Genomic DNA, 111580 nt, shown 5'->3' with positions numbered 1-111580 from the left:
TCAGCAGGTTGCGGATGAACAGGGAGTGCCACGCGAATTCGGTGAACACCCGCGCCTTGACGCGGTGGGCCGGGTCGGCGCCGCCGTAGAGGTCCTGGGCGAACAGCTCCTTGCCCTCGGCGTGCTTCAGGAAATCCTGGCGCAGGGTCTCGAACTGCTCCGGCGTGATGCCGCCGTTGTTGTCCCACCACACCTCCTTCTCGGTGGAGGCGTCGCGGACGACGAACTTGTCCTTTGGCGAACGGCCGGTATGGGAGCCGGTGGTGGCGACGAAGGCGCCGCCGCGGGCGAGTTCGCCCTCCTTGCGGGTCAGGGCCTCCTCGTAGAGACGGGGAGCCTCGAAGTTCCAGTGGACGGCCTTCAGCTCGCGAAAACCCGCTGCCTCGGCGCCGTGGGCCGCGTTATGATCACCGATGTTGTTCAAGAGCGAATCTCCAGGAGCACCCGCGCGCCGCGCGATCTCGAAACCGGATGCAGCCCTCGCCCCGCAAAGGGGCGAAGGACGCCTCTCACACTGCGCCGGGACATCCCGGAACAGGCACTTCCACGACCGTTACTCGGTTGCGTAAACAGCTATGCCGCGCTGTCAATAAAACTTTGGTCCACACCCCGCAACATGAGCGCCAGCCGGAATTAAACAAGTCTCGCGGGAACGTCTGCAATCTGTCTGCATCTACCTGTCGGTAACCTGAACGGCCGAGCCACTGCCCGTCTATAGGTAGTCCATCACTTGCAAAGCGGCGAACCGTTACGAGACGCCGGTTTTGTTTCAAACATCGCGAGAACCGATGCCCCAAGCCGTCGCAGGCCCGGAAATCGAGCGCCTGATCCAATTGCTCGGCCGCATGCCCGGCCTGGGACCGCGCTCGGCCCGCCGGGCCGCCCTGCAACTGATCAAGAAGCGCGAGACGCTCCTCGCCCCCCTCGCGGAGGCGATGCGGATCGCCTGCGAGCGCATCGTCGTGTGCGGCAATTGCGGCAACGTCGATACCTCGGACCCGTGCACGGTCTGTCAGGATCCCGGCCGCGATCCGACGACGCTGGTGGTGGTGGAGGACGTGTCGGACCTCTGGGCCCTGGAGCGCTCGGGGGCCGTGCGCGCCCGCTACCATGTCCTCGGCGGCGTCCTCTCCGCCCTCGACGGGGTGCGCCCGGACCATCTCAACATCGCCCGGCTGGTGGAGCGGGCGGCCGACCCCGTGGTGAGCGAGGTGATCCTGGCCCTCAACGCCACCGTCGATGGGCAGACCACCGCCCATTACATCACGGAGGCGATCCGCCACCTCGACCGGAAGGTGACCCGCCTCGCGCACGGCGTGCCGGTGGGTGGCGAACTCGATTACCTCGACGAGGGCACGCTGTCGGCGGCCATCCGCAGCCGGACGGCGTTTTGAGCGGGGTGGCCATTTGACCACCCTTCCCCATCGCCATATTGCCACAACAGATTGAGGCGCCCGCCGGCGCCCGACCGGTGACGCCATGACCATCCGCCCCCTCGTGACCCTTCCCGACCCGATCCTGAAGCAGGTCTCCGAGCCCGTGGGGCCCGTCACCGCCGAGATCCGCACGCTCGCCGCCGACATGCTGGAGACGATGTACGACGCCCCCGGCGTCGGGTTGGCGGCGGTCCAGATCGGCGTCCTGAAGCGCGTGGTCACCATCGATACGTCGAAGGACGAGAATGCCCGCGAGCCGCGAGTCTTCCTCGATCCGGAGATCGTCTGGTCCTCTGAGGAGAAGCGCGTCTACGACGAGGGCTGCCTGTCGATTCCGGAATACTACGCCGAGGTCGAGCGGCCGGACCGGGTGCGGGTGAAGTTCCGCGACCTCGACGGCAAGGAGCAGGAGATCGAGGCCGACGGTCTGCTGGCCACCTGCATCCAGCACGAGATCGACCATCTCAATGGTGTGCTGTTCATCGACCACCTGTCGAAGCTCAAGCGCGACCGCGTGGTGAAGAAGTTCACCAAGGCGGCCAAGCGCGACGCCGCCTGAGCCGTCCGGCCGTGCGCGTCGTTTTCATGGGCACCCCGGACTTCGCGGTGCCGACCCTGGCGCGCCTCGCGCAGGACGGCCATACCATCGCCGCCGTCTACACCCGCGCCCCGGCCAGGGCCGGGCGGGGCATGGCCTTGCGCCCCTCCCCGGTCCACGCGCTGGCCGAGGAGCTCGGCGCCGCGGTGCTGACCCCATCGACGCTGCGCACGCCCGAGGCCGCCGCGACCTTCGCGGGCCACGATGCCGACGTGGCGGTGGTCGTCGCCTACGGGATGCTCCTGCCCCAGGCGATCCTCGACCTGCCGCGCCACGGCTGCCTCAATCTGCACGGCTCGCTCCTTCCCCGCTGGCGGGGCGCGGCGCCGATCCAACGGGCGGTGATGGCGGGCGACGCCGAGAGCGGCGTCGGCGTGATGCGGATGGAGGCGGGCCTCGACACCGGCCCCGTCGCCCTGGAGGCCCGGGTGCCGATCGCCGGGGGCATGACCGCCGGCGAGTTGCACGACGCGCTGATGCCCCTCGGCGCCGGCCTGACCGCTGAGGCGCTGAAGGCCCTCGACGAAGGGACCCTCACCTTCGTGCCCCAGCCGGAGGAGGGCGTCGCCTACGCCCACAAGATCACCAACGAGGAGGCGCGGATCGGCTGGTCGCGGGCAGCGGATCAGGTCGCCGCCCACATCAACGGCCTGTCGCCCTTCCCCGGCGCCTTTTTCGAGGCCGACCTCGGCAAGGGGCCGGAGCGCGTGAAGGTCCTGCGCGCCCTCCCCGCCCAGGGCGCGGGCGAGCCGGGAACGCTGCTCGACGGCGAGGCGACCGTCGCCTGCGGATCGGGTGCCGTGCGCCTGTTGGAACTGCGCCGGGCCGGCAAGGGCGGCAGCGCCACCGGGGCCGAGTTCGTGCGCGGCGCGCGGCTGGCGCCGGGCGCGCGCCTCGGCTGATGCCCCGGTACAAGCTCGTCATCGAGTACGACGGTGGCCCCTTCTGCGGCTGGCAACGGCAGGCCGACGATCCGACCGTCCAGGGCGCCATCGAGGCGGCGTTCCTGCGCTTCTCCGGCGAGGGCGTCCGCCTGACCTGCGCCGGGCGCACCGATGCGGGCGTCCACGCGATCCACCAGGTCGCCCATGCCGACCTCGCGAAGGCGTGGCGCACCGACACCGTCCGCGATGCCCTGAATGCCCACCTGCGCCCGCAGCCGGTGGCGGTCCTCTCCGCCGAGATCGTGCCCGAGACCTTCGACGCCCGCCATTCCGCGATCCGCCGCCACTACCGCTACCGCATCCTCAACCGGCGCAGCCCGGCGGCGCTGACCCGCGCCCATGTCTGGCAGGTACCCTGGGCACTCGACGCGGCCCTGATGCACGAGGCGGCCCAGCGGCTCGTCGGTCGCCACGACTTCACCGCCTTCCGCGCCGCCGAATGCCAAGCGAACAGCCCCGTGCGCACACTGGAGCAGCTCGACGTCACCCGCGAGCGGATGGGCCTCCACGAGGAGATCGTGGTCGCGACCTGCGCCCGCTCGTTCCTGCACCACCAGGTGCGGGCGATGGTGGGCACCCTCATGCTCGCCGGATGCCGCCGCCTCACGGCCGACGACGTGGCCGACATCCTCGCGACCGGCGACAAGACCCGCTGCGGCCCGCTGGCACCGGCCAGCGGGCTGACCTTCGTGGGGGTGGATTACGCCTGACCGCCGCCGTCCTTGCGAGCGAAGCGAAGCAATCCAGGGCAACGGCCTTTCCGGCCAGACGCTAAGGAAAATACGCGTCCAGCACGCGCCCGTAGATCGCGGTCAGCCGCTCGATATCCGCCACCGCCACGCATTCGTCGACCTGATGCATCGTCTCCCCGACGAGGCCGAACTCGATCACCGGGCAGGCGTCCTTGATGAACCGGGCGTCCGATGTGCCGCCCGTGGTGGAAAGCACCGGCGTGAGCCCGGTCTCGGCATGGATCGCCTCCGCGACGAGGCCGACGAAGGCGTCCGGCCGGGTGAGGAAGGCCGGGGAGTTCGAGGGCTGGAGGTCGAGGAGGTACCGCACCGCATTGCCCGCCGCCGCGTCGAGCCTCCGGCGGATCTCGGCGCCGAGCGTCTCGGCCGTCCAGTCGTCGTTGAAGCGGATGTTGAAGGTCGCCCGCGCCGTGGCCGGGATGACGTTCGTGGCCGTGTTGCCCACGTCGATCGTGGTGAATTCCAGGTTCGAGGCGTCGAAATGGGCGGTGCCGCCGTCGAGGGGTTCGGCGATCAGCGCGCTGGTGAGTCGCAGGAGGCCGGGGATCGGGTTCTCGGCCTTGTGCGGGTAGGCGACGTGGCCCTGGCGGCCGAGCACCGTGAGCTTGCCCGTCAGCGAACCCCGGCGGCCGATCTTGATCATCTCGCCGAGGCGCCCGGGATTCGTCGGCTCGCCGAGGAGGCAGTGGGTGAAGCGCTCGCCCCGCGCCCGCGCCCAATCGAGGAGCTTCACCGTGCCGTTCACGGCGGGACCCTCCTCGTCGCCGGTGATGAGGAAGGCGATGGAGCCGGAAAAGCCGCCATCCCGCCGCGCCACGAAGGCCAGCGCCGCCGCCATCATGCAGGCGACGCCGCCCTTCATGTCCGCCGCCCCGCGCCCGTAGAGCATCCCGTCCGCGATCCGTGCGTCGAAGGGGGCGTGGTGCCACGCGGCCTCGTCCCCCACCGGCACCACGTCCGTGTGGCCGGCGAAGACGAGGCACGGCCCTTCGGAGCCGATCCGGGCATAGAGATTCGGCGTGTCCGGGTGCCCGTCCTGCGAGAAGACCGGGCGTTCCACGGCGAACCCGGCGGAGGCCAGGGCCTCGGCCACCACATCGAGCGCCCCGGCATCCTCCGGCGTGACGGAGGGGCATCGGATCAGCGCCTGGGCGAGGTCGAGGGCCGTGGGGGTGGCGGTGGGCGAGGGCATCGCGTCGATCCTGTTTCGCGGCGCGGACCGGCTCACCCCGTCGCGCGGGGGGGACGGGGTCCGGCGACGGCGCACGTATGGTCCATGATGTCCTCCGCGCTCGCGAGCGGCGCGCGGTAGGCCAGCACGATGAGTCCCGGCACGGGATCGTCCGGCCGGGTGGCGACGGCGGCGAGGCTCGTGCGGGTGAGGTCCCGGCGGCCGGGCAGGCGCGCCAGCGCCGCGAAGGGATTGAACGCACCGACCTCGGCCGCCGCTACCCGCAGGGCGAGGAAGCGGTCGCCCGCGAGGCGCACGGGGAATGGCTTCCACTGGGGGCCGACCCCGCGCCCGTGGGCATTCAGGGCCTCGACGACCTTCGGGCGCAGGCAATCGAGGTGAATGTGCAGCTGGTCCTGGCTCCGCCCCTTCGCGGAGTTGACCGCGAGGCCGATATCGTTCTCCGGCACCCTGCCGTTCAGCGCCTCCGTGACGTAGCGCCGGGCGGCGAGGGCCGCCTGCCAGTAGGCCGTGCCGCGCGGACCGCGCAGGATCGGCGCTTCGAGCCCCTTCACCGTATCGGTCGGCATGACGACGAGATGGGTCGGCTCGCCCGGCGCCCGCAGCACCGCGCTCCCCGGCCGGTCGCCCTCGCCGAGATCCACCGCGAGGCAGGGAAAGGTCCGGTTCGCCAGCCTCTTGGCCAGCACGCAGGTCTTCAGCGCCATCCAGAGGACGTCGCGGGTCGGATCCGGCGCCGCCGTCGCGGGGACGGCGAGAAGGCCGGCCATCGCCACCGCGACTCCGGCCCGCCGCCATCCCCGGCCGGCGTCAGTGGTTATGCCGGTGGCCATGGTCGTGATCGTGCGGGTGAGCGTGCGAGTGGTCGTGTTCCTGCGAATGGGTGTGGGAATGCTCGTGCGCATGATCATGATGACCATGGTCATGGGAGTGCGCATGGCTGTGACCGTGATCGTGGTCATGGGAGTGCGAATGCCCGTGCCCGTGCCCGTGATCGTGATCGTGATCGTGATCGTGATCGTGATCGTGATCGTGATCGTGGTGGTCGTGACCGTGGTCGTGGCCGCAGGTGCTGTGATCGTGCGCCATCTTCTCCGGCCGGAAGGCGCGGCTCACCGGGGTGGCGGTGCAGCCCTGGCCGCGGACCAGTTCGGCGGTGGCGGGTGAGGCCGGGACGAGGAGCACGTCGCCGCCGATCTCCGCCGCGACGTGGTTGCCGCCGAGTTGCCAGGCGAGGCGCATGAGGCGGGCCGGGTTCTCGGCCCGGACCTCCAGCAGATCCTCGGCCAGCGCCCGCACCACCACGAGGCGACCGTCCTCCAGCTTCAGCGCATCCCCGTCCTCCAGGGCCCCCGCCTTCGGCAGGTCCACGCCGAAGGCGAGGCCGCCCGTGGCCGTGAGGGTGGCGGGCGGGGCCGCGCGCCCGGCATGGTCGAGGTCAACCGTGTCGGCGACGCGGTCGGCGCGCACCGCCGGGCGGCGGACGATGATCGTGGCTTTCAGCATGGTCGCCTCCGGGGCAGTGGCGGCAGGGCGGCGCCGCATCCTCGCGGTGGCATAGGACCGGAGGGGAAGACGATGCAACTGCGCTGTTTTCGGCAAGGGAACCTTGGCCGTAGGGATCGCGTTGCGTTCCTGCTAAGCTCGAACTGCCACCACAACGGCAAAACGCCGGAACCGATGCACAAGGGAGTTGTCTCAACCATGAAGAAGACCCTCGCGGCCGCCCTCGCCGGCCTCGCAGCGCTGTCGCTCGGCGCCTGCAACACTCCTGAGGACCGCGCGCTCGGCGGCGCGGGCCTCGGCGCCCTCGCCGGAGCGGCCATCGGCGGCGCGGCGACCGGCCGGGCCGGCGGCGCCCTCGCGGGTGCGGCCATCGGCGGCGCCGGCGGCGCCATCGTGGGCGCCTCCACGGCCCCGCGTTGCCCCTACGGCACCTACCGCGATCCCTACGGCAACGTGTACTGCCGCTGATCCGCACCGGGCCGGCCCCGCGCCGGCCCTTCCGCCCCGGGCGCCGCCGGTTTATCCGGTGTCGGCCGGGGCATCCCGGCGGATGATCCCCCTGCCGCGCGATGAGTGACGAAAACCGGACGCCTCCGCCTCTTGGCTCCGGACTTTGGGGAAAGCTCGGCGGAGCCGGGATCGGCCTTGCGGTCGGCGGCCCCCTTGGCGCGCTGATCGGCGGCGTCGCCGGCCACTTCCTCGTCGACAGGGTCGGCGCGCCCTTCGGCCCGACGCCCCGCGACGTGATCTTCACCACCGGGCTCGTGGCCCTGGCCGCCAAGATGGCGAAATCGGACGGCGTGGTCCTGCCCTCCGAGATCGAGGCCTTCGGCCGGGTGGTGCATGTGGAGCCCGCCGCGCAGGCCGGCGTCACCCGCCTGTTCGACCTCGCCAAGCGCACCACCGACGGCTACGAAGCCTACGCGCACCAGCTCGCGACGACTTTCGGCGACGAGCCTGCCCTGCTGGAGGACGCCCTGGACGGCCTGTTCCAGATCGCCGGGGCGGACGGGGCGATTCACGAGGCGGAGGAACGCTACCTCCGGTCGGTCTCTGCCATCTTCGGCTTCGACGACGCGGATTTTCGCCGCATCGCCGCTCGCCACGTCCGGCTGAAGGACGACCCCTACCAAGCCCTCGGCCTCGACCGCGATGCCGACGACGCCACGGTGAAGGCCCGCCACCGCAGTCTCGTCTCCGAGCACCATCCGGACCGTGCCCTGGCGCGCGGCCTACCACCCGAGGCGGTCGCCATCGCGAGCCAACGCCTTGCCGCGATCAACGCCGCCTACGATCTCATCGTGGCCGAGCGCGGGCTCCGGTAGCGCCATGCCCGCCCTTACCCCCGACACGCCCCTCGCCCGCAAGGTCGCCCCCTCGCCGAACCACGGTCCCCGGCGCGGGCCTCGACCGGACATGCTGATCCTGCACTATACCGGCATGGAGAGCGGGGCGGCGGCCCTCGCGCGGCTGCGCGACCCCTTGAGCGAGGTCTCGGCGCATTACGTCGTCTTCGAGGATGGCGGCACCGTTCAACTCGTGCCGGAGGCGGCGCGGGCGTGGCATGCCGGGGCCGGGTCCTGGAAGGGCGTGAGCGACATCAACTCCCGCTCCATCGGTATCGAGATCGTCCATCCCGGCCATGTCGGCGGCTTGCCGCCCTATCCGGACGCGCAGATCGACGCCGTGATCGCGCTCGGCCTGGACATCGCTCAGCGGTGGGGCATCCCGCCGGAGCGGGTGCTCGCCCATTCCGACGTGGCGCCCGAGCGGAAGGAAGATCCCGGCGAGACCTTCCCCTGGCTGCGCCTCGCCGGGGCCGGGCTCGGCCACTGCGTGCCCCCCGCCCCCCTGCGCGACGGACGGTTCTTCGCGGGGGGCGATTCCGGGCAACCGGTGGAGGCGCTCCAGGCGATGTTCGGCCTCTACGGCTACGAGATCCCGGTCACCGGCACCTTCGATGCCCGCACCGTCGCCGTGGTGACGGCCTTCCAGCGCCATTTCCGGCAGGCCCGGGTGGACGGCGTGGCCGATTCCTCGACCATCACCACCCTCCGCGACCTACTGGCCGCACTCCCCGCCCACCCGGCCTGAGGGATCGCCCTCAGACCCGGTGGGCGCTCGCCTGCCGCTCGGCGGGCGGAGGCGCCGGCACAGCCCCGGCTTGGCCGCGCGTGCGCCACAGGCTGTACAGGACTCCCCCCGTGAGCAGAACGAGGGTGACGACGAGGGAGACCCACGGCGGGATGTCGAACAGCCCGAACGTGTCGGCCACGACGATCTTGAGGCCGATGAAGATCAGGATGAAGGCCAGCGCCGTCTTCAGGTAGGCGAAGCGGTCCACCATCGCCGCGAGGGCGAAGTACAGGGCGCGCAGGCCCAGGATCGCAAAGATGTTCGAGGTGTAGACCACGAAGGTGTCGGTGGTGATCGCGAAGATGGCCGGAACGCTGTCGACGGCGAAGATCACGTCGGCGCCGTTCACCAGCACCAGGGCGAGGGCCAGCGGAGTGAACCACAGGGCCTTGCGGCCCGTCTTCGGATCGGTCTGGCGGACGGTGAAGCGGCTGCCGTGCAAGTCCGGGGTGACCCGGAACGTACGCTTGAACCAGCGCACCGTCGGGCTGTTGCCGAAATCGCCGTGCTCCTCCTCGCCGGAGAACAGGATCTTGGCGCCCGCATAGATCAGGAAGGCGGCGAAGAGCGTCAGGATCCAGTGGACCTGATGGACGAGGGCAGAGCCGAGGCCGATCATCAGGCCGCGCAGGATGACCGCCGCCAGGATGCCCCAGAGCAGCACCCGGTGCTGGGCCGCCCGGGGAATGCCGAGCCCCGTCAGGATCATGGCGATGACGAAGACGTTGTCCATGGACAGCGACTTCTCGACCACGAGGCCGGTGATGTACTCCTCACCGGACTGACGGCCGAACTCCCACCAGATGAACCCACCGAAGGCGACGCCGAGGGTGAAGTAGAAGGCGGTGAGGAGCAGGCTCTCCTTCACGCCGATCTCGTGCTCCTTGTCCCGATGGAGAAGACCGAGATCGAAGGCGAGGAGGGCGGCGATGAGGGCGTGGAAGCCCAGCCACATCCAAACGGGTTTACCGAGCCAGTCGGCATACAAAAGATCGACCATAGGCGGGACCTGAAAATCCTTCCGGAAGGGAAAGCATCGACTCCGACATCACGAGCGCTTCAAGGAGCGCCCGCCAGAGGGGCCCGCAGCCGATGGCCGCGACGTAAGTGGGCGAACACGGCGAATCAAGGGCGACGCTCCGCGCTATCCCCGCTTGACACACCGGACCCGGAGCACGCCTCTGCGCGGGATGCAGGACAGGACCGACATCGCCGTGGTCGGCGGCGGCCCGGCGGGGCTCGCCGCCGCCGAAGTGCTGGCCTCGGCCGGACGGCATGTCACGATCTACGACCGGATGCCGAGTCTCGGCCGGAAGTTCCTGATGGCCGGACGCGGAGGGCTGAACCTCACGCACAGCGAGCCGCTGCCCGCCTTCCTCGCCCGCTACCACCCGGAGGGCAGCCTATCGGGGGCCATCGGGCGCTTTCCCCCCACCGCCCTGCGGGCGTGGTGCGAGGGTCTCGGCCAGCCCACCTTCGTCGGCTCCAGCGGCCGGGTGTTTCCCGACAGCTTCAAGGCGTCGCCGCTGCTGCGCGCATGGCTCACGCGGCTCGAAGGTTCGGGCGTGACGATCCGGACCCGGCACCGCCTGACGGGCCTCGGCGACGGCGACCTCCACTTCGACACGGCCGACGGTCCGCTCACGGTGCGTCCCCGCGCCGCGCTCCTGGCCCTCGGCGGGGCGAGCTGGCCGCGCCTCGGCTCGGACGGGGCCTGGGTGCCCCTGCTGGAGGGCCTCGGCGTGCCGGTCGCGCCCCTTCGCCCCACCAATGCAGGCTTCGCCGTCGCGTGGTCGCCGGTCTTCCGCGAGCGCCATGCCGGGACGCCGCTGAAGCGGGTTGCGCTTCGTGCAGCCGGGCAGACGGTGCGCGGCGAGGCCGTGATCACCCGGGACGGCATCGAGGGCGGTGCCGTCTACGCCCTGTCGCGGCTCCTGCGCGAGGCGATCGCCGCTAACGGCTCCGCGCGGCTGGTCGTCGATCTCCGGCCGGACGTGGACGAGGCCGCCATCGCGGCGCGCCTGAGCCGGTCCCGTGCGGGCGACTCCTTCTCGGCCCGGCTGCGCAAGGCCGGGGGCCTCGCGCCGGTGGCGGTCGGCCTCCTGCGGGAATCGGTCGGCTCCGCCCTTCCCACGGACGCCGCCGCCCTCGCCCGCCTCGTCAAGGCCACACCCCTGACCGTCACGGGCATGATGGGCCTCGACCGCGCCATCTCCACCGCCGGGGGCGTCGCCCTCGACGCCCTCGACGGGAACGGGATGCTGCGCGCGCGACCGGGCCTGTTCCTGGCGGGCGAGATGCTGGACTGGGAGGCACCGACCGGCGGCTACCTCCTCCAGGGCGCCATCGCGGGTGGCCGCGCCTCCGCCGAGGGGATGCTGGCTTGGCTCGGGACGGCGGCGGCCTGAGGCGTTTGAAGATTAGGCCGCCGGTCCCCGCCGCGTCAGGGCTTGGCGCAGAACCCGACGATCCCCGTCGCACCATCGGGGCAGGAGGCATCCTCGCCGCCATAGGTCACCGTCCCGGAGCCGAGGCAGCGGGCCGCGACCATGGTGTCTTCACCCTCGCAGGTCACGGTGCAGCCGCCGGCGCAATCGGTCTTGCGAACGCGGCGCAGGCCCGAGGCCGCCGGCCCGGGCTGGCCCGGCGTCCCCGCCACGCCGGGCGCTCCCCGGGCACCGGCCGGGCCCGCCTCGCCCTTCGGTCCCGGTTCACCCCGGGGACCCGGCTCGCCCTTCGGCCCGGCCTGCCCCGCAGGTCCGGCCGGACCCTGGGGTCCGGCATCGCCCTTGTCGCCCTTGTCGCCCGTTTCGCCCCTGGCGCCCGCTTCGCCCTTGGCGCCAGTCTCCCCCTTATCTCCCGCCTCGCCCTTCGGCCCGGTCTCGCCCGCGGGGCCCGGAACGCCCTGCGGCCCGGCGGGACCGGCCTGCCCCTCCGGCGCGCAGTTGGCGACCACCGCCTCGCGCTCGTCGTCGCCACTCTTAAGGGTGACGACGCAGGTCGAGGGCCGGTAGGGCAGCTTGAAGACGAAGCGCCCGCGGGCATCGGCCTGGATCGAGATGTCGCCGTCCATCTCCACGATGGCGCCCGGCTTGCGCACGGAGCCCGAGAGACGGAGATCCCCCGCCTCGATCCGGGCGTCGTAGACCATGATCGGCTGGGCCGGGGCCTGGACGCGGCGGCCCTGCGCACGGGAGGCGGCGGAGCGCGCCGGGGATGCACCCGGGGCGGGCTGGGCTTCGGCCGCCCCCGCGGCGGCGATCATCAGGACCGGCAGGACGGTGGCGAAGCGCATGCTCAACCCAAGGTTACACCGCCCCCTTCGGACGGCGGCGGAACCTTGGCGTCAGCGTTCTCGGAAGGTCAATCACCCGGACGCATCTCTGCATCCTGCGATTGCAGCGTTGCCGCACCGGCCCGCCCGCTCACTCCACCGTGACGGACTTGGCGAGGTTCCTCGGCTGGTCCACGTCTTTCCCCATGGTGACGGCGGTGTGGTAGGCCAGGAGCTGGATCGGTACGGCGTAGACGATCGGCGCCACCACGGGGTCGAGGGCCGGCATGGTGAAGGTCGCCAGCGTGTCGAGCCCGTGCTCCGCCGCGCCCTCGGCATCGCCGATCAGCACGATGCGCCCGCCGCGGGCGGCCACCTCCTGCATATTCGAGACGGTCTTCTCGAACACCGCGTCGTGGGGCGCGATGACGATCACCGGCACACTCTCGTCGATCAGGGCGATGGGGCCGTGCTTCAGCTCCCCCGCCGCGTACCCCTCGGCGTGGATGTAGCTGATCTCCTTGAGCTTCAGGGCGCCTTCCAGCGCCATCGGGTAGCTCGTGCCGCGCCCGAGATAGAGCACGTCCCGCGCCTTCGCGACCTCGCGGGCGAGACCTTCGATCGCCGGTTCGTGGGCCAGCGCCTCGGCCATCAGGCCTGGCGCCTTGATCAGCCCGTCGATCAGCCGCCGCTCGCCCGCCGCATCGAGGGTGCCCCGCGCCCGGCCCGCCGCGATGGCGAGGCAGAGCAGCACGGTGAGCTGGCAGGAGAACGCCTTCGTCGAGGCGACGCCGATCTCCGGCCCGGCGAGCGTCGGCATCACCACGGAGGATTCCCGCGCGATGGTCGAGGTCGGCACGTTGACGACGCTCAGCGTGTGCTGGCCCTGGCCCTTCGCATAGCGCATGGAGGCCAAGGTGTCGGCGGTCTCGCCGGATTGCGAGATGACCAGCGTCAGCCCGTTCTTCTCCAGCGGGGCCTCTCGGTAGCGCGCCTCGGAGGCCACATCGATCTCCACCGGCAGGCGGGCGATCTGCTCGAACCAGTAGCGGGCCACGAGCCCGGCATAGAAGGCGGTGCCGCAGGCGGTGATGTAGACGCGGCTGAGGTTGGCGAAATCTAAGGGCAGCGCCTCGGGCAGCACCACGCGGCCCTCGGCCATGTCGACGTAGTGGGCGAGCGTCCGGCCGACCACCTCCGGCTGCTCGTGGATCTCCTTGGCCATGAAGTGGCGGTACTCGCCCTTGTCCACCCGGAAGGCCTGGGTGGCGATGGTCTGGCGGGTGCGCTCCACCACGGCGTTCGTGGCGTCGCGGAACTCGACCCCGTCGCGGGTGAGGATCGCCCAGTCGCCCTCGTCGAGATAGGCGATGGCGTCGGTGAAGGGGGCGAGGGCGAGGGCGTCGGAGCCGAGATAGGTCGCGCCGTGGCCGAAGCCGACGGCGAGCGGCGCGCCGTGGCGGGCGCCGATCAGCAGGTTGTCCTCGCCGGAAAAGAGGAAGCCCAGGGCGAAGGCCCCGCGCAGGCGCGGCAGGGCTGCGGCCACGGCCTCGACCGGCTTGGCGCCCCGGTCCATCAGGCGGCTCACGAGCTGGACGACGACCTCCGTGTCCGTCTCGCTCTCGAAGCGGACGCCGTCCGCCTCCAGTTCGGCCTTCAGCTCGCGGAAATTCTCGATGATGCCGTTGTGCACGACGGCGAGCCGCGCGGTGGCGTGCGGGTGGGCGTTGGCCTCGGTCGGGCGGCCGTGGGTGGCCCAGCGGGTATGGCCGATGCCGATCGTCCCCGTGAGGGGCTGCTCCGCGAGCTTGGCCTCGAGGTTGACGAGCTTGCCCGAGGCCCGGCGGCGGCGCAGCTCGCCGTGCTCCAGGGTCGCGATGCCCGCGGAGTCGTATCCCCGGTATTCCAGCCGCCGCAGCGCCTCGACCACCTGCCCCGCAACCGCGTCACGCCCGACGATGCCGACGATTCCGCACATGTTCCGACTTCCATTCGCAAGCCCGGCTGAGGGCCAGGCCGACCTGTCACGGCATCCTAGAGGGACGAGGTTACCGCATTGCACCGGCCAGTCCCAGCCCAAAGATCAGGGAGGCTGAACCCCTGCAATTCGGCTGGCTCGGTGAAGCAATTATGAGTTGCATTACCCTCGATACCAAGGCGAAGCCCTGTATTGCGCCGCCGGCCCGTGGCGAGACCGCTGCGGAACCGGCCCGCACCCCCGCGAAGAGTGTCTTCGCAGGGTACAGCCACGGGTGTGCCGTCCTGTCACCGCTCTCATGCTTGGTGTCTGACCGGACAGGCCGCAGCCGTTCACGACGTTCTCCGCGTCTTTGCGAGCAGGGCGAAGAAATCCAGGGCGGCGGGCCATTTCCGAACGGAGGGGATCCCTGGGTTGCTTCGCTGCGCTCGCGAAGACGGTGGTAACGATGGCCCTCTCGGGCGGACACTTCCGAAGACCGGGCAGGCCGCAATCGTCTCATCTCGGTCGGTGCCGGTTCTACTCCGCGAACTCCTCGCCATCCCGCGTCAGCACGCGCTTGATGCTTTCGAGGTGGAGCCGGGCGCTCTCGGGATCGCCCTCGCGCATCTGTGCGGCCGCCACCCTGGCCACGGCGGGATCGACCGGTAGCAGCCTCCGCCCGGTGGAGAGGGCCTTCACCTGCACCTCGGCGGCCCGCTCCAGGTAATAGAGGTCGTCCCACGCCTCCGCGATGGTCGGCCCGGTGACCATCACGCCGTGGTTGCGCAGGAACACGATGTCGGCGTCGCCCAGCGTCGCGGCGATGCGGTCGCCCTCGGCCTCGTCGAGGGCGAGGCCGTTGTAGCGGTCGTCCACCGCCGTGCGGCCGTAGAACTTGAGCGACGTCTGGCCGGCGAAGGCGAGCGGCTCGCCCTCGGTCATGCTCAGCGCCGTGGCGTAGGGCATGTGGGTGTGGAACGCCGCCCGCGCCCGGGGCAGGTGCTTGTGCAGGCGGGCATGGATGAAGAAGGCCGTCGCCTCCGGCTGCCCCTCGCCCTCGACCACACGCCCGTGAAAGTCGCAGATCAGGAGGCTCGACGCCGTGACCTCGCAGAAGGCGAGGCCGTACGGGTTCACGAGGAAGAGGTCGTCGCGCCCCGGCACCACGGCCGAGAAGTGGTTGCAGATCCCTTCTTCCAGTCCGTACCGGGCCGCCATGCGGAAACAGGCCGCGAGGTCGACCCGCGCCTGCCAGAGAGCCTCCCGGTCGAGGGAGGCGAGATCGATCTTGCCGCCTTCGACGACGCGGAATTCATGGGCCATGGTGGTACTCCCCCTTCGTCCCCGAGACCTGTTCGGCCTCAACCGCCCTTACGCCGTTCCTTCAGGGCCAGAAGCTGCGCGCGCATCCGCACCGCCCAGCCGGCCTTCACGATCTGGCGGCCACGGGCGACGGCCAGCGCCCCGTCCGGCACGTCGGTGGTGATGACCGATCCCGCGCCGACCGTGGCGTTCGCCCCCACCGTCACCGGCGCGACGAGGGCCGAATTCGAACCGATGAAGGCCCCGGCCCCGATGGTGGTGCGGTGCTTGAACACGCCGTCGTAATTGCAGGTGATGGTGCCTGCGCCGATATTCGCCTTCGCGCCGATCTCGGCATCGCCGAGATAGGTGAGGTGCGCGGCCTTGGCGCCGGGCCCCATCCGCGCGTTCTTCAACTCCACGAAGTTGCCGATCTCGGCACCCGATTCCAGCACCGCGCCGCCACGCATCCGCACGAAGGGGCCGATCTTCACAGCCGTCTCCAGCGTGACCTCGGTGAGGTGGCAGTAGGCGCGGACGGTGCAGCCATCCGCGATCCGCACGCCGGGGCCGAACACCACGTGCGGCTCCACCGTCACGTCCCGTCCGAGCGCCGTGTCGTGGCTGAAGAACACCGTCTCGGGCGCCGTCAGGGTGGCCCCGCCGAGGAGCGCCACCCGGCGCAGGCGACCCTGGATCACGGCCTCGGCGGCGGCGAGTTGCACGCGGTCGTTGACGCCCTGCGCCTCCTCCTCGTCCACCGGCACCACGGCCACGGCCAGCCCGTCCGCGACGGCGAGAGACACTGCGTCGGGGAGGTAGTACTCGCCGGCGGCATTGTCGTTGCCGATCCGCTCGAGGAGGGCGAGGGCGTGCACGCCGGACAAGGCCATCAAGCCGGCGTTGCATAGGCGGACCCGACGCTCGGCCTCCGTCGCGTCCTTCTCCTCACGGATGGCCAGCACCCGCTCGCCCTCGGTCAGCACGCGGCCGTAGCCGGTGGGGCTCTGCGTCTCGAAGGCCAGCACGGCGATGCCGGCCCCGGCGGCGAGGGGCGCGCGCAGGCGGGTGAAGGTCTCGGGCGTCACGAGGGGCGTGTCGCCGAAGGCCACGATGACGTCGTCCGCCGCCTCCGAGAGCAGCGCCCTCGCGGCGAGCACCGCATGGGCCGTGCCCAGCCGCTCGACCTGCGGGAAGACCCCCGCGCCCGGCGCCTGCCGCTCGATCTCGGCGGCGACGTCGGCCCGGCCCGGCTCGGCAACGACGCCGACCCGCGTCGCCCCCGCCGCCTGCACGGCGGCCAGGACATGCCCGAGCATGGACCGCCCGGCCACCTTGTGGAGCACCTTCGGCAGGTCGGAGCGCATCCTCGTGCCCTTGCCGGCGGCGAGGACGATGGCGGTGAGGCTGCGCGGCGGGGAGACGGTCATCACGGGGTCCGGTCAGGTTCGCCGGCACGCATGGGCCGATCCGTCCTCTCAGGCAAGCACCGCCGCCCGCGCCTGGGCGTGACCGGCCTGCGCGGACCGCTCGCGGCGACGCTCGATCGAGCTCGGGATGCGCAGCGATTCGCGGTACTTGGCCACCGTCCGCCGGGCGATGTCGACGCCCTCGTCCCGGAGCTTCTGCACCAGCGCGTCGTCGGACAGGACGTTCTCCGCCGTCTCGCCGTCCACGAGTTGCCTGATCCGGTGGCGCACGGCCTCCGAGGAATGGGCCGCAGCCCCCGCCGCGCCGGGGATGGCGGCGGTGAAGAAGTACTTCATCTCCAGCGTGCCCCGGCTCGTGCCGATGGCCTTGTTGGAGGTGACGCGGGACACGGTCGATTCGTGCATCCCGATGGCCTCGGCCACGGTCTTCAGGTTCAGGGGGCGCAGGTGGGCGACGCCGTGGGCGAAGAAACCGTCCTGCTGGCGCACGATCTCGGTGGCGACCTTCAGGATGGTGCGGGCGCGCTGTTCGAGGCTGCGCGTCAGCCAGTTGGCGTTCTGGAGCGCTTCCGAAAGGAACGCCTTGTCGCCATCGGCGCGGGCGTTGCGGGAGACGCGGGCATAATAGCTCTGGTTCACGAGCACCCGGGGCAGCGCCTCGCCGTTGAGCTCCACCAGCCAGGACCCGTCCGGCGCGGCGCGGACGAAGACGTCCGGCACCAGCACCTCCACGGCGCTCGACCCGAAGGCGCGACCCGGCTTCGGATCGAGCCGCCGGATCTCGGCGAGCATGTCCACGAGGTCCTCGTCGTTCACGCCGCAAAGGCGGCGCAGGGCGGCGAAGTCGCGTTTGGCCACGAGGTCGAGGCGGGAGACCAGGGCCTCCATCGCCGGGTCGAACCGGTCCTTTTCGCGCAGCTGGATCGCGAGGCATTCGGCGAGATCGCGGGCGGCGACGCCCGGCGGGTCGAAGGTCTGGACCAGCGCCAGCATCCGGGCGACCGTCGCCGGGTCGGCCGCGAGGCGCTCGGCCACCGCCTCCACCGTCTCGCGCAGATACCCGGCGTCATCGACGGCATCGATGAGGAAGCCGCCGATCAGCCGCTCGATGGGATCGCGGGTGGCGAGGTCGAGCTGACTCGCCAGATGCTCGCGCAGGGTCACTTCGGCAGTGAGGGTCGCCTCGAAATCCGGCGCCTCCGCATCGAAGCTGCCGCCGGTGCTGCCGTAGGGCGCCGGGGTGAGGGAGAGCATGTCGCCCGATTCGCCCTCGCTGACGCGGACGGGTGTCTCCTCCGGGAAGACGTTGTCGAGGCGGGTGTCGAGATCGGTTTCGATCTCGCCGCGGCCCGGATCGAGCTCAGGGGCCGACCAAGACTCGCCGTCGCCCCCGTCGAACTCCTCGCCGCCCCGCGGCTCGTCGGCCGTCCCGGCCGCCTCCTGCGCGGCCGGCGCCTCGGGCTCGGCACGCTCCAGCAGCGGGTTTCGCTCCAGCTCGGCCTCGACATAGGCGGCGAGATCGAGGTGCGACAGTTGCAGGAGTTTGATCGCTTGCAGGAGCTGAGGCGTCATGACCAGGGCCTGGCCCTGACGCACCTCGAGCCTTTGCAGCAGACTCATAACCGGCCCCGGATCTCACATTGTATGGCACGACCGGGGCGCCGCCCCGGCACGGTTCTTGCATCGCCTAAGTTTTCATCTCTTTAGACCGATTGGCGCACCGCGTCAAAGGACCGGTGCCGCTCATCCTGTGTGTGGAGTACGCTCCGCAGGGCGAGCGCTCGCCCGCGCCCACGGCTCAAATCGAACCACGGGCGGGTCTCCGCCTCAAGGGGCGGGAGCGCCGCCGAGGGGGGCGGAGCGCCGGACACTCTCACGATATTGCGGGAAAGGCCCTAACGAAGGTTTGCCGGCCCTCCTCCGGGACGGAGCCGTCCGCCGATCGACGGCCTGCCCTGCAAGCCTCTGTGCTTGTTGCCAAACCGCAACCGGTGTAAGACGCCCGGCATCCCGAGAGAGTTCGTTCCGCGAAGGAGCCGTCAGGCATGGCGCGCGTCACCGTCGAAGATTGCATCGAAAAGGTCGAGAACCGGTTCGAGCTGGTGCTCCTGGCGAGCCACCGTGCCCGCCTCCTGGCCGCCGGAGCCCCGCTGACCGTCGACCGCGACCGCGACAAGAACCCCGTCGTGGCCCTCCGCGAGATCGGCGACGGCACCATCACCTCCGAGGACCTGAAGGAGCAGCTGATCCACTCGCTGCAGAAGTACGTCGAGGTGGACGAGCCGGAGGCCGAGGCGGTGCCGCTGCTGTCGAGCTCCCCCGCCGCCGCCGCCGTGGCCCCTCAGTCGTCGAGCGACGATGCCGGCGTCCAGTTCGACCGCATGAGCGAGGAGGATCTCCTCCGCGGCCTCGAGAACCTGGCTCCCCCGGTCGAGACCGACGACGAGGGCGAGTGACCGGCGGGGCGAATCGCCCCGTCCTGTCCACCTCCAAGCGCGTGACGCGCGACATTGCAGGGCAGCGGGATCCGCTGCCCTGACTCGTTTCCGCCCGGCGCCGCCATCCCCGCTGCCGCGCCTTGGGAAAAAAGATGGCAGACCCGCGCCGATTGCGGCGCCTTGCCTCTGGTGTCGGCCGCCGCATTGCGGGAGAATTTCCCCGCGGCGGTGGTGAAGCAGCGTTCAGGAGGCGGCGATTTCCCGGCGGATCATGCGCCAGTATCAACTCGTCGAGCGGGTCAAACGCTATAACCCGGCTGCAAACGAGGATCTGCTGAACCGCGCCTATGTCTACGCGATGCAGGCCCACGGGACGCAGAAGCGGGCCTCCGGCGATCCGTTCTTCGCCCATCCCCTCGAAGTCGCGGCGATCCTCACCGATCTGCACCTCGACGACGCGACGATCATCGCCGCCGTCCTGCACGACACCGTGGAGGACACGGAGGCCACCCTCGACGAGATCCGGCGCCTCTTCGGCGACGAGATCGGCGCCCTGGTCGATGGCCTGACCAAGCTCAAGCGCCTCGATCTCGTTTCCAAGCAGGCCGCGCAGGGCGAGAATTTCCGCAAGCTCCTTCTGGCGGTGGCCGCCGACGTGCGGGTGCTCCTCGTCAAGCTTGCCGACCGCCTGCACAACATGCGGACGCTGGAGCACATGCGCGACGACAAGCGTCGCCGCATCGCCCAGGAGACGCTCGACATCTACGCGCCGCTGGCGGCCCGCATGGGCATGCAGGAGCTGCGCGAGGAATTGGAGGATCTGGGCTTCCGCTTCCTCGAACCCGAGATCTACGCGACGATCACCGAGCGCCTGACCCGCCTCACCGCGAAATCCGGCCGGATGGTCGAGGACATCGAGCAGGTGCTGACGGAGAAGCTCTCGGCCCGGGGCATCCGGGCGGAGGTCACAGGGCGGCAGAAGCGTCCCTATTCGATCTGGTCGAAGATGGAGCGCAAGTCCCTCGCCTTCGAGCAACTGTCCGACATCTTCGGCTTCCGCGTCATCGTGGACCGGCTGGAGGATTGCTACGCGGCGCTGGGCGTCGTGCACACGAGCTGGCCGATGGTGCCGGGCCGCTACAAGGACTACATCTCGACCCCGAAGCAAAACGACTACCGCTCGATCCACACCACCGTGATCGGGCCGAAGAGCCAGCGGGTCGAGCTGCAGATCCGCACGCAGGCCATGGACGAGATCGCCGAGTACGGCATCGCCGCCCACGCCCACTACAAGGATGCCGCCGGCCGGACGCCCGAGGGCAGCATCCACCCGCGCCTCGCCACCGAGAGCGGGGCTTACCAGTGGCTGCGTCGGACCATCGAACTGCTGGCCGAGGGGGACAGCCCGGAGGAGTTCCTGGAGCACACCAAGCTCGAACTCTTCCAGGACCAGGTGTTCTGCTTCACGCCGAAGGGGCGGCTCATCGCCCTGCCCCGGGGCGCCACGCCGATCGACTTCGCCTATGCGGTCCACACCGATGTCGGCAACACCGCCGTCGGCGCCAAGATCAATGGCCGCATGGTGCCGCTGCTGCACGAACTCGCCAACGGCGACGAGGTGGAGATCAGCCGGTCGGATGGCGCCTCGCCTCCCGCGGCCTGGGAATCCCTCGTCGTCACGGGCAAGGCGCGGGCCGCGATCCGGCGGGCCACCCGCGCCGCCGTCCGGCGCCAATATGCCGGGCTCGGCAAGCAAATCCTGGAGCGGGCCTTCGAGCGCGCGGCCAAGAGCTTCACGGAGGACAAGCTGCGCGGCGCCCTGCCCCGCCTCGCCCGCGCGACGGTGGAGGACGTGTTCGCGGCGGTGGGGCGCGGCGAGATGTTCTCCGGCGACGTGGTGCGCGCGGTCTATCCCGACCACCGGGAAGAGCGGCGCCCCTCGGCCGGGCAGTCCGGCACCACCGGGGCGGGCCGCCTCGTCCGCTCGCCCGACCAGACCATGCGCCTGACCTTCAACGGCAGCGAAGGCGAAGCCCTCGACGCGATCCCGATCCGGGGGCTGGCGGGCGACCTGCCCGTGACCTTCGCGCCCAACGGCGGCGCCGTGCCCGGAGACCGGATCGTCGGCATCCTCACACCCGGCGTGGGCGTGACGGTCTATCCGATCCAGTCCGCGGCGCTCGCCGCCTTCGATAATGAGCCGGAGCGCTGGCTCGATGTGCGATGGGATACGGAGGCATCGGGGATGGAGCGCTTCCCGGCGCGGCTCTCCCTGCAATCCATCAACGAGCCCGGCGTATTCGCCCAGATCGCGCAAGTCATCGCCGACCATGACGGCAACATCGACAACATTTCCATGAAGCGCCGGACCCAGGATTTCACGGACATCACCCTCGATCTCTCGGTTTGGGATCTCCAGCACCTCACCGCCATCATCGCTGAATTGCGCAGCAAGCGCCCGGTCAGCAGCGTGCAGCGCGTAAACGGCTAGGGCGTCGTCGATCGGGTTGAGCCACGCCCGTCGATGGCTCCGTGGTCGTCGTTGCGAGCGGAGCGAAGCAAATAGGGAGGCGCACCGTTCGGAGGTGTCCTGCCTCCCTCGATGGCTCCGCTGTCGCTCGCAACGACGGAGATGTGTGAGCCGACGTCATCGACTCCGGCTTCGAGTGGAGGAGCCGCGCCGGACAACTGGCCGCCGCTCGAGGTTGCCGCGCTCCGCTCCCAAGATGAGGAGCGGTCACATCGACGGGCCGCCCGGGATTTTTCGGACATGAAACAACGTTTACTCAAGGTTGCGTGAACTCTTGATGCGCAGAGATTGATCTTCATTGACTAAAAATACGGCGCGAAGGCCCCTGGCCTTGACACTGCGAACCTGCTCAACGATCCTCCCGAATTGAACGCCACAGGGCGCTCACCTTTTCGACTATTTCGATTGTGAACAATGTTTCTTGCCCCGCTGCCTTTTATGGCGGCGTGCAACAGGCGATCACATTCATTAGTTCTTTGTTCTGCGGAAACACTCGATGCAATCGAACCAACGGTGCGCCATCTTCATCGATGGCGCCAACCTGTATGCGACCACCAAGGCCCTCGGCTTCGATATCGACTACAAGAAGCTCCTCAAGGACTTCCAGTCGCGAGAGAACTTGATCCGCGCCTTTTACTACACTGCCATGATCGAGGATCAGGAATACTCCTCGATCCGCCCGTTGATCGATTGGCTGGACTATAACGGCTACCGTGTGGTGACGAAGCCGGTGCGGGAATTTACGGATTCGGCCGGGCGCCGCCGGTTCAAGGGCAACATGGACATCGAGCTCGCCATCGATGCGCTCGAACTCGCGCCCCGGATCGACCACATGGTCCTGTTTTCCGGCGACGGCGACTTCCGTTCTCTGGTGGAGGCCATGCAGCGCCGGGGCGTGCGCGTGACGGTGATCTCCACCATCCAGACGCAGCCCTCCATGATCGCGGACGAGCTGCGCCGCCAAGCGGACGAGTTCCTCGACCTGTCGAGCCTCTCTGCCCGCATCGGCCGCGAGCCGAGCGAGCGCCCGGCGCGCGCCACGTCCGAGACGCCCACGCGCTACCGCGCCGACAGCCGTCCGACCTTGGAGAACCGCTACGGCATCCGCCAGCCGGAGCCGGACGAGGAATAGAAGCCCCTCGTCGCCATCGCGAGCGAAGCGGTGACGAGGACGGTCAAGCCCGCGCCTGCGACTCCAGCCACGCGATGACCTGCCGGGCGCTCTGGTCCGGCGGGAAGACCGGATAGAAGACCTGCGTCACGACCCCGTCGTCGATCACGAGGGTCAGCCGCTTCAGCAGGGTTTCACCGCCGGCCTCCAAGGTCGGGAGCCGCGCCGCCATGGCCAGGGCGCGGTGCGAGTCGGAGAGCAGCGTGAAGGGCAGGTGCAGGCGGGTGGCCGCCTCCTGCTGGTACTCCCGGGTCTGCGTCGAGAGACCGTGGACCTGCCCGACGCCGAGCGCCTTCAACGCCTGGAAGTGATCGCGGAAGTCGCAGGACTGGGGCGTGCAGCCCCGCGCCCCGGGGATCGCATCCCAATCGTCGACGAGGGGCGCCTTCCCGGGCTCACCGGTGCGGGGATAGGCGTAGACCACCGTCCGGCCCTTCAGCTTGGCCAGGGACACCGTGCTGCCGTCCGTGGCCCGCAGGGCGACGTCGGGCACGCGGGCGCCGCGCAGGTGATCCGCGCCGCCATCGTCCTGCGGGGCCGGCAGATCCGCCGGCAGGCTCGCGAGATCGACGCTCATTCCCGTCCTCCCCCTCAGACACCGCACCGGCCAACGCGTGGGTCCGCCGGTCGGATCATCCCCGGTCGCGCAGAAGGCGGGCTTGGTCGCGCTTCCAGTCGCGCTCCTTGACGGCCTCGCGCTTGTCGTGGGCCTGCTTGCCCTTGCCGAGGCCGAGTTCGACCTTCGCGCGGCCCCGCTCGTTGAAGTAGATCTTCAGCGGGATCACGGTGTAGCCCTGGCGCTGGGTGGCGCCGATCAGCTTGTCGATCTGGCGGCGATGCAGCAGCAGGCGGCGGGGCCGCTTGGTGTCGTGGTTGAAGCGGTTCGCCTCGAGATATTCTGGGATGTAGGCGTTGAAGAGCATGAGATCGTTGCCGGAGGGGCCGGCATACGATTCGCCGATCGTCGCCTTGCCGCCGCGCAGGGACTTCACCTCGGTGCCGGTCAGGGCGATGCCCGCTTCCAGCGTGTCCTCGATGGCGTAGTGGTAGCGTGCGGACCTGTTGTCCGCCACCACCTTCCGCCCGGGCTCCGTCTTCGGCGCCATGTCGTATCCGTCTTTCCTCGTTCGCTCCGCCTCAACGCGCCGCCCGCCGGCATGGATGCCGGGCCGGGCGACGCGGTTTCGGGTCGGGGATCAGAGCAGGCCCGCGTGGCGCAGGGCGTCGTCGACGATCCGGCGCGTGTCGTCCGAGATGGCGACGAGGGGCAGGCGCAGGTCTTCGCCCATGTGGCCGAGGCGCGAGAGGGCATACTTCACCGGGCCGGGATTCGCCTCGGCGAAGAGGCCCGACTGGAGCGGGTAGAGCTTGTCCTGGATCGTCAGCGCCTTGGCGAAATCGCCCGAGAGGGAGGCCTCCTGCAGGTCGGCACACAGGCGGGGCGCGACATTGGCGACCACCGAGATGCAGCCGTGGCCGCCCTGGGCATTGTAGCCGAGCGCCGTCGCATCTTCGCCCGAAAGCTGGATGAAGCTCTCCCCCATGGCCTGTCGTTGCTGGCTGACGCGATCGATCTTCGCGGTCGCGTCCTTCACGCCGACGATGTTCTTCAACTCGAAGAGCCGGGCCATCGTCTCGACGCTCATGTCGATGACGGAACGCGGCGGGATGTTGTAGATGATAATCGGGATGCCGATCGCATCGTTCACCGCCTTGAAGTGGGCGTAGAGGCCCCCTTGAGTCGGCTTGTTGTAGTAGGGCGTCACCACGAGCACGGCATCGGCGCCGGCCTTTTCGGCGTGCTGCGCCCGCTCGACGGCCTCGGCGGTGGAATTCGACCCCGCGCCCGCGATCACCGGCACACGTCCGCCCGCCTCGTCGATGCAGGCCTCGACGACCCGGTCGTGCTCGGCATGGGTCAGGGTCGGGCTCTCACCGGTGGTACCGGTGGGGACGAGCCCGTGGCTGCCCTGCTCGATCTGCCAGCGCACGAACTTTCGGAAGGCCTGCTCGTCGAAGGCGCCGTCGCGGAACGGCGTCACCAGGGCGGTCAGCGAGCCCCGCAAGCGGGCCGTCGTCTCGGTCATCTCGGGCATCCCAGGGGATCCAGGCGGTCGTCTCGCCGCCGCGTAGCTGCGCCGTATCGGCGCGAGCGCGAAGACATAGGGGTTCGCGCGGCCTCGCGCAAACGGATCCCGAACAGGACTAACGGGGCCTTAATCAGTCATCGCGCACCCTGTCTCCTTCGCCCTGCGGCCATGAGGAGGGTGGGGTCGTGATCCGAGCCGTCGCCTGGAAGTCCGCACGTTTCGCCGCCCTCGCCGTCGCGATGGGCACCGCCCCCGCACCCCTCGCGCGGGCGATGGATGCCACGCCAGAGGCGGCCGCCGCGCCGACCCGGCAGGACGCCACCGACCTCGCCGGAGACGGGCTGAAGACCGACACCACCCACGCCGAGGACGTGGAGCGCAAGCCCGCCGCCGCCTCGGCCTACGCTTCGGCCGATCCGGACGCGCCCATCGCCTTCCCCCTGCCGGATGCGGGGCTCACACCCGCCGCCCCCGTGCCGGAGGTGCCCGACCTCGCCCGGCCCAAGGCGGCAGGCGAGACCGATCTGACCCTGCTGCGCGGCGCAATCGACCTCTACCGCAAGGGGCAGGTCTCCGACGCCGACCGGATGGCCGACGGCTTCACCGACAAGGCGGCCCGCGCCCTCCTCGAATGGGTGGCGATCCGCGCTGGCGCCGGGATCGGCTTCGAGCGGACGGTGGCCTTCACCCGCGCCAACCCTGATTGGCCCGGCGGCCCGCTGCTGCGCCGTCGGGCTGAGGAGACCCTGCTCAGCGAGCGCAAGGCGCCCGCCACGGTCCGCGCCTTCTTCGCCGGAGCGAGGCCCACGAGCGCGCCGGGCAAGTTCGCCCTCGCCCTGGCGCTGCGCGCCGACGGGCTCGAATCGGACGCCGCCGACCTCGTGCGCGACCTGTGGCGGACGGAGACGTTCGGGCGCAACCTCGAAGCGAAGGTGCAGGACGCCTTCCCCGACCTGCTCACCCGCATCGACCACCGCTACCGCATGGAGCGGGCGCTCCTGCGCGAGGATTGGGAGACCGCCGGCCGGGCGGCGGGCTATGCCGGCGGCGGCTATGCCAGCCTCGTGCGCGCCCGCCGGGCCGTGGAGGATAAGAGTTCCGGCGCCGCCTCGGCGCTCGCTGCCGTGCCGCCGTCGCTCCGCAACGACGCCTCCTACATCTTCTCCCGCGCGCAGTTCTTCCGCCGGGCTGACAAGGCGGCCGAGGCGGCGGCCGTGCTGGCCACCGCTCCCACCAACCCCGACGTGCTGGTCGATGGCGACGAGTGGTGGGTCGAGCGCCGGATCGTCGCGCGCAAGCTCCTCGATGCGGGCGATGCCAAGACCGCCTACGCGGTGGTGGCGGGCCATGCCGCCCGCAGCCCGGAGAAGCGGATCGAGGCGGAGTTCCATGCGGGCTGGATCGCCCTGCGCTTCCTCAACGAGCCGGACAGGGCGGCGGGGCATTTCGCGCGGGTGGCCGCCCTGGCCGAGGGGCCGAATTCCCTGGCGCGCGGCGCCTATTGGCAAGGCCGGGCCGCCGAGGCGTCGGGCCGGGCGGACGAGGCGCGGCGCTTCTACGAGAAGGCGGCGGCGCAGCCCATCGCCTATTACGGGCAGGTCGCCCGCGCCAAGCTGGGGCAGACCAGCCTGCCCCTCCGGGCCGTGCCCGTGCTCGATGGGGCCGAGCGGCAGACCTTCGACGACAGGCTCTCCGTCCGCGCCCTGCGCCTGCTCGAACAGGCCGGCCTCGCCGACCTCGCCCTACCGCTCTTCATCGATTCGGCGCGCGCCCTCACCGACGCCCGGGAGGTCCAGGCTCTCGGCGACGTCGCGACGGAGACCAAGGACGCCCGCGCCCTGGTCGCCGTCGGCAAGCTCGCCCTGCACCGGGGCCTGCCCCTCGACGCCCATGCCTTCCCGACCATCGGCATCCCGTCCTACGACACCTTCACCGCCGTGCCACAGGTGGAGCGGGCGATGGTCTACGCCATCGCGCGGCAGGAAAGTCAGTTCGATCCGAAGGCCCGCTCCGGCGCCGGCGCCAGGGGCCTCATGCAGATGATGCCGGCGACCGCCCTGCGCACGGCCAAGCGCGTCTCCACCGCCTTCGACCCCGACCGCCTCACGAGCGATCCGGCCTTCTGCGCCAAGCTGGGCCAAGCCCATCTCGGCGAGCTGATGGAGGATTGGCGCGGCTCCTACGTCCTCGCCTTCGCCTCGTACAATGCCGGCGGCGGCAACGTGAAGAAGTGGATCGACGCCTACGGCGACCCGCGCAAGGGCGACGTCGACGTGATCGACTGGGTGGAGCGCATCCCCTTCACCGAGACGCGCAACTACGTCCAGCGGGTGATGGAGAACCTGCAGGTCTACCGGACCCGCCTCGACAGCCGCAGCGCCCTGCTGATCGATGGCGATTTGCGCCGGGGCGCGAAGTAGCGTCTCTCCTCACCGCGCTTTATCCGTCATTGCGAGCGCAGCGAAGCAATCCAGGGAAGCGGGACGCCTCCACACGATGCGCATCCCTCGATTGCTTCGCTGCGCTCGCAATGACGCCGGCGTAGCAGCCACGTGCATCGATCCAGTCGGCGACGTCAGCCGGGATTGGAAAAATTGATGCAAGAACAATTCGCTAGTGCAGGCACGCATGAATGAGGTGAGTGCGTCTCTGCACTATAGCGGTTTCGCTCGAACCTGAATCGGCTTTGCACGACGCGCTCTCCTCCCCCTTGCGGGGAGAAGTGGGAGGTGGGGGCGGTGCCGACGGAGCGCGGCGGTGCCTCCTGCACCACCCCCACCCCTTCCCCTCCCCGCAAGGGGGAGGGAGCCCGCGTTCCCCACTGGGACGCGACGATCCAAGTCAAACCGAACCCGCTCTAGCGCCCCTCCTTCGTCAGCAGGAACACCCCCTGCGCCCCGAACAGGTTCCACGCCCACCACGGCAGGGCGAAGCGCATCGCGCGCCCCCGCGAGTCGAGGGCGGCGGCGGTTTCGATCCGGGCGCCAAGGAGGCGACAGAGGCCGACGAAGTCGCGGATCGTGCAGTGGTGGATGTTGGCGGTCTCGTACCACGCCTCGGGCAGGAGGTCGGTCATCGGCATCCGCCCGCGGAGGGCGAGTTCCGTCCGCACCCGCCAATGGCCGAAGTTCGGAAAAGAGATGACGACGTGGCGGCCGATCCGCAGGAGGTGCTCCAGCACCGCGCGGGGCTGGCGCGTCGCCTGGATGGTCTGGGACATGACGACGACGTCGAAGGCGCCGTCGGGGTAGTTGGCGAGGTCGGTGTCGGCGTCGCCCTGGATCACCGGCAGGCCCTTGGCGAGACAGGCATTCACCCCCTCGCGGGACAGCTCGATCCCGCGCCCGTCGATGCCGCGGCGGTCGCGCAGCAGGGCCAGGAGCGCCCCATCGCCGCAGCCGATGTCGAGGACGCGGGCGCCGGCCGGCACCATGTCGAGCACCAGCAGGTGATCGACGCGCGCGCCGGCGGTCTCCTTGGGTAGCCCCTCGGCCGCGCTCCAGGGCGCCGTGCCTCCGTGCGGACCCGCGCTCATAGGCCCCGTGCCCGCGCGGCGGCGTCGATGAAGCCCCGGGCGGCGGCGAACATCGCCGGCTCGTCGAGCAGGAAGGCGTCGTGCCCCTTGTCGGTCTCGACCTCCACGAAGGCGACCGGCGCGGCAGCGGCATTCAGCGCGTGGACGATGACCCGCGAATCCGCCGTGGGAAAGAGCCAGTCGGAGGTGAAGGAGATCACGCAGAAGCGGGTCTTCGTGCCCCGGAAGGCGTTGGCCAGCACGCCGCCGTGATCCGCGGCGAGGTCGAAATAGTCCATCGCGCGGGTGAGGTAGAGGTAGGCGTTGGCGTCGAACCGCTCGACGAAGCTCAGCCCCTGGTGGCGAAGGTAGCTCTCGATCTGGAAGTCGGCATTGAAAGAGAAGGTCGGCGCCGAGCCGCCCTGGAAGCGTCGGCCGAACTTCCGGTGGAGTGCCGGCTCGGACAGGTAGGTGATGTGCGCGCCCATCCGCGCCACGCCGAGTCCCTTGGAGGGGCGGGTGCCCTCTTCCAGGTATCGCCCGTCCGCCCAGGCGGGGTCGGCCATGATCGCCTGCCGGCCGACCTCGTGGAAGGCGATGTTCTGCGCCGAGTGCCGGGCGCCGGTGGCGATGGGCATGGCGGCGAAGACCCGCTCCGGGTACAGCGCCGCCCATTGCAGCACCTGCATCCCGCCCATCGAGCCGCCGATGCACAGGAACAGGCTGTCGATGCCGAAGTGGTCGAGGAGCATCGCCTGCGCCCGGACCATGTCGCGGATCGTCACCAGGGGAAAGTCGAGCCCGTAGGGGCGGCCGGTCGCCGGATCGACGGAGGCCGGGCCGGTGGACCCCATGCACGAGCCGATGACGTTCGAGCAGACGACGAAATACCGATCCGTATCCACCGGCTTGCCGGGGCCGACGAGGGTCTCCCACCAGCCCGGCTTGCCGGTGACGGGATGGGTGTGGGCGAAGTGCTGGTCGCCGGTCAGCGCGTGGCAGATCAGCACCGCGTTGGAGCGGTCGGCGTTGAGGGTGCCTGCGGTCTGGTAGGCGACCTGAAAGGGCGCCAGCGGGACGCCCGCATCGGTCAGGAGCGGCTTGTCCGGCCCGAAGCGCGCGATCATGCCCTTCGGCTCCAGGGCCTGGGAGGGCTCCGCGGCGCGGGGCGGGGCAATCTCGGCGGCGTTCGGCCTCGCGGCCGTATCCAGTTGGGTGTCCATGGCGAGTCTTCGGCGACGGCGTGGAGCCGCAGGGTCCGGTCAGGCCGCCGGCGGCGCCCCATCGGGCAGTGCCAAGCGGAGGTAATCGCCTCCCCTCAGCGCGTCAACGCGGGCCGCCCCCTCAGCGCAGCGCGGCGGCGCAGGCGACGAAGACCAGGGCCGCCCCGGCCGCCGTGATGCAGCCGTTCGAGAACGAACCGGTGTCGCACCGTCTCAGGCGCAAATCGGCCGCGACGGACGTGAGAATGCCGACCACGAACAGAAAGCAGGGAAGCCAGTCGCCAAGCATCGTTTCTTCGACACCAAAAGCAGTCCGGCCCCCGCGATGGCGACCGAGATTGGGACCCTTCAGGGAAACAACAGGCCGAAACGTGACCGGTGCCCCGCGACATTTGTTCCGGGGGTGGACCCGGATCCGGCCGCCCACGACGACGTCGCAGTCGCTCGGTGTCGCCCGGCCCAGCTTCATCGCCGGGCGAAATGCTGTACAGGGACCGCATCGTCGCATCCGCGATGCCGTCCGACCGTCATCACCCATGTCCGCCAGCCTCACCCGCCCGCCCGTCACCGCCCGCCCCGAGCCCCGGCCCGGCGTTTTGGCGATCGACACCTATGTCCCCGGCAAGAGCGGTCGGCCCGGCGGCGGCAAGATCCACAAGCTCTCCTCGAACGAGACGCCCCTCGGTCCGAGCCCGGCGGCGGTGGCCGCCCTGCATGCCGCGACGGCCAAGCTCGAGGTTTATCCCGATGGCCGGGCGACGGAGTTGCGGACTGCCATCGGCAAGCGCTTCGGGCTCGATCCCGAGCGCATCGTCTGCGGCGCGGGCTCCGACGAGTTGCTGTCGCTGCTCTCCTACGCCTATTGCGGGCCGGGGGCCGAGGGCATCTACTCCGAGCACGGCTTCCTCGTGTACCGGATCGCGATCCTGGCCTCGGGCGGCACCGCCGTGGTCGCGCCGGAGCGCGACCTCACCACGGATGTCGATGCCATCCTCGCCAGGGTCACGGAGCGCACGCGGATCGTCTACGTGACGAACCCGAGCAATCCGACCGGCACCTACCTCTCCTTTCCGGAGATCCGCCGTCTGCATGCGGGCCTGCCGCCGCACGTGCTCCTCGTGATCGACGGCGCCTACGCCGAGTACGTGCGGGCGAACGACTACACCGCCGGCCTGGAACTCGCCCTGGAGTCCGAGAACGTCGTGATGACGCGGACCTTCTCGAAGATCTACGGCCTCGCCGCCGTGCGGATCGGCTGGATGCTCGCGCCCGCCCACGTGGTCGATGCCGTCAACCGCATCCGCGGGCCGTTCAACGTGTCGGGCCCCGCCATCGCGGCGGGCGTCGCGGCCATCGCCGACGAGGGGCACATGGCGGCGGCGGCCGCCCACAACGCCGAGTGGCTGCCGAAGCTCACGGACGGCGCGCGGGCGCTCGGCCTCACCGTCACGCCGAGCGTGGCGAACTTCGTACTCATCCACTTCCCCGACGAGCCCGGCCGTTCGGCCGAGGATGCGGATGCGTTCCTCACCGAGCGCGGCCTCATCACCCGACGGGTCGCCGCCTACGGCCTGCCCAACGCTCTGCGGGTGACAGTGGCGGGCGCCGAGGCGAACACGGCGTTCCTGGCGGCGCTCGGCGACTTCGTGCGGGGCGCCCGTGGCTGAGCCCGCTGCCGCCGCGCCGCCCGTCGATCGCCTCGCCATCGTCGGCCTCGGCCTGATCGGCTCCTCCATCGCCCGCGCCGCCCGCCGATACGGGCTCGCGCGCGACATCGTCGCCATCGACGGCGACGAGGCCGTCCGCGACCGTGTACGGGACCTCGCCATCGCCGACCGCGTCACCGGAGACGCGGCCGAGGGAGTGGAGGGCGCCGACCTCGTCGTGCTCTGCGTGCCCGTGGGCGCCATGGGGCCCGTCGCCGAGGCCATGGCCTCGCGCCTGAAGCCCGGCGCCGTCGTGTCCGACGTCGGCTCCGTGAAGGGCTCCGTCGTGGCGGCGATCCAGCCTCACCTGCCGGACGGCGTCGCCCTGGTTCCGGGCCACCCCATCGCCGGCACCGAGTATTCCGGGCCGGATGCGGGCTTCTCGACCCTCTTCGCGGGCCGGTGGTGCATCCTCACCCCGCCCGACGGCACGCCCGACGCGGCCACCGAGCGGGTCCGCGCCCTATGGGAGGGCATGGGAGCCCTCGTCGAGACCATGAGCCCGGAGCACCACGACCTCGTTCTCGCCATCACGAGCCATGTCCCGCACCTCATCGCCTACAACATCGTCGGCACCGCCGCCGACCTGGAGGCGGTGACGCAATCCGAGGTGATCAAGTTCTCCGCGAGCGGCTTCCGCGACTTCACCCGCATCGCCGCCTCGGACCCGACGATGTGGCGCGACATCTTCCTCAACAACCGCGATGCGGTGCTGGAAATGCTCGGCCGCTTCAACGAGGATCTCGCCGCCTTGGCCAAGGCCGTGCGCTGGGGCGACGGCGACGCGTTGCACGCCATGTTCACGCGCACCCGCGCCATCCGCCGCAGCATCGTCGCCCTTGGGCAGGACACGGCCGCCCCGGATTTCGGCCGCCCGCGGCCGGAGGAGGATGGCGGCAAGGCGTGACGGGTTCGCCGACGGCATCGGCTTCCCACCGTCTGTCCCCCTTCGTCCGCGAGGGCGCAGGGTGATCTGCCCGGGGGCGGCGGCAGACCGGCGACGATCGCCTCAATACAGCGGCGCCAGCCGCACGTTCGGGATCGGGAAGCCGCTGAACAGCACCTGCCCGTCCACCAGCTTGAGGGGCGGCAGGGCCTTGAGCGGCGGGCCGGACTCCGAGGGGGGTTGATCCGGCGGCGTCCGGCCCCGGCCAAGGCCGAGCAGGCCGCCCACGAGTTGGCCGACCAGCGCACCCTCCTTCGAGCCGAACCTCTGCCCGACGATGGTGCCGATCAGCCCGTCGACGCCCGCCGCGCGCAGGTCGATCTGGCCGGTGGGGCGGTGGGCGTCGTCGAGGGCGACGGCGCCCCGGGCCTGGATCCGCTGATCCCCCTTGGCGAGGGAGAGGGCACCGAGGTCGAGGACGCCGCCGGCCTGCCGCCACTTCTCCAGTTCGCGCGGAACGGCGCCGGTGCCGATGACCGTGGCATGGGACACGGTGGCGTCGAGGGAGGCATCGAGGGGTGCATTTCCCCCCGTCATGGCGTCGAGGAGCGGCACGGCGGCCTGCGCCAGCTGCAGGCTGACATCGACCGCGCCCTCCGTGCCGTAGCGGACGGGGTCGGGCCGCGCGTGCAGTTCGAGGTGGCGTCCCGCCACGGCGACGGTCTGCATGCCGGCGCCGGCGACCGTCACGTTAGGATCGTCGACGACCAGCGAGGCGCGTGTGAACCCCTCGGCGGCGCCGTGGAAGCTGCCCTGGAGGCTGCGCCACGTGACGTCGCCGGTCAGGTCGCCCTGCTGGACGTGGAACGGCCCCTGGCTCTGCAGAATGACGAGGCGGGGCTGATAGATCTGCGCCACCACCGTGGTCGGGCCGAGGCGGAAGCCGCCGTCCGACCGGCTGAGCGCCAGGGAGGCGCAGCGCAATTCGATGCGGAAGGGGTAGCCCGTGATACTGCGTTGATCACAGGTCCAGGTCCGCCCGGCGGCCGCCTCCCGGGCCGTCCAGCCGTCGATCTCGGCCTCGGCCTTCCCGCGGATCCAAAACCAGCCCGCGCTCCAGGCCGCCGCAAGCACGGCGAGGAGAATGTAGGGGAGGAACAATCCCAACCGGGTCCGGCGCCGTGCCGGCCGGGCGCCATCGGGCGTCACCCGGTTGCGGCTGTCCATCCCCTGCGTCATGCGCCAAAGCCTCCGCGGGCCGTTCGTTCGGTCCGCGGCCGTATCCCGCCTTCACGCCCCCGCGCAAGGCCCGCAGATGGTCAAACCTGACGCGGCTCCGCCGTTTCGGAGCGAAGGTCGTCGACGATGATGCCGCGCTCCCGCTCGCTCTCGGCGAGTCGATGAACGTGCAGCTCCGTTGCGCCGCGCTGGCGCGCCCGGTCGAGCCAGACCCGGCGGAGATGGTCGCGTGGGCTCTCGCTCGCACTCGCCACGGACACCATCTGCGCGATACCGGTGGCGTCCCTGCGCACGGCGATGGTCACCGCCTCGTTCATATCCTCGGGATCGAACTCCCCGGCCGGATGGACGCCGACCACGTAGCGGCGCCCCGACCGGCCGCGCCATGCCGAAAGCGCGAGGGCGGGAGCGCCCCGCAGACCCTGCGCCGTCCTCAAACGTTCCTCACGCACGTCCTGCCTCCGTTGATGATCGTCCTTCAGGTCGCGGAGCGCGGCCGACCAGGACAGGGCTCTTTTGTTCGACATTTGTTCTCTTTTAGAACGAGTTTTCCACAGGCGTCAAGGACGCTTCGCCACTCAGTCGTATGTGGGTTTTGCCCCCGTTTTCCACAAGGTCGCGACGGGGCGCCCCGGACCTCGGCCCGCGCTTCAGGACCGGTTGGTGGCGGCGGGCGCCTCCTCGGGCGCGACCTCGTAGCCCGCGCCCGCCAGATCGCTCAGACCGCGGCCCATCAGGGCGTTCGAGGCGGCCTCGATGCGATCCTGCACGAGGGTCTGGAACTCCGTCCGGGGGAGGCCCGGCGCGATGGGCGGCAGGAACTCGATCACGGCCTTGCCGGGCCGCCGGGTCAGGCTGTTGCGGGACCAGAACAGGCCCGTGTTGAGGGCGACGGGCTGGCAGGGCACGCCGAGCGCCACGTAGAGATGGGAGAGGCCCTGCTTGTAGGCGGGGGGCGCCCCCGGAGCCCGGCGGGTGCCCTCGGGAAAGACGATGAGTTGCGCCCCCTCCGCGACGGCCCGCGCGGCGGAGGCGTTCATCAGGCTCATCGCCCGCGTGCCCTTGGACCGGTCGATCGCGACCATTCCACCCCGGGAGAAGAACCAGCCGAGCAGCGGGATGGCGAGGAGTTCGCGCTTCAGGACATAGGCGAATTCCGGGAAGACCACGCAGAGCGCCAGTGTCTCCAGGGCGGACTGGTGCTTGGCCGCGACGAGGAGCGGTCCGGGAGGGATGTTCTCCCGGCCCCGGAACTCGACCTCCGTGCCCGCCACGTGGTGCAGGAGCCAGAGGCTCACCCGGCCCCAGAGGCGGGCCACGCGCAGGACGCCCCGCCGGGACGCGAGAGCGGGCAGGCCGACCGTCGCGATGACCGTCGTCGCGAGGTAGAAGCAGAGGTTGAAGGCGAGGGAGCGCAGGGCGAGCATCGGGACCGTTCCGTGGACGCTCCCTTTAGATCATTTTCGGCCTTTGTGGATGCCGCCTTGGACGGGGGCGGCGGGGGAATTCCACCTCAGGTCGGTGCCGGACCGTCCGTCCGGCCCGCGCTGCGTCCGGCGACCAGCCAGTAAACGAGGCCGGCCGACGCCCCCACCACGAAGAGGATCAGCGTCAGGCGCGCCTCAGCGGCGGCGACGCCGGGGGAGCCGGGGCGGGGGGACCCCCGCACGAGCCAGGGCAGCAGCGCGGTCAGCAGCCCACAGCCGCCGCCGTACCAGAGAAGGCTGCGCCGGCCCATGACCTCGCCGGCCGTCGCCACGACCACCGGTGGCACGAAGAGGAGCAGGAACAGCGCCTTGGCGAGCCCCGCCACGAGCATGAGCACGCTCTCCGGCGGCAACCCCGCGGCCATGTCGCCGAAGGCGGCATCCAGCCCGGCCAGCGCCCCCTGGGTGAGCCACGCATTCGCACCGGGATCGAACAGCAGGGCGAGCGTCAGGGCGACGCCCCCCGCGGTGACCGCGAGGAGCAGGGCGAATCCGCCGAGGACGAGACGGCCGAGGGCGCGCATCACCCGTGGGCGGGGGTCGCCCCTCCCGTGCCGTGCCCATCGCCGGACTTCTTGCGGAAGCGCCCGACGCGGATCGCGAGCTTCCGGATCACCACGTAGAAGACCGGCGTCAGGAACAGGCCGAAGAAGGTCGCGCCAATCATTCCGAAGAACACGGCGGTGCCGAGCGCCTGGCGCATCTCGGCGCCGGGGCCCGTCGCGATGACGAGGGGCAGCGTACCGAGGATGAAGGCGAAGGCCGTCATCAGAATCGGCCGCAGGCGCAGGCGGCAAGCCTCCACCGCCGCCTCAACCGGCCCGCGCCGCTCCCGCTGCTCGATGTCGTGGGCGAATTCCACGATCAGGATCGCGTTCTTGGCGGCCAAGCCAATCAGCACGATCAGGCCGATCTGGGTGAGGATGTTGTTGTCCTGCCCCCGGAACTGCACGCCGCCCAGGGCCGCGAGCACGCCCGTCGGCACCACCAGGAGGATCGCGAGCGGCAGGGTCCAGGACTCGTACTGAGCCGCCAGGACGAGGAAGACGAGGAGCACGCCGAGCGCGAAGACGTAGGCGCCCGTGCCGCTCGCCGCCTTCTGCTGGTAGGCGATCTCGGTCCAGTCGTAGGAATAGCCGTCCGGAAGGTTCTTCTTGGCGAGGTCCTCCATCGCGGCGAGCGCCGTGCCCGTCGAGACGCCGGGCTTGGCCACGCCCTGCACGGGAATCGAGTAGTACAGGTTGAAGCGCTGGACGATCTGCGGACCGGTCACGTCCCGCACGCTGGCGAGCGTCCCCATCGGCACCAGAGCCCCGGTGGAAGAGCGCACCTTGATCTGCGAGATGTCCTGGATCGACGTGCGGAACGCCGCGTCGCCCTGCAACCGCACTTGGTAGATGCGGCCGAGGGTGTTGAAGTCGTTGACGTAAGTGCCGCCGAGATCCGCCTGGACCGACGAGAACACGTTGGCCAGCGGCACGTTCAGCATCCGCGCGATGGTGCGGTCGATGTCGAGGTAGAGCTGCGGCGTCGAGTTGTCGAAGGTCGTGAAGACCCGCTGCACGTCGTTGCTCTGGTTGGCCGCGCCGATCAATTGGCCGGCGGCGGCGGTGAGGGCGCCGATATCCGAGGATTGGCGGCTCTCCACCTGCATCTTGAAGCCGCCGCCGTTGCCGAGGCCACGGACCGGAGGCGGCGGGATCACGATGACCCGCGCCTCCTGGATACCGCTCGTGGCCTTGAGCACGTCGCCGGTGACGACGGCGGCGGTGCGGCCCGTCTCCGCGCGTTCCTTGGCGTTCTTAAGCGTGAGGAACATCACGCCGGCATTGGTGGTGTTGGTGAAGGTGGCGCCGTCGAAGCCCGCGATGATCACGGCGTTGGTCACACCGTCCACCTTGCGCGCCTGCGCGGCGGCCTTGAGGATCACGTCGGTGGTCCGGTCGAGGGAGGAGCCGGACGGCAACTGCACCACGCCGATCAGGTAGCCCTGGTCCTGATCCGGGATGAAGCCCGTCGGCGTGGTCTGCGCGAGATGCAACGTCCCGGCGATCACGCCCGCATAGACCAGCAGCATTACGCCGAGGCCGATGACCCCGGCGGTCAGTACCCTGACGGACCGGCCGTAGTACTCCGAGGTCGCGTCGAAGGCGCGGTTGAAGCCGTTCGCCAGCCAGTTGACGAACCGGGTCAGGAAGAAGCGCGGCTCCTTCCGTGCATGGTGCGGCTTCAGGAGGATCTTGCAGAGCGCCGGCGACAGGGTCAGCGAGTTGAAGGCCGAGATCAGCGTCGAGGCCGCGATGGTCAGGGCGAACTGCTTGTAGAACTGGCCGGAGATGCCGGGGATGAAGGCGGTGGGCACGAACACCGCCGCCAGCACCAGGGCGATGGCGATGACCGCGCCGCCCACCTCGTCCATGGTCTTGTGCGCGGCATCGCCGGGGGAGAGCCCCTCGGCCATGTTGCGCTCGACGTTCTCCACCACCACGATGGCGTCGTCCACCACGATGCCGATGGCGAGCACGAGCCCGAACAGGGTCAGGTTGTTCAGCGAGAACCCGAACGCCGCCATCGCGGCGAAGGTGCCGATCAGCGAGACGGGGATCGCGATCACCGGGATCAGCGCCGTCCGCCAACTCTGGAGGAAGACGAGCACCACGATGACCACGAGGCCCACCGCCTCGAACAGAGTCTTGTAGACCTCTTGGATCGACTCCTCGATGAACTCGGTCGGGTTGTAGGCGATGCGGTACTCGACATCGGGCGGGAACTTCGCCTTGACCTGCTCCATCACGCGCTTGACCGAGGCCGCGGCCTCCAGGGCGTTGGTGCCGGGGCGCTGGAAGGCACCGATTCCGACGGCGGGCGTCTCGTTCAGGAAGGAGTTGGTGGTGTAGTCCTTCTGCCCCATCTCGACGCGGGCAATGTCCTTCACGCGGACGAGGCGCCCGTTCGACGCCTTGATGATCACCTCTGCGAACTGCTCCGGCGTCTTGAACCGGGCCTGGGACTGCACGACGAGCTGGAACGCCTCGCCCTTGGCGGCGGGCGGCCCGTTGAGCTGGCCGGCGGCGACCTGGACGTTCTGCTCCTGCAGGGCGGAGGTGACGTCCGTGACTGAGAGGCCGTAGGCGGCGAGCTTGTTGGGATCGACCCAGATGCGCTCGGCATACTCGCTGCCGCCGAACACCGTGATGTCGCCCACGCCGTCGAGGCGCAGCAACTCGTCGCGGATGTTCAGGTAGATGTAGTTGGCGAGGTAGTTCTGGTCGTAGGTCTTGTTCGGCGAGAGCAGGTGCACGACCAGCATCAGGTCGGGCGACGCCTTTCGCACGGTGACGCCGAGGTTGCGCACGTCCGGCGGCAGGCGCGGCTGGGCGACCGAGAGGCGGTTCTGCACCAGCACGTTGGCGATATCGAGGTTGGTGCCGACCTTGAACGTGACGGTCAGCAGCATGTTGCCGTCGTTGGTCGACAGCGACGTCATGTAGAGCATGTTGTCGACGCCGTTGACCTCCTGCTCGATCGGCGTCGCGATGGTGGCCGCCACCGTCTCGGCGTTGGCGCCGGGATAGGAGGCGCGCACGGTCACGGTGGGCGGCACGATCTCGGGATATTGCGAGACCGGCAGCGTCTCGTAGGCGACGAAGCCGAGGATCAGGAACACGATCGACGTGACGGACGCGAAGATCGGCCTGTCGACGAAGAAATGGGCGAAACGCATCGGTCGAACCTCATGGAGGAGCATTCGGCCCGTGGGCCCGGCCGCGCCTCGTCAGTCTCTGCCTCGCGGCCCCCGGCGCAGGATCCGGGATCCGCGCCTGTAGGAACCGCTCGATGGCGCGTGGCGGGGGTTTCGTCCCCCGCCCTGCGCCCCGCGTCGTCCGTGCGACGCCGGGCGACCGGCGCGCGAATCCCGTCCGCTCAGGTCTTGCTCGGCGGAAGCTCGATGGTCTCCGGCGTCACCTTGGCACCGGGGCGGACCCGCGACAGCCCGTTGACCACCACCATCTCGTCGCCCTTCAGCCCGTCCTGGATAACCCGGTAGCCATCGACCTTCGGCCCCAGCTTCACGTCCCGCTGCTGGATCGTGTTCTCGGGTCCGAGGAGATAGACGATGCGCTTGTCTTGGTTGGCGGCCACCGCGTCGTCGGGCAGGAGGATGCCCTGGTAGGGCTTGGTCGCCGGCATCGCGACGATGCCGAACAGGCCGGGCTTGATGAACTTGTCGGGATTCTCGACCGTGGCGCGCAAAAGCACCGTGCCGGTGTTGGTGTCGACGCGGTTGTCCACGAAGTCGAGGGTGCCCTTGCGGGTCGGCTTCGCCTCGCCGGACAGGGCGATGGCGATCGGCACGCCCTTGCCCCGCTGGGTCTGCCCCATGCCGATGCCGAGGGAGTTCTGATACTTCAGAAACGCCTTCTCATCGACGAAGAAGCTGAAATAGATCGGATCGAGGGAGACGATCGTGGTCAACAGCGTCTGGTCCGCGATGACGATGTTGCCCTCGGTGACGTTGCGCTGGCTGATCCGCCCGTCGATCGGCGACTTCACCTCCGTGAAGTTGTAGTTGAGCTGGGCGTTGTCGAGGGCCGCCTGGGCGCTGTCGACGTCGGCCTGGGCGGTCTGCGACGCCTGCCGCCGCTGGTCCGTGACCTGCTCCGAGATGTTGCCGCTGCGCGAGAGCGTCTGCGCGCGCTCCAAGTCGGTGACGGAGAAGTTCTGCCGGGCCTTGGCCGAAGACAGGGCCGCCTGGGCCTGCTCCAGCGCCGCCTTGTAGGGCCGCCGGTCGATGACGAAGAGCACGTCGCCCTTCTTCACCGTCTGGCCGTCCATGAAGTTGATCTTTTCCAGGTAGCCCGTCACCCGGGCGCGCACCTCGACGTATTCGACCGGATCGAACCGGCCGGTATATTGATCCTGCTCGACGATCTGCCGGACGACGGGCTTGGCGACCGTGACCTTCGGCGGCGGACCGCCGGGCGCCTGGGCCCGGGCGGCGGATGGAAGGGTGGATGCGACCGCGGCGAAGCCGACGAGAAGCGTGAAGGTGCGTGCGAGTCGGCTGCGCATCGGAATTGTTTTTCGTCCCTTGGCTACCGCGCGCTACTACCGCTTCGGCAGAAACGCTTGTGCGCGAACACACATGACAGCGCTCGCCCGGTCTGGGCGTGCGGATTACCGGGCGATCTCTTCGCCGGCTGCGTACCAATCCTTGAAGCCGCCGCGATAATGCTCGGTGAGTTCGAGGCCGGACCGTTGCGCGGCGACGAGCGCGTTCGCGGACCGCACCCCGGCCGCGCAGCTGAGGACCGGCCGGCGGCCATCCGCCCTGACCAGTTCGGCGAGGGCCGACGGATCGAACTCCGACAGGGGGTGCGAGACCGCGCCGGGGATGTGGCCAGCCTCGTATTCATGGGCCTCGCGCACGTCGATGACGAGGATGGACCCATCCGCAAGGCCCTGCTTCACCGCCTCGCGATCAAGGTCGATCACTGTCATCCACATGCGCTCCGTGTACGGCCCGATAGAGGGGGCTGACGCTTTTCCATATTCGTCAGTCCCCCGCGACGCAACTCGGGCGCTAGGGCGTCGCAGTCAAGTCGGCGCTGCGCCGTGTCACGGCAGGGCGGACAGGACCGGCGCCACCGCCGCGAAGTGCCCCGGCCAGTCGGGCGGGGCGTAGGCGTCGAGCCGAGCGGCGAGCTCGGCGCGAAGGGCCGATTCGGGTTCGCTCAGCGCTTCGATGGCCGTCCGCCAGCCGGGACCGTCCAGGGGATCGCGCAGGAGGGCGAGGCCGCCCGCGATCTCCCGGTGGGCCGGAATGTCCGAGGCGACGACGGGCAGACCCGAGGCCATGGCCTCGACGACGGGAATGCCGAACCCCTCCGTGAAGGACGGCATGAGGAGGGCGGTGCAGGAGCGCAGGAGGGCGGCGAGGCCGTGGGTGGAGAGGCCCGTGGCTTCGACCACGTGCGCCTGCACGGCGGGGCAGCGTTCCAGCATGTCGATGGCGCTCTCGGCTTCCCATCCCCTTCGTCCGACCACCACGAGGCGCGGCGTGCGCTCCCCGAGCCGCTCGGCCAGGTCCCGCCAGAGCTGGAACAGAAGCAAGTGGTTCTTGCGCGACTCGATGGTGCCGCAGACGACGAAGGTCGGCCGGTCGAGACGCAGGCGCGGTCCGTCCCGCCCGAAGGCCGGCTCGACACCGAGATGGCCGACTGCGACCGGAGGCGGGGACCGGCCCCATCCGGCGAGGAGCCGCAGCAGGCGGTCGCCCGTATCGACGGAGTTAACGAGGATCGCCGCCGCGTGCCGCCCCACGGTGCGCATCCGCTCCCCGTGGCGCCGGGCTTCGCCGGGACGCCCGTATTCCGGATGGGAGATCGGGATGACGTCGTGCACGAAGAAGGCCGCCCGCACGTCGCGCCGGTCGTAGAGCCAATCGAAGCGGCGGGGATCGTCGAGGCGCAGGTGCGACGTGTGCAGGTAGAGGCAGCCCTGGGGCAGGCTCCCGACCGGACGGGACCCCGCGAGGATCCCGGCCACCGTCCGTGCCTGGATCAGTCGCCGCCGCAGGGGCGGGATGCCGGGCCGCGCCGGAACCGGCGGCCCGCCGGCCTCCGGGGATTGCCCGAGCCGGGCGGCGAGGCGGCGATAGGCCGGATCGAGCGCCGCCGGGCGATCCTCGACCCAACCCCCCTCCACCGACGCGACGATGGCTTGCGAGCGCTCCCGGTCCAGGACGCGGGGGCCGAACGCCGTCGAGACCACGCCCATCCGCTCCCCCGGCCCGTCGAGGACCGCGTGGGCATAGGCGAGATCGACCCGATCGATCCCCGAGGGGCTCGTGTGCTGGAGGCGGGTGACGAGGCGCGTGAGGTCGAAGGCGATCGGTCGCTGGATCTTCACGGTCGGGGCCTGACCTCGCGTCGTGGGCGGATGCGCACCCTGCCTACAGGCGACGGCGCCGCGAAACCAGGGTCGGCCTCCCCGCCCGCACCGGCGGGATCGTCCGTCCGCCGCGCGGCCCGCGGAGGCGGAAACCGGGAACGGATCGTCCGGAATGCCTGATCGGTGCTGCGGAGTGCGTTTCAGGGCTTGCCTTCTCCCGCAAGGAGAAGCTAAGAGCGCGCACCCTTCGGGGCGTCGGAGTGTAGCGCAGCCCGGTTAGCGCACTAGTCTGGGGGACTAGGGGTCGTGGGTTCGAATCCCGCCACTCCGACCATTATTTTCCTGACGGGCCAGGGAGATACGAGAGGCGGCCTCCGGGCCGCCTTTCTCGTTTCCGGGGGTGAACAGCGGCCACCCCGATCCGTCCGGCCGGTTATCTCAACCAGTAATGATCCGCTTCGAGGGGCGGGGGCAGCGGGCCGCCGACGGCGTCGAGCACGGTGCGCTCGACGGTGCGCAGCATCGCGTCCATCGGCAGGTCGTTCTGCTCGCGGCCGAAGGGCTCTTCGAGTTCGTCGCCCAGGGCGTCAAGGCCGAAGAACGTGTAGGAGACGAGGGCCACCGCCAGCGGCGTCGCCCAGCCCAGGGAGCCGGACAGGCCCACCGGCAGGAAAAGGCAGTAGAGCCACGCCGTCCGGTACACGAGCAGCGTGTAGGCGAAGGGGACCGGCGTGTGCCGAATGCGCTCGCAGGTGGTGTGGATCGCCGAGAGTTCGGCGACGCGCCGTTCCAGCATGGCGAACAGGACGTCGGTGATGGATCCCGCCCGGTAGGCCCGGGACAGGTCCGCGAGGAGCAGGGCCAGGATCGCGTCCGCCGGGCTCGGCCGGTCGACGAGGAGCGCCCCGTCGGACTTGGTGAGCCACAGGGAGGCGGCCTTGGTCTCATCCGCCCCGCGCAGGCCGGCATGAAGCGCGCTGGCGAAGGCAACCACGCGCAGGAGGCAGATCCGCCGGGTTTCGAGGTGCTCTGCGCCCGGCAGCACCGCCGGGAAGGTGCGCGACAGGCTCCGCGTCTCCAAGATGAGAGTGCCCCAGGCCTTCCGGGCCTCCCACCACCGGTCGTAGCAGGCGTTGTTGCGGAAGCTGAGGAAGATCGAGAGGGCGAGGCCGATCAGCGTGAAGGGCCCCACCCCCGCCGTGATCGGGAAGACCGAGGGCCAGCGCTGCTCGGCGGCGACCACGAGCACGGAGAAGGCCGTGAGGCCGACGACGATGGGCGCCACGCGGGGCAGCACCGACCCGCGCAGGGCGAACAGGACGGTGAGGAGCGTGGGGCGGGGACGGACGATCATGGATCGTGTCTATCCATGACCACCGGCCGAAGACAGTCTCCGCCGGCCGAGTCTCTGGGGAGCGGCCCCGGCAAGTCTCATTGTGCGGCGCGCAGTTGACAACGCGCCGCAACGGGTGCGACTGCGCCGCCTTCGTTTCCAGGGACTTGGTCTCCGCCTCGGCATCGTCGGCGGCAGGGGGCCCCGAAGAGGGGCGGCGCCCGGCGCCGCGGCAGCGATGCGCGCACTCATCTTCCCCGGCCAGGGCAGCCAGGCGGTCGGCATGGCCAAGGATCTGGCGGCGGCCTTTGCCCCGGCCCGCGCCGTCCTCGACGAGGTGGACGAGGCGCTGGGCCAGAAGCTCTCCGCCCTCATGGCCGAGGGGCCGGTGGAGGAACTGACCCTCACCGCCAACGCGCAGCCGGCCCTGATGGCGGCGAGCCTCGCCGCCCTGCGCGTCCTCGAAGCGGAGAAGGGCCTCGACCTCACCCGGGACGTCGCCTGCGTCGCCGGTCACTCGCTGGGCGAGTATGCGGCGCTCGCCGCCGCCGGGAGCCTGACGATCACCGACGCGGCCCGCCTCCTGCGGATCCGCGGGGAGGCCATGCAGGCGGCGGTCTCCCCCGGCGCGGGCGCCATGGCCGCCCTGATCGGAACCGATCTCGCCGCCGCCCACGCCCTCGCGGAGGAGGCCGCCGAGGGGGCGGTCTGCGACGTTGCCAACGACAACGGCGGCGGGCAGGTGGTGCTCTCCGGCGACAAGGCCGCGGTGGAGCGCGCGGTGGCCCTCGCCTCGGCCAAGGGCATCAAGCGGGCGGTGATGCTCAACGTCTCCGCGCCCTTCCATTGCCGCCTGATGGCCCCCGCCGCCCGGCGGATGCGGGAGGCCCTGGCCGAGGTCGCCCTGAGCGCGCCGCGCGTTCCGCTCTACGCCAACGTCACCGCCGCGCCGGTCTCCGAGGCCGAGGCCATCCGCCTCGCCCTGGTGGAGCAGGTCACCGGCACCGTCCGCTGGCGCGAGAGTGTCGCCGCCATGGCGGAGGCGGGGGTGACGCAGTTCACCGAACTCGGCGCCGGCAAGGTGCTCGCGGGACTCGTGAAGCGCATCGCGCCGGGCGCCCAGGCGGTTTCCGTCGGCGCCCCGGCCGATGTCGCCGCCTTCACGCTCTGATCATCCCCTGACCCGGAACCGACCCATGTTCGATCTGACCGGCCGCAAGGCCCTCGTCACCGGCGCGACCGGCGGCCTCGGCCAAGCCATCGCGCGCACCCTCCACGGAGCCGGCGCGACGGTGGCCCTATCGGGCACGAAGCCCGAGGCGCTGGAAGCCTTCGCGAAGGAACTCGGCGAGCGCGCCGCCGCCGTCCCGGCCAACCTCTCGGACACGGGCGCGGTCGAGGCCCTGGTGCCCGCCGCCGAGAAGGCGATCGGCCCCCTCGACATCCTGGTGAACAATGCCGGCATCACACGGGACAACCTGTTCATGCGCATGAAGGACGAGGAGTGGGACGCGGTGATCGCCGTGAACCTGACCGCCGCCTTCCGCCTGTCGCGGGCCGCCGTGAAGGGCATGATGCGCCGCCGTCACGGCCGGATCATCGGTATCGGCTCCGTCGTCGGCACCACCGGAAACCCCGGCCAGGGCAACTACGCCGCCGCGAAGGCGGGCCTCGTCGGCCTCACCAAGGCGCTCGCCGCCGAGGTCGCCTCCCGCGGGATCACGGTGAACTGCATCGCGCCCGGCTTCATCGCCTCGCCGATGACCGATGCCCTGAACGAGAAGCAGCGGGAGGGCATCCTCACCCGCGTCCCGGCCGGGCGCCTCGGCGAGGGCGCGGAGGTGGCCGCCGCCTGCCTGTACCTCGCCTCGGCCGAGGCGGGCTACGTCACCGGGCACACGTTGCACGTGAACGGCGGCATGGCGATGATCTAGGCGGATCCGGGGGCAAGGCACTGAAAAACCACACCTCTGAACGCTTTGTGAACGGCCTCTCGCCAGCGCCGGAACCCTGTGCTACCACCCGGTTCAGCCGTACAGGGGGTTGACGGTTCAGCGGGTTTTCAGTCCAAGGCCCCTGCATCGGGGCTGACCCGGTTCACCTCGAAACACGCGCGATCGAACACCGGCCATCCACCGCCCTCAGGCGAGGCGGGCCACGGCACAAGAAAACGCGAACACACAGCTAAGGACGAGGACGCAAGACCGATGAGCGATATCGCTGAGCGCGTGAAGAAGATCGTCGTCGAGCACCTGGGCGTGGAGCCCGAGAAGGTGGTCGAGAGCGCCAACTTCATCGACGACCTCGGTGCCGACAGCCTCGACACCGTCGAGCTGGTGATGGCCTTCGAGGAAGAGTTCAACGTCGAGATTCCGGACGACGCCGCCGAGACGATCCAGACCGTCGGCGACGCGGTGAAGTTCCTGGAGAAGAACACGGCCGCCTGAGGCGTCGGTTCGGGTTTCCTGCGGCGCGGCTGAGGCGATTTCGCCCCCGCGCCGTTATGCGTTTTGAAGGTTAGACGGGACGGCTTCGATGCGGCGGGTAGTGGTCACGGGTCTGGGGATGGTCACGCCGCTCGGCAGCGGGGTCGAGCACACCTGGAGCCGCCTGGTCGCCGGGGACAGCGGCGCGGGCATGATCCGGGGCTTCGAGTCGGCGGACCTGCCCTGCCGGATCGCCTGCCAGATCCCCTTCGGCGACGGTTCGAACGGCACGTTCAACCCCGATGCCGCGATGGACCCGAAGGAGCAGCGCAAGGTCGATCCGTTCATCGTCTACGCGATGGCGGCGGCCGACGAGGCCCTGGCGGATTCGGGCTGGACCCCCGTCACCGAGGACGACAAGTACGCCACCGGCGTGCTGATCGGCTCCGGCATCGGTGGCATCGGCGGCATCTACGACGCCTCCGTCACCCTGCACGAGAAGGGCCCCCGCCGGATCTCGCCGTTCTTCATTCCCGGGCGCATCATCAACCTCGCTGCCGGCCAGGTCTCGATCAAGCACGGGCTGAAGGGTCCGAACCACGCGGTCGTCACGGCCTGCTCCACGGGCGCCCACGCCATCGGCGACGCGAGCCGCCTGATCGCGCTGGGCGACGCCGACGTGATGGTGGCGGGCGGCGCCGAATCGCCGGTGAACCGCCTCTCCATCGCGGGCTTCTCCGCCTGCCGCGCCCTCTCCACCGGCTTCAACGACGCCCCGGAGCGGGCGTCGCGCCCCTACGACAAGGACCGCGACGGCTTCGTCATGGGCGAGGGCGCGGGGGTCGTGGTGCTGGAAGAGTATGAGCACGCCAAGGCCCGCGGCGCGAAGATCTATGCGGAGATCATCGGTTACGGACTCTCGGGCGACGCCTACCACATCACCTCGCCCTCGCCGGACGGGGACGGCGCCTTCCGCTGCATGACGGCGGCGGTGAAGCGCGCGGGCATCGCCCCGTCGGACATCGACTACATCAATGCCCACGGCACCTCGACGCCCATGGGCGACGAGCTGGAGCTGAAGGCCGTCGAGCGCCTGCTCGGCGACAACGCCGCCAAGGCCACCATGTCCTCGACGAAGAGTGCCGTGGGCCATCTGCTCGGCGCGGCCGGGGCGGTGGAGGCGATCTTCTCGATCCTCACCATCCGCGACGGCGTGATCCCGCCGACGCTGAACCTCGACAACCCGAGCGTCGAGACGCGCATGGACCTCGTCCCCCACGAGGCCAAGCGGATGCGGGTGGACGTGGCCCTGTCGAATTCCTTCGGCTTCGGCGGCACCAACGCCTCGCTGGTGATGCGGCGGGTCTGACGACCGCGCCGCCGCCCTCGCCGGGGCAGCGTTCCGGGAGCGTCGCGTTCCGCTCACTCGCGAAGGCGGCTGCAGCCAGCTCTCGGCGTGCCGCCTGGAGACCTGGCTGCCGTGGCGAGGGAAGCCGAAGCGGGCCGGGCTTGCAAAACTTCTGAAAGCGAAGCGGCTCCGTGAAGTGCTTCGCTTCCCTCGCAAGCGCGGGTGGCGTTAGGGCAACCGCCCCTGGGGCGTGAGGCGGTGCACCACCTCCGGCAGGGCCTGGGACAATTCGGAGAGGAGCGCGCCGCGTTCCATCCCGGTCTCCCGCTCCAGAGCATCCACCGTATCGTCGCCCAGCGCCCGCGCGAGTTGATCCGGCCCGATGGCATGGTTGCCGCCGTGGCCGATCCAGGAGCCGATCACGTCGCCGAGGCCCGCTTGGCGGAAGCGGTCGACGAGCGGGCCGAGGCCGCCGATCTCCTCGGCATCCGGGCGGGCGGCGGAGCGCGAAGGGCCGTCGCCGCCGAGCATCCCGGACAGGTCGTCGAAACCGCTGCCGGGCAGGGAATCGTCCACCGGGGGCTGGGCCTGGGAATCGCCGTTCGCCGGGCCGGTGTCACGCCGCCCGCCATACTGGTCGAAGCCGCCGATATCGCCGGAATCGCCCTGGGGCCGGGGCATGGGCCGGTCGCCGCCGGAGGGACCGGCACCGGAGCGGTCGGCCTCGGGGCCGGGCTCACCCTGGCGGCCCCGGCCGAAGATGTCGCCGAAGCCGCCGCTCGCGCCCTTGGCGAGGAGCAGCATCAGCAGGGCCTTCACCAGGGGCGACATACCGCCCTGTCGCCCGCCGAAGACCTGACCGAGCACGCCGCCGATCACCGATTCGAGCATCCCCATGGGCGTCTCCCGTCGCGCTGTCCGCCTTTTCAACGTCCGGCGTCGTTCGTTCGGTTCCCCAACGCGCCGACCGCACATCCGGTGATGTAGAGCGGCAGCATCAGGGCCGCCGCCTCGATCCAGAAGCCCGGCACGCCCGGCACCGCCTGGGCCGTCGCCAGGAGGATGAGCACGAGCGCCAGACCGGAGAGGACCAGGGACACGGTTCGGCTGCGGGGCCATCCAGTCACGACACCCACGACGATGCCGAGGGCGAGCGCCCCGGCGAGGCCCGGCCAAAGGTTGATCAGGAGCGGGATCAACGGCGCCTCGTCCCCACCTCGATCCGGCGCCGGCTCACGGCAGAAGGGCCACGGCCGCCGGACCGGCGCCGAGGTCGGGTCCCGCCGTCACCTGCCCCGGACGCATCCCGGCCTGAAGCAGGTACTCGACCAAGGCGTTGGTCCGCTGGCGGGCGAGGCCGGACGCCTCGTCCTCGGCCCTCGCTTTCGCCTTGGCCTCCGCGGCGGAGGCATCCTCCGCCTCCTTGGCATCCGGCTTCCGCTCGCCCGCCTTGGCCGCCTTCTTCGGCGCCGGCTTGGCGGAGGATTTTGCGGCATCGGCGGGCTTTTCGGCCTGCGGCGGCTTCTCCGGAGGCGGCGCCTTGGCCCCCGGCGGGTCGGCAGGCCCGGAGACGGCGACGTGCAGGTCCGGGCAGACCTTGCCCAGGGCCGCAAGCGCATCGAGGGCCGGGTAGAAGGCCGCGGTGAGGCTGGCGCTGCCAACGGGGAAGCGCAGGTCGGCGGTGGCCGTGGCGGCGGCGACGCCCCGGCGGCATGTCTCCGCGTCGCGTCGGTCCTCGGGATCCCTCGCCGCGACCTCCGCGCGGCCCTCCCAGCCTGCGGGCAGCACCGCCGCGAGGCGGGCCGGCGCGCGGGTGGCCGCCTCCCGGTAGAGCGTCTCGCCGGAGAGGGTGAGCCTGCGGTCGTTCACCGCGACCTCGCCCGAGGCCAGCGTGGTCAGGAGGCCCGCCCCCGCTTCGAGGGCCGCAGCGAGGTTCGGCGGCGCGCCGTCGGCAAGGCGCGTCCGGTCGAGCACCGGCTCCCGGTACAGGCGCTGGCGCAGGGCGGCGACGATCCGGCGCCGGGTCTCCTCGTCGGGAACGTGGCCGCTCACGGTCACGGCGTCGGAGGTGCGGCGGAGGCTGACCCGGTAGGGCGAGAGCGGACGGGCGGAGAGGGCCACCGTCCCAGCGGCGACGCCGCCCGGGCGCCCGTCCCGTAGGAGGGCCTCGGCCTCGGGGATGGCCTGGGGATCGATGGCGTCGCCCCGGATCGAGACGGCCCCGCCGGAATAGGTCACCTCGCCGGACTGGATCAGCGCGGCGGCGCGGCCCATCAGGTCGAGGAGGGCCCGGGGATCGACGGCCTCCGGGAGGCCGCGGGCGGTCTGCAGGCGGTCGTCCACCGGGCTTCCGTCACCGAGGGCGGTGGCCGTGGCCAGGGCGGCCTGCCGCGCGGCCTCGGAGGGCACGTAGCCGGTGAGAGCGACGCCCGTCCCCGTGCGGGTAAGGGTGAGGCGGTAGTCCGCGATGCGCGGCGGCAGGATCTCCACCTTGCCCACGCTGAATCCCTCGGGGGGACGCGCCAGCGCCGTGCGTAGGGAATCGTACGCCGTGAGGTCCACCGCCTCGCCGCTGACGGCGAGGACCGTGTCCGTGAGGGTCGCCCGTCCGCCGGGGGCGAGGCCGGGCAGGCGCGCGGCGAGGAAGGCGGCGGCGGCCGCGAAATCCGGGGGCGCCCCCCTCGCGGCCCGGGCTGCGTCGCGCACCTGCGTGCCGGTGCCGATGGCGCCGGTCACCTCCACCTCCAGCGCCCGCCGCCCGATTTCCACCGGCCGGTGGCCTTCGAGGGCGACGCTTGCCGGGCCCACACGGGTGGCGGCCCACTGGAAGGGGGCGGCCGTCTCCACGAGGCCGATCTCGGAGACGATCCGCCGGGGGCCTTCGAGGACGCCGAGTTCCGCGAGCACGATGGCCCGCCGCCCGGCATCGGGCGCCTCGCCCTCGGCGATCAGGTCGCGTCCGCTGAGGGAGAGGCGCAGCCACGGCTCGCCATGCTCGGGCGCGGTGCGGGAGACGATGCCCTCGCCCGCCGCCAGGATACGCGCCGACAGCCGATGCGCGGACCACAGGGCCGTGCCCACCCAGATGCCGGCCAGCGGCAGCAGGCCGAGGAGCCAACCGGCACGGCGCAGGGCACGGGCGGACGTCTCGGGCTGGGGCACGGATCGGATCCGGTGAAGGGGCGGCGCCCTCATAGCACAGGGCGTTTCGGGCGGCATGAAGGCGGTGACGCGGGATCACCCGTCGCGCAGCATCTCCAGCTCGAGCCAGCGGTCCTCGGCGGCGGCGAGTTCGGTCTCGGCCTGCGCCAGCGTCGTGCTGGCCTTCTCGAAGCGGGCGGGATCGCGGGCGTAGAGGTCGGCATCCTCCAGGATGCCCTTCAACTGGACGATGGCCTTCTCCAGCTTCTCGATCCGCGCCGGAAGCGTCTTCAGTTCGTGCTGGTCCTTGAAGCCGAGCTTCGGCTTGCCCGGCGGCGGGGGGGCGGCCCGCTCCCGTGGCTCGGCCTTCTCGGGCTTGTCCTTGGACTTCCCGGAGGCGCGGGCTTCGACACCCTTGCCGCGCTGGCCGAGCATGTCCGTGTAGCCGCCGGCGTACTCCACCCAGCGTCCATCCCCTTCCGAGACCAGCACGCTGCCGACCACCCGGTCGAGAAAGTCTCGGTCGTGGCTCACGAGCAGCAGGGTACCCTCGTAATCGTCCAGCATCTCCTGCAGCAGGTCGAGGGTTTCGAGGTCGAGGTCGTTGGTGGGCTCGTCGAGGACGAGGAGGTTCGAGGGCTGGGCCAGGGCCTTGGCGATGAGCAGGCGGTTGCGCTCGCCGCCCGACAGGACCGAGACCGGCGTGCGCGCCTGCTCGGGGGCGAACAGGAAGTCCTTGAGGTAGCCGATGACGTGGCGGCTGCGGCCGTTGACGGTGACGCTGTCGCCCCTCCCGCCCGTGAGCACGTCGGTCACGGTCATGCCCGGCTCCAGGGCGGCCCGGCCCTGGTCGAGGATCACCGGCTTGAGGTTCGTGCCGAGCACGATCTCGCCACCGTCCGGGGGAATCTCCCCCGTCATGAGCTTGATGAGCGTGGACTTGCCCGCCCCGTTCGCGCCGACGATGCCGAGGCGGTCCCCGCGCATCACGCGCAGGGTCACGCCGTCCACGATCCTGCGCTCGCCGTAGGATTTCTCGACTGCGCGGGCCTCCATCACGAGGGTGCCGGAGGCCTCCGCATCGCCCGCCTGCATGCTCACCGAGCCCACAGGGCGGCGGTGCTCCCGCCGGTCCTTGCGCAGGGCGTGGAGGTTGCCGAGGCGGCGGACGTTGCGCTTGCGCCGGGCGGTGACGCCGTAGCGCAGCCAGTGCTCCTCGTCGGCGATCTTGCGGTCGAGCTTGTGCTGGTTGCGCTCCTCTTCCTCGAGGAAGGCGTCGCGCCACGCCTCGAAGCCGGAGAAGCCCTGCTCGATCCGCCGGGTCTCGCCCCGGTCGAGCCAGACCGTGGCCCGCGACAGGGCCGAGAGGAAGCGCCGGTCGTGGCTGATGAGGACGAGGGCGGCGCGGATGCCCTTCAGCTCGGCCTCGAGCCATTCGATGGCTGGCAGGTCGAGGTGGTTCGTCGGCTCGTCGAGGAGCAGCACGTCGGGCTCGGGCGCCAGCGCCCGGGCCAGCGCCACCCGGCGCCCCTCACCGCCCGACAGACGGGAGGGATCCTCCTCGCCGGTCATGCCGAGGCTTTCGAGGAGATAGCGGGCGCGATGAACCGGATCGCCCGGCGCGAGGCCGGCCTCCACGAAATCGAGGGTGGTCGCGAAGCCGGAGAAATCCGGTTCCTGGGCGAGGTAGCGGATCGTCGTGCCGGGCTGGACGAACAGGCGCCCCTTGTCCGGCTCCACCAGTCCGGCGGCGATCTTCATGAGGGTCGACTTGCCCGAGCCGTTGCGGCCGACGAGGCAGGTCCGGTCACCCGGCGCGATGGTGAGGTCGGCGCGGGTGATCAACGGCGTGCCGCCGAAGGTCAGCGCGGCATCCTGAAGGGTGAGAAGCGGAGGGGCGGCCATGGGCGCGCTTATGGCAGTGCTCGGGCGGCTCTTCAAACGTCGATCGCAGGTTCGCCGTCACGGCAAGCGCAGCGGTTCAGGCGCGCGTGATTCCCGTCGGGTCGAGCTTGGCCAGCGCGTCGGCGACGCGCTCCCCGCCGATCACGAGATCGGGCGCGATCTCGGCGAGGGGCACCAGCACGAAGGCGCGCTCCCGCACGTAGCGGTGGGGCAGGACGAGGCGTTCGTCGTCCACGGCCGCGCCGTCATAGGCCAGCACGTCGATGTCGATGATGCGGGGTCCCCACCGCTCCTCGCGCACCCGGCCGAGATCGCGCTCGATGCCCTGGCAGGCGTCGAGGAGGGCGTGGGGAGACAGCGTGGTCTCGATCGCGAGCGCGCCGTTCAGGAACCAGGGCTGGTCCGTCTTGCCCCAGGGCGGCGTGCGGTAATCCGACGAGCGGGCCAGCACGGCGATGCCGGGCACGGCGCCGAGGGCGGCCACGGCGCGGTCGAGCGTCGCCGCCATGTCGCCGATGTTGCTGCCGATGCCGAGCCATGCCTTCACCGCCCGGCTCCGCGGCGGCGGGTGATGGTGATGCCCGCCCGATCCAGCACGGCGGGAATCGGCGCGCTCGGCTTGTCGACCCGGACGGTGATGGCATCGACCGTGGGGAAGCGCGCCAGGATCTCGGCGGCGATGGTCTCGGCGAGCGCCTCGATCAGCTTGAAGCGGCGCTCCGTGGCGATCGTGACGGCGATGGCCGTGAGGTCGGCGTAGCTCACCGTGTGCGCAACGTCGTCGGAGCGCCCGGCGGGGGCGAGGTCGAGTTCGGCGTCGAGGCCGAGGTAGAAGCGCTGACCCAGCACCTCCTCCTCGGGCAACACGCCGTGCCGGGCGAAGACGGCGATGCCCTCGACGCGGATATGGTCGCTCATGCCCGCGACTCCGGCCGCATCACCGCATCCACGACGCGCATCGCGTCGATATGGGCGGCGACATCGTGGACCCGCACGATGTCCGCCCCGAGGGTCCCGGCAAGCGCATGGGCGGCGAGCGAGCCGACGAGGCGGTCGGCGGGCTTGGTCTCGCGATCGTGCAGGCGGCCGAGCAGCGACTTGCGCGAGACGCCGACGAGGAGGGGAAAGCCGAGGCGACGGATTTCCGGCAGACGCCGCAGGGCCTCCAGATGCTGCTCCCAGGTCTTGCCGAAGCCGACGCCGGGATCGAGCACGATGTCCGCGTCGGGAATCCCGGCCTTGCGGGCGATGGCCAGCGACCGCTCGAAGAAGGCGAGCATGTCGGCCACGATGTCGAGGGCGGGATCGATCGTCTCGCGGTTGTGCATGACGATCACCGGCGCGCCGTGGGCGGCGGCGACGGAGGCGATGTCGGGCTCCCGTTGCAGGCCCCACACGTCGTTGACGATGGTCGCGCCGACCCGCAGCGCCGCCTCGGCCGTGGAGGCCTTGTAGGTGTCGATGGAGATCGGGATCGCCAAACGGCCCGCGAGCGCCCGGATCACCGGCACCACGCGCGCCTGCTCCTCGTCCGCCGGGACCGGGGTGTGGCCGGGCCTCGTCGATTCGCCGCCGATGTCGAGGATCGCGGCCCCCTCCCCCTCCAAACGTTCCGCCTGGGCGCGGGCCTCCGCCTCGCCCGCGAATAATCCGCCATCGGAGAAGGAATCGGGCGTGACGTTGAGGATGCCCATCACGAGGGTCCGCCGGCCCAGATCGGGCAGGAGGGTCTGAAGGGCGGGGGAGCGGGATGCGGTGTCGGTCACGACGCCGGTTTGCGGGAAACCGGCTCGCGGTGCAACGGGCCTCGCTCTCCCCTCCCCCGTGTGAGGATCGTTGCGGGATTCGTCCCGCCCTCGACTTCGGCGTCTCGGCGGTTGGGTTCCGGCAGCCCCTGAAGCCGCCTTGTCTCTGCGAGCGGAGACGAAGCAATCCAGGGCAGCGGGCCGTTTCCGACCGTGGCGCATCCCACGGTTGCTCCGCTCCGCTCGCAAAGACGGAGAGGACGACGACCTCGCCGGCCATCCACTCAGGACCGGATCGCCGCGTCTAGCACCGTTCCCCTGGCGGGGAGGGATGACTGCGATGTCAGCCCCGGTAGCAGCGGATCTCCGCCTCGGCCTGGGCGCGGCGAAGTTCGGCCACCTTGTCGTCGAAGACCTTGGTGGACTTGAACTCGTTGGCGCGGTTGCCGATGCCCTGTCGCATGGAGAGGATCGTGCTCGCCTGCACGTACTTGTCGTACGGCAGGATCGCGGCGAGCTGGTCCACGGAGCAGGAGCACTTCTCCATGGTATCGCGGGTCTGGCCGTTGGCGGCCATGCAGCCGAAGACGTAATCCACCCGCGCATCCGTCGGGTAATCGTTCTCCTCGGCGGCCCAGGCGGGAGCCACGGCCAGTCCGAGGGCGAGGGCGGCGGCGCCGCCGAGACTAGCCAGCCTTCTGTTCATAGCCGAGCTTCTCCTCAAGCAACTCGCCGCCGTCCTTCGCCTTGGAGGCGGCCTCCATGGACACGATCTCGCCCGGGACATCGGGCGAGGTGACGAAGGTGTAGGTCAGGTCTTCCATGCCCCGCATCCGCTCGGTCTGCGGATCGTCGATGAAGGGCCGGGTAACGATGCGCCAGCCATCGACCTGCTTGCCGCCAACGGTGACCTTGGTGGGCGTGACCTCGGCGCGGTCGCGCAGGCCCCGGCGGATCGCGAGCTTCAGGTAGCGCGGGTTCGCCTCCAGGACGCGGGCGAGGGCCTGGAGATGGTTCTCCAGGAACAGCGACACGATGGGATTGCCCTCCATGTCCTCGAAGGGTCCGGCGGGACGGCGGTTCAGGCCGGAGAACATCTCGACCTGCACGTCCCGCGTCTCGGGCCGCTTGCCCGGCGCCAGGGAGAGGGTCACCGTGTCCTGCAGCGGCGCGCCGAAGGGACCCTTCGCAATGCCGGAGCGGCGCATGTAATCGTAGGTCAGCTTGGCGTTGGGCGCCGTGTTCTTCATCTGCGGATAGTCGAACAGCAGGTCGCTCGCGGAGGGCGTGCCGGTCTTCTCCGCGGATTTGGCCTCAGCGGGCTTTGAATCGCCTACGGCGGCGGGAGTCGGCGCGGCGGTCGCCGCCGGCTCTTCGGCCGCAACGGATCCGGTCACCGCCGAAAGCCAGACGGCCAGGGCGGTCGCGACGGTCGAAACTCTCACGAAGACACACCTTCTTTCAGTGGGGAGCGGACGTTGCTGCCGATGGTCCGGTAGACGTAGTCGGGCGGCGTCTCGGCGGCCTCCTCGACGGCCAGCGCCCGGACCTTGGCATGGAGCGGCGAGAGCGAACAGGCGGGATCGGTGGCGGCGGCGTCGCCCGCCAGCGCCAGCGCTTGGCAGCGGCAACCGCCCCAATCCTTCTCGCGGCGGTCGCAGGACCGGCAGGGCTCCTGCATCCAATCCGTCCCGCGATAGGCGGTGAAGGCCGGAGAGTCGCGCCAGATCTCGCCGAGCGAATGCTCCGTGACGTGCCAGAATTCGAGGTTCGGGATCGTTTCCGCCGCGTGGCAGGGCAGCACCTTGCCCTGGGGCGTGACGTTCATGAGCTTTCGGCCCCAGCCGCCGGCGCAGGCCTTTGGGTATTTCGCGTAGTAATCCGGCACCACGAGGTCGATGACGAGCTGGCCCTTCAGTCGCTCGCGGGCGGCCTCGACGATGCGGATCGACTCGTCCACCTGGGCCTTGTTCGGCATCAGAGCCGCGCGGTTGACGTAGGCCCAGCCGTAATACTGCGTGTGCGCCACTTCGAGCCGCTTGGCCCCCATCGTCACGGCGAGATCGATGAAGCCCTCGACCTCATGGATGTTGCCGCGGTGGATCACCGAATTCAGCGTCAGCGGCAGGCCGAGGTCCACGACCTTCCGGGCGAAGGTCATCTTCTGCGGCTGGGCATTCTTCAGCCCGCCGATCTTCTCCGCGTTCTGCGCGTCCACGCCCTGGACGGAGAGCTGAACGTGGTCGAGCCCGACATCGTACAGCGCCTGAAGCTTGTCGAGTGCCCCGCCGACGCCGGAGGTGATCAGGTTCGAATACAGGCCGAGGTCGGCGCAGGTCTTGGTGATCTCGACGATATCGTTGCGGGCTGTCGGCTCGCCACCCGATAGGTGGACGTGCAGCACGCCGAGCCCCGCCGCCTCGGTCAGCACCCGCTGCCACGTCGCCGTGTCGAGTTCGCCCGAGCGCCGGTCGAGTTCGAGCGGGTTCGAGCAGTAGGGGCAGCGCAGGGGGCAGCGGTGGGTGAGCTCCGCGAGGAGCCCCACCGGCGCGGGCGCTTCGGGGCGGATCGGCGCCTGTGCGTTCATCGCTCCAACACCCGCTTCTCGGCCAACCCGTCCAGCATCACGCAGATGTCGGCCTCGATCGCGCGCGGGTCGGCGGCGTAGATCTGACCCAGTTCGTCGGCGATGCCCGAGACGGTCCGCGTCCCGTCCACCAGCTTCAGGACGGCGACGGCATTGTCGTCGAGGTCGAAGGTCCGCTCGGGCGCCAGCAGCACGTACTTGCCGCGGGTCTCGTCGTTGCGCAGGCGCACGCCCCGGGGCAGACGCGGCGTGTCGCCGGGGGCGGTCTTGCGCGGGCCGGCGGATGGCGGCGCTGCGCCGTCCGCGCCGGCGACGAGCCCGACGCCCGGCTGCCACGCATCCGGCGGGATCATGCCCGGCGCCACGTAGGCGAAGTAGAGCGCGTCGAGCTGGACCCACAGCACGTTGCACTTGAAGGTCAGCGCATCCATCGCCATCCGCTGCAACTCGGGCGTGGTGGCGTGGCGCTTCACGTAATCGAGGGCGAAGTCCGCGTCGCGGGGAGCCTGGGTGAGACGCTTGTCGAAGTAGGCCAGCGTCTCCTTCGTGATGAAGTCGTAGTTCTTCAGCATCCCGGCGACGCGCTCGGAGATGATGGTCGGCGAGAACATCTCCGTCAGCGAGGAGGCGATGGCCTCGAGGAGCGTCTTCTCGGAGACGAAATGGACGTAGGCCTCCACGGCGAACTTCGTCGCGTTCAGGATGCCCTTCGTGGACAGGACGTAATCCCGCTCGAAGCCGACACCCTCGGCGAGCTTCAGCCAGCGCTCGATGCCGCCGTCGCCCGGGGCATCGCCGTCGTGGTCCACGATGCGCTGCCGCCAGATCCGGCGCAGCTCGGCATCGTGCATCCGGGCGAGGACGGCGGCGTCCTTCACCGGGATCATCGCCTGGTAATAGTAGCGGTTCAGTGCCCAGGCCCGGACCTGATCCTTCGACAGCTTCCCGTCGTGCAGCAGCCGGTGAAACGGATGCAGGATGTGATAGCGCCGGGCGCCGATATCCCGCAGCGCGGCTTCCAGTTCCTCCGGCGAAAGCAGGCGCTCGCTGTCGAAGGCGTCCGGGGTCGGGAAGATGGCGTTCATGGCGTTTCCGGCGTCCGTTCTCGGCTTATGCCTATTGGATTTTATGGGCAGCTCCTCACAGGAGCGCCGATGCCTTGAGGTGCAATGTAGGGAGGCGGCGTGAAGACTCAAACCGGTGCGGCACCCTCATCGTGGCGAGTGAAGCGCAGCACTGCAGGATGCGCATCGTTCTCGATCGTCCCGCCGCCCTGGATTGCTGTGCTCTGATCCCAATGACGGCGAGGTCTACAACTCCAGGCTCAACCCATCATGGGCGACGGTCCACCCGGCCGCCTCGACATCGGCCCGTTCGGGGGACTCCTCCACGAGGACGGGGTTGGTGTTGTTGATGTGGACGAAGACCCTGCGGCCGATCTCCACCCCGGCCAGGGCGTCGATGGCGCCGTTCTCGCCGCGCATCGGCACGTGGCCCATGCGCCAACCGGTCTTGGTGCCGACGCCCGCGCGGATCATGTCGTCGTCGTAGAGCACGGTGCCGTCGAACAGCAGAGCGTCCACACCCGCGATTCGCCGACGCAGGTCGTCGTTCACCTGGGCGCAGCCGGGTATGTAGGCGAGGCGCTTGCCCCCGGCCTCGATCATCGCGCCGACCGTTGTCTCGGTCTCGGCTCCGATCTCAACCTGCGCGCCTTCGAGCCACAGCGGCACCTTGCCGGGCACCGCGAAGAGGGTCACGGTCAGGCCGGGCAGCGGCTCGAAGGAGGAGCCGAGCCCGATGGTCTTCCGGACGACCACACCCTCGGCCATCACGTCGAACACGCGGTTCGCGTTGACGGATTCGAGGATGCCGGACGTCGCGTAAAGCGTGAATGGCTGGCCCTCGCGGAGGGTGAGCAGCCCGGCCACATGATCGACATCACCGTTCGTCAGCAAAACGGAGCGAATCGGCGAGTGCCGCAATCCCTCGCGGGGATGCATGGACGGATTGTCGAAGAGTTGTTGCCGGATGTCCGGCGAGGCGTTGATCAGCAACCAATCGTCGCCGTCAGCCGATACCGCAATGCTCGATTGCGTCCGCGGGCGAACCCGGGCCGGCTCGGTGCGGGCCAGCGTGCAGTTGGGGCAGCGGCAATTCCACTGGGGAAGGCCGCCACCGGCGGCGGAGCCGAGAACCACGACGCGCATGATGCGTCTCCCGCGATTCTCAGCCCGCGCAAACTCAGTTGAAGGTGTCGATCTCGGCCGACTCGTAGCTCGTCACTTCCATGCCGACGCAGATCTCGGACACAACGGGGGCAGCCCAGGCCATGGTGTTTCTCCTTAGTATTGATTCACCAAGTGCCAAAAGATCCAACCTAAGAAGACCTTAAGACACTGATGGCGCTCTGATTTCCGGCGCAGAACCGATATTGTCCATTTGACCCGGCCGTTCAAGCACCAAATTGCCGGATCCTCCCAAATTTTTCGTGAGACGACCTTGGAACTGATTGATCCGACGAAATAATTCAGCGCAGCGTCGCACCCTTGTCCAAAGGTACAAGACCGCCGCCCTTGCGCGCCGGTCGAACGGGTGGCGCGGGCTCTGGCGTGCCCTCACTGGCGGAAATCGGGCCCCTTCGGTTCCAGCATGAAGCCCTTGCCGCGCACGGTGGTGAGGACCGGACCGCCGTGCCGGACGAAATCCGCCATCTTGGAGCGAAGGTAGCCGATATAGACATCGACCACGTTGAGGGAGAGCCCGCCCTGGCTCGCCCAGAGGTGGTCGAAGATCTCCGCGCGGGAGACCGGCTTGCCGAGTCGCTCCATCAGCATGGCGAGCAGTTCCGCCTCCCGGGGAGTGAGCCGGGCGCTCGCCTCGCCACAGGTCACGAGGCGCGTGTCGAGGTCGAAGATCAGCCGCCCGGCGGTGAGGCGCGAGCGGGGCGCCTCGGCCTGCTGCCGCCGCATCAGGTGCGTCCGCAGGCGGGCCACCAACTCCTCGAACTCAAAGGGCTTCACGATGTAGTCGTCGGCGCCCAGCGCCAGCCCCTCGGCCCGGTCGCGGATCTCGTCGCGGGCGGAAAGGAACAGGATCGGCCCGCTGAACCCGCCCTCCCGCAGGGACCGGCAGACGTCGTGGCCGGAGCCGTCGGGCAGGCCGACATCGAGCAGGACCGCCCCCGGCGTCGCGTCACGGGCGCCCTTCAGGGCGTCCTCGACGTTGGACGCCGTGCCCACGTCGAAGCCCTCCGCCTCCAGCCCCCTGGCGAGAAGGCCGCGGATGTCGATGTCGTCCTCAACGATGAGGATCCGCGTCATGCGGCCGGCTCCCTCACGGTCCTTGGCGCATCCGTCTCACCGGATGCTCCGTCCATCCATGCGTGGTCGCTGGCTGGAATGTCCAGCCGGACACAGGCTCCCCTCCCGTTCTCCACCGCCCCGAGGTGGAGGCGACCGCCGTGCTGTTCGGCGATCCAGCGGGCCAGGGCAAGGCCGATTCCGAAGCCCGTCGAGTCGGGCGAGGGCTTGCCCTCGACCTTCGGCCCACGCCGGAAGCGCTCGGTGAGCTCCGCCTCCGGCGCGGAGAAGCCGGGTCCGTCGTCGCAGATGGCGATGCGGGCGAGCCCGTCCCCGATCCGGGCCAGGGAGACCTCGACCGTGGTGAGGCCGGTGGCGTGGCGGAAGGCGTTGTCGATCAGGCTTTCCACGGTCTGGCGCAGCCATTCGCGGTCCGCCACGCATTCCACGTCCTCGGGGCCGGGGCTGAGGGTGAGGACGACCCGGCGGCGGGCCGCCTCGGAGTTCATCGTATCGACCGCCTCGGCGAGCAAGGCGGCGAGACTCACCGGCTGCCGGTTGAGCTCGATCTCACCCGATTCGGAGCGTGCGACGCGCAGCAGATCCTCCACCCGCCGCTTCAGGCGCTGCGCCCGCTTGCGGATGGTGGTGAAGGCTGGCACCGGATCGGCGGCCCGGGCGACGCCCCGCATGGCGATGTCGCACTCACCGAGGATCACGGTGAGCGGCGTGCGCAACTCGTGGCTGACATCCGCGAAGAACCGGCGGCGGGAGAGATCGACCGCCTCCAGGCGGGCATTGGCCGCCCGCAGGTCGGCGGTGCGGGCGGCGACGGTCGATTCGAGGGCGGCCCGGTCGGCGGCGACATGCTCCTCGCGCCGGGACAATCGCGCGGCCATGCGGTTCACGTTGGCCATGAGCAGGCCGAGTTCGTCGCGGGTCTGAACCGGCAGGCGCGTGTCGAGGGCCCCCCGCCCGATGGCGCTGGCGGCGAGCCGGACCTCGTTGATCCGCGCCAGGATCGGCCGGGTCAGCGCCCGGTTGAGCAGCAGCAGCAGCGCGAGGGCGGCGGCCACCGCGACGGCGGCCGCGATCCGCAGGCGCACGGAGAGGATGCGGGCCTCCTCCGAGCCCAGCGTCATGCTCCGGCGCTCGGCCTCGATCAGGAACGACAGGGGCTGGCCGGTCATCGCGCCGAAGCCGTTCAGCGCCCCCTTGATCGCGTCCTGCCGCTTCTCCGGATCGATCTGGCGGCTGAGGAGGGAGACCTGCCGGTCGAGGATGACCCGCGCCGCGCGCAACTGCGACATCGGCCGCGAGCGCATGGCGTATTGCATCCGGTCGGCGGGGTCGTCGCTCGGCGGAAAGCTCCGGGCCAGCGCCTCGTCCACGGTCTTGAGGGCCTTGTCGACGTTGTCCCGGGCGATGGCCATGGCCTCGGGCTGACCGTCCGGGTTGCCGGCCGTCTCCACAGCTGCGAGGCCGAACTGCGTGAGGCGGCCGGAGAGCTCCGCGAGCAATTCGAGCCGGTTCTGGGCCGCCAGAGTGCGCTCCACCGTCCGCTCGGCCGCGCCGATCGAGACGAGCACGCCCGCCGCCGCCAGCAGCACGATGGCCGCCGTGCCGGCGAAGAGAAGAGCGAACCGGGCCTTCAAGGAGCCCATGGCTGCGCCTGCGCGCGGGAGGATGTCACAGCTTCTTCGGCGCCGCGCCCCGGCTGGCGCAGCGCCACTTCTCGACGTGGTACTCTGGGTGCTCCTCTTGCCACTGCGCCAGGACACTCTGGGAGTTGCGCAGGCAGATGAAGGCGTTCGCCGCGCCGCCGCCGACCGGGATCTCCTCGTCGTGGCAGGTGGCGGGCTGGGCGAGCAGGCAGACGGACAACAGCAGCAGCACCGGCGATCTCCCGAATGCCGGCCATCGTGACGGGCCGGCTTGCTGCGAGAATAGAGCACGCGGAGGCTCCCCGCACAGGGGGCGCCGCCGCGCCGTGCCGTCTCAGCCGGCGGCCCAGATCTCACCCTTGGCCAGCGTTGCGAGGTCGCCCGAGTAGCGCCGGAGTGGGCGAGCCAGCAGCGCCGCATGGGCCTCGCTGATCCGCGCCAGATGCCGGGCAAGCAGGCGCACGAAGACGAGATCGTGGCTGCCCGTCTCGACGAAGGTCGGCGCCAGGGTCCCGTGGCGCCCGACGACGAGGGTGCCGCGCCGCATCCCGAAGCCGGGAAGGTCGCCGACCTCGAGGGCCGCCAGCGTCCCCGCGATCATGCGCGCACCGGCATGGGCTCCCGCTTGGCCGACGAGCAGCGTCCCCTTGCGCATCCGGTCGCCGCAATGGTCGCCCGCCCGGCCGTGGATCACCAGCGTCGCGCCGTCGAGCCCCGCCTTGGCCCCGTAGACGGCGCCGCCCGCATGGTCGCCGGCATCGCCCTCGATGGTGATCGTCCCGCCGGTGGCGCCGGAGCCCGCGAAGGGGCCGGCCTGACCGGTGACGGTGAGGGTGCCCGCCGCCATGCCCGCGCCGAGGCGCTGGCCGACATCGCCCTCCACGCGGATCGTGCCGCCCGAGAGGGAGGCGCCGACCCGGTCGAGGCGCTCGTGCCCGCCTGCGATGACGAGGGTGTCGGAGCGATCGAGGGCCACGGTGAAACAGTCGCCGAGGCGCAGGCCCCGGCGGCTCGTGCCGATCTCGAGCCGCTCCGCCTCGCCCTGGGACAGGCCGCTGAGGGACAGCGGGGTGATGGACAGGAAGTCCAGGCGCTCCGGCGGCGCCTCGCGGAGAGTGAGGGTGCTCAAGGCTCAGCCCTCCTGGCTGCCGACCGGCGCGAGGAGGTCGCGCAGGTGATAGTGGTGGCGGCCGAGGTTGCCGCCGTAATTGCCCGCCGTGACGGCGATGAGCCCGTGCCGCTCGCCGATCTCGGTGGCCGCGTGGAGCCCGGCCCGCATCGAGTCGGAGACCGCCTGCGAGGTGAGCGCGTCGATGACGATTTCCAGCACCACGCCGCAATCGGGCGGGAGCGCCGAGCCCGCCCGGCCTTTGAGCGTCGGGCAGTAGGCGTCGTTGGTGGAGGCCATCATGCCCTTGGTGCGCCCGCCGACCTTGGAGCCGGAGCGGACGATTCCGCCGGGGAAGGGCAGGATCGCGCCGGGAATCGCGGCGGCCGCCTCCACTGCAATTTCCGCCACCTTGAGCGTTTCCGCATGGGTGCGTCCGAGGAACAGCAGGTTGCCGCCGCCCACCGCGCCCTCGACGGCACGGACGGAATCCTCACACAGGAACTCGCCGTCCATCACCGGGATGCGCCAGTAGCGGCGCTCCTTGCCCGTCCCGTCCGGCATCCGCTTGGCGACCGCGAAGCCGTCGCCGAAATAGCGGATCGCGCCGCCGAGCTTGATCTTGTTCGGCCCTTCGACGCCCGCGTAGCAGGCGGTGCCCGGGCAGGTGAGGATGCACTGCCCCACCCGCTTGATCAGTTGCTCCTTGAGGCCGTTCGGCTCGAAGCCGAACAGGAGGATGCGCACGCCGGGCCGCCCGTCGGGCGTCTCGTCGGGCGAGAGCACGGCATCGATCCCGGCCTCGGCGCCGCAGCCGATCACCGAGGTGGCGAAGCCGGTCATCGTGGTGGCGGCGATCATCGCCCACTTCGCCGTGTCGTTGGTGACGACGATGGCGGTGCCGGCCACGTCGAACGCCTCGGCGAAGGTGTCGATGACGCGGATGCCGTTGAGGGTGAGGTCAGTGGACATCAGACTTCGCTTCCCCGTGGGGCAATATCTTGGCCCCACAGCGCCGCCGTCATTGCGAGCGCCAGCGAAGCAATCCAGGGATACGCCAAGGTTTCACAACGTCCCGCTGCCCTGGATTGCTTCGCTGCGCTCGCAATGACGGGGAGGGGAAGAGCCGTACTCATCACACCCGGCATGGCACAGCCTCGAAGGTCGGGGCGTCGAACGCCTCGTCCGGCACGGTGAAGCTGTCGAGCCCGGTCCCGAACCGATCGGTGAGGTAGGAATCGGTGCGCTTGGCCATCGCCTTGTCCGCGTCCATGACCAGGGACAGCGTCCGCCCGGAGCGCCACTCCACCACCTCGCCGTCCTCGACGATGGGCACGCCGTCCTTGAGGACGAGCTTGGCCGCGGTGAACATCGCGGTGCGGTTCGAATCGTCCCGGTAGACCGCCACGTCCGCCCGCGCACCGGGGCGCAGGTGCCCCTTGTCGGCCAGGCCGAGCAGCTTGGCCGGGCCGGAGCGGGTGAGCTGCGCGATCTCGGACAGGGAGTACTCCCGATCGATCCCCGGCAGGCCGCTGCGCTCGCCGACGACGCCCGGCAGGGCCGCGATCTCGCGCTCGCGCTCGCCCTTGTCCATCAGCAGGTGGATGATGCGCGGATACTGCGTGAACGGGCCGCCGTTCGGGTGGTCCGTCGTGAGGATCGTCCGCTCCGGATCGGGCGAGAGGAGCATGATCTCCAGGCCGATCGCCCATTGCAGCGACGAGGTCGGGCCCTTCGGCCGGTAGAGGAACGGCACCACGCCGCCGCCCTCGGCGTCGCCCGCGTTCACCACCCACTTCTTCGGGTTGGCGCCCTTCCGCCCCGCGAACTGACGCAGGATGTCGAGGGAGACCGTCACCGTCTGTCCGAACACCACCTGCCCGATATCGAGGGTGGCCTGCGGGTTGTCGCCGATGGCCCTGGCGATCCGCTCGGCGGCGGAGCGGAAGCCCTTGCCGTCGTCGGTGGCGCCGTAGGCGTAGAACTGGGCGTGGGCGAAGTGGATGCGGCGCCCCTCGGCGGCGTCGAGCGTCGCCATGAACGAATCGTCTGCGCCGGGCAGGCCCAGATTGTTGCAGTGGACGTGCAGCGGATGGGGCACCTTCAGCGCTTCGACCGCGTCGAGGAGCGCGCCCATGATTGTCCGGGTCGAGAGACCGTAACAGGGGATCTCGTCGTCCAGGGCGAGCTTCAGGGCGCCGTCCTTGAAGGCCGAGGCGCCGCCCGCGTTGATGCACTTCACCCCGAGCCCGCGCGAGGTGGCGATGTTGAGGGCCACGAGGTCGCGGACCGCGTTCGCACCCTCGCCGTCACGGAGCAGTTGCAGCAGGTGGTCGTCGTTGCCCATCACGGTGAGCGCGCCCCGGTCGAGGAGCGGGATGTCCGCGAGTTCGAGCTGGGTGCCCAGCGCATGGGTCGGCGGCATCGCCGGCTCCACGGCGGTGGTGTAGCCCATCCGCGCGTAGGTCGCGCCGATCCAGGCCGCCGCGCCGCCCGCATGGGCGAAGGGGTGCCCCTCCGGGGCCGCCTCGCTCACGTAGAGTTCGGGCAGCAGCAGCCGCGAGGTGATGACGTTGCCGCCCGCGATGTGCGAGTGCACCTCGACGCCGCCGGCCATGACCACGCAGCCCGCCGCGTCGATCACCCGGTCGGGCTCGCGCCCCGGCGCCTCGATGACATGGCCGTCCTCGATCCACACGTCGCCGACGGCGTCGCGGGACGCGGTCGGATCGACGACGCGCCCGCCCCGGATCACGCTCAGCATGCGGTTTCACTCCTGCCTGCGAGGCGTTGCGCGAGTTGGCCGATGACGGCGGCGGCGGACGGCAGGTCCGCCGGGGCACCGGCGCCCTGAGCGGGCCAGTACGTCAGCGCGGCGCGCGTGTCGTTCCACAGAACGCCGCCGTGATCGCGTCCGGGCACGCCCACGCCGATCACCACCTCCGCCGCATCGGCCGCGGCGTCGCCCATCAGGGCGATGGAGGGCACGCGGCCCAACCAGTCCGGCGCCGGAGCCGGAACCGAGGCGATCCACAGGGCGGCGTCGGCCTCCCCCGCCGCGACTTGGCGGGCGGCGTCGAAGCGCCAGGGATCGTGCTCGGGCACGCGCCGCCCGAAGCCGACGCGGGGCGCCTGCCCCGTGGTCCAGGCGGCCACCGGCACCACGGCGCGGTCCTGATTGCCGCCCTGGACGGGCAGCGCGAAGGCGCGGGTCCGGTCGTTGAGATCGACCACGAGACCCTGGACGGTCTCGACGCCGAACTCGCCGATCTCGGCGGGGTCGTAGAGCACCGCGACGTAGAGCGAGCCCGACAGGCGCTCGGCCGCCCCGGCGATGGGCGAATCGTCGGCGAGATGACCGCGCAGATGCGCCCGCAACAGGGCGAGGGCGGGCAGAATGCCGTTCTCCGCCGGGATCGTCGTGCCGCCCTGGGGGGCGCTGCCGCCGAGGGCGAGGAGCGCGCGGTCCGACCCCGCCGCGCGGCCCCGCGACGGCCTGGCGTCCAGGATTCGCGCCGACAACGCGGCATTCCACGGCGCGCTGCCGACCACGAGGACGGCGTCGGCCCGGCCCACCACCTCGGCGGGGGTCGAGGTCATCGCCCCGACCCGGCTGAGGGCGCCGAGCTCCGCATAGGTGCCGGCGGCGCCGAGCGTATCCACGGAGGCGCCGACGCGCCCCGCGAGATCGTAGGCGGCCCGGATGGCCGAGACGTCCGCGTTCAAACCGGCGATGACGGGCGTCCGCGCCGCGCCCAACAGCTCCACCGCCGCCGAGAGGGCGGTGTCCATGTCGGCGGCCGCGCCCTTGACCCAGGCTGGCATGCTCCCTCGCTCGATCTTTCTTGCGGCCGGCCGGACCCGGATGGGCCGGCGGTCGTGATCTCTGTCGGGCGGGCGACGGCCGTAAGACCGGATGAGCGGAGCTTCCTCTCGAGGAAATCCGCCGGCTCGGAATGGCCTGCCCGCCCGGATGGTCTCCGGGCGAACGGCAAACTCGGCGCGCCGTCGCGGCCGTAGGTTTGCCTTCATCGGACGCGGACGGCAAGGCCCCTGCGCCCCCGTCGTGACCGGGAATCACCGCCAAGCGCGGCGAGCGGGAAGAGTCCGAACCCGGTTGCCCCGCCGGGGTTTGCGTGTGAGAAGCGCGCCGACTTTGACGCATGGACCGGGAGGAAGGGGATCGCCGTGGCCGACATCCCCGAGGCGAAGGCTGAACAGGCGAAGGCCGGTCACGTGCGGATCGAGGCGCCCGCGCGGCTGCATTTCGGCTTTCTCGACTTGCACGGGGGCCTCGGCCGCCGGTTCGGCAGCGTCGGGCTCGCCATCGACACGCCCTCCCTCCTCCTGACCGCCCAGCCCGCCCCCGCCCTCGCCGTCGAGGGCGCCGAGGCCGAGCGTGTCCGGCGCTACGCCGAGGCGGCCGCCGCCCATCTCGGCATCGGCACCGGCGTGTCCCTGTGCCTGGAGCGGCCGATTCCCGCCCATGCCGGCTTCGGCTCGGGCACGCAGCTCGCACTGTCCGTGGCCGCCGCCCTGGCGGCCCTCGCCGGGCGCCCGTTCTCGCCGGAGGACTTCTCGAACGCCCTCGACCGCGGCAACCGTTCCGGCGTCGGCCTGAGGGCCTTCACCGAGGGCGGATTGATCGTCGATGGCGGGCGCGGCGCCGACGCCGCGCCGCCCCCGGTGGTGGCGCGCCTGCCCTTCCCCGAGGCTTGGCGCGTGGTCCTGATTCTCGACACCTCGATGGAGGGTGTCCACGGCACCCGAGAGGTCGAGGCGTTCCGCGAGCTGCCGCGCTTTCCCGAGGCGCAGGCGGCCGAGATCTGCCGGATCGTCCTGATGCAGGTGCTGCCCGCCTGCGCCACGGGGGATCTCACGGCCTTCGGCGCCGGGATCACCCGGATGCAGGACCTCGTCGGCGATCATTTCGCGCCCCATCAGGGCGGGCGCTACGCGAGTCCCGCCGTGGCCGGGGCGCTCGCCGCCGCCGCCGAGCGTGGCATCGCGGGCTACGGCCAGAGCTCATGGGGGCCGACCGGCTTCCTCCTCGCCGCCTCGGAGGACGAGGCGCGCGCCCTCGTGGCCGACCTCGACCGGGGGCCGCCCCTGCGCTTCCTCATCGCCCGCGGGCGCAACACCGGCGCCGTCCTCGACGCGGCCCCTTGACCGGAACCGCCGAACGGGTTCCTACCCCTACGGACGACGCGCGGCACGGCGCGGCCCCGGCCCGCCCCGACGGCCGGGCGCAGCGGCCCCGCGCGACCGGAGGGTTCCCGATCCTCCGCGAGAATGACAAAAGCCGGAAGGCGCATCCGCTCCGGCACAAGGGGGAGATCGACATCATGGCCCGCTCGATCCTGCACATGCTCACGCCGCTCCGGCACATGAGCCCCTTCGACGTGAACATGGCCGTCGATGCCGGCTTCGAGACCCTCGTGACCTATACCGAGGTCAGCCTGTCCGACGTGGTGTCCCTCACCCAGGATTCGATCTTCTCCCGCTCGCCGCAGGACGGCACCCGCACGGGCATCTTCATTGGCGGCAAGAACGCCGAGGACGCCCTGGACATGGTGGACCGCGCGAAGAAGGCCTTCGTGCCGCCCTTCGTGAACCACGTCTTCGCCGATCCGGCGGGCTCCTTCACCACCGGCGCCGCGATGGTGGCGCAGGTCTCCCGCGCCCTGAGGGTGAAGTTCGGGACCGACCTGAAGGACAAGCGAATCGTGATCTTCGGCGGCGCGGGCGTGGTGGCCTACGTCGCGGCGGTGATCGGCGCGCTGGAAGGCGCAAAGACCGTCCTTGTCGGCCACGACGGCGAGGAGCGCGTGTCCAAGATCGCCTTCACCATGAAGTGGCGATTCGGCGTCGAGGTCGGCGCCGTCGACGGCACGACCCCGGCCGACCGGCGCGAGGCGATCCGCGATGCGGACGTGATCCTGTCCGCCGGTCCCGCCGGCATTCCGATCCTGACGGCCGAGGACCTCGCATACGCGCCGAAGCTCCTCGTGGCCTCGGACGTGAACGCCGTCCCTCCCGCGGGCATCGCCGGGATCGACGTCAACGCCGTGGACGTGGACCTGCCGGGGGGACGCGGCATCGGCATCGGCGCCCTGGCGGTGGGCAACGTGAAGTACCAGACCCAGCGGCGGCTGTTCCAGCGGATGCTCGAATCGGAGACGCCCCTCTGCCTCGATTTCCGCGATGCCTACCCCCTCGCGGTCGAGATCGCCGGCTGACTCGAGCGCGGATGGCGGAGACGGTGGTGATCGCGGCGCAGGCCGGGCGCGCCCTCGCCCAGGCGGCGCGGCGGGCGGGCTTCCGCCCGTTCGTGGCGGACCTGTTCGGCGACGACGACACTCTCGCCTGCGCCGAAGCCGTCCGGGTGATGCCCGGCCGGTTCGGGCGGGGCATGGTGCCGGAGGCGGCGCTCGGCGCCATCGATAGCCTCGCGGAGGAGGCGGGAGCGCCACTCGGCGTGGTGCTCGGCAGCGGTTTCGAGGACGATCCCGGCCTGATCGCCGAGATTGCCCGGCGCCACCGGCTCATCGGGACGCCGGCCGAATGCGTCACCGTCCTCAAGGACCCTTTCGCCTTCTCGAAACTCTGCGCCCGGCTGCGGGTGCCCCATCCCCCCGTCACGGCCGGGCCGGTGGAGGATCCCTCCCGCTGGCTCGTGAAGGCCATCGGCGGCTCGGGCGGCGGCCATGTCCGTGCCGCCACCGGGCCGGCGCCGCCGCCGGGCCACTATCACCAGGCCCGCGTGGCCGGCCGCCCCTACGCGGTGAACATCCTCGCCGGTCCGGGCGGCGCGGAGGTGCTGGCGGTGACGGCGCAATGGCCCGCGCCGGGACCCGAGCAGCCGTTCCGCTACGGTGGCGCGCTCGCGCACGCGGCGTGCGAGCCGCATCCGCTCCCGGCCGCGATCCTCGCGGAGGTGGAGGACGCGGCCCGCCGGATCGCGGCGGCGACGGGCGTCGCGGGCCTCGCCAGCGTGGATTTCCTCAGCGACGGCGAAGGCTGGTGGCTGATGGAGGTCAACCCGCGACCCGGCGCGACCCTCGACGTGCTCGACCGGCGGGCGACGCCGCTTCTGGCCGCGCATGTGGATGCCTGCCTGTCCGCGCGCACGCCGCCGTCAATCGGCGCGCCGCCGGAGGATGCGGCAGCCTCGGCGATCTGTTACGCCCTGGCCGACCATGCGCCGGTCCCCGCCGTCGCGTGGCCCGCCCATATCCGCGACCGGCCCGCCGCCGGCAGCACCGTGAGGCGGGATACGCCGCTCTGCACCGTCTTCGCCACGGGCGCGAACGGCGCGGAGGCTCGCGCCGCCCTCGACGCACGGACGGACCGGCTGCGCATTGCCCTGAACGAGACAACGACAACCGAGGAAGCCCGAGTATGAGCGACAGCACGAGCCACCCGAGCCTCAACGCCCTGAGTGCCCCCCTGGTCGAGCGCTTCGTCGCCGACGCGCAGGCCCTTCGCCTCGCCGTATCCCAGGCGCCGGGCGGCGCGCGGATGGTGGATGCGGGCTCCACCGCCCGGGGCTCCATCGAGGCCGGGCGGCGCATCGCCGAGATCTGCCTCGGCGGCCTCGGCACCGTCACCGTGGCGCCCACCGGCCCCGTCGCGGCGTGGCCCTACACCCTGACCGTGCACTCGGCCGATCCGGTGCTCGCCTGCCTGGGCAGCCAGTATGCCGGGTGGAGCCTCGCGGACGAGACCGGCGGCACGGGATTCTTCGCCCTCGGCTCCGGCCCCGGCCGCGCGGTCGCCGCCGTCGAGGAGCTGTTCCATGAACTCGGCTATCGCGACACGGCCACCACCACGGCCCTCGTCCTCGAATCGGCGGGCGGACCGCCCGAGAGCGTGATGGCCAAGGTGGCCAAGGCGGCAGGCGTGCGGCCGGAGGACCTGACCTTCATCTACGCCCCGACCCAGAGCCTCGCCGGATCGACCCAGGTCGTGGCCCGCGTGCTGGAGGTGGCCCTCCACAAGGCGCACACGGTCGGCTTCGACCTGCACGCGATCCTCGACGGGATCGGCTCGGCCCCGCTCTCGCCCCCGCACCCCGACTTCGTGAAGGCGATGGGCCGCACCAACGACGCCATCATCTACGGCGGCCGGGTCCAGCTCTTCGTCGATGCCGACGACGCCGACGCCAAGCAGCTCGCCGAGCAGCTTCCCTCCACGGGCTCGGCGGACCACGGCGCGCCCTTCGCGGACATCTTCTCCCGGGTGAACGGCGACTTCTACAAGATCGACGGCGCGCTGTTCTCCCCCGCCGAGGCCATCGTCACCTCGGTGCGTACCGGCGCGACCTTCCGCGGCGGACGACTGGAGCCGTCCCTGGTGGAGGCGTCGTTCGCCTGATCGCTTCGCTCTTCCCGTCATTGCGCGAAGCAATCCAGAGTAGCGCGACGTCTGTCGACGGAGCGGATCCCTGGATTGCTTCGCTTCGCTCGCAATGACGGAGGATCGGCTGGGACGCGGTGGCGGACTCCGCGCCACCCCCACCGATCATTCCTTCCGGACGGTCTCCATGCGCATCGCCCTCGCGGCCGATAACGGCAACTGGCACAAGGCCCGCCTCCTGGCCGCCCTGCGGGCGCAGGGGGTCGAGCCGGTACTGTTCTCCCTGGCCGACGTCACCGTCGAGACCGGCGCCGGCGAGCCGTTGCGGGTACCGGGGTTCGCGGGCGCCCTGCCGGACGGGGTCCTGCTGCGCACCATCGCCGGGGGCACCTTCGAGGCGACGACGATGCGCCTCGGGGTGCTGCACGCCCTCGTAGCGGCGGGCACCGTGGTCTGGAACTCACCCGCGGCCATCGAACGCTCGGTGGACAAGGCGGCGACCTCGCTGCTCATCGCTCGCGCCGGATTGCCGACGCCGCAGACCTGGGTGGTCTCGACGCGGGAGGCCGCCGCCCGGGTGACGGAGCGGGAGGCCCGGGCCGGCGCACCGCTGGTGCTGAAGCCCCTCTTCGGCTCCCAGGGCGAGGGCCTGTGCCTGATCGAACGCCCGGAGGATCTGCCGGAGGCCGAGGCGGTGTCCCGCGTCTACTATCTCCAGCGCTACGTGCCCCGGCGGGACGGGCTCTGGCGCGACTACCGGGTCTTCGTCTGCGACGGCCGGGCGGTGGCCGGCATGATTCGCGAGGGCGACGGCTGGATCACCAACGTCCACAAGGGCGGCCGCCCCCTGCCTTGGGCGATGCCCCCCGCCGCGGCCGCCCTGGCGGAGGCGGCGGCCGCCGCCGTGGGCGTCGATTATTCCGGTGTCGACCTCGTGGAGGACGGGGACGGCGGCTACGCGGTGCTGGAGGTGAACTCGATGCCGGCGTGGTCCGGGCTGCAGACCGTCTGCGACGCCGACATCGCGGCCTGCGTGGTCCGCGGCTTCCTCGCGGCGGTCCGCTCGGCCACGCGCCCCCACCTCGTCGTCGCCTGAGCGCGATGCTTCCGCCAGAGACCATCGCGGACCTCTACCGGACCGCCTGCCTCACCGAACTCGATGCGCTGAAGGTCGGCAACGTCCACGCCTATGCCGCCGGGCACCGGATGCAGGTGGCCGACTTCGTCCGGAGCGCGGAGGTCTCGGCTCCGGGGCTGGCCATGGCGGGGGCGGGCATCGGCGCCCGGGTGCTGGCGGGCGTCGCCGCCACCCGCGAGGCGGTGGGGCAGAACACCAATCTCGGCATCCTGCTTCTCTGCGCACCCCTCGCGAGAGCCGCCGAGACCGGTCGGCCCCTCGAGGAGGTCCTGGCAAGCGTGGTTTCGGCGGATGCGCGGGACGTCTTCGCCGCGATTCGCCTCGCCTCGCCAGGGGGGTTGGGCCGGGCCGAGCGCTACGACGTGACCACGGACGCCGAACCGCCGCCCCTGTCCCACGCCATGGCCGAGGCCGCGCCGCGCGACCGGATCGCCCGCGCCTACGTCACCGGGTTCGCCGACATCACCGGGATCGGCCTTCCGGCCCTCGCGGAGGCCCGCGCCCTGGGGCTCGATGCGGCCTGGACCGCCAGCGCGGTGCATCTCGCCTACCTCGCCGCCGTGCCCGACAGCCATGTCCTCCGAAAGCATGGAAGCGAGGTCGCCGACGCCGTTCGCGAGTCCGCCTCCGCGCTCCGCGAGCGGATCGACTGGACGGCACGGCCCGTGGCGCAACTATTGGTCCATGACGCACAGTTGAAGGACCGCGGAATTAACCCCGGCACCTCGGCCGATTTCACGGTGGCGACCCTGTTCTGGCGCCATCTGGTCGATGAGGGAGCGGCCTTCGTTTGATCCGGGAGGCGCCGATGGGACCGAATGCAAACGGTTCCATGCGGCGGGACGGAGAAAATCCTCAAAATCAGCCTGTTGCGTGCCTTGTGACAGATAGGGCCCCGCTGTAGGGTCCGCCCCGCTATCCGGCCCAACCGGCCCGGTTCGACCCCTGCGGGTCGGGGCGGGCGCCGATAACAAGGATGGCTTTTCGGCAGCGGCTTCGCCCGGCGCCGCAGCCACTTACGGATTCAGGGAGAGACACCGAATGGCGAAGATCAACAAGGTTATGGTCGGCGAAGCCCTCGTCGGCGATGGCAACGAGGTCGCCCACATCGACCTGATCATCGGACCGCGCGGCTCGCCCGCCGAGACGGCTTTCTGCAACGGCCTGATCAACAACAAGCACGGCTTCACCAGCCTGCTCGCCGTGATCGCGCCGAACCTGCCGTGCAAGCCGAACACGCTGATGTTCAACAAGGTCACGATCAACGACGCCCGCCAGGCGGTGCAGATGTTCGGACCGGCCCAGCACGGCGTCGCGAAGGCGGTGCAGGATGCCGTCGCCGAGGGCATCATTCCGGCGGACGAGGCTGACGACGTCTACGTGCTCGTCGGCGTGTTCATCCACTGGGAGGCGGCCGACGACGCCAAGATCCAGCAGTACAACTACGAGGCCACGAAGCTGTCGATCCAGCGCGCGGTCAACGGCGAGCCGAAGGCTGCCGCCGTCACCGAGCAGCGCAACTCGGCCAAGCACCCCTTCGCCGCCAACGCTTAGATCGGGGACGGCCCTGGGCAGAGCGAACCTCCGCCCGCACCGCGGGGTCTGCTCCAGCGGCTGGCTTCGATCTTCCTCGGCCGGTAACGGTCGAGAAGCGGGACATGCCGTCCTTCGCACAAGGACGGCGTGATCCGGGCGGTGCTCCGCCCGGGGCGTATCTCGGTTGGGCCGACGGCCCCGACGGATCACGATTGAACGGGACGGCGCGAGCCGTCCCGTTTTTTCGTTTTGGGGCTTCGTTGCCGGGGCTCGCCTCAGTGCCCATCTCCTGGCTCCCGGCCACGGGCGGAACCGACCGGTCCCGCCCCGCGCCGTCCGAAACCCCGCGTGGGGCTGAATCCCGCGCCCAACCCGGTTGCCCCGATGCCGAAGCCCCTCATCGTCGACATTCCGCACGATCTCGGTCAGGCCGAGGCCAAGCGCCGCCTCTCGGAGGGGACCGAACAGGTCCGCGCCCTGCTGATGAAGAGCGGCATCGCGGTGGATCAGCTCGCCTGGACGGGGGACCGGCTCGATTTCGGCGTCTCGGCCGTGGCGCAGAAGGTCGCCGGCACCATCGATGTCGGTCAGGAGAGCGTCCGCCTGGAGGTGCGCCTGCCCTTCCTCCTCGCCCTGTTCGCAGAGAAGATTCAGAAGGTCGCGAGCAAGGAAGGCACCCTGCTGCTCACCAAGAAATAGCCGGAACATCCGGCGCGGCGGCCCGTTCGATGGAGCCACCGGCCCTCGCCACGAAGGGCCGGGGCGTGAGGAGGCTGCCAGATGTCGAATCCCGGACAGATCCCGGAAGTCCCCCAGCCGGCCCCGACGCCCGCGCCGGACACGCCCTACGATCCGCCGCAGGTGCCGAGCCCGAGCCCCCAGCCCGAAATTCCCGGCAACACCCCCGCCGAGGCGCCGGGCATCCATCCGCCGGAGATCCCCGTGAACGATCCCGGCAGCCCGGGCGGCCAGCCGATCAGCCCGCCCGGCCCGGCCAACCCGACGGCGTAGCCGTCACGCCCGCCGCTCCGTCACGGCAAAGGCGGTAAAGCGATCCGGGGGCAGCCACGTCTTGTGGTGTCCCGCTGCCCCGGATCGCGTCGCCTCGCTCGCGAGGACGGCGAGGCTATCAGCGCGTCGAACTCAGGAGCAGGTCCGGCAGCCACATGGCGATGCCCGGCACGAGGCAGAGGATCAGGATCGCCACCGCCATCAGCAGCACGAAGGGCAGCGTGCCCCAGATGATGTCCGACAGCGGGATGTCCGGCGCGATGTTCTTGATGACGAAGATGTTGAGGCCCACCGGCGGATGGATCAGACCCATCTCCATGGTGATGGTCATCACCACGCCGAACCATACCAGATCGAACCCGGCGGCCTTGAGGGGCGGCAGGATGATCGGCGCCGTCATCAGGATGATCGAGACCGGCGGCAGGAAGAAGCCGAGCACGATCACGAGGCCGAGGATCGTCACCAGCAGCACCCAGGGGGAGAGCTGCATGGCCACGATGGCCGCCGCCGCCGACTGCGAGATGTGCAGATAGCTCATCACATACGCGTAGAGGAGCGACATGCCGATGATCAGCATCAGCATGGTCGATTCCCGCAGCGTGGCGGTCAGGATCGGGTTCACGTCCCTGATCCGCCAAACGCCGTAGATGGCGGCGATGAGGGCCAGCGCCAGCAGGCCGCCGAGGCCCGCCGTCTCGGAAGGGGTGGCGTAGCCGCCGTAGAGGGCGACCATGACGCCCGTCAGCAGCACCACGAAGGGCAGCACGCGCGGCAGCGTCGAGAAGCGCTGGGCCATGCTGTAGTTCTCGTCGGCCAGGATCGGCGAGGCCGGGCCGCCGCTCTCCAGCACCTGCTTCGCGGTGGCGTATTCCGACCGGAACCGGACCATCGCCCAGGCCGCGAACAGGCAGACCAGCAGTAGCCCCGGCCCGATGCCGGCCAGGAACAGCCGCCCGAGGGACTGCTCGGCGGCGACGGCGTAGAGGATCATGGTGATGGAGGGCGGCAGCAGGATGCCGAGCGTCCCGCCCGCCGCGATGATGCCCGCCGCGAAGCCCGGGGAATAGCCGCGCTTGCGCATTTCGGGGATGCCCGCCGAGCCGATGGCCGAGCAGGTGGCCGGGCTTGATCCCGCCATGGCCGCGAACAAAGCACAGGCGAAGACGTTGGCGATGCCGAGCCCGCCGGGGATGCGGTGCATCCAGGCGTGCATGGCGGAGTAGAGGTCCTGGCCCGCCCGCGACCGCCCGATCGCCGCGCCCTTCAGGATGAAGAGCGGGATCGAGAGCAGGGTGATGGAGGCCATCTCCTCGTAGACGTTCTGCGCCACCGTATCCAAGGAGGCGGCGGGCATGAACGCGAGCATGAAGGCCAGCGCCACCGCCCCGAGGGCGAAGGCGATGGGGATGCCCGAGAGCATCGCCCCGAGGGTGGCGCCCGCGTAGAGGAAGCCGATCGTCGCGACGCTCACCGCTTCACTCCCGTGTTGGTGCTCCGGCCGCCGGTGCGGACGGTGGTTCCCATCGGATCCGGTCCGGCGGGGGTCACGTCCGGGCGTCCCTTGAGGTCGCGGTTGATGTCGGCCCCGAGGCCGATCTTCGGCCGGGCCCAGCCGGCGCCGCTCGGGCCGAGGCGGATCGCCTCGGCGATCTGCAGGGCGATCTGCAGGCACAGCAGGCTCATGCCCACCGACATCAGGGTGTAGGGAATCCACAGGGGCGGCCCCCAGGTGGATTGCGAGACCTGCCCGTCGACCCAGGCCTCGTGGTCGAGGGACCAGCTTTTCCACGTGAAGAACAGGCAGAAGGCGAGGCTGACGCAATCCACCAGCACGAGGCGGACGCGGTTGACCGAGGGAGGCAAGAGGCCGGTCAGGGCCTCGATGGCGACGTGGCCCCGCCGTGCCTGCACCGCCGCCGCCGAGCCGAAGGTGGCGCCGACGATCAGGAACACCGCCATCTCGTCCTGCCACTCGGTGGGCTCGTGCAAGACGTAGCGGATGACGACGCTGTAGCTGAGGACGAGGCAGGCCCCGAACAGGGCCAGCCCGCCGAGCCCCATGATCAGCCGGTTGACCGCCTTCGAGGCCCGGTCCAGCACGCCGAGCGCCCCCGGCACCCGGGGCTCGGGAGCCGCATGGACCTCGGATGCGGCGGTGGCCGCGTCGAAACCGTGGCTCACGAGACCTGCTCCGCCAGCTTGAGGAATTCGGCGCACCGCGCGTTCTTGCCGGCGAAGTCCTTCCAGGCCGTCGCCCGCGCGAGGTCGCGCCACTTGTCGAGATGCGCGTCGGTGAGGTCGTGGACCTGCGCGCCCCGGGCGCCGTAGACCTTCACGAGTTCCTCGTCGTCGGCCTTGGCGGCGGCGAAGGAAAAGGCCTCCATGGCCTGCCCGGCGTCGCGCAGGGCCTTCTGCTGCTCCGGCGGCAACGCGTCGAAGACGATCTTCGAGACGATCAGGGGCTCGAGGATGAACCAGAACGACCGGCCGCGCCCGGCGGTGAGGTTCTTGGTCATCTCGTCGAGGCGAAAGGAGATCAGGCTGGTGGAGGCACTCACCGCCGCCTCAAGGGCACCCGTCTGCATGCCGATATACATCTCGCTGGAGGGCATGGTGGAGACGATGGCGCCCGCGGACTGGAACATCATGTCCATCTCGCGGCCGCCGCCGCGGATCTTCACGCCCTTCACGTCGTCGGGCACGAGGATCGGCTTGACCTTCGAGGCGACGGCGCCCGACTGCCAGATCCAGGTGAGAATGATGACACCCTTCTCCGCGAGCATCGCAGAGAAGTCCTCGCCGATCTTGGCGGTCCGCCACTTGGCGGCTTGGTCGTAGCTCGTCACCAGGGCGGGCATGAGCGCGAGGTTCGTCTCCGGCACCTCTCCGCCCGCGTAGGACAGGGGCACGAGGCTCATGTCGAGGGCGCCCTTCCGCACGGCGCTGAACTGCGCCAGCGTCTTCATCAGCGAGGAGGTCGGGTAGACCTGCACCTGCAGCCCGCCGCCCGTGCGCTTCTCCACATCCGCCGCGAACCGGCGGGCGATGCGATCGCGCGCATCACCCTCGTCGGCGGTCCCGCCGGGGAACTGGTGCGACAGCTTCAGGATCCTGGGCGCCTGCGCGCGCAGGACGGCCGGGCTGGCGATCAGGCCACCCATGGCGGTGGCCGCACCCAGCAGGTGACGACGTGTGAGCACTGGCTTCCCCCCGGTAATGGCCGTGTGCCCGCGCCCCGCCCGCCTGCGGGGCGGACGCGTTCGGGCTTTTCAGCCGCGCTTCGGTCCGGACCGGACGATCGAGACGGTGCGCGATCCGGTGGATCGCGGCGGGCCGGGGCATGGATCACCCCAGCGGGACGGGCGTCAGGCGACCTGCTCGGCGAGCTTGAGAAGCTCGGCGCAGGAGGCGTTCTTCCCGGAATAATCCTTCCAGGCGGTGGCGCGGGCGAGGTCGCGCCACTTGCCGAGGGTCGCCTCGTCCAGTTGATCGACCTTGGCGCCGGCCTTGCCGAACAGCTCCTCGACGCGGGTGTCGTCGGCCTTGGCGCCCGACTGCCCGAAGCTCTCCAGCTCGGCGCCGGTGGCCATGATGATGTCCTGCTGATCCTTGGGCAGGCCGTCGAAGACGATCTTCGACATCATGATCGGCTCCAGCATGAACCAGTACGAGTGCTGGCGACCGGAGGTGAGGGCCTTCGACAGCTCCTCCAGGCGGAAGGAGATCAGGCTGGTGGACGAGGTGATCACCGCGTCGCAGGCGCCCGTCTGCATGGCGGCGTAGGACTCGTTCGAAGGGATCGAGAGGGTGGCGGCACCCGCCTCCTTCATCATCATGTCCATCTCGCGGGAGCCGCCCCGGACCTTCATGCCCTTGGCGTCGGCGGGCCCGACGAGCGGACGCTCGCGGCTGGCGACGCCGCCAGCCTGCCACACCCAGGAGACGAGCACGATGCCCTTGGCGGACAGGATCTCGGTGAGCTTGCGGCCCACCGGAGCGTTCTTCCAGGCGATCGCCTGCTCGTAGGAGGTCACGAGGGCGGGCATGAGCCCGATGTTCATCTCCGGCACCTCGCCGCCCGCATAGGGGGCGGGGTAGAGCGACAGGTCGAGGGCGCCCTTGCGCATGGCGCCGAACTGGGCGTTCGTCTTCATCAGCGACGAGCCGGGATACACCTGGACGTCGAGGGCGCCCTTGGTCTTCTCCGTCACCTGCTTGGCGAACATCCGGCACATCCGGTCGCGGAAGTCGCCCTCCTCGATCGTGCCGCCGGGGAACTGATGCGACAGCTTCAGCGTGGTGGCCGCCTGCGCCGGGCGCAGGCCGAACCGCAGGAGCGCGGGTGCGGCCACGGCCGCGGTGACGAAGCTCCGTCGCGTCGGCGTCATCGTTTTCTCCCGCGTCGCACAATAGCAACGTTTTTGTTTTGCGGTGCGGTATTCGATCGATACCGCGCTGGCCGTCACCAAAGGCAAGCCAGTATAGTTTGTCAACGGCTTTGCATAATGCATCCAGAGAGATGGAGCATTACGTCAGCGTGACGTTCAAGGGGCCAACGTTAATCCCGAAGATCGTCGCCGCATCGTCGCGGCGGCGAGGACCGGCAGGGAAAGCGGCCGGTCAAGCCTCGCGGTGATCGACGTAATTGGCCGCGATCGGCCCCTTCTTGCCGCGGATGTGCTCGCGCAGCAGGGCACCGAGGGCGGCGCCGTTGCGCGCGCGCAGATGCACGATCATCTCCTCGTGCTCGGACATGGCGCGCCGCCACTGCTCCTGCGTCTGGTGGGCGCGGTAGCGCGAGCGCTGCACCCGGCCGGACAGGCTCTGGTAGATGCCGGCCAGGGTCGCGTTGCGGGCCGCAGCCATGATCGCCTCGTGGATCAGGCGGTTATGGCGGAAGTACCCCACCTCGTCGTTCGCCTTGAAGGCCGCGAGCATCGCATCGTGGTCGGCCTGGATGCCGTCGATCTCGTCGTCCGAGACCGTCCGGCAGGCGAGGTCGCCTGCGGTCGCCTCCAGGCCCGCGATCACCTCGATCACGTCCTCCAGCTCGGACTCGCTGATGCTCGCCACCCGCGCGCCCCGGTTCGGCAGGAGCTCCAGGAGGCCCTCCGTCGCCAGGATCTTGATCGCCTCGCGCAGGGGTGTGCGCGAGATGCCGAACCGCTCGGTCAGCTCGCCCTCGTTGATCCGTTCCTTCGGTTCCATCTCGCCGGACTGGATCAAGGCGCGCATCCGGTCGGCCACCTCGTCGTGCAGGTACCGGCGGTTGATGCCGAAGCCAGACTCAATCTTGTTCATGCGCACACACGCGTCGGATCGCAGATCGTCATCTACAGAAGCCGCCATGTGTAAGGGGACACCTTTTCAGTGTCGAGGCGTCAAGGCTCCGTCGAGGACCCTCACCACATGCACGGCCTCGCGCCCGAGACCGTCGTGGATCTGGTGCCGGCAACTCGTCCCATCGGCCACCACAAGGTCGTCGGACCCGGCCTCGCGCAGGGCGGGGAACAGTGACAATTCGGCCATGGCCAGAGAGACATCGACCGTCTCGGCCCCGTAGCCGAAGGCCCCCGCCATGCCGCAGCAGCTCGACTCGATGACCCGGACGTCGAGCCCCGGCACGGCCCGCAGGACGGTCTCCACGGCGCCCATCGCGCCGAAGGATTTCTGGTGACAGTGCCCATGGAGATGGGCGCGGCGGCCTCCCTGGTGGGAGAGCGGCAGGGCGATGCGCCCGGCGGCGAGGTCGGTGGCGAGCAACTCCTCGATCAACACCGCCTGCTTCGCCAGGGTCGCGGCCTCCTCGCCCGGAAGCAGCGCCAGGAACTCGTCGCGGAAGGTCAACAGGCAGGAGGGCTCCAGGCCGACGATCCGCGCGCCCGCCCTGGCATAGGGCAGGAGCGCGTCGAGGGTCCGCCGCGCCTCGGCCCGCGCCCGGTCGGTCTGGCCCGAGGCCAGCCACGTCCGGCCGCAGCACAGGGGCCGCCGGCCCTTCGCGGGGAAGACCCGGTGCAGCCGGTAGCCCGCGGCAGCCAGCACGCGCTCGGCCGCCTCCAGGTTCTCGCGCTCGAAGGCGCGGTTGAAGGTGTCGCCGAACAGAACGATGTCGCGGAAATCGCCGGTCACGTCGGAGGGGTGGGCCGGCTCACCGATCTCGGCCCAGGGACGCCGCCAGCGGGGCAGGCTGCGGCGCGCGGACAGGCCCGCGATCCGCTCCGAGGCCGCCGCCAGGACGGGAAACTTGTCGCGCAGGTTGAGGAGGGGACCGAGGCGCGCCGCCACTGCCGCATAGTGCGGCATCGACCCGATCAGCCGGTCCTTCAGCGGCAGGCCGTGGCGGGCATGGTAATGGTGCAGGAACTCCACCTTCATCTTGGCCATGTCGACGCCCGTCGGGCATTCCCGGCGACAGGCCTTGCACGACACGCAGAGATCCATCGTCCGCTTCATCTCCGGGCTGGTCAGCGCCTCGGCGCCGAGCTGGCCGGAGATGGCGAGCCGCAGGGAGTTCGCCCGGCCGCGCGTGAGGTGCTGCTCCTCGCCCGTCACCCGGTAGGAGGGGCACATCGCTCCGCCCGCGAGTTTCCGGCAGGTGCCGTTGTTGTTGCACATCTCCACGGCCGCGCCGAAGCCGCCCCACTCGGACCAGTCGAGGGCGGTCTGAGCGGGCGCCGTCACGGCATAATCCGGCTTGAAGCGGAACAGGCTGCGGTCGTCCATCCGCAGGGGGCGGACGATCTTGCCGGGGTTGAGGCGGTTCTCCGGGTCGAACCCGTCCTTCACCGTCTCGAAGGCGCGGGTCAGGGTGGCGCCGAACAGCGGCTCCACGAATTCCGAACGCGAGATGCCGTCGCCGTGCTCGCCGGAATAGGAGCCCTTGTAGCGGCGCACGAGGTCCGAGGTTTCCTCGGCGATGGCGCGCATCTTGGCGACGTCGCCCCCCTGCTTCATGTCGAGGATCGGGCGGACATGCAGGCACCCCACCGAGGCGTGGGCGTACCACGTGCCCCGGGTGCCATGCTTGGAGAAGACCTCCGTCACCGCGTCGGTGTAGTCGGCCAGATGCTCGAGGGGGACGGCGCAATCCTCGATGAACGAGACCGGCTTCGCGTCGCCCTTCATCGACATCATGATGTTGAGGCAGGCTTCCCGCACCTCCCACACCGACTTCTGCCGGGCGGGCTCCACCACCTCCACCACGGCGTCGGGGAAGCCGTGGTCGGCCATGCAGGCGTCGAGGCGCTTGAGGTCGCGCTTCAGGGCGGCGAGGTCGTCCCCCGCGAACTCGGTGAGCAGCAGGCAGTTCGGCGCGCCGCGGGTGATGTCGGCGAGCGTCGTGCGGAACAGGGGGATGTCGGCGCCCAGCACCAGCACGTTGTTGTCCACGAGTTCCACCGCCACCGGATCGAGGGCGACGATGTGCCGGGTCGTCTCCATCGCGGCGCGGAAGGAGGGGAAGTGGCACACGCCCATCACCCGGTGGGCGGGCAGGCGCGAGAGTTTCAGCGTCACCGCCGTGGTCGCGGCAAGCGTGCCCTCGGAGCCGACCAGCAGGTGGGCGAGGTTCGGCCGGTCGGCCACCAGCGCGTCGAGGTTGTATCCGCCGACCCGGCGCTGCACCTTCGGGTAGCGCGCCTCGATCTCGTCCCGGTGACCGTGGGCGAGGCGGATCATCCGCGCCGCGAGATCCTCCGCCCGCGCCGAGCCCGTCACGCCCGTGACGTCGTTGCCGGAGAGCGAGAATCCGAAGGGCTCGCCGTCGTGCAGCAGGGCGTGAATCGCCAGCACGTTGTCCCGCATCGTGCCGTAGCGGAGCGAGCGGGCGCCGCAGGAATTGTTGCCGGCCATCCCGCCGATGGTGCAGCGGGTCGCCGTCGAGGGCTCGACGGGGAAGAACCAGCCATCGGCCTTGATCCGGCTGTTCAGCCGCTCCAGCACGAGGCCGGGCTCGACCGTCACCGTGCCGGCCTGCGCATCGTAGTCGAGCACGCGGTTGAAGTGGCGGGAGCAGTCCACGACGAGGCCGGCGCCGATCGGCTGGCCGTTCTGCGAGGTGCCGCCACCGCGCATCACCACCGGGACGCCGTGGTCGGCGGCGACCGTCAGGGTCGCGGCGATGTCCTCGGCCGAGCGCGGAAGCACCACCCCGGCGGGCATGATCTGGTAGATCGAGGCGTCGGTGGCGTAGCGGCCGCGGGTGAAGGCATCGAACCTCGCTTCACCCTGGAGGCGTTCGGCGAGCTTCCGGGCGAGGCCCGCATCGTTCCGCGCCGCCGCGCGGGCGCTCTCGGCTGTCTTCGCCGTGCCTGCCGCCACGCCCATCCCCCCTTGCGGCCTGAACCCGGCCCTGCGCGGAGTGTATTCAAGATTCAGCGCGGGAGAAATGCGCTTCCGTCTCGGCGGTGCGCGTCACGGCGCAGCGGGACGCGAAGTCCGGCCGCGATGAAGTCCGGCCGCGATCAGGCGCGGGCGGAGAGCCACACCGTCTCGGGTTCCTCGGCGGGCAGCACCTTCGCGACGGCATCGAGATCGACCACGAACCGTTCGGTGAGCAGCCGCCACATGTCGTGGGTCGAATTGGCGGCGGGCTTCAGCTCTTTCAGCACATCCACTAAGCTGTTCTGGCTAAGAAGATGCGGCCTGGGGTTGCAAGGGTCAGTATTCGGCATCGGAGATAGCCCAGTTGGACGATACGAAATTCCGTCAGCATGGTTAACGCACGGTTAACGATTTGGAAGGAGGCGGAACGACGGCGACGGACGACTCCCGTAAGCCGCGCCGGCCCGCCCCGGGCCGCCCCGCCGCAGCGGTGTTCACAAGACGACGCCCATCCCCTATCAAGCGGCGGGCAACCGTCCGCCAGCCGCGCGGCGGCCGCCACCGGCCCGCACCGGAGCACCATGGACGCCTCTTCCGATCTCGCCAGCCAGGGTTCCGGCACGGAGGCCGGCAGGGATGCTCGCAAGGACGCTGGCTCGGGCCAGCCCGCGACCCGCCTCGTGCTCGCCTCGGCCTCGCCCCGGCGCCTCGCCCTGCTGCAACAGGTCGGGATCGAGCCCGACGCGCTCCTGCCTGCCGACATCGACGAGACGCCGCGCAAGTCTGAGCCGCCGCGCGACCTCGCCCGCCGTCTCGCGCGGGCGAAGCTCGCCGCCGCCGAGGCCGCGCTGCGCGGGGGCGACACCACGCCGACCTGGCTGCTCGCCGCCGACACGGTGGTGGCCGTGGGGCGGCGAGTGCTGCCGAAGGCCGAGTTGCCCGACGAGGCCGCCGATTGCTTGCGGCTCCTCTCCGGGCGCCCGCACCGGGTCTACACCGCGGTCTGCCTGCTCTCGCCCAAAGGGCGCCGGGAGCGCGTGGTCGAGACGCGGCTGCGCTTCAAGCGCCTGTCGAGCCGGGACATCCAGCGCTACCTCGATTCCGGCGAGTGGCGCGGCAAGGCGGGGGGCTACGCCATCCAGGGCATCGCCGGCTCCTTCGTGGTGAAGCTCGTGGGCTCCTACAGCGCCGTGGTCGGCCTGCCGCTCTACGAGACGGTGAGCCTGCTGGACGGCGACGGCTATCCCGTCCGGGGGGCCTGGGGCGAGGCGAAGTGACGGCCGCGCGCTGTCCGATCTGCCGGAAGCCGGCGGAGGCGGCATTCACGCCGTTCTGCTCGCAGCGCTGCGCCGACGTCGATCTCGGCCGCTGGTTCAACGAGCGCTACGCCATCCCCGTCGAGGACGACGAGGAGGAAGAGGCGCCCGAGCCGCGCCGGCCGCTCCTCGACGACGCATAGCGGATCGCGTGAGGCGGCCTCGCCGCCGGGGCGAGCGTGGCGGCGGGCGCGCGAGAATCGCGTCCTTCCGCGTGTCGCGACGGCCTTTCGCGGTGCGATCCGCCGGGAAAGCGCCTACATCTGCGGCATGAGCCGCCGAGCCCTGAACGATTTGCCCCCGGACACCTTCGACGACGGCCGTGACGCCGACGTCGAGGATCCCGCCGACGCGGAGGTCGCGCTGGCGAGCGACCTCGCGGCGGAGATCGACTTCGACCTCGAGCCGGGCGCGGTCCTGGCGGGCACCGAGGTCATCCGCCGGTTCTGGACGACCCTGCCCCCCTCCCCCGGCGTCTACCGGATGTTCGATGGGCGCGGCGACGTGCTCTACGTCGGCAAGGCCAAGAACCTGAAGGCGCGCGTCGGCTCCTACGCCCGGGGCCAAGCCCATTCGAACCGCATCGCGCGGATGATCTCGCAGACGGCGGCGATGGAGTTCGTCACCACCGCCACCGAGACCGAGGCGCTGCTGCTGGAAGCCAACCTGATCAAGCAGCTGAAGCCGCGCTTCAACGTGCTGATGCGGGACGACAAGTCCTTCCCCTACATCCTCGTCACCGATGACGGCCCCGCGCCGCAGATCGTCAAGCATCGCGGCGCGCGGCGGCGGAAGGGAAACTATTACGGCCCCTTCGCCAGCGTCTGGGCGGTGAACCGCACCGTCAACGCCCTCCAACGGGCCTTCCTCCTGCGGACCTGCACCGACAGCTACTACGAGAATCGGACGCGGCCCTGCCTGCTGTTTCAGATCAAGCGCTGCTCCGGCCCGTGCACGGGGGAGATCGCGTCCGAGGACTATGCCGCCATGGCCGATTCCGCCCGCGCCTTCCTGGCGGGCAAATCGAACGCGGTGAAGGACCGGATGCGCGCGGAGATGCAGGAGGCCTCCGAGGCGCTGGAATTCGAGCGTGCCGCCCGGTTCCGCGACCGCATCGCCGCCCTGTCGGCGATCCAGGGCGTCCAGGGCGTGAACACCCAAGGGGTAGAGGAGGCGGACGTGTTCGCCCTCGACGAGCAGGCGGGGCAGTTCTGCATCGAGGTCTTTTTCTTCCGCAATTTCCAGAACTGGGGCAACCGGGCCTACTTCCCCAAGGCCGACCGGACGATGACCGCCGACGAGGTGCTGGGTTCCTTCATCGGTCAGTTCTACGACGACAAGCCCGCGCCCCGCGTCGTGCTCACGAGCCACGCGGTGGAGGACGCCGAACTCGTGGGCGCCGCCCTGTCGAGCCGGGTCGAGTACCGGGTGGAGATCCACCGGCCGATGCGCGGCGAGCGCAAGAACCTCGTGGACTATGCCCAGCGCAACGCGAAGGAGGCCCTCGCCCGGCGCCTCGCCGACACGGCGTCGCAGGGCAAGCTGCTCACCGCCCTCGGCCAAGCGCTGGGGCTGGCGAAGCCGCCGAAGCGCGTCGAGGTCTACGACAACTCGCACATCATGGGCACGAACGCCGTCGGCGGGATGATCGTCGCCGGGCCGACCGGCTTCATGAAGCAGTACTACCGAACCTTCAACATCAAGTCGGAGGAGCTGACGCCGGGCGACGACTTCGGGATGATGCGCGAGGTGCTGCAACGGCGCTTCAAGCGCCTGGTCAAGGAAGCGCCGCGCAACGCCCCCGAGGCGGCGATCGCCGCGGCCGAAGGGTTGCCGGGTGAGGCTCCACCGCCCCCGCCCGCCGACGAGGACGGCGACGCCTTCCCCGCTTGGCCCGACCTCGTGCTGATCGACGGCGGCAAGGGCCAGCTCGAGGCCGCCCGCGCGGCCATCGCCGCCATCGGCATCGCGGACGTGCCGCTGGTCGGGATCGCCAAGGGGCGTGACCGCGATGCCGGGCGCGAGACGTTCTTCATCCCCGGCAAGCCGCCGTTCAAGCTGCCGCCCCGCGACCCGACGCTCTATTTCGTGCAGCGCCTGCGCGACGAGGCGCACCGCTTCGCCATCGGCACCCACCGGGCCAAGCGCAAGCGTGAGATGACGAAGAACCCGCTTGACGAGATCGCGGGCATCGGACCCTCTCGGAAACGCGCGCTGCTCCACCATTTCGGAACGGTGAAGGCGATCGAGCGCGCGGCCTACGAGGATCTGGCCCGCACGCCCGGCGTCAACGCCGCGACGGCCAGGGCCGTCTACGACTTCTTTCACGCAGGCCCCTGAGCCGGGGGGTGTTCACGAGTGGAGCCGGGCCGTTGACGGGATCGCCACGCTCTGATTTCACGCCCCCGATGACCGCCGTTCTCCCCCGGCGACGCTCACCGGCATGGAACCTCGCGAACTGCCTGACCTACGGGCGGCTCGTGGCGGTGCCGGTGATGGTCGCGCTGCTCTTCTGGCCGGACTCCCTCACCGCGCGCTCGGCCGCCTTCGGCGTTTTCGTCCTGGCGGCCGTGACCGATTATCTCGACGGGTACGTGGCGCGGGCCTACCACCAGAGTTCGGCGCTCGGCCGGATGCTCGATCCGATCGCGGACAAGCTCCTCGTCGCCGCCTGCCTGCTCATGCTCTCCGCCGACCATACGATCAGCGGTCCGACGATCTGGGCCGCCGTGGTCATCCTGTGCCGGGAGGTGCTGGTCTCGGGGCTGCGGGAATACCTCGCCGAGTTGAAGGTCGGCGTGCCGGTGAGCCGGATCGCCAAGTGGAAGACCACCGTGCAGCTCGTGGCGCTGGGCTTCCTCGTGGCCGGGCCGGCGGGCGAGACAATCCTGCCGGGGACGCAGGTGATCGGCCTCGGCCTCCTGTGGCTCGCCGCCGCCCTGACGATGTGGACCGGCTACGACTACATGAGGGCGGGCATCCGCCATGTCATGGACGACCCGCGGTAGATCATGAAGCTCGTGTATTTCGCCTGGGTCCGCGAACGGATCGGCCGACCCGAGGAAACCCTCGATCCGCCACCGGAGGTGCGCACCGTGGCGGACCTCCTCGTCTGGCTGCGGGGCCGGGGCGAGGAATACGCCTACGCCTTTGAGAACGAGGGCATCGTCCGCGCCGCCATCGACCGCGTCCACGCCAAGCCGGACACGCCGATCGCCGGCGCCGGGGAAATCGCCTTCTTCCCGCCGATGACGGGCGGATAAGCGCGTCAGGCGCCGCGAGGGCGGGTCCGGGGGCCGGTCAGCGTCCGGCGAGGCCAGCGGCGACGTGGTTGTTGATGGAGATCAGCGCGTCGAGCTTCTCAGGGGCGGGCTCGGCCAGAGTCTCGATCATGTGCCGGAACACGAAGGCGGCGAGGCGGGTGAAGCCCTGCTTCACATCCGCCGGGAGGGGATTGCCCTCTTCCACCACCGCCGACGCCAGGATCGTCCAGACCTTCTGGTTGAAGTTCAAGGCCGGGCCCAGGTCGCCCGTGCGGTTTGCCCAGTCGTCGCGGAGCATCTGCAGCCGCTGCGCCGCCTTGATCAGAACCGCCGATTCCGCTTCCCGCGGGGTCATCACGCTGCGCGAGGTCTTGGCATAGGCGCTGGCAGCGTAGCTCATCGCGATTCCCGAGAAAGTGGCACGCCGAAGCCGGTGTCGGCGCGTCGCACTTCAAACAGCCTGCGGTTAAGGTCGCGTTAGTTCGCGCGGTGACTTGCCGCATCGGTTGACCGAAACTGAATAGATTCCATCCATCGCGAGGTTTCGGCGCAATAATTCCGACTTTCTGCTCCGGAGTTGCCGCTGGAAACTATATATATCCGTCATGTCCCCTATAGGGCATGCCGAAGGGGGTACCACCAGCACCTCACGCGGTCGCGCCCGGCCGAATTCGAGGCGGCCGGCTTCGGAATGCCTTGTTGCAGCCGACTTGTTTGGCCATGGAAGACCCCACGGTCGCAAAGCGAATCCCGCGGGTCGAAGACGGATGTGGAACTTTGCTCTCGGAGCAATCGCGGGTGGGATGACGGCGGCCGTCTTGACGGTCGCGGCGGTGCGTCACCCGGAGATCCAGACCCGCATCGGGCTGTCCGCGCCGCCAGCGCCGATCTCGGTCGCCCTGGCCCAGCCCGTCGAGCCGCGTTGCGTGCCGCCCAAGGCCCTGCCGAAGTCCGCGGGCAACGCCGAAGCCATCCTGTTCAACAGGCAGCGATTCTGGTCCGTCTCGCCCTGAGCGAGACCGCCGGGGCGCTCCGGGGCGGCCCCGCGCGATGCGGCGCCGCCGGGACTGGCTCGGGCGGCGCCCGCGTGACGGGCGACGACTTCAGAGCGCGCCGATCAGCAGGATGAGGGCGGCACCCGCCGCCATGGAGCTGAGAAAGCCGCAGAGGGCGGCGGCGAAGGACGGGCCGCCGCTGGCGGCGGAGACGGCGGTGGCGGGCGACGAGGCGTCGGACATGACTCAAACTCTCTCAGGGGCGACCGCGGTCGCCTGCGTGAAGGACTATTCGGGAAAGGCCAAGCTCCGCTGTGCGGAGTCACACCGTATCAATCACAACGGTTAATCTTCTTGGCGATGCGGAGCTGCCGCAATTCGCTCCGCAGATCGATGGCGACGACGCCCTCGCCACAGTCGTCGAAGGCATCGCGGGCATCGTTATAGCGGTCGCCGATCTCATCGAGGGTATCGCAGACACGGCCGCGATCCCCGAGGCGCATGTCCTGCCGCGCCTGGAAACGCAGGGCTTCCGCCTCCTCCACCTTCTTCCGGGCCTCGATGCAGGCGGGGCGGGCCGAGGCGGCGGTGACCGCCACTGTTCCTGCGACGAGACCCATCACGCAGGAGGCAAGAGCGAGGGAGACGGAACGCATGGCTAACATCGTTGCTATCGGTGATCGTTAACGCAGAACAGCGAATGCTTCCGAAGATCTTTCGCGTGCCCTATCACTACCCGGCTTAACGGCGAAGCTGCGGGATGGGTTCCTGCCGTCCCGGCCCGGTGCCCCAGACCGGCACCTCACACCGGTCCCCTGGCGGCACGACGGCGGCGGGATGCCAGGATGCCGGGCAAGTCGACGGGCGCGAACCCCATGGCATCGACGCCGACGTCGTATTGCTTGGGCATCGGCGCGAGCTTGCCGTGGGAATGCCCATGCAGGTTGAGCGCCCCACGTCCGATCCCGTTCCAGGTCCGGAAGGCGTAGTGGCAGAGCACGAGCGCCCGGCCCTCGACCGCGATCTCCGCATAGGCTTGGACGGAGGCCCAGCCCCCGGCCGCCCGCGTCGCCTCTCCATCGTTGTTGCCGGTGATCAGGTGCTTGGCGCCGTTCAGGCGGCCCAGGAGCTCCGCGATCCGGTCCGGCCCCGGCCCGAGGCAGAAATCGCCGAGGTGCCACACCTCGTCGTCCGCGGCGACGGTGGCGTTCCAGGCGGCGATCAGCCCCTCGTCGTGGGCGTCGAGATCGGGGAAGGGCCGGTGATCGAACCGCAGGGCGCGGGGATCGCCGAAATGCGTATCCGCCGTGAAGAAGACCGCCATGGCATCCGTGCGCCCGTCCCGCGACCGTCGGGGTCGCCCCGGCGCAACCCGCGACCCCGCCCGGTCGATCCACGGCCAGGATGATTCCCGGCCTTCGGGGCGACGGCGGCAGCCGCAATTGCGATTAGGGGGAGAAGAATATCTTCACCGCTGCTGATTATAGAATGAGCCCGAGACTCGTTCTACTGGTGGCACCCGACGGGAGGTCGATCCATGTAGGCGGGATGCACAACATCGCCTTCTCTGTTTATAGTTAATACTTTGCAGAGATGGCGGCAGAGAACGGTGGCCCGCCCTTGTCCGGACCAGGCGTCCCAGTGAAGTCGGCTTGCGGCATCGATGGCTGGCCCTTCGCCGTGGCCGAAGCCGGGGTTGCGCGGCCGGATACCCTGCCGGACGGGCGCCCGTGGCCGCAGATCCGGGTGCTGACCGTGTCCGGCGGCGGCGACGCCGCCCCCGCCGCCGCCTCGGTCGCCCGCCAGGGCTATCCCGAGCATCGGCACGACATCGTGGCGCCCGGCATGGAGCGCGATGCCCTCGCCGGGATCCTGGCGGACGCCGCGACCGATGCCGTACTGCTGCTGCCGGCGGGCGACCTCCTCGCACCGGGCGCCCTGGTGGCGCTGGCCCTCGAACTCGCCCTCTCCGGCGCCGCCGCCGTGGCGGGCCTGCGCGTCCTCTACACCGATCATGTCACCGGCCTCGACGTGCCCTCCCTCACCGGCACGGAGACGGGGGCGGAGGGCCCCTGCGGCGAGGTCCTGTGGAGCCGGGACGCCCTCGCCCGCTTCGCCCTGCGGCGCTTCCCCGATCCGGCGGAGACCTGGGCCACCCTTCCCGCGTCCGCCCGGCGCCGGATCGGACGGCCGGTTCTCCTGAAGCGCGGGCGACCGGCCACCCGGAACGACGCCCTGTCGATCGTGTCGCTCACCGGCACCGGCACCGTGGGCGGGGCAGGCGTCGCCCACCGCCGCCTCTCCGACGCCCTCGCCCTGGCCGGCCACGCGGTCACGCCCGTCATCCTCGGCCAGCGGCCGATGGCGGCCGAATGGACCGACCGCTTCCCCCAGGCCGAGGCGGAGATCGACGCCGCCGACCCGGACTTCGTCCTCGTCGGCAACGTCCACGGGGCGACGCGCAGCCTCGACGCCGTCGGGCGCATCGCCGCCAAGCGGCCGACCGCCCTCGTCCTGCACGACCTCTTCGCCCTGACGGGCCGCTGCTGCCATCCCCGCGACTGCACGAAGGCCGAGCGCGGCTGCGACAGCGCCTGCCCCGGCCCCGACGAGTATCCGCAGCTGAGCCCCCGGCGCATCGCCGGAATGCACGCCCGCAAGCGCGACGTCCTCGCCGCGCCCTCCGGTCCGATCCTCCTGGCGAACTCCGCCTGGACGCAGGGCCGCAGCGAGGCCCTGGCCCCGGCCGGCGCCGAGACCCGCCCGGTGAGCCTCGCCTTTCCCACCGGGATTTTTCGCCCCGGCGATCGCGGGGCATTGCGCCGCCGCCTCGGCCTGCCGGGCGCCGACGTGCTCATCCTCGTCTCGTCCGTGATCGTCGACGGACCCGATAAGGGCTTCTCCGACCTGCGCGACGCCCTCCAGGCCGTGGCCGGGCCGGGCGTCGGCGTCGTCGCCATCGGCCGCCTCGACGATCCCGGCCGGTTCGGCATCGCGAACCTCCATGCGCCGGGGCTGATCGGCAGCGAGGAGGAACTTGGCGCGTGGTATGGCGCCTGCGACCTGCACGTCACGGCGAGCCGGCACGAAACCCTCGGCCAGACGCCCATCGAGGCGGGGCTCTGCGGCGTTCCCACCCTCGCCTACCGGACCTCCGGACTGACGACCTCGGTCATCGACGGGGTGTCCGGCCGCCTCGTGGATTGCGATCCCGCCTCCCTCGCCGCCGCCCTGCGGGACCTCGTGGCGGACGGCGCGGCGCGGGGGCGCCTCGGCGCCTTCGCCCGGATCAGCCTGGAGAGCCGCTTCAGCCCGGCCTCGGCGGCCCTGTCGGTGGATGCGGTCCTGCGGGAGCGCGGTCTCCTCCCCGACACCGCCGCCCGCCCGGGCTTCGCGCCCGATCTCCTCGGCCACTTCCCCTTCGCCGCCGAGCGGCTGCCGGGGGCCGAGGGGACGGTGCAGGCACCGTCCTCCCCCGTCGTCCGGCGCCTGCGCCGGACGAAGCAGGCGGTGTTGGGCCGCCGGATGCCGCTCTTCGTGCGCCGGTGCCTGTACCTCGCGGACGCCCTGCGCGGGAGCGCGGCCCGATGAACGCCGCCTCGCCCCGCCGCCGCCGGATCTACATCGACAGGACGCATCTGCGCGGTCGCGTCACCGGCATCGAGCGCGTCACCCTCGATCTGTTCTCGGGCGACCGCCTCGCGCCGCACGACGTGCGCTGGGTGTCGAGCCGGTCCCTGCCGGGGATGATCCTGCGCCAGCAGGTCGGCCTGCCCCTGACGCTCCTGCGGGACCCGGACGCCCTGTTCCTGTTCCCCGGTTTCCCGCCGGGACCGCTCTGCGCCGTGGCGGCGGATCGCTGCCTTCTCTACATCCACGACACGTTTTTGCTGAGCCGGCCCGAGGACCTGAGCCTGCGCAGCCGCGCCTACATGAGCCCTGCCTTCGCCCTGGCGATGCGATGGGGGCGCCATCTCTTCGTCAACAGCCGGACCACGGGCGAGGACGTGCGGCGCTACTGCTCGCCGAAGGCCACGGTAACGCTCCTGCGGCCCGGCGTCCGCGACGTGTTCGGCCTGTCGCGGCGCCGGGGGCCGGGCGCCTACCGGCCGGGCGAACCGCTGCGGCTGCTCGCCGTCGGCACCATCGAGCCGCGCAAGAACTACCCGGCCTCCCTCGCCATCGTGGACGCGCTGAACCGGGCCGGCATCCCGGCGGAGCTGCACCTCGTCGGCCGGGCCGGCTGGGGGCAGCACGCCTTTCTCGAGGCGCCGCCGCCCTTCCTGCATCTCCACGGCTACCTCGACGACTCACAGCTCCTGGAGCTGACCGAGCGCTGCCACCTCCTGCTCTCCACCTCGAAGGCGGAAGGTCTCGGCCTGCCGCTCCTGGAGGTGCAGCATGGCGGCCTGCCCGTGGTGGCGCCGGACAGCGCCGTCTTCCGCGAGGTACTCGGCGCCTCCGGCCTGCTGATCCGGCCCGACGACGCGCAGGACGCGGCCGCCCACATCGCCGCCTTCGTCACCGCCGACGCCTTCGCGGGCGCCGGGGAGAAGAGCCGCTCCAACGTCCTTCGCTGGAACGGTCTTGCCGCCCTCGACGCGGACCGCCTCCACGCCTTCCTCGACGGCGACCCGAGCGCCTACGCGGACGGAAGGCTGAGGATCGCCTGATCCTCGCATCCGGGGCGCCCGGCCGAGGGAGGGCCGCCCCGACCGGAATTCGGCCCGCCCCGTCAGGCGGGCGTGAGAGCAGACCCGGCCCCGGCCGGATGAGACAGAGGTCACGGTTGAACCGTCCCGGCAATCGTCCTGTCCCACGGCGGCCCCCGCGGGTCCGGTCCTGGGAAGGGACGCGGAAGGATGGAGAAATCAGGAGCGAGGCGCATGTTCGATTTCTCGACTAGGATCAGCGGCGAGCCCGTCCGGATGGTGCTGCCGGAGGTGTCGCCCCGCACCGACCTCCGGGCGGTGCTGCACCGCCTGAGGCGCGGTGCGGGCACCATCGTGCTGGGCGGCCTCCTGATGGTCGCCCTGGCGATCTTCGTCCTGGGGCTGCTCCCGCCGAGCTACACCTCGAACGTGCAGATCCTCGTGGATCCCACGGACCTGCGGGTGATCGACAACGACGTGAACGCCCGCGCCCCGCAGGCGGACAGCGGCGTCTCGATCGCCGAGAGTCAGGTCCGGGTCATCCAGTCCGACAACGTCCTGCGCCGGGTGGTGGAGAAGCTCCAGCTGGATCAGGATCCGGAATACGTCCGGCCCGAATCCACCCTCCCCTTCGTCGCGTTCATCAAGAACGCCCTCGGCATGGTGCCGCCCCGGGCGAGCCGCGACCCGATGAACATAGCCCTCGACTCCCTCCAGCGGACCATCGTGGTCCGGCGGCCGGAGCGGACCTTCGTGATCGACGTAGCCGTGCAGTCGCGCGATCCGGCGAAGTCGGCGCGCATCGCCAACGCGATCAGCGCGGCCTACCTCGCCGAGGAAACCGCCGCCCGCATGGATTCCGCCAAGCGCGCCTCCGACGCCCTCGCCGGCCGCCTCGCAAGCCTGAAGAAGGATGTCGAGGAGGCCGAGGGCCAGGTCGTGCGCTACCGCGAGGATCACCGCCTCGTCGCGTCGAGCGGGCGTCTCCTCACCGACCAGCAGCTCGGTGACCTGAACCAGCAGCTCGTCAGCGCCTCGATCAAGGCGGCGGAAGCGCGCTCCCGGCTGGAGCAGGCCCGCAAGATGCGCTCCACCGACCCGAGCACGGCCCTGCCCGAGATGCTGCAATCCCTGGAGATGCAGGCGCTGCGGCAGCAATACGCCACCCTCTCGCGCAACACCGCCGAGCTGGCGACCCGCCTCGGCACCCGTCACCCGGCCATGGCTGAGCAATACGCCCAGCAGCGCGACCTCGAGCGGATGATCCAGAAGGAGAAGGAGCGGATTATCGACACGCTGCAGAAGGACGCCGACCGTGCCGCCTCGAGCGAGACAGCGATTCGCGCGAGCCTCGATTCGGTGAAGACCGAGACCACGGCGAGCGACCGGGCCTATGTCGGCCTGCGCGAGCTGGAGCGGACCCTCGATGCCCGCAAGGGCGTGTACGAGGCGTACCTGCGCCGAGCCCGCGAGGCCAGCGAACAGGAGCGGCTGAACACCACCAACGTCCGGGTGATCTCGACGGCGACGCCGGCCCTGCAACGGACCTTCCCGCCCTCGCCGAAGGTAATCCTGCCGGTGGCCTTCCTGCTCGGCCTCGGCCTGGGCGCGGGCCTCGTCTACCTGCTCGGCGCCGACGCCGACCGCCGCCGCAGCGTCGGGCCGACCGGGCCGGTGACCCCGAACCTGCGCGCCGCGGACGCCTGAGACAGGCTCCTCGCCGGAGGACCACGAGCCCCGCGGCGCCAATGCGCCGCGGGGCTTTCGCCGTCAGGGCTTCGAGAACAATTCGGGGCGGCGCAATTGCAGGGCGAAGACGCAGACCAGCGTTTTCATATCGGCCAGCGCTCCCCGCTCGATCATCGCCGCGAGTTCCGACAGGGGGACCTCATGGACGCTCACGGTCTCGCCCTCGCCCGCGAGACCGCCCCCGGCGCCGACCCGGTCGGCCTCGGTGTAGGCCGCGAGGAACAGGTCCATGCGCTCCGTGGAAATTCCCGGCATCGACCACGCGCTCGTCACGGGCTCGAGGGTGGAGAGGCGCAGGCCCGTCTCCTCGGATGCCTCGCGCCGGGCCCCTTCCTCGGGCGGCTCGTCCTCCAAGAGGCCGGCGGGGATTTCGAGGATGCTCGGCGGCCCGCCCGCGAAGAGCAGGGGCGCGCGCAACTGCGACACCAGCGTCGCCATCCGGCGCTCCGGATCGTAGGGCAACACGGCCACCGCGCGCCCATGGTCCTCGACCTCGCGGCTGATGCGCGTGCCGTCGGCCTGGATCACCTCGGCGACGAGGAACCGCGCCCAGCCCTCGTGGGCGATGCGCACTCCACCGATTCGTGCCGCCATGCCGCCCCCGCCGATCACCCCGATGTGAGGCCCCGCGGATCGGTCAGGAATGCGGCGGCATCGCGATGGTCGTGATGCGGAAGCGCAACAGGCCGTGCTCCCGCTCCATGCCGTCGAGGCGGGCGCCCTCCTCGCGAACGAGATTCGGGATGTCGATCGCCGCCAGGGGATCGGTGCAGACGACGACGAGCGCCGTGCCGGGTGCGAGGCCGCGCAGCGCTTTCCGGGTCCTCAGGACCGGCAGCGGGCATTTCAGGCCGGCGAGGTCGAGGGTCACGGGATCCCGGCAGGGCTCCAGAATGGGCTCCACGAACGAAAACTCCCCGCCTCCGGGATGGGAGACGGGGAGCTTTTAGAACCAAGCCCGTCCCCGGGCCAGCGCCATGCCGGCGCCGGACCGGAGAACAGCGCCTTACCAGCCGTAGCCGTAGTAGGACGGAGCGTAGCCGTAGCCGTAGCCATAGGACGACGCCGGGGCGTAGCCATAGCCGTAGGACGGGGCGTAGCCATAGCCGTAGGACGGGGCGTAGCCGTAATCGTAGTAGCCGTAGCGCGGGGCCGCGCTCGCGGCGATGGCGCCGCCGATCAGGCCGAGGGCGGCGCCGGCCGCCAGGGCGCCGGCCGCACGGCCGCCGCCACGACGGTAGCCGTAGCCGTAGCCGTAACCGCGGTAACGGACGTGATCGACCATCGCGTTGTCACCCGCGAGCTGCACCGCGGAGCGGGCCGGCAGGGGCGCCGCCTGGGCGGTGGTCAGCGAGCCGGCGATCAGCGCGAGCGACGTCGCGGTGCCGACGGCGAGGGTAGCGATGCGAGACATGCGAACATCCTCCAGTGATTAAGCAGGAACCGCACGTCGAAACAGCAAAGCCCTGGATCCTGTTCCATCGCGACGTGCGAAAGGTAACACGATCACTACCGAGGGATCGCCGCCTCAGACGGAGAAACTTGGCAATACGACGCGGTTCCCTGGGTTGCTTCGCTGCGCTCGCAACGGCGGCAGGGGATCCCTTGACGGGTATGGCTCAACCCGATCGGCCACGCCCCTAGAACACGCATTCCTCGAAGGCGGGATCGACGGTCGAGTCCCAGCGCTGCTCGTAGGCGTCGAGGAGGTCCTGCGCCCGGTTGCGGCCGGAGGCGACGATCATTTCGAGGGGCTGCAGGTACCGCGTCTCGTCCGAACCCTCCGCATCCCGTCGGCCGCGGGCCTTGAGGCCGGCGCGGGCGATGGCCAGGGCTTCCGCCGCGACTTCGCCGAGCGTCCGCTTGGCCACGGGCGTCGCGAGACCGAGGCGCGGGGCGGTGGCCCGGGCGGCTTCGCGCTGGGCCGCCGTCCAGCCCTTCACGAGGTCGAGGGCGGCATCCAGCGCGCCGTCGTCGTAGAGGAGGCCGGTCCAGAAGGCCGACTGTGCCGCGATCATGTCCGGGCCGCCGACATCCGCGCCCCGCATTTCCAGGAAACGCTTCAGGCGCACCTCGGGGAAGGCGGTGGAGGCGTGGTTCGCCCAATCCGACACCGTGGCGCGCTCGCCGGGCAGCTGCGCCAGCCGCCCCTCCATCAGGTCGCGGAAGGAGGCGCCGGACACGTCGTGATAGGTGTCCCCGCGCTTGACGAAGTACATCGGCATGTCGAGCAGCCAGTCGGCATAGGCCTCGTAACCGAAGCCGGACTCGAAGGCGAAGGGGAGCATCCCGGTGCGGTCGGCATCCGTGTCGCGCCAGATCTCCGAGCGGCGGGACTGGAAGCCGTTCGGCCGCCCGTCGGTGAAGGGCGAGAAGGCGAAGAGGGCTGTGGCGACGGGTTGCAGGGCGAGGGAGGCGCGCATCTTGCGCGCCATGTCGTCCTCGGAGGAAAAATCGAGGTTCACCTGCACGGTGGCCGTCCGCAGCATCATGTCGAGTCCAAGGCTGCCGACCTTCGGCATGTAGCCGGCCATGATGCGATAGCGGCTCTTGGGCATGACGGGGGTTTCCTCCCGCCGCCACTTCGGGCTCATGCCGAGGGTGAGGAAGCCGATGCCCATCGGCTCCGCCACGCGCTTCACCGCCGCGAGGTGGGTCGCCAGCTCGGCGGCCGTCGCGTGAACGTCCGGCAGGGCCGCCCCGGACAGCTCGAACTGGCCGCCGGGCTCGATGGAGATCGCCCCGCCCTCGCTCGCCGCCAGCCCGATGACCTCGCCCCGGTCGGTGATCGGCTCCCAGCCCGTCTCGCGCCCCAGCCCCACCAGCAGGGCGCCGATCCCGGCCTCCCCGGCATAGGGCACGGGCTGACGGTCGGCCGTGTAGAAGGGGATCTTCTCGTGCTCCGTCCCGATGGCGAAGCGCGCGCGCGGCTTCTCCCCGGCGGCGAACCAGTCGATCAGTTCGGCGCGCGTCGTCAGCGGCGTCGTGTCGTCGGAATCGCGCGCCATGCGCTGCCTGCCCAGGAATCCTGATCCGTTCGGAGGGCGGCGGGCCGGGTCGTCCGGCCCTCCACCCGTTTCCACCGCGACCCGGAAACCGGGGTTCGGACGGGATGCGGCCCGGGCTTCACGAGAGGCCCGGGCCGCATCCAGCATCGCACATAATCGAGCGGCCCGCGGGGGACAACGCGGGGCGATGTCCCGCTGCGGCGAAGCTTTGCGCGGGAAACCCTGCCTGACACCCCGTCAACCAGCAATGTGCGCCCGCGCACACGGATTCATAGTCAGCGGCAATCCCCCACCACCGCCTGCACCAGGGCCAGCACGGCCACCGCCGCCGTGTCCGCCCGGAGAATCCGGGGGCCGAGGGACAGGGCGACGGTGTTGGGCCGCGCCCGGATCGTTTCCCGCTCCTCCTCCGAGAACCCGCCTTCCGGCCCGACGAGCACGGCGAGCGGCGGTGGCGCGGCGGGGTCCGCCGCCCCCCGCAGGGCGCAGACCGGATCGGCGATGGGCGCATCCTCGTCGCAGAACACCAGTAGGCGCTCCGGCTCCAGGGCCGCGAGGGCGTCGGGCAGACGCGCGGGCGGGGCGAGGCCGGGGATCGCGAGGATGCCGCACTGCTCGGCGGCCTCGATCGTGTTGGCGCGGAGGCGGTCCAGGTTCACCCGGTCGCCCTGCGTGTAGCGCGTGAGGACCGGCCGGATCAGCCCGGCGCCCATCTCCACCGCCTTCTGGGCGAGATAGTCGAGCCGGGCGCTCTTCAGCGGTGCGAAGAGGTAGTGCAGGTCGGGGAGGCCGGTCTGCGGACGGGCTTGGTCCACGCAGTGAAGCTCGCCGTCCTTCCGGCCCTTGGCCACGAGCCGCGTGCGCCACTCGCCGTGCCGCCCGTTGAAGACGAGGACGGGATCCTCCTCTCCCCGCCGGAGGACGTTGATCAGGTAGTTGGCCTGCGCCCGGTCGAGGGGAAGGACAAGGCCGGGTGCGAGGTCGGCCTCCACGAAGAGGCGGGGCGCTTTGAAGTCGTAGGCCGGCATGGCGCCGTGGTCGCGCGCGGGCGGCCGGGTGTCAACGCGGATCCCCGCCCCTCCGGCCGGTGTTGCGCGGGCGCGACAAAGTTAAGTTTTTCGCCTCGTCCCCACCGTCCCATCGTTGAGGCGCGCTCTCGCTCGATTGACGCCACAATCCTATGGCGAAGGCGGTGCGATGGATCTCGAACCGACCGGTGCGGGGCGGCAGGGTGCGTCGAGGAGACGAGGGATGACTTACAGGAGCATCGTGCTGGGAGCGGCGTCGCTGGCGGCCGGCTTCCTGATCGCGGGACCGGTTTCGGCCCAATCGATGATGCAGGCGCCCGCCATGACCCCGGCGGCGCCGTCGGCGACCCCGGCTCCGGCGCCCGCTCCGGCCGCGCCCCCGGTCGCCACCGCGGATTGCCAGAGCATCCAGAAGACGCTCGCGGAGCGGAAGGCCCTGGTCGGCCGCGCCAACGCCGCCTCGACCTCCAAGCAGAAGATGACGCCGCAGGAGGCGTGCTCGCTGTTCGGCAAGCTGGTCGTCAACGGCTCCGAGGGGCTGAAGTGGATCAGCGCGAACCGCGAGTGGTGCTCGATCCCCGATTCGTTCAGCGAAGGCTTCAAGGCCGACCACGAGCGCGTTCAGGGCATCCGCACCCAGATCTGCAAGGTCGCGGCCCAAGCCACGAAGATGGAGGCGCAGGCCCGCGCCCAGGCGCAGAACGGCGGCGGCGGCGGCCTCCTCGGCGGCCCCGGCCTGAGCGGCTCCTTCAAGCTGCCCCAGGGCGCGCTCTGAGCGCGCAGCCTCCCGCCAACGGAGCACCCTTTCCCGACAGGCGCCCCGCCGACGCGGTGGCTGGGCATTGGGTGGACCGCCTCGCCCCGCAGGGCTGGCGGCCCTACCTGCGCCTCGCGCGGATCGACCGGCCGATCGGCTGGTGGCTCCTTCTCCTGCCCTGCTGGTGGTCGGCGGCGCTGGCGGCCATCGCGGCGGACCGCACCCTGCCCGATCCGGTCCACTGCCTGCTGTTCCTTGTCGGCGCGGTGGCGATGCGCGGCGCCGGCTCGACCTACAACGACATCGCCGACCGGGACCTCGACGCCCAGGTCGAGCGGACCCGCCTGCGCCCGCTCCCCTCGGGCCAGATCCGCGTCCGGCACGCCGTCCTCTTCCTGATCGCGCAGGCCCTGGTCGGCCTCGCGGTGCTCGTGCAGTTCAACGAGGCGGCGATCATCGTCGGCCTGTTCTCGCTGGCGCCAGTGGCGGTCTACCCCTTCATGAAGCGCATCATGTCGATGCCGCAGTTCGTGCTGGGGCTCGCCTTCTCGTGGGGCGCGCTGATGGGCTGGGCCGCGATCTTCGCGCGGCTCGATGCCGTGCCCCTGCTGCTCTACGCGGGCACGGTTTTCTGGGTGATCGGCTACGACACGATCTACGCCGTGCAGGACATCGAGGACGACGAGATCGCCGGGATCCGCTCCTCCGCCCGCCTGTTCGGCCGCCAGCTCAAGGCAGCGGTGGGGATCTGCTACGCCCTGGCCGCGCTCCTCGTCGCCCTCGCCGCGTGGCGGGCCGGGGCGGGCGTGGTGGGAGCGTGCGGGGTGGCCGCCTTCGCGGGGCATCTCGGCTGGCAGGTGCGCAGCCTGCGGGAGCGGGACGGGGCCGGGGCCCTCAGGCTCTTCCGCTCGAATCGCGATGCGGGTCTGATCCTGTTCGCGGGCCTCACGGCCGACGCGCTGGTGAAGGGTCTGCTCTGACGGGGGCTGGGCCTACGAGCGGGCGATGATCTCGGCCTCACCCCGGAAGATCTGCGGGCGCGGCGGCAGGCGGCCGGTCTTGCGGCGGGTGAGGAAGCGGGGACGGCGGCTGCCGAGGCCGGCATGGCGGCGGCGGAACCGCGTGCGGCCGAGCATCAGACGGCCGATCTGCTGGGAAACCGGCGTCACGGAGCCGTCCTCCCGGACGATCATGCGGGTCAGCCCCGCCTTGATCGAGAGGTCGCGCCAGACCGCCACCACGTCCTCCTCCGCGAAGGGGCCGAGGCTCTGCAGGGTCGCCCCCGCCGGATCGACGAGGAGGAGCAGGAAGCGGTCCTCATCGACGAGGTCGGCCGCGTCGTCCGCGAAGCACAGGGCCACGCCCGCGATGGGCGACGCCCCGGCGAGGCGGCCGCAGACCGGGAGGGCCGACGCGGCGAAACCGGGCATCGGCAGGTCCTGGGCATGGAGGTCGGTGCGCGTGTCCATCTGTCGAGCCTCGTCGCCGGAAGGCGGTCCCTGCAAGTGGCGATCTCTGTCGGATCGTCCGTTATGCGCAGCAAAATCGCACGGCCACCTCACTGTACGCCTTAAAGACCGTCGTTAAGCGATTCTGGATGCGGCCATCACTCGTGAGATGCTCAACGCTTTCTTGAATGCTCAACGTATTATTGCGATAGCTCGTCAATATCGATTCATCATGCGGCACCGGCGTCGGCTTGTGGCCCCGGACCCTACGGCTTAGAACGGAGGGAGGGAGCCTTCTCCCGCCCTTCCGCAGAGCGCGATCTGCCTGATCCGGCCTCGCTCCGAGGCGTTTCGGAGCCGTGTCGCCCGAACGTGTCAGACGACAGATCGCGATGCCCACATGACCCTCACCGACGCGAGCGTGGCGCACCTCATGCCGGAGCTTCGCGAGGTGATGCGCGAGGCGGCGAGCATCGCGCTGCCGTATTTCCGGCCCGGCGGCCAGACCTCGGCGCGGGTCTGGAACAAGTCCGGGGGCTCCCCGGTGACGGAGGCGGACGTCGCTGTCGACACCTTCCTCAAGATCCGCCTCAGCGAACTCGTGCCCAAGGCGGCATGGCTGTCGGAGGAGACGGCGGACGACCCCGCCCGGATCGGCCGCGATCTCGTCTGGATCGTCGATCCCATCGACGGGACGCGCGCCTTCCTCTCGGGGCACCACGATTGGTCGATCGCCGTGGCGTTGCTGGCTGGGGGCGAGCCGCTGATCGGGTTCGTCCACGCTCCCGCCCTCGGCGTCGCCTACGAGGCGATCCGCGGTCAGGGCGCCTTTAAGGACGGCACCGCCATGGCCGTTGATGCCAAGCCCGCCCTGCGCAGCGCCCGCATCACCGGTCCCAAGCCGATGCTCGACCGGCTGACCAAGGGTGCGGGTCCCGATCCCGATTTCACGCGGATCGAGCGCATCCCCTCCCTCGCCCTGCGCTTGGCGCGCGTGGCGGAAGGGTCGGTGGATGTGGGGATGGTGTCGCCGAATGCGCGGGACTGGGATCTCGCCGCCGCCGATCTCGTCCTGCGGGAGGCAGGCGGCGAGGTGTGCAGCCTGGGCGGCGAGCCCGCCGTCTACAACCGGGCGGAGCCGGTGCATGGCGAGCTGGTCGCCCTGCCCCGCGGCCTGCGCGAGGCGGTGCTGACCGCCTGGGGCGGCTGAGCGCCCCGACAGTCCGGTCTTCATGTGAAAAAGCCGGCCCAGGGCCGGCGGGATGCGCCCGTGACCTTTCGGCCGGGCGCGTCGTCGTCGAGAAATCCGGCGGCGCTCAGGCCAGCCGGCTCTCCCTCACCGACACGGTGCTCGGCGCGACGCCGAGGCGATCCGCGAGATGCCAGTGCAGCTCGCGCGGGGAATGGTAGTTGTAGGAACGGTCGATGAGATGGCTCATGTCCCGGTCGGTGTGACCGGCGGACGCCAGACGCCCGACGCGGAAGGTCGGCGCGTCGGTAACCGGCGAGCGGTTGGAACGCCGCCGCGTGAATTCGAAATGCATGTGTTTAATCAGTTCTTATCTGGACCGGCGCGTCTCGCGCGCTCGGCGTCGTTTCTCGTTATTCGTCCAATTTGCTGCCCCGGGCGACGGACTCGTCCGGGACGGCTGTCGTGACGGGCCGTTGGCGGCGGCCCGCGCGGCGTCACCTAAACTCAGGCGGCCTGGAGGTTGGCGGCGGAATCCTTACCGCTGCGCTTGTCCTGGATGACCTCGTAGGAGATCTTCTGGCCCTCGACCAAGTTGCGCATGCCAGCGCGCTCGACGGCAGAAATGTGGACGAAGATGTCCTTGCCGCCATCGTCAGGCTGAATGAAGCCGTAACCCTTGGTCTCGTTGAACCACTTCACAGTGCCGGTATTCACGTAGTGTACCTCGTTCGTCCATAGGTCGCGCGTGCAGAACATAGTCTGCACTCTGCACGACGGTCTTTCTGGCTAGGCCGAGCGGCGGGGCGCGAGACACAGAACCTGTCGCGTGAGCGTCGGTCTCGAAAGTGTGCCCCCCAGGTCCCTAGATAGGCTTCTCCTGCGGCGGCAACAAGGCATATCGTTCCAACCAATCCATCCCCGGTTGTCGCGCGGCCTCCCGCACCCCTGGGATTCGCCAGGGGACCGGTGCATATAGAGAAGGGCGGACAGCCGCTTAACGCGGCGACGCCATCCGCGTCATGAGACCGGCCCGGCGCCGTGTCTCGCATGGTGCGGCAGGGCTTAGGTGGGTTCCGGGCGGTATATGGCAGGCATTTCGGTCTCGCTGGAAGGTGCGAACATCCAGCTCTCGTTTCAGAAGGACGACCAGGCCACGGCCGTGGTGATGGACGCCCGCGCCGCCCGCGCGCTGATGCGTGCCGTCGGGCAGTTGCTGACGGCGATCGACGATCCGGAAGAGGCGGACGAGCAGGAGACTGCGGAGGCCATGGGCGAGGACATCGCCATGCTCGAGGTCACGTCCTCCGCCATCGAGGTCGGGACCGACGGACAGGGCCAGCCGGTGATCGCCCTGCAAGCGGGCGCCCTCCCGCCCTTCCAGCTGCGCCTCTCGGACGAGGAGGCCCGCCACGTCGCCACGAGCCTGAACGAGATCCTGAATGCGCCGCGTGACGTGCGCGCCTCGCACGGCGGTCACTGAGGCGACCAAGCCGGGCTGACGGGTCCGGGCGAAGCCCCGAACCCGTCGCGCGTCACATCCGCGTGCCGGGATCGGTGGGCGTGCCGGGGAAGACGTCCGGCTCGGAGCCCGGCCCGCCGGGTTCGCCGACACCGGGATCGTTCACGGGGTAAGGCGTGCGCGGACCGGTCGGCCCGATATCGGGATCATCGTCCGGCACGGGCGGCGGCGGCGGCAGATCGCCGGGCGGCGGCTCGGGAATTCCGGGATTGGCCATGACTGCCCTCCTGTCGTGGACCGAATACCGCCCAACGGGTGCGGCAACGGTCGGTTCCGGGGACGCGGGTGAGGCAACGGGACCGGGAACGGGTGAGGCTCCGGCAGGTTTGCGCCGCGAATCCTCCGACAACGGACACCCGCCATGACCGACATCACGCAGGCCAAGATCCTCATCCTCGCCACCGACGGCTTCGAGGAGAGCGAACTTACCGTCCCGCAGGCCAAGCTCGCCGAGGCGGGTGCGACCGTCACCGTCGCCTCGCCGAAATCCCGCCAGAGCCAGGGCTCGATCCGCGGCTGGGACAAGACCGATTGGGGGAAGGACGTAACGGTCGATACCGACCTCGAAACCGTCGATCCCGATGCCTACGACGCCCTCGTCCTGCCGGGCGGCCAGATCAACCCGGACAAGCTGCGGCTGGAGCCGAAGGCGCTGGAGGTGATCCGTTCATTCCTCACCTCGGGCAAGGTCGTCGCCGCGATCTGCCATGCGCCGTGGCTGCTGATCGAGACCGGCGCCGCCAAGGGCCGGGACATGACGTCGTTCTCCTCGATCAAGACCGACGTGATCAATGCCGGCGGCCAGTGGCACGACAAGGAGGTCGTGACCGACCAGGGCATCATCACCAGCCGCAACCCGGACGACCTCGACGCCTTCTGCAGGAAGATCATCGAGGAGATAGGTGAGGGCAACCACGGGCAGCGCCAGTTGGCGGCCTGACGCGTCTCCCGCGTGGCCCGGTCCGTCGCCGGGCCACGCCCCTTCGTCACACGCTGTGGTGGTCGTGGTGCCTGCCGGCAGGTCCTCACACGCTGCGCGTCACCTCCAGCACCGCCGCCGAGCGGATCGGGCGCCCATACTCGTCCGTCCCCTCCACCGTGACGCGGTGGGCGCCGGGCGGCAGGTCGTCCGGCAGGCGGGCCGTCCAGATGTGCGTCGAGGGTGTGGCCTGGACCCAACCCTTCTTCGTCTCGGGATAGCGGGCGAAGAGTTCGACCACGAAGGGATCGAGACGCCGCGTGCGCTCCATCGGCACGGGAGCGCCGGAGCCGAGGCGGTAGGCGAGCCGGGTCTTCGGGCCGCCGTCGAAGACGTTCACCACCAGGGTCGTCGCGGCGAGGGCATCCTGGCTCACCGGCGGGCGCAGGGCCTCCATCGGGCGCATCGTGCGCAGCACCTCCGGCATCCCCCCGCGCAGTTGGCTCTCGAAGGCGATGCGCATCACCGCATCCGGCTCGCCCTGGGCCGGGACGAAGCGGGTGGTGTAGTCCGTCCCGCGCACCGAGAGGACGTGGAAACCGTTGGGCGTCCCATCTCGGCTGTCGGCGGACGGGATACCGGTTCGCGTGTCCGGCCCGCTCCACCATGAGCCCGAGACGGCGGTGAGCACATGGTGGTGCAGCCTCTCCGCGAGGTAATGGTGCTCGGTCGTGTGCGTGTGCCCGCAGATCGCCAGAACCTTGCGGCCCTCGACCACCTCCAGCAGGGCGGCCCGGTCGATGGTGTTGTTGAACGGCTCGTTCGGCGCCGTGTCGGTGTGCAGCGGGATGTGGGTCCCGAGCACCAGCAGCGTGTCGGCGGGCACCTGCGCCAGGAGGTTGCGCAGGAAGGCGAGGTTGGTCTCGCCGATGCGGCCCTCGTACTTGCCCCCCACCACGTCCACCGCCGGGCCGAGCCAGACCACGTTGTCGAGCATGACGAACAGCGCCCGGCCGTGCTGGAACGCGTAGGAGGGCGCGCCGAAGACGCGCTTCCAGGTCTCGCGGCTGTGACGGGCGTCCGGCGCCTGGAAGTTGAGGTCGTGATTGCCGGGCAGGTTGTACCAGGGAACGCCGATCCGTCCGACGATCGCATTCGAGCGTCCGTAGAGGGACAGGTCGTCGAAGAGCACGTCCCCCGTGGTGATGCCGAAGGCGGCGGGAATCGTCATGGCCCGCGCCACGGCGGTGTCGCGGACGTGATTCAGTTCGAGGCGGCTCTCCGGCTGCGGATCGGTGAAGAGCAGGACATCGAAATCCTCCGGCTCCTCGACCTTGGTCAGGGTGAAGTCGATGGAGGCGGGCAGCGGCCCCGTGGGATCGAGGCCGCGGTAGCGCATCCGCAGGTCTTTGGGCGTTCCTCCCGGCTGATGGACCACGCTGTGCTGGACGACGTTGTCGGCGTTGCAGGGCAGCGCGTAGCCGGAGGGCTTGATCACCGAGACGATGCCGTCGCCGGAGAGCGGCAGCCGGTAGCGGCCCTGCCCATCCGTGCGGGCGACCTCGCGCCCGTTGGTGACGAGGACGTTCGGCAGGGGCGCCCGCGCCCCGCCCTCGACGCCGTAGACCGTCCCCGTCGCCGCGCCGTCGTCGGCGGCGGCGCCGGCCGGACCCGCCGCGAGGGCGAGTGCGGCGGCTCCGGCAAGGGTCTCCCGGCGGGTCAGCGGCTTCATGGGCGGCTCCGTGTTCAGCCCCGCCGACGGAGCAGATTTCCGCGACCGGCACATGACAGGCGTCACGGTACGAAAAAGGCCCGCGTCCCGGGAAGGGGCGCGGGCCTCGAAAGGGCCGGCGGAAGAGCCGCTCGGGGCGGGGTCTGTTCGGCTTGGATCGCCCCGTCTCGGCGGTCCCCCGGGCTCACTCCGCGCCGTCCTTGCGGGCGACGGCGAGGCAATCCAGGGCAGCGAGACGCCTCCGAACTCTGCGCGTCCCCGAATCGCTTCGCTATGCTCGCAAAGACGACCCGGGATGCATCGACGGGGGTGGCTCGGTCCGGTCGGCCGAGGCGCTCGTAAAGGCGCTAGTTGTTGTCTTCGTCGCCGGGCTCGAAGTTCTGCGGCATCGTCGATTCGGCGCTGGCCACCGGGGTCGGCGCGCTGATCGTCGAGGGCACGTTCACGCCGTCACGCTTGTAGATGTCGTCGCGGAACTGGACCAAGCCGTCCGGGGTCGCCCAGGCGGTGATGTAGGTCCAGTAGACCGGCACCGGCTGCGAAAGGGTGGCATCGACGCGCTTGCCGCTCTCGATCGCCTGCTCGACCTGCTCGCGGCCCCAGCCGGGCGTGTCCTTCAGCAGCCACGTGATGTACTCGCGCACGTTCTGCACGCGCACGCAGCCCGAGGAGATGAAGCGGAAGTCGTCGCCGAACACGCCCTTGGTGTTCGTGTCGTGCATGAACACGCCGTAGGGGTTCGGGATGTTGATGCGCACGATGCCCATCGAGTTGAAGTCGGCGCCCGAATCCTGCCGGTAGGTGTAGCGGGTGCCCTCGTCCGAGTTCCAGTTCACCGACCGCGGCGAGATCTCCTGGCCGTTGGCGAGGATGCGGATCTTGTTGTCGGTGAGGTAGTTCGGATCCTTCTGCATCTTCGGGATCAGGTCCTTCTTCACGATGGAAGCCGGGACCGTCCAGGTCGGGTTGAAATTGATCTGCGTCGCCTTGGTGTTCATGATCGGCGACTGGCGGTCGATCTTGCCGACGCCGGCGGCGTGCAGCGTCACGATGCGGCCGTCCTCCACCGTCTCGACCAGGGCGGCCGGGATGTTGGTGATGACGAAGCGGCGGCCGAGGTCGCCGGAATAGGAGCGCAGGCGCAGCACGTTGGTCTCGAGCTGGCGCAGCCGGATCTCGGCGGGCACGTTCATGGCCTGCTCGGTGGCAGGGCTCATGGAGCCGGTCTGGCTCAGGCCGTGCCGGGCCTGGAAGCGCTTCACGCCCGCCGCGACGTAGGAATCGTACACGCCGGTGTTGGTGGCCGACGGGTCGAGGTCGCCCGTCACAATCAGGCGCTGGCGCACGGCGGCCACCGCCGGCCCCTTCGAGCCGATGCGCAGGCGCTCGGCGCCGGTCACCGGCCGCCAACCGCCGCGGGAGACGATCTCGCGGTACTTCTCGACCATCTGCTCCGTGGCGGAGATGGTCTGCGGCGAGAGGATCGGCACGGTCTCGCGCTGCACCTGCATCGCCGCCGGGGCGGCGTAGTCCTGCGCCCACTCGGCCTGGGCGTAGCCGGCTTGGTCGCGGGCCGGGGCCGCGAGGGCCGAGACGGCCGTCAGCGTGCCGAGGGCGAGGCCGACGGACGCGGTGAGGGCGGAAAGGCGGGGTGCGGCGTGCCGCGAAGGTGCCTTGGTGCGCATGGGTCGCTGGCTCTGGTCCGGTAATCGAAAGGTCCGGGCGGACCGAAGGTGTTTCGCCCGCACCGTGCCGAGTCGTGCTTAAGACTCCCTCTCGAATGGGACCGCGAATGGGCCGGAATGTGGCATCGCCGTGCGGCGGCGCACGCGGCGTGAGGGCGGAATCCGGGCGAGGCCCGCCGGCCACAGTCGAACGCGCCCTCGGGCCGGGGCGCGATCATCCACAGGCCGGTTCGGGGTGCCAGAAGGAAACCGGTGCAAGCGTTGATGCCTACAAATTGAATCAACGCGCCCCCGCTTTAAGGTTAACGGAAGGTCAACGCTTCGCCCCTGCCCGTTCGGCGCTAGGATTGCCCCGCCGCCGAGCGAATCCCGGTTTGGTTGCAAGCCCGGGACAGGACGGGACCGCTTCGCGGCAGAGGAGGCAGGATGAACGGCTACGACGTCACGTTTCGGGACAGGCGCGACTGGGTCGAGTTCGGCCAGAGCTACGTTCACTCCGACGCCTTCCGCACGCTGTTCCGCGAGGGCATGGCCCTCGTGGAGGAGACGGCCGCCTATCTCGACGGCGACGGGCGGGACGAATCCCGCCTCGTTTCCCGGGATGCCACGCTGAGCTACGCCGCCGAGAGCATGCGGCTGACGACGCTCCTCATGCAGATCGCCTCGTGGCTCCTCGTCCAGCGGGCAGTGGCCGAAGGCGAGATGACCCCGGCCCAGGCCGTGGAGGAGAAGCACCGGGTCCGCCTCGGCGTCACCGAGCCGCCGAAGGCCGAGGCCTTCACGCTCCTGCCGATGCGCCTGCAGCAACTTATCCTGAAGACCCGGCGCCTGCACGCCCGCATCCTGCACCTGGACACGCTCATCGCCGAGGACCGGCCGACGCCGCGCCCGGTGGACAGCCCCGTCGCGGCCCAGCACGGGCGGCTCCTCTCGGCCTTCGGCGGCCGGCAGGGCTGATCTCGCCGGTCTCCGCCGCCGTTGCGAACGGACATCAAGCGATCCGGGGCCCCGCGACGCCTCGGAACGATGGCGTGTGCCCGGATCGCTTCGCTACGCTCGCGACGACGTCGAGGGGGTGAGGATAAGGGCTCAGCCCTTCTCTCACCGCTCCTCCATCGCCTCCAGTTCGGCGATCATGCCCTCGATCATGCCGAGGCCGACATCCCAGAAGCCGGGATCGCGGGCATCGAGGCCGAAGGGCGCCAGCAACTCGCCGTAGGGCTTGGAGCCGCCCGCCGCCAGGAGCGCCATGTAGCGCTCCGCGAAGCCGTCCTCCGCGTTCTGGTAGACGCCGTAGAGGGAGTTCACCAGGCAATCGCCGAAGGCGTAGGCGTAGACGTAGAACGGCGAGTGGATGAAGTGCGGGATGTAGGCCCAGAAGGGCTCGTAGCCCGAATCCAGCGTGATCGCCGGGCCGAGGGACTCCGCCTGCACGGATAGCCAGAGCGAATTGATCTGCTCGGTGGTCAATTCGCCCTTGGCGCGGGCGAGGTGGACCTTCCGCTCGAACAGGTAGAAGGCGATCTGCCGGACCACCGTGTTGATCATGTCCTCGACCTTCGCCGCGAGCATCGCCCGGCGCTGGACGGTGTTCTGGGTCGCGGCCAGCAGCTTGCGGAAGGTCAGCATCTCGCCGAACACGCTGGCGGTCTCGGCGAGGGTCAGGGGCGTCGGCGCCATCAGGGCGCCGTTCGGCCCGGCCAGCACCTGATGGACGCCGTGGCCGAGTTCGTGGGCGAGCGTCATCACGTCCCGCGGCTTGCCCTGGTAATTCACCAGGACGTAGGGATGCGCGGAGGGCACCGTCGGGTGGGCGAAGGCGCCGGGCGCCTTGCCGGGGCGGGTCGGCGCATCGATCCAGTTGCGGTCGAAGAATCGCCGGGCGATGCCCGCCATGTCGGGGGAGAACGCCTCGTAGGCGGTGAGCACCGTGTCCCGGGCCTCGACCCAGGGGATCGTCCGCTGCTCGACCTTGGGAAGGGGGGCGTTCCGGTCCCAGTAAGGCAGCGCGTCCCGGCCGAACCACTTGGCCTTCAGCTTGTAGTAGCGGTGCGAGAGGCGCGGGTAGGCCGCCTGCACGGCATCGACCAGGGCCGCCACCACCTCCGGCTCGACCCGGTTCGCGAGGTGGCGGGCATCGGCCACGTCCTTGAACCCGCGCCAGCGGTCCGCGATCTCCTTGTCCTTGGCCAGCGTGTTGGTGATGAGGGTGAAGACCCGGAGGTTCGCCCGCAGCACCTCGCTGATCGCGCCCGCCGCCTCCTTGCGGACGGTGCCGTCCGGGTCCTGCAGCTTGTTGAGGGTCGGCTCCAGGGACAGGTTCTCGCCGGCCACGGTGAAGCGCAGGCTGGCGATGGTCTCGTCGAACAGCCGGTCCCAGGCGGCGTTGGCCGTGACCGACTTGTCGAGGAACAGCTTCTCGATGCGGTCTTCCAGCTGGTAGGGCTTCTCCCGGCGCAAATCGTCGATCCAGGGCGCGTAGCGTGACAGCGGCGCCTCGGCCATCGCCCGGTCCATCACCGCGTCGTCCACGCGGTTCAGTTCGAGGGCGAAGAAGAGCAGGTCGCCCGACGCGTTGGTGAGCCGCTCCCGCGTGTCGCCGTAGAACTTGGCGCGGGTCTCGTCCGTGGTGTCGCCGGAATAGACGAGGCCGGCGAAGGACATCAGCTTGCCGAGCAGATCCTCGATCCGCTCATAGGCCGCGACGGCCTCGGCGAGCCGCGACGGGGCGTCCGGCCCGGCGGCGATGGCAGCGACCTTGCCCGCATAGGATTCGCTGAATTGCCGGCATTCCTCCTCGGCCCGGGTCAGGTCCGTGGAGAATTTGGGATCGTCGAGGCCGGCATAGAGGTCGGACAGGTCCCATTCGGGCAGGGGGCCGAGGACTTGGCCGAGGTCGGCGGCCTTCGCGGCCGCGCGGGCGGCGTCGGCTCCTTCGGCCGGCACGGCAGGCATCCAGGCGGCGGCGGGGCTCACTGTCATCGGTCTTCCATGTCCTCGGGAAACGTCGTCCTCGGGAAACGTCCGGGCGGACTCGCGTCCGCGCGCTTCGCCCACGCAGATATCGAGCGAACGCCGCCTCCGTTCAACGGAGGATCGGGGCGGAGGCTCCCGTCCGACCCGCCCGGCGGAGGAAAAACGTCGTTAAGCGCGACTTTACGACTATGGGCCAGCCTGCATCCAGAAACGAAACAACGGCCGAATCGGTGGCGCGCCTCCCGGCGACGCGGGCCGGCGCGGCCCCAAGGATGCGTGCATGTCGACTGTGGTCCTGATCGTCGACGATGATCCCGTTCAGCGTCGGCTGACCGAGGCCGCGGTCCGCCGCTTCGGCTTCGAGGCGCGGGTCGCCGAGAACGGCAACGACGGACTTGCCTTGCTGCGCACCGAGGGCGCCGACGTGGTGCTCCTCGACATGGTGATGCCGGGGCTCGACGGGCTGGGCGTGCTGGCGGAGATGCGCCGCAGCGGCCTCGACACCCCCGTCATCGTGCAGACCTCGAACGGCTCCATCGACGCCGTGGTCAACGCCATGCGCGCCGGGGCGGTGGATTTCGTGGTGAAGCCCGCCGGGGCCGAGCGGCTCCAGGTCTCGATCAAGAACGCGCTGCGCGTCGACCATCTGGAAGAGGAGGTCCGCCGGATGCGGCGCCGGGCCTCCGGCGCGCTCTCCTTCAAGGACCTC

Annotated in this window: 111 protein-coding genes and 1 tRNA gene (2 of these 112 cut by a window edge); 44 read left to right on the top strand and 68 right to left on the bottom strand. The window is 70.5% G+C overall.

Going from position 1 to position 111580, the window contains the following annotated elements; all coding sequences use genetic code 11:
* Positions 1-424, bottom strand: the 5' end (the start) of a protein-coding gene (locus MFF06_RS14515; RefSeq protein ID WP_238205049.1) for a phosphoenolpyruvate carboxykinase. Its footprint begins 1196 nt before the window's first position; the window shows 424 of its 1620 coding nt (coding positions 1-424); it begins with the start codon at positions 422-424; the stop codon falls past the left edge of the window.
* Positions 425-788: 364 nt separating this feature from the next.
* Here MFF06_RS14515 and recR point away from each other — a divergent pair, with 364 nt between their 5' ends.
* The 4 genes from recR to truA all read left to right on the top strand — a co-directional run bounded on the left by recR (position 789) and on the right by truA (position 3688).
* Positions 789-1394 carry a recombination mediator RecR gene (gene recR / locus MFF06_RS14510; protein WP_238205047.1) on the top strand — a complete coding sequence of 202 codons (606 nt, stop codon included), beginning with the start codon at positions 789-791 and terminating at the stop codon, positions 1392-1394.
* 85 nt (positions 1395-1479) lie between these two features.
* On the top strand, positions 1480-1995 hold the full coding sequence (locus MFF06_RS14505) for a peptide deformylase (protein WP_238205035.1): 516 nt from the start codon (positions 1480-1482) through the stop codon (positions 1993-1995).
* A 26-nt stretch (positions 1996-2021) separates the two neighbouring features.
* A complete protein-coding gene (gene fmt / locus MFF06_RS14500) occupies positions 2022-2936 on the top strand; it encodes a methionyl-tRNA formyltransferase (RefSeq protein ID WP_238205128.1) in 915 nt (304 codons plus the stop codon).
* Entirely contained in the window at positions 2936-3688 is a 753-nt protein-coding gene (gene truA, locus MFF06_RS14495; RefSeq protein ID WP_238205033.1) for a tRNA pseudouridine(38-40) synthase TruA, read from the top strand. Before fmt ends, truA begins: the two co-directional genes overlap by 1 nt.
* 61 nt (positions 3689-3749) lie before the next feature.
* Here truA and dapE read toward each other — a convergent pair whose 3' ends face one another.
* From dapE to MFF06_RS14480, 3 genes are read right to left on the bottom strand one after another with little or no spacing between them, the layout of a single operon-like run.
* The gene (gene dapE / locus MFF06_RS14490) at positions 3750-4922 is read right to left on the bottom strand and encodes a succinyl-diaminopimelate desuccinylase (RefSeq protein WP_238205024.1); all 1173 of its coding nucleotides are present in this window, start codon (positions 4920-4922) and stop codon (positions 3750-3752) included.
* 32 nt (positions 4923-4954) lie between these two features.
* Positions 4955-5692, bottom strand: coding sequence for a CDP-diacylglycerol diphosphatase (locus MFF06_RS14485; RefSeq protein ID WP_238205021.1), 738 nt, complete (start codon positions 5690-5692; stop codon positions 4955-4957).
* 40 nt (positions 5693-5732) lie between these two features.
* On the bottom strand, positions 5733-6428 hold the full coding sequence (locus tag MFF06_RS14480; RefSeq protein WP_238205019.1) for an urease accessory protein UreE: 696 nt from the start codon (positions 6426-6428) through the stop codon (positions 5733-5735).
* Between the two features lie 198 nt (positions 6429-6626).
* On the opposite strand from MFF06_RS14480, the gene MFF06_RS14475 reads away from it, so the two are divergent.
* From MFF06_RS14475 to MFF06_RS14465, 3 genes are all read left to right on the top strand, one after another.
* Positions 6627-6896: a YMGG-like glycine zipper-containing protein gene (locus tag MFF06_RS14475; RefSeq protein WP_238205017.1), complete on the top strand. Its 270-nt coding sequence runs from the start codon at positions 6627-6629 to the stop codon at positions 6894-6896.
* A gap of 101 nt (positions 6897-6997) precedes the next feature.
* Positions 6998-7753 carry a TerB family tellurite resistance protein gene (locus MFF06_RS14470; protein ID WP_238205015.1) on the top strand — a complete coding sequence of 252 codons (756 nt, stop codon included), beginning with the start codon at positions 6998-7000 and terminating at the stop codon, positions 7751-7753.
* Positions 7754-7757: 4 nt separating this feature from the next.
* Positions 7758-8522: an N-acetylmuramoyl-L-alanine amidase gene (locus MFF06_RS14465; protein WP_238205013.1), complete on the top strand. Its 765-nt coding sequence runs from the start codon at positions 7758-7760 to the stop codon at positions 8520-8522.
* Positions 8523-8532: 10 nt separating this feature from the next.
* Here MFF06_RS14465 and MFF06_RS14460 read toward each other — a convergent pair whose 3' ends face one another.
* A complete protein-coding gene (locus MFF06_RS14460; RefSeq protein WP_238205011.1) occupies positions 8533-9564 on the bottom strand; it encodes a TerC family protein in 1032 nt (343 codons plus the stop codon).
* Positions 9565-9754: 190 nt separating this feature from the next.
* On the opposite strand from MFF06_RS14460, the gene MFF06_RS14455 reads away from it, so the two are divergent.
* Positions 9755-10972, top strand: coding sequence for a TIGR03862 family flavoprotein (locus MFF06_RS14455; protein ID WP_238205009.1), 1218 nt, complete (start codon positions 9755-9757; stop codon positions 10970-10972).
* Positions 10973-11007: 35 nt separating this feature from the next.
* Here MFF06_RS14455 and MFF06_RS14450 read toward each other — a convergent pair whose 3' ends face one another.
* The 5 genes from MFF06_RS14450 to rpoN all read right to left on the bottom strand — a co-directional run bounded on the left by MFF06_RS14450 (position 11008) and on the right by rpoN (position 18150).
* Complete coding sequence (locus MFF06_RS14450) at positions 11008-11859, bottom strand: collagen-like domain-containing protein (RefSeq protein WP_238205007.1); 852 nt, start codon at positions 11857-11859, stop codon at positions 11008-11010.
* Positions 11860-11989: 130 nt separating this feature from the next.
* Positions 11990-13816, bottom strand: coding sequence for a glutamine--fructose-6-phosphate transaminase (isomerizing) (gene glmS, locus MFF06_RS14445; protein WP_238204997.1), 1827 nt, complete (start codon positions 13814-13816; stop codon positions 11990-11992).
* A gap of 519 nt (positions 13817-14335) precedes the next feature.
* On the bottom strand, positions 14336-15121 hold the full coding sequence (locus MFF06_RS14440; RefSeq protein ID WP_238204995.1) for an aldolase: 786 nt from the start codon (positions 15119-15121) through the stop codon (positions 14336-14338).
* Positions 15122-15159: 38 nt separating this feature from the next.
* Positions 15160-16530, bottom strand: coding sequence for a bifunctional UDP-N-acetylglucosamine diphosphorylase/glucosamine-1-phosphate N-acetyltransferase GlmU (gene glmU, locus MFF06_RS14435; RefSeq protein ID WP_238204993.1), 1371 nt, complete (start codon positions 16528-16530; stop codon positions 15160-15162).
* 48 nt (positions 16531-16578) lie between these two features.
* Complete coding sequence (rpoN, locus tag MFF06_RS14430) at positions 16579-18150, bottom strand: RNA polymerase factor sigma-54 (RefSeq protein ID WP_238204991.1); 1572 nt, start codon at positions 18148-18150, stop codon at positions 16579-16581.
* 425 nt (positions 18151-18575) lie between these two features.
* On the opposite strand from rpoN, the gene rpoZ reads away from it, so the two are divergent.
* The 3 genes from rpoZ to MFF06_RS14415 all read left to right on the top strand — a co-directional run bounded on the left by rpoZ (position 18576) and on the right by MFF06_RS14415 (position 22630).
* Positions 18576-18986, top strand: coding sequence for a DNA-directed RNA polymerase subunit omega (gene rpoZ, locus MFF06_RS14425; protein ID WP_238204990.1), 411 nt, complete (start codon positions 18576-18578; stop codon positions 18984-18986).
* Between the two features lie 250 nt (positions 18987-19236).
* The gene (locus MFF06_RS14420; RefSeq protein WP_238205127.1) at positions 19237-21459 is read left to right on the top strand and encodes a RelA/SpoT family protein; all 2223 of its coding nucleotides are present in this window, start codon (positions 19237-19239) and stop codon (positions 21457-21459) included.
* A 535-nt stretch (positions 21460-21994) separates the two neighbouring features.
* Positions 21995-22630 carry a LabA-like NYN domain-containing protein gene (locus MFF06_RS14415; RefSeq protein WP_238204989.1) on the top strand — a complete coding sequence of 212 codons (636 nt, stop codon included), beginning with the start codon at positions 21995-21997 and terminating at the stop codon, positions 22628-22630.
* A 43-nt stretch (positions 22631-22673) separates the two neighbouring features.
* Here MFF06_RS14415 and MFF06_RS14410 read toward each other — a convergent pair whose 3' ends face one another.
* The 3 genes from MFF06_RS14410 to dapA form a co-directional block, all read right to left on the bottom strand.
* Positions 22674-23246 (bottom strand): peroxiredoxin, encoded by a 573-nt coding sequence (locus MFF06_RS14410; RefSeq protein ID WP_238204988.1) that lies wholly within the window; start codon positions 23244-23246, stop codon positions 22674-22676.
* A 55-nt stretch (positions 23247-23301) separates the two neighbouring features.
* The gene (gene smpB / locus MFF06_RS14405) at positions 23302-23775 is read right to left on the bottom strand and encodes an SsrA-binding protein SmpB (RefSeq protein WP_238204987.1); all 474 of its coding nucleotides are present in this window, start codon (positions 23773-23775) and stop codon (positions 23302-23304) included.
* A gap of 90 nt (positions 23776-23865) precedes the next feature.
* A complete protein-coding gene (gene dapA, locus MFF06_RS14400; RefSeq protein ID WP_238204986.1) occupies positions 23866-24756 on the bottom strand; it encodes a 4-hydroxy-tetrahydrodipicolinate synthase in 891 nt (296 codons plus the stop codon).
* 242 nt (positions 24757-24998) lie between these two features.
* On the opposite strand from dapA, the gene MFF06_RS14395 reads away from it, so the two are divergent.
* Entirely contained in the window at positions 24999-27179 is a 2181-nt protein-coding gene (locus MFF06_RS14395; RefSeq protein WP_238205126.1) for a lytic transglycosylase domain-containing protein, read from the top strand.
* 437 nt (positions 27180-27616) lie between these two features.
* Here MFF06_RS14395 and metW read toward each other — a convergent pair whose 3' ends face one another.
* The 3 genes from metW to MFF06_RS14380 all read right to left on the bottom strand — a co-directional run bounded on the left by metW (position 27617) and on the right by MFF06_RS14380 (position 29785).
* Positions 27617-28294 (bottom strand): methionine biosynthesis protein MetW, encoded by a 678-nt coding sequence (gene metW / locus MFF06_RS14390; RefSeq protein ID WP_238204985.1) that lies wholly within the window; start codon positions 28292-28294, stop codon positions 27617-27619.
* The gene (gene metX, locus MFF06_RS14385; RefSeq protein WP_238204984.1) at positions 28291-29496 is read right to left on the bottom strand and encodes a homoserine O-acetyltransferase MetX; all 1206 of its coding nucleotides are present in this window, start codon (positions 29494-29496) and stop codon (positions 28291-28293) included. Before metX ends, metW begins: the two co-directional genes overlap by 4 nt.
* A gap of 121 nt (positions 29497-29617) precedes the next feature.
* Positions 29618-29785 (bottom strand): hypothetical protein, encoded by a 168-nt coding sequence (locus MFF06_RS14380; RefSeq protein ID WP_238204981.1) that lies wholly within the window; start codon positions 29783-29785, stop codon positions 29618-29620.
* 247 nt (positions 29786-30032) lie between these two features.
* On the opposite strand from MFF06_RS14380, the gene MFF06_RS14375 reads away from it, so the two are divergent.
* A complete protein-coding gene (locus tag MFF06_RS14375) occupies positions 30033-31163 on the top strand; it encodes a pyridoxal phosphate-dependent aminotransferase (protein ID WP_238204979.1) in 1131 nt (376 codons plus the stop codon).
* Positions 31156-32109, top strand: coding sequence for a prephenate/arogenate dehydrogenase family protein (locus MFF06_RS14370; RefSeq protein ID WP_238204977.1), 954 nt, complete (start codon positions 31156-31158; stop codon positions 32107-32109). Before MFF06_RS14375 ends, MFF06_RS14370 begins: the two co-directional genes overlap by 8 nt.
* Positions 32110-32211: 102 nt before the next feature.
* On the opposite strand, the gene MFF06_RS14365 is transcribed toward MFF06_RS14370, so the two are convergent.
* From MFF06_RS14365 to MFF06_RS14330, 8 genes are all read right to left on the bottom strand, one after another.
* Positions 32212-33327, bottom strand: a complete 1116-nt coding sequence (locus MFF06_RS14365) for a DUF2125 domain-containing protein (RefSeq protein ID WP_238204975.1) — start codon at positions 33325-33327, stop codon at positions 32212-32214.
* A gap of 80 nt (positions 33328-33407) precedes the next feature.
* Positions 33408-33854 carry a hypothetical protein gene (locus tag MFF06_RS14360; RefSeq protein ID WP_238204973.1) on the bottom strand — a complete coding sequence of 149 codons (447 nt, stop codon included), beginning with the start codon at positions 33852-33854 and terminating at the stop codon, positions 33408-33410.
* 123 nt (positions 33855-33977) lie between these two features.
* On the bottom strand, positions 33978-34754 hold the full coding sequence (locus MFF06_RS14355; RefSeq protein ID WP_238204971.1) for a lysophospholipid acyltransferase family protein: 777 nt from the start codon (positions 34752-34754) through the stop codon (positions 33978-33980).
* Between the two features lie 86 nt (positions 34755-34840).
* Entirely contained in the window at positions 34841-35338 is a 498-nt protein-coding gene (locus tag MFF06_RS14350) for a hypothetical protein (protein WP_238204966.1), read from the bottom strand.
* A complete protein-coding gene (locus tag MFF06_RS14345; RefSeq protein ID WP_238204965.1) occupies positions 35338-38538 on the bottom strand; it encodes an efflux RND transporter permease subunit in 3201 nt (1066 codons plus the stop codon). Before MFF06_RS14345 ends, MFF06_RS14350 begins: the two co-directional genes overlap by 1 nt.
* 200 nt (positions 38539-38738) lie before the next feature.
* Entirely contained in the window at positions 38739-39887 is a 1149-nt protein-coding gene (locus MFF06_RS14340; protein WP_238204964.1) for an efflux RND transporter periplasmic adaptor subunit, read from the bottom strand.
* A 105-nt stretch (positions 39888-39992) separates the two neighbouring features.
* Positions 39993-40316: a rhodanese-like domain-containing protein gene (locus tag MFF06_RS14335; protein WP_238204963.1), complete on the bottom strand. Its 324-nt coding sequence runs from the start codon at positions 40314-40316 to the stop codon at positions 39993-39995.
* Between the two features lie 117 nt (positions 40317-40433).
* On the bottom strand, positions 40434-41720 hold the full coding sequence (locus tag MFF06_RS14330; RefSeq protein ID WP_238205125.1) for a glycosyltransferase family 4 protein: 1287 nt from the start codon (positions 41718-41720) through the stop codon (positions 40434-40436).
* A 244-nt stretch (positions 41721-41964) separates the two neighbouring features.
* Between MFF06_RS14330 and MFF06_RS14325 the strand changes: the two genes are divergently transcribed.
* Positions 41965-42042, top strand: a tRNA-Pro gene (locus MFF06_RS14325).
* Between the two features lie 99 nt (positions 42043-42141).
* Here the strand turns inward: MFF06_RS14325 and MFF06_RS14320 are convergent.
* Positions 42142-43062 (bottom strand): bestrophin family protein, encoded by a 921-nt coding sequence (locus MFF06_RS14320; RefSeq protein ID WP_238204962.1) that lies wholly within the window; start codon positions 43060-43062, stop codon positions 42142-42144.
* Positions 43063-43279: 217 nt separating this feature from the next.
* Here MFF06_RS14320 and fabD point away from each other — a divergent pair, with 217 nt between their 5' ends.
* From fabD to fabF, 4 genes are all read left to right on the top strand, one after another.
* Positions 43280-44212 (top strand): ACP S-malonyltransferase, encoded by a 933-nt coding sequence (gene fabD, locus MFF06_RS14315; protein ID WP_238204961.1) that lies wholly within the window; start codon positions 43280-43282, stop codon positions 44210-44212.
* Positions 44213-44237: 25 nt separating this feature from the next.
* Entirely contained in the window at positions 44238-44975 is a 738-nt protein-coding gene (fabG, locus tag MFF06_RS14310; RefSeq protein WP_238204959.1) for a 3-oxoacyl-[acyl-carrier-protein] reductase, read from the top strand.
* Positions 44976-45248: 273 nt separating this feature from the next.
* Positions 45249-45488: an acyl carrier protein gene (locus MFF06_RS14305; protein ID WP_238204957.1), complete on the top strand. Its 240-nt coding sequence runs from the start codon at positions 45249-45251 to the stop codon at positions 45486-45488.
* 88 nt (positions 45489-45576) lie between these two features.
* Entirely contained in the window at positions 45577-46836 is a 1260-nt protein-coding gene (gene fabF / locus MFF06_RS14300; protein WP_238204955.1) for a beta-ketoacyl-ACP synthase II, read from the top strand.
* 207 nt (positions 46837-47043) lie between these two features.
* On the opposite strand, the gene MFF06_RS14295 is transcribed toward fabF, so the two are convergent.
* From MFF06_RS14295 to MFF06_RS14200, 20 genes are all read right to left on the bottom strand, one after another.
* On the bottom strand, positions 47044-47712 hold the full coding sequence (locus tag MFF06_RS14295) for a YidB family protein (protein WP_238204953.1): 669 nt from the start codon (positions 47710-47712) through the stop codon (positions 47044-47046).
* Between the two features lie 29 nt (positions 47713-47741).
* Entirely contained in the window at positions 47742-48014 is a 273-nt protein-coding gene (locus tag MFF06_RS14290) for a hypothetical protein (RefSeq protein WP_238204951.1), read from the bottom strand.
* Between the two features lie 34 nt (positions 48015-48048).
* Complete coding sequence (locus MFF06_RS14285) at positions 48049-49977, bottom strand: BON domain-containing protein (protein ID WP_238204949.1); 1929 nt, start codon at positions 49975-49977, stop codon at positions 48049-48051.
* Between the two features lie 75 nt (positions 49978-50052).
* On the bottom strand, positions 50053-51861 hold the full coding sequence (locus tag MFF06_RS14280; RefSeq protein ID WP_238204947.1) for an ATP-binding cassette domain-containing protein: 1809 nt from the start codon (positions 51859-51861) through the stop codon (positions 50053-50055).
* Between the two features lie 76 nt (positions 51862-51937).
* Positions 51938-52408: a 2-amino-4-hydroxy-6-hydroxymethyldihydropteridine diphosphokinase gene (folK, locus tag MFF06_RS14275; RefSeq protein ID WP_283207276.1), complete on the bottom strand. Its 471-nt coding sequence runs from the start codon at positions 52406-52408 to the stop codon at positions 51938-51940.
* Positions 52405-52779, bottom strand: a complete 375-nt coding sequence (folB, locus tag MFF06_RS14270; RefSeq protein ID WP_238204945.1) for a dihydroneopterin aldolase — start codon at positions 52777-52779, stop codon at positions 52405-52407. The genes folK and folB overlap by 4 nt, the downstream gene beginning before the upstream one ends.
* Positions 52776-53555 (bottom strand): dihydropteroate synthase, encoded by a 780-nt coding sequence (gene folP, locus MFF06_RS14265; protein ID WP_238205123.1) that lies wholly within the window; start codon positions 53553-53555, stop codon positions 52776-52778. Before folP ends, folB begins: the two co-directional genes overlap by 4 nt.
* Positions 53556-53949: 394 nt before the next feature.
* Positions 53950-54312: a hypothetical protein gene (locus MFF06_RS14260; protein ID WP_238204943.1), complete on the bottom strand. Its 363-nt coding sequence runs from the start codon at positions 54310-54312 to the stop codon at positions 53950-53952.
* The gene (locus MFF06_RS14255) at positions 54293-55051 is read right to left on the bottom strand and encodes a hypothetical protein (protein WP_238204939.1); all 759 of its coding nucleotides are present in this window, start codon (positions 55049-55051) and stop codon (positions 54293-54295) included. The genes MFF06_RS14260 and MFF06_RS14255 overlap by 20 nt, the downstream gene beginning before the upstream one ends.
* Positions 55048-56193, bottom strand: coding sequence for a pyrroloquinoline quinone biosynthesis protein PqqE (pqqE, locus tag MFF06_RS14250; RefSeq protein WP_238204938.1), 1146 nt, complete (start codon positions 56191-56193; stop codon positions 55048-55050). The genes MFF06_RS14255 and pqqE overlap by 4 nt, the downstream gene beginning before the upstream one ends.
* Complete coding sequence (gene pqqC / locus MFF06_RS14245; RefSeq protein WP_238204937.1) at positions 56190-57278, bottom strand: pyrroloquinoline-quinone synthase PqqC; 1089 nt, start codon at positions 57276-57278, stop codon at positions 56190-56192. Before pqqC ends, pqqE begins: the two co-directional genes overlap by 4 nt.
* Before the next feature lie 225 nt (positions 57279-57503).
* A complete protein-coding gene (gene pqqB / locus MFF06_RS14240) occupies positions 57504-58403 on the bottom strand; it encodes a pyrroloquinoline quinone biosynthesis protein PqqB (RefSeq protein ID WP_238204936.1) in 900 nt (299 codons plus the stop codon).
* A gap of 34 nt (positions 58404-58437) precedes the next feature.
* Positions 58438-58527 carry a pyrroloquinoline quinone precursor peptide PqqA gene (pqqA, locus tag MFF06_RS14235; RefSeq protein WP_238204934.1) on the bottom strand — a complete coding sequence of 30 codons (90 nt, stop codon included), beginning with the start codon at positions 58525-58527 and terminating at the stop codon, positions 58438-58440.
* Positions 58528-58811: 284 nt separating this feature from the next.
* Positions 58812-59516, bottom strand: coding sequence for a response regulator transcription factor (locus MFF06_RS14230; RefSeq protein ID WP_238204931.1), 705 nt, complete (start codon positions 59514-59516; stop codon positions 58812-58814).
* Complete coding sequence (locus MFF06_RS14225; RefSeq protein WP_238204929.1) at positions 59513-61159, bottom strand: sensor histidine kinase; 1647 nt, start codon at positions 61157-61159, stop codon at positions 59513-59515. The genes MFF06_RS14230 and MFF06_RS14225 overlap by 4 nt, the downstream gene beginning before the upstream one ends.
* A gap of 25 nt (positions 61160-61184) precedes the next feature.
* Positions 61185-61391, bottom strand: a complete 207-nt coding sequence (locus MFF06_RS14220; protein WP_238204927.1) for a hypothetical protein — start codon at positions 61389-61391, stop codon at positions 61185-61187.
* A 102-nt stretch (positions 61392-61493) separates the two neighbouring features.
* Positions 61494-62288, bottom strand: a complete 795-nt coding sequence (locus tag MFF06_RS14215) for a formylmethanofuran dehydrogenase subunit C (RefSeq protein ID WP_238204925.1) — start codon at positions 62286-62288, stop codon at positions 61494-61496.
* A gap of 3 nt (positions 62289-62291) precedes the next feature.
* Entirely contained in the window at positions 62292-63239 is a 948-nt protein-coding gene (gene fhcD / locus MFF06_RS14210; RefSeq protein WP_238204923.1) for a formylmethanofuran--tetrahydromethanopterin N-formyltransferase, read from the bottom strand.
* A gap of 163 nt (positions 63240-63402) precedes the next feature.
* Entirely contained in the window at positions 63403-65031 is a 1629-nt protein-coding gene (locus MFF06_RS14205) for a formylmethanofuran dehydrogenase subunit A (RefSeq protein ID WP_238204921.1), read from the bottom strand.
* Positions 65025-66092, bottom strand: a complete 1068-nt coding sequence (locus MFF06_RS14200; RefSeq protein ID WP_238204913.1) for a molybdopterin-binding domain-containing protein — start codon at positions 66090-66092, stop codon at positions 65025-65027. The genes MFF06_RS14205 and MFF06_RS14200 overlap by 7 nt, the downstream gene beginning before the upstream one ends.
* Positions 66093-66455: 363 nt before the next feature.
* Between MFF06_RS14200 and MFF06_RS14195 the strand changes: the two genes are divergently transcribed.
* The 9 genes from MFF06_RS14195 to MFF06_RS14155 all read left to right on the top strand — a co-directional run bounded on the left by MFF06_RS14195 (position 66456) and on the right by MFF06_RS14155 (position 74310).
* Entirely contained in the window at positions 66456-67436 is a 981-nt protein-coding gene (locus tag MFF06_RS14195) for a beta-ribofuranosylaminobenzene 5'-phosphate synthase family protein (RefSeq protein WP_238204912.1), read from the top strand.
* Positions 67437-67612: 176 nt separating this feature from the next.
* Positions 67613-68506 (top strand): NADP-dependent methylenetetrahydromethanopterin/methylenetetrahydrofolate dehydrogenase, encoded by an 894-nt coding sequence (locus tag MFF06_RS14190; protein ID WP_238204910.1) that lies wholly within the window; start codon positions 67613-67615, stop codon positions 68504-68506.
* A gap of 11 nt (positions 68507-68517) precedes the next feature.
* Positions 68518-69672 (top strand): ATP-grasp domain-containing protein, encoded by a 1155-nt coding sequence (locus MFF06_RS14185; RefSeq protein ID WP_238204908.1) that lies wholly within the window; start codon positions 68518-68520, stop codon positions 69670-69672.
* The gene (gene mch, locus MFF06_RS14180) at positions 69669-70643 is read left to right on the top strand and encodes a methenyltetrahydromethanopterin cyclohydrolase (protein WP_238204906.1); all 975 of its coding nucleotides are present in this window, start codon (positions 69669-69671) and stop codon (positions 70641-70643) included. The genes MFF06_RS14185 and mch overlap by 4 nt, the downstream gene beginning before the upstream one ends.
* Before the next feature lie 169 nt (positions 70644-70812).
* Entirely contained in the window at positions 70813-71721 is a 909-nt protein-coding gene (locus MFF06_RS14175; RefSeq protein ID WP_238204904.1) for an ATP-grasp domain-containing protein, read from the top strand.
* Positions 71722-71726: 5 nt separating this feature from the next.
* Positions 71727-72557, top strand: coding sequence for a triphosphoribosyl-dephospho-CoA synthase (locus tag MFF06_RS14170; RefSeq protein WP_238204902.1), 831 nt, complete (start codon positions 71727-71729; stop codon positions 72555-72557).
* Between the two features lie 247 nt (positions 72558-72804).
* Positions 72805-73317, top strand: coding sequence for a 5,6,7,8-tetrahydromethanopterin hydro-lyase (gene fae / locus MFF06_RS14165; protein ID WP_238204900.1), 513 nt, complete (start codon positions 72805-72807; stop codon positions 73315-73317).
* A 366-nt stretch (positions 73318-73683) separates the two neighbouring features.
* Positions 73684-73998, top strand: a complete 315-nt coding sequence (locus MFF06_RS14160; protein WP_238204898.1) for a polyhydroxyalkanoic acid system family protein — start codon at positions 73684-73686, stop codon at positions 73996-73998.
* 81 nt (positions 73999-74079) lie between these two features.
* Complete coding sequence (locus tag MFF06_RS14155) at positions 74080-74310, top strand: hypothetical protein (protein WP_238204896.1); 231 nt, start codon at positions 74080-74082, stop codon at positions 74308-74310.
* A 118-nt stretch (positions 74311-74428) separates the two neighbouring features.
* Here the strand turns inward: MFF06_RS14155 and MFF06_RS14150 are convergent, their stop codons facing one another.
* From MFF06_RS14150 to MFF06_RS14120, 7 genes are all read right to left on the bottom strand, one after another.
* On the bottom strand, positions 74429-75781 hold the full coding sequence (locus MFF06_RS14150) for a TRAP transporter large permease (RefSeq protein WP_238204893.1): 1353 nt from the start codon (positions 75779-75781) through the stop codon (positions 74429-74431).
* Positions 75778-76491, bottom strand: coding sequence for a TRAP transporter small permease (locus MFF06_RS14145; protein WP_238204891.1), 714 nt, complete (start codon positions 76489-76491; stop codon positions 75778-75780). Before MFF06_RS14145 ends, MFF06_RS14150 begins: the two co-directional genes overlap by 4 nt.
* A complete protein-coding gene (gene dctP / locus MFF06_RS14140) occupies positions 76488-77471 on the bottom strand; it encodes a TRAP transporter substrate-binding protein DctP (protein WP_238205121.1) in 984 nt (327 codons plus the stop codon). The genes MFF06_RS14145 and dctP (MFF06_RS14140) overlap by 4 nt, the downstream gene beginning before the upstream one ends.
* A gap of 204 nt (positions 77472-77675) precedes the next feature.
* Complete coding sequence (dctP, locus tag MFF06_RS14135) at positions 77676-78698, bottom strand: TRAP transporter substrate-binding protein DctP (RefSeq protein WP_238204889.1); 1023 nt, start codon at positions 78696-78698, stop codon at positions 77676-77678.
* Positions 78699-78930: 232 nt separating this feature from the next.
* Positions 78931-79611: a GntR family transcriptional regulator gene (locus MFF06_RS14130; protein WP_238204887.1), complete on the bottom strand. Its 681-nt coding sequence runs from the start codon at positions 79609-79611 to the stop codon at positions 78931-78933.
* A 66-nt stretch (positions 79612-79677) separates the two neighbouring features.
* Entirely contained in the window at positions 79678-82635 is a 2958-nt protein-coding gene (locus MFF06_RS14125) for an FAD-binding and (Fe-S)-binding domain-containing protein (protein WP_238204885.1), read from the bottom strand.
* Positions 82636-82772: 137 nt separating this feature from the next.
* Positions 82773-82925: a hypothetical protein gene (locus MFF06_RS14120; protein ID WP_238204883.1), complete on the bottom strand. Its 153-nt coding sequence runs from the start codon at positions 82923-82925 to the stop codon at positions 82773-82775.
* A 288-nt stretch (positions 82926-83213) separates the two neighbouring features.
* On the opposite strand from MFF06_RS14120, the gene MFF06_RS14115 reads away from it, so the two are divergent.
* The 5 genes from MFF06_RS14115 (at position 83214) to moaD (ending at position 87211) form a co-directional block, all read left to right on the top strand.
* The gene (locus MFF06_RS14115) at positions 83214-83909 is read left to right on the top strand and encodes a Maf-like protein (protein ID WP_238204881.1); all 696 of its coding nucleotides are present in this window, start codon (positions 83214-83216) and stop codon (positions 83907-83909) included.
* Positions 83906-84091 carry a DNA gyrase inhibitor YacG gene (locus MFF06_RS14110; RefSeq protein WP_238204879.1) on the top strand — a complete coding sequence of 62 codons (186 nt, stop codon included), beginning with the start codon at positions 83906-83908 and terminating at the stop codon, positions 84089-84091. The genes MFF06_RS14115 and MFF06_RS14110 overlap by 4 nt, the downstream gene beginning before the upstream one ends.
* A 127-nt stretch (positions 84092-84218) precedes the next feature.
* Positions 84219-86288, top strand: coding sequence for an excinuclease ABC subunit UvrC (gene uvrC / locus MFF06_RS14105; protein WP_238204877.1), 2070 nt, complete (start codon positions 84219-84221; stop codon positions 86286-86288).
* A 68-nt stretch (positions 86289-86356) separates the two neighbouring features.
* A complete protein-coding gene (gene pgsA, locus MFF06_RS14100; protein WP_238204875.1) occupies positions 86357-86956 on the top strand; it encodes a CDP-diacylglycerol--glycerol-3-phosphate 3-phosphatidyltransferase in 600 nt (199 codons plus the stop codon).
* 3 nt (positions 86957-86959) lie between these two features.
* Positions 86960-87211 (top strand): molybdopterin converting factor subunit 1, encoded by a 252-nt coding sequence (gene moaD, locus MFF06_RS14095; protein ID WP_238204873.1) that lies wholly within the window; start codon positions 86960-86962, stop codon positions 87209-87211.
* A 37-nt stretch (positions 87212-87248) separates the two neighbouring features.
* Here the strand turns inward: moaD and flaF are convergent, their stop codons facing one another.
* A complete protein-coding gene (flaF, locus tag MFF06_RS14090; RefSeq protein ID WP_238204871.1) occupies positions 87249-87611 on the bottom strand; it encodes a flagellar biosynthesis regulator FlaF in 363 nt (120 codons plus the stop codon).
* 403 nt (positions 87612-88014) lie between these two features.
* Here flaF and MFF06_RS14085 point away from each other — a divergent pair, with 403 nt between their 5' ends.
* A complete protein-coding gene (locus MFF06_RS14085; RefSeq protein WP_238204869.1) occupies positions 88015-88224 on the top strand; it encodes a hypothetical protein in 210 nt (69 codons plus the stop codon).
* A 90-nt stretch (positions 88225-88314) separates the two neighbouring features.
* On the opposite strand, the gene MFF06_RS22680 is transcribed toward MFF06_RS14085, so the two are convergent.
* From MFF06_RS22680 to MFF06_RS14075, 3 genes are all read right to left on the bottom strand, one after another.
* Entirely contained in the window at positions 88315-88449 is a 135-nt protein-coding gene (locus MFF06_RS22680; RefSeq protein WP_283207275.1) for a hypothetical protein, read from the bottom strand.
* 89 nt (positions 88450-88538) lie between these two features.
* On the bottom strand, positions 88539-88826 hold the full coding sequence (locus MFF06_RS14080; RefSeq protein WP_370876518.1) for a hypothetical protein: 288 nt from the start codon (positions 88824-88826) through the stop codon (positions 88539-88541).
* A gap of 182 nt (positions 88827-89008) precedes the next feature.
* Complete coding sequence (locus tag MFF06_RS14075; protein WP_238204865.1) at positions 89009-89530, bottom strand: metallophosphoesterase family protein; 522 nt, start codon at positions 89528-89530, stop codon at positions 89009-89011.
* Between the two features lie 317 nt (positions 89531-89847).
* On the opposite strand from MFF06_RS14075, the gene MFF06_RS14070 reads away from it, so the two are divergent.
* The 3 genes from MFF06_RS14070 to MFF06_RS14060 all read left to right on the top strand — a co-directional run bounded on the left by MFF06_RS14070 (position 89848) and on the right by MFF06_RS14060 (position 94565).
* The gene (locus MFF06_RS14070; RefSeq protein ID WP_238204863.1) at positions 89848-91797 is read left to right on the top strand and encodes a glycosyltransferase; all 1950 of its coding nucleotides are present in this window, start codon (positions 89848-89850) and stop codon (positions 91795-91797) included.
* Positions 91794-92879: a glycosyltransferase gene (locus MFF06_RS14065; protein ID WP_238204861.1), complete on the top strand. Its 1086-nt coding sequence runs from the start codon at positions 91794-91796 to the stop codon at positions 92877-92879. Before MFF06_RS14070 ends, MFF06_RS14065 begins: the two co-directional genes overlap by 4 nt.
* A 213-nt stretch (positions 92880-93092) precedes the next feature.
* Entirely contained in the window at positions 93093-94565 is a 1473-nt protein-coding gene (locus MFF06_RS14060; protein ID WP_238204859.1) for a GumC family protein, read from the top strand.
* Positions 94566-94628: 63 nt separating this feature from the next.
* Here MFF06_RS14060 and MFF06_RS14055 read toward each other — a convergent pair whose 3' ends face one another.
* From MFF06_RS14055 to MFF06_RS14035, 5 genes are all read right to left on the bottom strand, one after another.
* Positions 94629-95201: an NUDIX domain-containing protein gene (locus MFF06_RS14055; protein WP_238204857.1), complete on the bottom strand. Its 573-nt coding sequence runs from the start codon at positions 95199-95201 to the stop codon at positions 94629-94631.
* Positions 95202-95244: 43 nt separating this feature from the next.
* Positions 95245-95502 carry a sulfurtransferase TusA family protein gene (locus MFF06_RS14050; RefSeq protein WP_238205119.1) on the bottom strand — a complete coding sequence of 86 codons (258 nt, stop codon included), beginning with the start codon at positions 95500-95502 and terminating at the stop codon, positions 95245-95247.
* A 111-nt stretch (positions 95503-95613) separates the two neighbouring features.
* Positions 95614-96021, bottom strand: coding sequence for a hypothetical protein (locus tag MFF06_RS14045; RefSeq protein WP_238204855.1), 408 nt, complete (start codon positions 96019-96021; stop codon positions 95614-95616).
* A 226-nt stretch (positions 96022-96247) separates the two neighbouring features.
* Positions 96248-97615: a glutamate--cysteine ligase gene (locus tag MFF06_RS14040; RefSeq protein ID WP_238204853.1), complete on the bottom strand. Its 1368-nt coding sequence runs from the start codon at positions 97613-97615 to the stop codon at positions 96248-96250.
* Between the two features lie 275 nt (positions 97616-97890).
* A complete protein-coding gene (locus MFF06_RS14035) occupies positions 97891-98643 on the bottom strand; it encodes a 16S rRNA (uracil(1498)-N(3))-methyltransferase (RefSeq protein ID WP_238204851.1) in 753 nt (250 codons plus the stop codon).
* Between the two features lie 223 nt (positions 98644-98866).
* Between MFF06_RS14035 and MFF06_RS14030 the strand changes: the two genes are divergently transcribed.
* A complete protein-coding gene (locus MFF06_RS14030) occupies positions 98867-99418 on the top strand; it encodes a hypothetical protein (protein WP_238204849.1) in 552 nt (183 codons plus the stop codon).
* A gap of 56 nt (positions 99419-99474) precedes the next feature.
* Positions 99475-100380, top strand: coding sequence for a 4-hydroxybenzoate octaprenyltransferase (ubiA, locus tag MFF06_RS14025; protein ID WP_238204847.1), 906 nt, complete (start codon positions 99475-99477; stop codon positions 100378-100380).
* A gap of 12 nt (positions 100381-100392) precedes the next feature.
* Here the strand turns inward: ubiA and MFF06_RS14020 are convergent, their stop codons facing one another.
* Positions 100393-100869, bottom strand: coding sequence for a DUF6101 family protein (locus MFF06_RS14020; RefSeq protein WP_238204844.1), 477 nt, complete (start codon positions 100867-100869; stop codon positions 100393-100395).
* A 379-nt stretch (positions 100870-101248) separates the two neighbouring features.
* Between MFF06_RS14020 and MFF06_RS14015 the strand changes: the two genes are divergently transcribed.
* Positions 101249-102058 (top strand): 3'(2'),5'-bisphosphate nucleotidase CysQ, encoded by an 810-nt coding sequence (locus MFF06_RS14015; RefSeq protein WP_238204842.1) that lies wholly within the window; start codon positions 101249-101251, stop codon positions 102056-102058.
* 106 nt (positions 102059-102164) lie between these two features.
* Here MFF06_RS14015 and MFF06_RS14010 read toward each other — a convergent pair whose 3' ends face one another.
* Positions 102165-102392, bottom strand: coding sequence for an AsnC family transcriptional regulator (locus MFF06_RS14010; protein ID WP_238204841.1), 228 nt, complete (start codon positions 102390-102392; stop codon positions 102165-102167).
* Positions 102393-102544: 152 nt separating this feature from the next.
* Positions 102545-102754 carry a cold-shock protein gene (locus tag MFF06_RS14005; protein WP_238204838.1) on the bottom strand — a complete coding sequence of 70 codons (210 nt, stop codon included), beginning with the start codon at positions 102752-102754 and terminating at the stop codon, positions 102545-102547.
* Between the two features lie 370 nt (positions 102755-103124).
* Between MFF06_RS14005 and MFF06_RS14000 the strand changes: the two genes are divergently transcribed.
* A complete protein-coding gene (locus tag MFF06_RS14000; protein WP_238204837.1) occupies positions 103125-103520 on the top strand; it encodes a hypothetical protein in 396 nt (131 codons plus the stop codon).
* A 52-nt stretch (positions 103521-103572) separates the two neighbouring features.
* On the opposite strand, the gene MFF06_RS13995 is transcribed toward MFF06_RS14000, so the two are convergent.
* Positions 103573-103776: a hypothetical protein gene (locus tag MFF06_RS13995; RefSeq protein WP_238204835.1), complete on the bottom strand. Its 204-nt coding sequence runs from the start codon at positions 103774-103776 to the stop codon at positions 103573-103575.
* A gap of 144 nt (positions 103777-103920) precedes the next feature.
* Between MFF06_RS13995 and MFF06_RS13990 the strand changes: the two genes are divergently transcribed.
* Entirely contained in the window at positions 103921-104499 is a 579-nt protein-coding gene (locus MFF06_RS13990) for a type 1 glutamine amidotransferase domain-containing protein (RefSeq protein ID WP_238204833.1), read from the top strand.
* An 85-nt stretch (positions 104500-104584) separates the two neighbouring features.
* On the opposite strand, the gene MFF06_RS13985 is transcribed toward MFF06_RS13990, so the two are convergent.
* Positions 104585-106210, bottom strand: coding sequence for a calcineurin-like phosphoesterase C-terminal domain-containing protein (locus MFF06_RS13985; protein ID WP_238204831.1), 1626 nt, complete (start codon positions 106208-106210; stop codon positions 104585-104587).
* 347 nt (positions 106211-106557) lie between these two features.
* Positions 106558-107895: a L,D-transpeptidase family protein gene (locus MFF06_RS13980; protein ID WP_238204829.1), complete on the bottom strand. Its 1338-nt coding sequence runs from the start codon at positions 107893-107895 to the stop codon at positions 106558-106560.
* A gap of 426 nt (positions 107896-108321) precedes the next feature.
* Here MFF06_RS13980 and rcdA point away from each other — a divergent pair, with 426 nt between their 5' ends.
* Complete coding sequence (gene rcdA / locus MFF06_RS13975; RefSeq protein WP_238204827.1) at positions 108322-108852, top strand: protease adaptor protein RcdA; 531 nt, start codon at positions 108322-108324, stop codon at positions 108850-108852.
* Between the two features lie 144 nt (positions 108853-108996).
* Here rcdA and MFF06_RS13970 read toward each other — a convergent pair whose 3' ends face one another.
* The gene (locus MFF06_RS13970) at positions 108997-110877 is read right to left on the bottom strand and encodes a M3 family oligoendopeptidase (RefSeq protein ID WP_238204825.1); all 1881 of its coding nucleotides are present in this window, start codon (positions 110875-110877) and stop codon (positions 108997-108999) included.
* Positions 110878-111151: 274 nt separating this feature from the next.
* On the opposite strand from MFF06_RS13970, the gene MFF06_RS13965 reads away from it, so the two are divergent.
* A protein-coding gene (locus MFF06_RS13965) for a sigma-54-dependent transcriptional regulator (protein WP_238204823.1) crosses the window boundary here: on the top strand, positions 111152-111580 show its 5' end (the start). The gene runs 1056 nt beyond the window's last position; only the first 429 of its 1485 coding nucleotides appear in the window; the start codon lies at positions 111152-111154; its stop codon lies off the right edge, out of view.

Source organism: Methylobacterium aerolatum (genome assembly GCF_022179085.1).
In the GTDB taxonomy this organism is placed as follows: Bacteria; Pseudomonadota; Alphaproteobacteria; order Rhizobiales; family Beijerinckiaceae; genus Methylobacterium; species Methylobacterium aerolatum.
The sequence above is the reverse complement of the archived record's forward strand: the minus strand, read 5'-3'. Positions and strand labels throughout refer to the sequence as shown.

Coding starts and splice junctions, on each gene's coding strand:
- MFF06_RS14450 (WP_238205007.1), bottom strand. CDS start 11,859: ATGCGCTTCGCCACCGTCCTGCCGGTCCTGATGATCGCCGCCGCGGGG.
- MFF06_RS13995 (WP_238204835.1), bottom strand. CDS start 103,776: ATGGCCAATCCCGGAATTCCCGAGCCGCCGCCCGGCGATCTGCCGCCG.
- fhcD (WP_238204923.1), bottom strand. CDS start 63,239: ATGTCCACTGACCTCACCCTCAACGGCATCCGCGTCATCGACACCTTC.
- MFF06_RS14410 (WP_238204988.1), bottom strand. CDS start 23,246: ATGAGCGTCGATCTCGCGAGCCTGCCGGCGGATCTGCCGGCCCCGCAG.
- MFF06_RS14345 (WP_238204965.1), bottom strand. CDS start 38,538: ATGCGTTTCGCCCATTTCTTCGTCGACAGGCCGATCTTCGCGTCCGTC.
- MFF06_RS14015 (WP_238204842.1), top strand. CDS start 101,249: ATGACCCTCACCGACGCGAGCGTGGCGCACCTCATGCCGGAGCTTCGC.
- MFF06_RS14080 (WP_370876518.1), bottom strand. CDS start 88,826: ATGGGTCTCGTCGCAGGAACAGTGGCGGTCACCGCCGCCTCGGCCCGC.
- fabD (WP_238204961.1), top strand. CDS start 43,280: ATGCGCGCACTCATCTTCCCCGGCCAGGGCAGCCAGGCGGTCGGCATG.
- MFF06_RS14440 (WP_238204995.1), bottom strand. CDS start 15,121: ATGGCCCATGAATTCCGCGTCGTCGAAGGCGGCAAGATCGATCTCGCC.
- pqqA (WP_238204934.1), bottom strand. CDS start 58,527: ATGGCCTGGGCTGCCCCCGTTGTGTCCGAGATCTGCGTCGGCATGGAA.
- MFF06_RS14155 (WP_238204896.1), top strand. CDS start 74,080: ATGTCGAATCCCGGACAGATCCCGGAAGTCCCCCAGCCGGCCCCGACG.
- pgsA (WP_238204875.1), top strand. CDS start 86,357: ATGACCGCCGTTCTCCCCCGGCGACGCTCACCGGCATGGAACCTCGCG.
- moaD (WP_238204873.1), top strand. CDS start 86,960: ATGAAGCTCGTGTATTTCGCCTGGGTCCGCGAACGGATCGGCCGACCC.
- MFF06_RS14130 (WP_238204887.1), bottom strand. CDS start 79,611: ATGAACAAGATTGAGTCTGGCTTCGGCATCAACCGCCGGTACCTGCAC.
- MFF06_RS14415 (WP_238204989.1), top strand. CDS start 21,995: ATGCAATCGAACCAACGGTGCGCCATCTTCATCGATGGCGCCAACCTG.
- MFF06_RS14060 (WP_238204859.1), top strand. CDS start 93,093: ATGTTCGATTTCTCGACTAGGATCAGCGGCGAGCCCGTCCGGATGGTG.
- MFF06_RS14010 (WP_238204841.1), bottom strand. CDS start 102,392: ATGCATTTCGAATTCACGCGGCGGCGTTCCAACCGCTCGCCGGTTACC.
- MFF06_RS14045 (WP_238204855.1), bottom strand. CDS start 96,021: ATGTCTCGCATCGCTACCCTCGCCGTCGGCACCGCGACGTCGCTCGCG.
- pqqB (WP_238204936.1), bottom strand. CDS start 58,403: ATGCGCGTCGTGGTTCTCGGCTCCGCCGCCGGTGGCGGCCTTCCCCAG.
- fabF (WP_238204955.1), top strand. CDS start 45,577: ATGCGGCGGGTAGTGGTCACGGGTCTGGGGATGGTCACGCCGCTCGGC.
- MFF06_RS14295 (WP_238204953.1), bottom strand. CDS start 47,712: ATGGGGATGCTCGAATCGGTGATCGGCGGCGTGCTCGGTCAGGTCTTC.
- MFF06_RS14360 (WP_238204973.1), bottom strand. CDS start 33,854: ATGTCGAACAAAAGAGCCCTGTCCTGGTCGGCCGCGCTCCGCGACCTG.
- MFF06_RS14040 (WP_238204853.1), bottom strand. CDS start 97,615: ATGGCGCGCGATTCCGACGACACGACGCCGCTGACGACGCGCGCCGAA.
- metW (WP_238204985.1), bottom strand. CDS start 28,294: ATGAGCGCGGGTCCGCACGGAGGCACGGCGCCCTGGAGCGCGGCCGAG.
- MFF06_RS14350 (WP_238204966.1), bottom strand. CDS start 35,338: ATGCGCGCCCTCGGCCGTCTCGTCCTCGGCGGATTCGCCCTGCTCCTC.
- mch (WP_238204906.1), top strand. CDS start 69,669: ATGAGCGACAGCACGAGCCACCCGAGCCTCAACGCCCTGAGTGCCCCC.
- MFF06_RS13990 (WP_238204833.1), top strand. CDS start 103,921: ATGACCGACATCACGCAGGCCAAGATCCTCATCCTCGCCACCGACGGC.
- MFF06_RS22680 (WP_283207275.1), bottom strand. CDS start 88,449: ATGTCCGACGCCTCGTCGCCCGCCACCGCCGTCTCCGCCGCCAGCGGC.
- MFF06_RS14185 (WP_238204908.1), top strand. CDS start 68,518: ATGGCGGAGACGGTGGTGATCGCGGCGCAGGCCGGGCGCGCCCTCGCC.
- MFF06_RS14475 (WP_238205017.1), top strand. CDS start 6,627: ATGAAGAAGACCCTCGCGGCCGCCCTCGCCGGCCTCGCAGCGCTGTCG.
- dapE (WP_238205024.1), bottom strand. CDS start 4,922: ATGCCCTCGCCCACCGCCACCCCCACGGCCCTCGACCTCGCCCAGGCG.
- MFF06_RS14115 (WP_238204881.1), top strand. CDS start 83,214: ATGGACGCCTCTTCCGATCTCGCCAGCCAGGGTTCCGGCACGGAGGCC.
- MFF06_RS14335 (WP_238204963.1), bottom strand. CDS start 40,316: ATGACAGTGATCGACCTTGATCGCGAGGCGGTGAAGCAGGGCCTTGCG.
- rpoN (WP_238204991.1), bottom strand. CDS start 18,150: ATGAGTCTGCTGCAAAGGCTCGAGGTGCGTCAGGGCCAGGCCCTGGTC.
- MFF06_RS14000 (WP_238204837.1), top strand. CDS start 103,125: ATGGCAGGCATTTCGGTCTCGCTGGAAGGTGCGAACATCCAGCTCTCG.
- MFF06_RS14205 (WP_238204921.1), bottom strand. CDS start 65,031: ATGCTGAGCGTGATCCGGGGCGGGCGCGTCGTCGATCCGACCGCGTCC.
- MFF06_RS14225 (WP_238204929.1), bottom strand. CDS start 61,159: ATGGGCTCCTTGAAGGCCCGGTTCGCTCTTCTCTTCGCCGGCACGGCG.
- fae (WP_238204900.1), top strand. CDS start 72,805: ATGGCGAAGATCAACAAGGTTATGGTCGGCGAAGCCCTCGTCGGCGAT.
- rcdA (WP_238204827.1), top strand. CDS start 108,322: ATGAACGGCTACGACGTCACGTTTCGGGACAGGCGCGACTGGGTCGAG.
- MFF06_RS14320 (WP_238204962.1), bottom strand. CDS start 43,062: ATGATCGTCCGTCCCCGCCCCACGCTCCTCACCGTCCTGTTCGCCCTG.
- MFF06_RS14395 (WP_238205126.1), top strand. CDS start 24,999: ATGGGCACCGCCCCCGCACCCCTCGCGCGGGCGATGGATGCCACGCCA.
- MFF06_RS14355 (WP_238204971.1), bottom strand. CDS start 34,754: ATGCTCGCCCTGCGCTCCCTCGCCTTCAACCTCTGCTTCTACCTCGCG.
- glmS (WP_238204997.1), bottom strand. CDS start 13,816: ATGTGCGGAATCGTCGGCATCGTCGGGCGTGACGCGGTTGCGGGGCAG.
- MFF06_RS13970 (WP_238204825.1), bottom strand. CDS start 110,877: ATGACAGTGAGCCCCGCCGCCGCCTGGATGCCTGCCGTGCCGGCCGAA.
- MFF06_RS14480 (WP_238205019.1), bottom strand. CDS start 6,428: ATGCTGAAAGCCACGATCATCGTCCGCCGCCCGGCGGTGCGCGCCGAC.
- MFF06_RS14505 (WP_238205035.1), top strand. CDS start 1,480: ATGACCATCCGCCCCCTCGTGACCCTTCCCGACCCGATCCTGAAGCAG.
- fabG (WP_238204959.1), top strand. CDS start 44,238: ATGTTCGATCTGACCGGCCGCAAGGCCCTCGTCACCGGCGCGACCGGC.
- MFF06_RS14175 (WP_238204904.1), top strand. CDS start 70,813: ATGCGCATCGCCCTCGCGGCCGATAACGGCAACTGGCACAAGGCCCGC.
- truA (WP_238205033.1), top strand. CDS start 2,936: ATGCCCCGGTACAAGCTCGTCATCGAGTACGACGGTGGCCCCTTCTGC.
- MFF06_RS13985 (WP_238204831.1), bottom strand. CDS start 106,210: ATGAAGCCGCTGACCCGCCGGGAGACCCTTGCCGGAGCCGCCGCACTC.
- MFF06_RS14485 (WP_238205021.1), bottom strand. CDS start 5,692: ATGGCCGGCCTTCTCGCCGTCCCCGCGACGGCGGCGCCGGATCCGACC.
- smpB (WP_238204987.1), bottom strand. CDS start 23,775: ATGGCGCCGAAGACGGAGCCCGGGCGGAAGGTGGTGGCGGACAACAGG.
- uvrC (WP_238204877.1), top strand. CDS start 84,219: ATGAGCCGCCGAGCCCTGAACGATTTGCCCCCGGACACCTTCGACGAC.
- dapA (WP_238204986.1), bottom strand. CDS start 24,756: ATGACCGAGACGACGGCCCGCTTGCGGGGCTCGCTGACCGCCCTGGTG.
- MFF06_RS14160 (WP_238204898.1), top strand. CDS start 73,684: ATGCCGAAGCCCCTCATCGTCGACATTCCGCACGATCTCGGTCAGGCC.
- folB (WP_238204945.1), bottom strand. CDS start 52,779: ATGAGCGACCATATCCGCGTCGAGGGCATCGCCGTCTTCGCCCGGCAC.
- MFF06_RS14065 (WP_238204861.1), top strand. CDS start 91,794: ATGAACGCCGCCTCGCCCCGCCGCCGCCGGATCTACATCGACAGGACG.
- glmU (WP_238204993.1), bottom strand. CDS start 16,530: ATGACCGTCTCCCCGCCGCGCAGCCTCACCGCCATCGTCCTCGCCGCC.
- recR (WP_238205047.1), top strand. CDS start 789: ATGCCCCAAGCCGTCGCAGGCCCGGAAATCGAGCGCCTGATCCAATTG.
- pqqC (WP_238204937.1), bottom strand. CDS start 57,278: ATGAACGCCATCTTCCCGACCCCGGACGCCTTCGACAGCGAGCGCCTG.
- dctP (WP_238205121.1), bottom strand. CDS start 77,471: ATGGGTGGCCTGATCGCCAGCCCGGCCGTCCTGCGCGCGCAGGCGCCC.
- MFF06_RS14035 (WP_238204851.1), bottom strand. CDS start 98,643: ATGCCGGCCTACGACTTCAAAGCGCCCCGCCTCTTCGTGGAGGCCGAC.
- MFF06_RS14380 (WP_238204981.1), bottom strand. CDS start 29,785: ATGCTTGGCGACTGGCTTCCCTGCTTTCTGTTCGTGGTCGGCATTCTC.
- MFF06_RS14020 (WP_238204844.1), bottom strand. CDS start 100,869: ATGGACACGCGCACCGACCTCCATGCCCAGGACCTGCCGATGCCCGGT.
- MFF06_RS13980 (WP_238204829.1), bottom strand. CDS start 107,895: ATGCGCACCAAGGCACCTTCGCGGCACGCCGCACCCCGCCTTTCCGCC.
- folP (WP_238205123.1), bottom strand. CDS start 53,555: ATGGGCATCCTCAACGTCACGCCCGATTCCTTCTCCGATGGCGGATTA.
- MFF06_RS14260 (WP_238204943.1), bottom strand. CDS start 54,312: ATGAACAGAAGGCTGGCTAGTCTCGGCGGCGCCGCCGCCCTCGCCCTC.
- MFF06_RS14305 (WP_238204957.1), top strand. CDS start 45,249: ATGAGCGATATCGCTGAGCGCGTGAAGAAGATCGTCGTCGAGCACCTG.
- MFF06_RS14365 (WP_238204975.1), bottom strand. CDS start 33,327: ATGACGCAGGGGATGGACAGCCGCAACCGGGTGACGCCCGATGGCGCC.
- MFF06_RS14460 (WP_238205011.1), bottom strand. CDS start 9,564: ATGGTCGATCTTTTGTATGCCGACTGGCTCGGTAAACCCGTTTGGATG.
- MFF06_RS14455 (WP_238205009.1), top strand. CDS start 9,755: ATGCAGGACAGGACCGACATCGCCGTGGTCGGCGGCGGCCCGGCGGGG.
- fmt (WP_238205128.1), top strand. CDS start 2,022: ATGGGCACCCCGGACTTCGCGGTGCCGACCCTGGCGCGCCTCGCGCAG.
- MFF06_RS14030 (WP_238204849.1), top strand. CDS start 98,867: ATGACTTACAGGAGCATCGTGCTGGGAGCGGCGTCGCTGGCGGCCGGC.
- MFF06_RS14085 (WP_238204869.1), top strand. CDS start 88,015: ATGACGGCGGCCGTCTTGACGGTCGCGGCGGTGCGTCACCCGGAGATC.
- dctP (WP_238204889.1), bottom strand. CDS start 78,698: ATGACGCCGACGCGACGGAGCTTCGTCACCGCGGCCGTGGCCGCACCC.
- MFF06_RS14075 (WP_238204865.1), bottom strand. CDS start 89,530: ATGGCGGTCTTCTTCACGGCGGATACGCATTTCGGCGATCCCCGCGCC.
- MFF06_RS14465 (WP_238205013.1), top strand. CDS start 7,758: ATGCCCGCCCTTACCCCCGACACGCCCCTCGCCCGCAAGGTCGCCCCC.
- pqqE (WP_238204938.1), bottom strand. CDS start 56,193: ATGAACGCACAGGCGCCGATCCGCCCCGAAGCGCCCGCGCCGGTGGGG.
- flaF (WP_238204871.1), bottom strand. CDS start 87,611: ATGAGCTACGCTGCCAGCGCCTATGCCAAGACCTCGCGCAGCGTGATG.
- metX (WP_238204984.1), bottom strand. CDS start 29,496: ATGGACACCCAACTGGATACGGCCGCGAGGCCGAACGCCGCCGAGATT.
- MFF06_RS14190 (WP_238204910.1), top strand. CDS start 67,613: ATGGCCCGCTCGATCCTGCACATGCTCACGCCGCTCCGGCACATGAGC.
- MFF06_RS14340 (WP_238204964.1), bottom strand. CDS start 39,887: ATGCGCAGCCGACTCGCACGCACCTTCACGCTTCTCGTCGGCTTCGCC.
- MFF06_RS14200 (WP_238204913.1), bottom strand. CDS start 66,092: ATGCCAGCCTGGGTCAAGGGCGCGGCCGCCGACATGGACACCGCCCTC.
- MFF06_RS14125 (WP_238204885.1), bottom strand. CDS start 82,635: ATGGGCGTGGCGGCAGGCACGGCGAAGACAGCCGAGAGCGCCCGCGCG.
- MFF06_RS14375 (WP_238204979.1), top strand. CDS start 30,033: ATGTCCGCCAGCCTCACCCGCCCGCCCGTCACCGCCCGCCCCGAGCCC.
- MFF06_RS14230 (WP_238204931.1), bottom strand. CDS start 59,516: ATGACGCGGATCCTCATCGTTGAGGACGACATCGACATCCGCGGCCTT.
- rpoZ (WP_238204990.1), top strand. CDS start 18,576: ATGGCGCGCGTCACCGTCGAAGATTGCATCGAAAAGGTCGAGAACCGG.
- MFF06_RS14470 (WP_238205015.1), top strand. CDS start 6,998: ATGAGTGACGAAAACCGGACGCCTCCGCCTCTTGGCTCCGGACTTTGG.
- MFF06_RS14170 (WP_238204902.1), top strand. CDS start 71,727: ATGCTTCCGCCAGAGACCATCGCGGACCTCTACCGGACCGCCTGCCTC.
- MFF06_RS14280 (WP_238204947.1), bottom strand. CDS start 51,861: ATGGCCGCCCCTCCGCTTCTCACCCTTCAGGATGCCGCGCTGACCTTC.
- MFF06_RS14055 (WP_238204857.1), bottom strand. CDS start 95,201: ATGGCGGCACGAATCGGTGGAGTGCGCATCGCCCACGAGGGCTGGGCG.